This is a genomic window from Microcystis ichthyoblabe FBCC-A1114 (assembly GCF_050500245.1).
Taxonomy (GTDB): Bacteria; Cyanobacteriota; Cyanobacteriia; order Cyanobacteriales; family Microcystaceae; genus Microcystis; species Microcystis ichthyoblabe_A.
In genome coordinates, this window is record NZ_CP191408.1 from 1847622 (window position 1) to 1962172 (window position 114551).

Genomic DNA, 114551 nt, shown 5'->3' on the forward strand with positions numbered 1-114551 from the left:
ACTATTAAAAATCTGGCTTTAATTGCCGGTGTGCATGGCAATGAACTAACTCCCGCTTATTTGGTTAAATACCTACAAAAGTCACCTAATCTTATTGCTCGCAGCAGTTTTCAATCCCACAGTCTCATCGCTAACCCCTTGGCCCTAAAGCAACGAGTTAGATATATCGATACGGATTTAAATCGTTGTTTTAACCAGAAAAATTTAGTGAATCCCGATTGTCAGCAATACGAACAAAAACGAGCCAAAAAAATAGTCAAAGAAATCCGAGAAAAATTCATTGATTTATTAATCGATATTCACAGCACCACATCTAACATGATGCTGGCGATTATTTATTCTAATCCCCATCCTTGGCTATTAAAACTCTTTACCTATCTGACTAAAATTAATCCTGATGTGCGCTTAATTTATCATCCCGTCAGCGAGGAAGAAAATCATTTTCTGAAAGGAATTTGTCCCCTAGCTTTTACCCTAGAAATCGGTCCAATTAACCATGGTGTCATCTGTCCCTATCTTTTTCGTCAAACCGAAACACTTATCTATCAAATCCTAGACTATATCGAACAGGAAAATTATCTCGCTGCCCATCTCGATACTTTCAGCGAATCCCTAACAGTTTACCAACGTTTAGGATCGATCGATTATCCTAGGGATGAACAGGGTGAAATTAAAGCCATGTTACATCCTCAGATTCTCCAACGAGATTATCAGGCAATTCAACCCAATCAACCGATTTTTCTAGGATTTGATGGTCAGGAAATTATCTATCGTGGTGAATCTGAATTATATCCTATCTTTGTCGGAGAATCTTCCTACAAAGAAAAGGGAATCGCCCTTTGTTGGACAGAAAAAAAACAAATCAATATTAATTAGTACCTCCACAGCAGTTTTACTGACAAAAAACAGGTCTAAATAAGGGAAAAGCCACTATGACCTTTACTTCTGATTCTTTTTTAGCGGAACGTTACCGACTACAACAACGCCTGGGAAATACCGCTATCGGTCGTCAAACTTGGTTAGCTACCGATGTATTATCTCAGGAATCGGTAATTATTAAACTCCTCGCTTTTAGTCCCCAGATGGAGTGGGAAGAATTAAAATTATTTGAACGGGAGGCAGCCGTCTTAGCTTCTCTCCATCATCCCCGTATTCCCCGCTATCGCGATTATTTTTCCCTCGATAAAAATCAAGGTGATGGGATTCCTTGGTTTGTACTTGTACAAGATTATATACCGGGAGAATCCTTAAGTGATCACTTAGAAAGGGGGCAACGTTTCACCGCTACGGTAATTCGGAATATTGCCCAAGAAGTTCTCGAAATTCTCATTTATTTGCATGAATTATCGCCCCCAGTATTACATCGAGATATTAAACCTAGTAATTTAATTATTAACTCGGAAAATAACGTTTATTTAGTAGATTTTGGGGCAGTCCAGTCCCGCGGTGCAGTAACAGGAGTTACTTTTACCGTGGTGGGGACGAGTGGTTATGCACCCCTAGAACAATTTTGGGGCCGAGCAGTTCCGGGTTCTGATTTATATGCCTTGGGTATGACTTTAATTCATTTATTGACAGGAATTGTGCCAATAGAACTGCCCCACCGCGACTCTAAAATTCAATTTCGCCAACTGGTGACAATCGATGATGATTTAATCGATTGGTTAGAAACTATGACCGATATGGCAGTAGAAAAGCGGTTTAAAAGTGCCAGAGAAGCTCTGAAAATTCTCCAACATCCCTACTATCGTCAAGTATCAAGTTTAGTCGATCCTAAGAAATTACCAAAACCTCCCCACAGTTCCATCCGTATCGCTAAACATAAGGATAATTTAGAGATTAATTTACCACCAAAAATTAAGCTACCTTCCGATGCGCCTACTCTCTGGTCTTTGGCGATTTTCCTTACTGTCACTGTCTTTATCTCCCCAATTATTACCTTTATTATAGCTCTGATTGGTTTTATTTTTTCGCGGGAGATGCAATTAATTCTTACCCCTCAAGAAGTTTTAATTAAATATAAACTTTTCAATTTTATCTACAAAAAATTTGCTTTTAAAACTCAAGACTTATGGGGTATTTTTCTCCATAGCAATGGTACAGAAGGTAACTATCAGATTCGTCTGCGGACAGCTAAAAATTACTATCTTATCGGTCAAAATCTCCGCGAGGATGAATGTCTCTGGTTAGGACAGGAAATCCAAGATTGGTTAAATTTTATCAAATATAACGTTTCTCATCAAGAGGAAATGTAGCCTGACAAGGTATCTTCTCCTGGCTCTCTTGGATAATGTATTCTAAGATACATTCCTCCTAGCGAGGGGGTGGAACGAACCACAAAGACACAAAGGACACAAAGATTGATCGATCATATTGTAAGTTTAACTTATCACACAGAACCTAGAAGAGCCTTCTCCTGACTCCCCAAAAGGAAAACCTTGTACCTCATCTCAAGAAATCTGGGGAATTAGTCGGTAGGTATTTTCCCTTTTTTAACCTTAATTTTGCAAAGATTAACCTATCTTGATATAATAACAACTGATTGGCATTCCCTTAGCTACAGGACGGCAATTATTAAATCGAATTAGGAATTACAAAAAAACAGCCATGAAATGTTAGTTATTAGTGGAGAATAAAAAATGATTTCTGAAATTTACCAAAAAGTCAGCTTGTTAGTTTTGTATCAAGGGGTTTTTGATAATGCTATTGGCAAGGCATTTATTACCCTATTATCTACGGATAATATTGCCGATTTTCTTAAAGCCTATGGTCAATGGTTTCAAGCTTTAGCATCTAAAGATATCAGTTGGAATGATTTTCTAGTCGAACAAATTTTATTAGATGACAATCCCTTTAGTCAACAGGTACAGAAAAAAAGTTTTTGGGAGTTACCCGAATCTTTAATTAATGGCGTGAAACAGGATTTATCTATCCTTCAATCTCTCTATAATTCTAGCATTTATAGCCTCAGCAATTCGACAATTTTTGAACAAATTAAATTTCTCAGTTTCCCCGCTTGGGAAATGGACAATAAATTAGAAAGTTTTTTACATTCCGGTTTAGATTGGAGGGAATTAGTTGAAGATTTAGCAGATTATTATCGCGAATGTGGTACGGGAATTTTTGCCCGTTATCAAGCTTTAAAGTGGCAAGAAGGTCGATTACAAGGAATTACTCATCCCGATCCCGTGCAGATTCAAGAAATAGTCGGTTATGAAATGCCCAAGGAAACCTTGATTAAAAACACTGAGTTTTTATTAGCAGGTTATCCCGCTTTAAATGTGCTACTCTATGGCAGTCGTGGTTCGGGAAAATCCTCTCTAGTCAAGGGATTATTGCAAAAATACCATAGTCAAGGATTGCGCTTAATTGAAGTGGCCAAATCCCAATTAAAAGACCTACCATTAATTATTGAAATTCTGCGATATTTACCGCAAAAATTTATTATCTTTGTCGATGATTTATCCTTTGAAGAAGACGATGAAGCTTTTAAAGCTTTAAAGGTTGTTTTAGAGGGAAGTATCACCGCTAGACCGAAAAATGTCGTAGTTTATGCCACTTCTAATCGCCGACATTTAGTCAGAGAATTTTTTGCCGATCGACCCCGACCAAAAGATGGGGATGAAGTGCATAATTGGGACACAGTACAAGAAAAATTATCCTTTAGTGATCGCTTTGGTTTAACCCTAACTTTTGAACCAGCTAATCAAGAAAAGTATCTGGAAATAGTGCGTCATTTAGCCAGTTTAGCTAAATTAAAAATTAGCTTAGAAGACTTAGAATTTCGTGCCAAACAATGGGCAACCCAACATAATGGGCGATCGGGAAGAACTGCCAGACAATTTGTTGATTTTCTCCAAGGGGAATTAGAATTAAATAGGTAGCATTAATTGTGTTATGATTAAATAAAAGAATATCTAATCTGGAAAAATGTTGACTCAATCTCCTCCCAAAACCCTCAGCTTAGAAGAATATCGTAATTTAGAAACCATTGCCGAGGTTAAACACGAATATCACGACGGGGAAATTATCGAGATGACAGGGGGAAGCATCAATCATAATAGTATTCTCATTAATCTTATTGTCCTGCTAAAATTAGCTTTAAGAGGAACTAATTATCGTCTTCAATCTAGCGATCTACGTCTATGGATACCCCAGTATAATCGCGGTTTATACCCAGATTTAATGATCATTGCTGGGGAACCATTATTTAGTGATAATCGCAACGATGAAATTTTAAATCCCTGTGTAATTATCGAAGTTTTATCCCCTTCCACCTCTAGTTATGATCGGGGTGATAAATTTCGTTATTATCGTTCTATACCCCAATTAAACCAATATCTTCTCGTCAGTCAAGGGGAGATATTAATAGAATCCTATAGCAAAACCTCAGAAAATAATTGGTTGCTGCAAGAATACACCCAAGCAAGGGGAATTATATCCCTAGATTCTTTAGGAATTAGCTTAAATCTTGCCGATATTTACGAAGGAGTTGATTTTAATTGAAGAATAATTGATGAATGATAACCTTTTTTCTGTGATCTAGGTTATAATCGGGAGGATTAAAAATTCTGTGACAGAGAAAATGCTAACTCGATCTCCTACCAAAACCCTCAGCTTAGAAGAATATCGTAATTTAGAAACTAGAGCGGAAACTAAACAGGAATATCACGACGGAGAAATTATCGAGATGACAGGGGGAAGCATCAATCATAATCGACTGGTACGCAATTTAATTCGCTTGTTAGACAATGCTTTAAGGAAAACTATTTATGAAGTCTTTCCCAGTGATTTACGACTATGGATACCCCAGTATAATCGCGGTTTATACCCAGATTTAATGATCATTGCTGGGGAACCATTATTTAGTGATAATCGCAACGATGAAATTTTAAATCCCTGTGTAATTATCGAAGTTTTATCCCCTTCCACCTCTGGTTATGATCGGGGTGATAAATTTCGTTATTATCGTTCTATACCCCAATTAAACCAATATCTTCTCGTCAGTCAAGAGGAGATACTAATAGAATCCTATAGCAAAACCTCGGAAAATAATTGGTTACTGCAAGAATACACCCCAGCAAGGGGAATTATATCCCTAGATTCTTTAGGAATTAGCTTAAATCTTGCCGATATTTACGAAGGAGTTGATTTTAATCTCAAATCCTAACTTTAGCTATCTTTTAAGAAGACGTACTAAAAACAATTTTACCATCTTTTACCGCTACTAAACGCAAAGTTAAAGGTCCAGATGTATTAGTTTTACTAGCAGCAACTGCCTCAAGTGTCTCGATAGAATTACCCGACTTTTTCACTTGACCAATAAAGTTAACTACCGTAGTTAATAAACCATCTTCCACTTGAATTGACCCTAAAACTCCCGCACTTCTAGCGCGAAATTGAGCCGAAGCTAAGAGTAAATCTAATCGCTTTTGTAGGTCTTCTTCTGTCATATTTTGGGGATCAATAGAAACGGTAGCGATCACCTGTTTCTCCTCAAAAACTCTTTGATTGGGAACCACATCAGCAAAGACACGAATCTCGCTTTCTCCTAAGACATAATTACCTGCGGAAAGGATTCTCACCACATATTCTTTACCGTCCTGTAATTGTTGACTTAACTGTTCTACCTGTGCTTTTGTGATCTTAACTAAACGCTGGTCAAAATTAGGCTGATTCGGTTGGGTGGCACGGATAGCATTTATATTCGCTTCCCGCAATAACTTATCAATAACAGCGACAATAGCTTGGGGATCGACAATACGAAAAGCTCCAAAAGATAACACCTGTCCCCGGAAAATAGCGATTTGTTTTTCCCGCAATTCTTGATAGGTTTGATAGTATTGTTCTAAAACTTCCACTTCCCGCTTAAGAAAAGCCATTTGGGTTTCTAAATCTTTTAATTTTCCCTCGCGCTGTTCCAAAGCAAAATTTTTATCCACAATCGATCGATCGAGTTCTCCAATACGTTGATCCCGGCGATCAATTTCTAGCTGTAGGGTTTTTTGTTGAGTTTCCAACTGTTGAAGTCGCGCTTGTCTGGTTGTTAATAATTTTTGTTGATTAGCTAACTCTTTATCTCTAACTTGAACGGTGGTTTGTAGTTGATTGATCTGACTAGAAAGAATTGATTTTTGTTGGGACAATTGATCCCGTTGACTGGTTAACTGTGCCTTTTGATTAGTTAAAATGACTCGTTCATTATTTAAATTAGCCACTTCCTTGCGAAACTTTTCCAACTGTCCCGAAACTAATCGCAAACGTTGACGAGAAGCTTGATAATTTTTATTAAGAACCTCTAGACGTTTCTGCACAGCTATCTGTTCACTTTTAGCCGTTTTTAAAGCCTTTTCCACTCGATTTTTTTGTTCGGTGGTTTTTCTTACCTGACTTTCTAAATCTTTGATAGCGGCACGACGTTCATTTAACAGGCGATCCAGTTCAAAAACCCCTTGACGCAGGGATTTACTAGAAGCAAATAAGACAATTAAAGTCGAACCGGCGATCAAAATTCCCGTTACAATCGTCATCAAAGTTGCGGTTTGTTTCGGACGCAGATTAAATAAACGCATCCTTTTCTTACCGATACGGCTACCTATGCGATCGCCAACCGCAGCTATCAGACCACCTAAAACCACGATGGCCAAAACTAAAATATAAGCGCTAGTCATCCAGAATTTAGGTAAATTGTTGACTGAGAGCGACGGGATTATGGACGGTAATTTTCTTCTTGTAAATTGAGACCATTTCTTGATCCCGCAGCTCTCCCAATAAACGGGTGACAGTGACGCGGGTAGAACCGATCGCTTCTGCGATCGCTTGGTGAGACAATTTTAGATCCACCCGGATGCCATCGGTGGTGGGAACCCCAAAATCACGACAGAGAATTAATAAAAAACTGACCAAACGTGAACCCATATCCCGGTGAGCTAAGGTTTCGATCATCATTTCCGTTTGCAGAATCCGCGAGGACAAACCCTGCAGCATCAACATTGATAAATCGGGATTATTGCGGAGGGATCTTTCTACCTGCTCGATCGGGGCCGAGAGTAATTCTACCGGAGTAAAAGCCACGGCATGATAAAAACGATCCGATCGCTGACCAGTCAGTAAGGATAGCACACCAAAGACGCTATTTTCCCGCAGTAGAGCCACGGTAATTTCCTCTCCCGCTTCATAGACTCGCGATAACTTAACGGCTCCTTTCAGCAAAAAATAGACTCTTTCGGCGGGATCTCCCGGGAAAAAGATCGTTTTGCCACGCTCGAACAACTCCACCACCGGGGGGAAATTGCCGCTGCCGATTCGACGGAACACATCTGCTAGGGGTTTATCTTGTATTAATGATAAGTCCATCTCACATCCAAAAAAGGGGAAAATTGTTTTTATTATCCAACGAGTGTCACCTCTATTAAACACAACCGCTCGCTAAACTGGGAAAAGTTTTGGGCGCTTTTTGCCAGACAATAGGGGAGGGGTGATCATTGCTGCCCCGTTATCTGTATCCCTATTATACCGAATCTCGCTGGGGTCGGCTATTGGGGAGATTTTTGTAAGAGAAACGAGAACTATGTTAGATTTAACGGGAAAAAACGCCCTAGTGACAGGAATTGCCAATAATCGCTCGATCGCTTGGGGAATTGCTCAACAACTCCATCAAGCTGGTGCAAATATCGGTGTCACCTATCTCCCCGACGAAAAAGGCCGTTTTGAGAAAAAAGTGCGAGAATTGGCCGATGAACTTAATCCCGCTTTTTATGTCCCCTGCGATGTCCAAAATGACCAACAGGTAGAAGATACTTTCGCTACAGTGGCGGAAAAATGGGGTAAACTGGATATTTTGATTCACTGTCTCGCTTTTGCCGATAAAGAGGGTTTAACGGGCGATTTTACCGCCATCCCCCGGGAAGCTTTCACTAAATCCCTAGATATTAGCACTTTTTCCCTAACCCGTCTAGCGCGATCGGCTAAACCCTTGATGACGGAAGGGGGAAGTATTATCACTCTTACCTATCTCGGCGGTGTCAAGGTAATTCCTAACTATAATTTAATGGGGGTGGCAAAAGCCGGTTTAGAAATGAGTGTTCGCTATTTAGCTGCGGAATTAGGTGGCCAAAAGATCCGAGTTAATGGTATTTCTGCCGGTCCAATTCGCACCTTAGCATCTTCGGCCGTGGGGGGAATTCTTGATATGATCCATCATGTGGAAGAAATCGCTCCTTTACATCGCACCGTGACACAAATTGAGGTAGGAAATACGGCCGCTTTTTTAGCCAGTGATCTTTCTAGTGGTATTACCGGTCAGATTATTTATGTAGATTCCGGTTACGAAATTATGGGAATGTAGTTTTATTCAGTTATTAGTTATTAGTGTCACGGGGTTCTGAAGGGGGATTTTTGACTTCTTTGGGGTTAATTGTGATCGGTCTGAAGGTTCATTTAATTTTTTCACAATTTATTCCCTATTTTCAAACAATTTCTCAATGATGCTTTTCATTTTTGCATTGGTGAAGGGATTGGGGAAGATTCGGCGAATCTCAGGATAGGCGATTAAAATGCGTCTTAGCCTATTATTTGTGTTAATCTCATCTTTACAGACCAAAACCCTAAATCGTCTAAGAAGACAATGGCCGCCAATTATCGGAATAAATCGCCCGTTTTTCTCGGCTGTTCTGGCAGAATCGCTATTTTTTGCCTCTTGATGTTATTATCGGCGGCAATAGGCTGGTTAATTGGGAAACAGTGGGTTAAACACAGCAATCAACACGAAACCGTTAAACCAGTTTTTGCCACGGAGGAAAATAATTTTAATTCTGCCACAGATACGGCATGGCAACGGAAAACTGAGATGAGAAAGCGTCGTCTAGAGTTGGGAATTGATAGTCAGTTTTTTAAAAATCTCGTCAATGAATTGTTTAACCTCCGCTATGGGGATATCAAAGAGGAAAAACAGAAACAGGAACAAAGAGACATTCTAGGAGCAGAAATACTCGATCGCTTAGAACGTCTCGATTCTGGCACTAGAGAAGCATTAGGTAGCTACAACGAGCAACAGCGAGAAAAATGGCGAGAACAAGTGAATCAATTACGCTTAAGCGGTATAGTCTTTAATTTACTCACTGATACTGCCTTTTTTCAGCTATTTCCCGAATTGACAGAAAGACCAAGTTTTGATACAAGCCTGGGTCAACTATGGAGTGGTTTGGCCTGGAATCAGTTACAATCTTTACAGTCTGGCCTATCCTACCAAGCGATCGAAAGTTTAGACGCGGGGGGGGAGGAAGTTATCGAGGCAATTCTCAGCGAGGGACAAGGAAAAGCCTATGCAATAAAATTGCGTTCCAGTGATCGGTTAAACTTAAATTTAGAGGCGGAAGGCGAAGTTTTACTATCTTTCTACTCTCCCACGGGTAATATTACCCTTTTAGATAAGTCTAGCGATCGGCAATGGTCTGGTCAATTACCCGAAGAGGGATTTTATGAATTAGTTATTCTCCCCCAGTCTTCTACCCCCGTCCACTTTCGCTTACAGTTAAAAGTAAGTCAATGAATTTAACCGTCAGTTATCAGTTATCAGTTATCAGTTTACTGATCACTGAAAAGCTCCCCACTTCCCCACTTCCCCACTTCCCAATTTATAATTTATAATTCATAATTTATAATTGATAATTTATAATTTATAATTCCCACTTCCTCAACCCCTAATCTGCTTTTTTACTTTTTCCCATGTCTCTAACTTTCCAAGCTGTTATCGCTAAATTAAATGAATTTTGGGCTGATCGCGGTTGTTTAGTTGCTCAACCCTATGATACCGAAAAAGGTGCAGGAACCATGAGTCCCCACACTTTTTTAAGGGCAATTGGTCCGGAACCTTGGTCCGTTGCCTATGTGGAACCCTGTCGTCGTCCTACGGATGGCCGTTATGGCGAAAATCCCAATCGTTTTCAGCATTACTATCAATATCAAGTCCTAATTAAACCCTCTCCCGATAATATTCAGGATATCTATTTAGACTCCCTGAGGGTGTTAGGAATTAACCCAGAAGATCACGATATTCGCTTCGTGGAAGATAACTGGGAATCTCCCACCCTCGGCGCCTGGGGTGTGGGTTGGGAAGTGTGGTTAGATGGTATGGAAATCACCCAGTTTACCTACTTTCAACAGTGTGGGGGTATCGATTGTCGTCCCGTGGCGATCGAAATTACCTACGGTTTAGAAAGATTAGCCATGTATCTGCAAGATGTGGAGGCAATTAATAAAATTCAATGGAATGAAAATATCCTCTACGGTGACATTTTTCTACAAAATGAAATCGAACAATGTACCTACAATTTTGAGGCTTCTAATCCTGAGTTATTATTTAGTTTATTCAGTTTATATGAACAGGAAGCTAAACAATTAATCGATCGCTCTCTGGTGATTCCCAGTCTAGATTATGTTCTCAAATGTTCCCATAGTTTTAATTTACTTGATGCTAGAGGTGTGATTGCTGTAGCTGAAAGAACCCGTTATATCGGCAGAATTCGCAATTTAGCTCGACAGGTTGCTCAATTGTATTTACAGCAACGAGAAGCTTTAGGTTTTCCCCTACAAACGGTTTAGCGATCTGGGCATCTTTGGTGATGCACCCCTACCAATTGTACTGCCCTTCTTTTAATAACTTCCTTTTATCAAAAATCCTGTTTAAAAGTTATGGGATAGTGGGGAAGAAAAAAAGATGTTAGCGATAACATCTTTTTGGCATTTTTTACAATTTAACTTCAATATCAACCCCTGCGGGTAAATCTAATTTCATCAAGGCATCGATTGTCTTAGAAGAGGGTTGGTAAATATCAATAATGCGGCGATGGGTGCGGGTTTCAAAATGTTCACGGGAGTCCTTGTCAACGTGAGGGGAACGCAGGACACAATAAATCTTTCTTTTTGTCGGTAGGGGAATCGGTCCGATCGCTGTGGCGTTAGTTCTATTGGCAGTATCGACAATCTTCTCACAGGAAGTATCGAGTAAGCGCTGGTCAAAAGCTTTCAAACGAATGCGAATTTTCTGTTGTTGTAGCGTAGCCATAATTTCACCTATTGCAATTGTCAAGGTACAAAATAAAGACAGTAACGGAGCAGCTTTTAAATTCACTGCCCCGTTAATTAGTAGATTAGCCTACTTGATAATTTTCGAGATAACGCCGGAACCGATGGTGCGACCACCTTCGCGAATAGCGAAGCGCATACCCTGTTCAATAGCGATCGGGTTGATCAGTTCCACGGTCATTTTGATCCGGTCTCCCGGCATGACCATTTCTACAGTGCTGCCATCATCGGCGGTGTAGTCTTTGATAGTGCCAGTTACGTCGGTTGTGCGTACATAGAACTGAGGACGATATTCTTTAAAGAAAGGAGTGTGACGACCACCTTCTCCTGCAGTTAACACATACACCTCCCCCTCAAACTGGGTGTGGGGTTTGATTGTACCCGGTTTAGCGATCACCATGCCGCGCTCGATGTCGGTTTTTTGGATACCACGCAGGAGGATACCAGCGTTGTCACCTGCCATCCCTTCGTCAAGACTTTTCTTGAACATTTCGATCCCGGTGACGGTGGTGGGGCGAGTTGCTCTGATCCCGACCAATTCCACGTTATCACCCACTTTCACCTTACCGCGTTCGATCCGACCGGTAGCCACCGTCCCCCGACCAGTAATCGAGAATACGTCTTCTACCGCCATCAGGAAGGGTTTATCGATATCCCGTTCAGGGGTGGGGATATAGCTATCCACCGCGTCCATTAATTCATAAATTGCGTCCACCCACTCGTTATCGCCTTTTTGGGCCTTGGGATTTTTGGTCATGTAGTCGAGGGCTTCTTTCGCAGAACCGGCAATAATGGGGATATCGTCGCCAGCAAAGTCGTAACTGGTGAGAAGTTCGCGCACTTCCAGTTCCACGAGTTCCAGTAACTCCTCATCATCCACCATATCTTTTTTGTTGAGGAAGACCACCAGGTTAGGTACACCCACCTGACGAGCCAGCAGGATATGTTCCCTGGTTTGGGGCATCGGGCCATCGGCGGCCGAGACCACGAGAATACCACCGTCCATCTGTGCCGCACCGGTGATCATGTTTTTTACATAGTCGGCGTGGCCGGGGCAGTCCACGTGTGCATAGTGGCGATCAGCGGTTTCGTACTCAACGTGAGCGGTGTTAATGGTGATCCCGCGAGCCTTTTCTTCGGGAGCGGCATCGATTTCATCATATTTTCTAGCTTGGGCATTACCCAGAGCCGCTAGGGTCATAGTGATAGCGGCGGTGAGGGTAGTTTTGCCGTGGTCAACGTGACCGATCGTACCGATGTTAACGTGGGGTTTCGTCCGTTCAAATTTAGCGCGTGCCATTTACTTTCTGTTCCTTTGTTTTTTTTTCTTCTTCAGCCGGGTGAACATTAATCAGTCACCAGAGATCAGTTTTAAGTTAGCAGTTATTAGGGTTGACCGATCGAATTTAAATGATCGGTTTATCCCCACTGCTCACTGGTCACTGGCAACTGATTAACCGTTCCCTTTACTTTTGGTGATAATCGCCTCAGCCACGTTGCGGGGGACTTCTTCGTAATGGCTAAATTCCATGGTGAAGATGCCCCGTCCTTGGGTTTTAGAGCGAATATCAGTGGCGTAACCAAACATTTCCGCTAGGGGGACTTTAGCGGAGACTTTGGCGATGCCAGCCTCGGTTTCTTGGCCTTCGATTTGTCCCCGACGGGAGTTAAGATCACCGATGACGTTACCGATGAAGTCTTCGGGTACTTCCACTTCGACTTTCATCATTGGTTCTAGGAGAACGGGGGCAGCTTTCATCACCGCTTCTTTGATCGCCATGGAACCGGCAATCTTAAAGGCCATCTCGGAGGAGTCCACATCGTGGAAAGAACCATCTACCAGGGTTGCTTTCAGGTCGATGACAGGATAACCCGCTACGATCCCCGATTCGCAAGCTTCTTTCATCCCTTGTTCTGACGGGTTGATGTATTCTTTGGGGATAGCACCACCGACAATTTTGGAGACGAAGACAAAGCCTGACCCCGGTTCACCCGGTTCCAGTTCGATTACGACGTGGCCGTACTGCCCTTTACCGCCACTTTGACGGATAAATTTACCCTCGGCCCGTACAGGTTTCCGCACAGTTTCCCGATAGGCCACCTGGGGAGCGCCCACCGTCGCTTCGACTTTGTACTCCCGCAGCATTCGATCGACTAGGATTTCCAGGTGCAGTTCTCCCATCCCAGCGATTACCGTTTGATTGGTTTCGGGATCAACTTTGACCCGGAAGGTGGGATCTTCATCGGAGAGAGCTTGCAGAGCTTTGCTGAGTTTCTCGATGTCCTGTTTGGTTTTCGGTTCCACCGCTACGGAGATAACCGGTTCGGGGATAAAGAGGGATTCTAGGATAACTGGGTTCTTCTCATCACAGAGGGTATCCCCTGTAATGGTGTTTTTCAGTCCGATCGCCGCTCCTAGATCACCGGCGCGCAGTTCATCCACTTCGATCCGTTCGTTGGATTTGAGGACGATCAGGCGAGCGATCCGTTCTTTGGTTCCTTTGGTGGAGTTGTAGGCGTAGCTGCCTTTAGCTAGTACACCGGAATAGACCCGTAGGAAGGTTAAACGACCGAAGGGATCGGCCATGATTTTGAAGGCGAGAGCAGAGAAGGGCGCATCGTCCTTGGCTTCCCGGATTGCCTCGCTGCCATCGGGAAGAATCCCTTTAACGGCGGCTACTTCCGAGGGTGAGGGCAGATAATCGACAACGGCATCGAGGAGCAGTTGTACCCCTTTGTTTTTGAAAGCCGAGCCGCAGAGGACGGGAACAATTGTACCAGCAATCGTCCCTTCTCTGAGACCGCGTTTGATTTCGGCTTCGGTGAGTTCTTCACCTTCTAGATATTTTTCTAGGAGTTCTTCATCGGCTTCCGCTACAGCCTCCACCAGCTGCACGTGGAATTCTTCGGCCTTTTTCAATAAGTCTTCGGGAATGTCGGTTTCTTCTATGTCTTTGCCTAGATCGTCCTTATATATATAGGCGCGCATCTTGACGAGATCAACGATCCCGCTCAGTTGGCTTTCTGCGCCGATCGGCATTTGGATGGGAACGGCGTTAGCTCTAAGGCGATCTCTTAATTGTTCGTAAACTTTGAAGAAGTTCGCTCCCGTTCTGTCCATTTTGTTGATAAAGGCAATCCGGGGTACTTTGTACCGATCGGCTTGTCTCCAGACGGTTTCCGATTGGGGTTGTACACCACCAACAGAGCAGAAAACCGCCACCACGCCATCGAGTACCCGCATGGAACGTTCCACTTCAATGGTGAAATCGACGTGGCCAGGGGTATCAATGATGTTGATGCGATGATCTTGCCAACTGGTACTGATGGCGGCGGCGGTGATGGTGATTCCTCGCTCCCGTTCCTGTTCCATCCAGTCGGTAATTGCCGTTCCGTCGTGGACTTCGCCCAGTTTATGAGCGACTCCCGTATAGAACAGGATTCTTTCTGTTGTCGTTGTTTTGCCCGCGTCTATGTGAGCGGCGATTCCGATGTTTCGCACTCTCTCTAGCGGGATAGTCCGTGCCACAGCAACCTCCTTGCTTTGCTTGCCAGTGATGGGATTTTGTTCTAGGATTTTTTACACTATTTACAATTCTATACTTTTCTTGACAGTTTTTTGGCGGCAGCGGTGCAGTCCACCGCCCTTAAAGTATCTTTAAAGTATCTTTCTTAGTAACGATAGTGGGCAAAGGCTTTGTTTGCCTCTGCCATCCGGTGGGTTTCTTCCCGTTTTTTGATCGTGCCGCCGGTTTCATTGGCCGCATCCATGATCTCGTTAGCTAGTTTACCAGCCATGGTTTTGCCGCCTCTGGTTCTGGCATAATGGACTAACCAACGCAGTGCCAATGTACTACCACGGTTGGTGCGTACTTCCATCGGCACTTGATAGGTGGCTCCACCGACCCGGCGGGCTTTCACTTCCACTAGGGGGGTGGCGTTTTTAACGGCTTTTTCAAATACTTCTAGGGGTTCTTGACCGGTACGTTCGCCGACGGTTTTTAGGGCATCGTAAACGATGTTAGCGGCTAGGGATTTTTTGCCCGATCGCATGATCCGGCGGATAGTCATGCTGACTAAACAGCTATTGTAAACGGGATCGGGGGGAATAGGACGTTTTTTGACGTTTTTACGGCGAGACATCGGAGTATTCCTGAATTTTCTAGGTTAACTTTAACTTTTGCTTGACAGTCGGATGATTACAGCCCATCTCAAACCCTCTCCTGCGAGTTTTCAGTCTCTTGGGTTAACTTTGACCGACTCGGTGGGAGTATTTTTTTGGTTAATCAATTTCCTGTTTATTTAGCGGCGGGTTTGGGGCGTTTGGTTCCGTACTTGGACCGCGCCTTTTGACGGTTTTTCACCCCGGTGGCATCAAGGGTGCCGCGAATGATGTGATATCTGACTCCGGGTAGATCTTTGACCCGACCGCCGCGAATGAGGACGACCGAGTGTTCTTGCAGGTTATGACCGATGCCCGGGATGTAGGCTGTCACCTCAAATCCAGAGGTTAAACGTACCCTAGCCACTTTCCGTAGGGCTGAGTTGGGTTTTTTGGGTGTGGTGGTATATACTCTTGTACAAACTCCCCGACGTTGGGGGCATTGTTTGAGGGCGGGAGATTTGGTTTTTCTTTTCGCTTTGGATCTTTCGTCGCGTATTAATTGCTGAATGGTGGGCATGATAGGGCTGTATCTAAGGTTACTCTGAACTCCTTGTTACCGAAGGTCAAATCGTTGACAAAAGGCCATTATAGCAAATTGCCGCTGTTGTTGTCAAGTCGCTTATTGTGCTTTTCTCTGGTTTCGGAGGTTAGAGATTGTCTTTTTCTTGGGCAGCGGCGGCACTCAATTCGGGCGTTATTAGACGATAAAATTACAGCTTCGTTGTTTTGGCTTGATGGTGCGATTTTAGCGATAATTATCACCTGATTAATCGGCTAATATCTGAAAAACTGTCTCTAGCTAACCTCATTTTCAGAACTGGTGTCTAGACTATCAGCTCTTAACGCTATATTTAGAGCTTTTGTACTGGATGCACCACAGGCTACCATAAAATATTGTTAACCTTTGAGGTTAACAATATTACAAGGGTCATCTACAATGGATATTGTCTTTAAGGAAAAAAAATTTGAGAACGAATGCAATAGCCAAAGACTACTGAAAAAACAGTATGGAGAGAAGATGGCTAAGAAAATCAGGCAAAGACTCGACGACTTAAAAGCAGTTATTGTCCTGGAGGAAATGCGATCGCTGCCGGGACGTTGCCACGAATTGTTACATAACCGTGCTGGACAACTATCTCTAGATTTAGTTCATCCTCTCAGACTAATTTTTGAGCCGGCTAATATACCGATTCCTCGAAAAGCAGACGGGGGAATTGATTAGAAGAAAGTAACCGCAGTCGTAATTATTGGCATAGATGACACCCATGACTAATACTATTGAGAACAGATATGCACCGGATTTTATTTCTCCACCGGGAGAAACCCTTGCCGAAATCCTAGAAGAAAGAAATATGTCTCAATCGGAACTCGCCCAACGCATGGGCAGACCAAAAAAGACTATCAATGAGATCATAAAAGGTAAAGCGGAGATTACTATCGATACCGCCTTACAGATAGAGTTAGTGTTAGGAACTCCCGCCAGTTTCTGGATAGAGCGCGAAAGACTTTATCGGGAATATTTAGCGAGAAAAAACGAGACTCAAAGATTAAAAGGTTATTTAGACTGGTTAAAACAAATTCCTTATCGCCAGATGACTAAACTAGGCTGGCTCAAGTTTGATGAGGATAAAATAGAGCAATTACGGGAGAGTTTGAATTTTTTTGCCGTTGTCTCCCCTGAGCAATGGGAGGAGATTTGGGGGAGAAATTTATCGATTGATTTTAGAAAGTCTCAAGCATTTGATAGCGATCGAGGGGCAATAACAGCATGGTTACGTCAAGGAGAAATAGAAGCATCGAAAATTAATTGTGCTGATTACAACGAGTTGAAATTCAGAGATGCCTTGCGACAAATTCGTTCGTTAACTATTAAGTCTATCGAGGTATTTCAACCGCAAATGATCGAGCTTTGTGCGGCAGCGGGGGTTGCCTTAGCCTTTGTCCCTGAACTTCCGAAAACAAGGGTACACGGTGCTACCCGTTGGTTAGATTCTCACAGAGCTTTAATTCAATTGAGCGATCGATACAAAACAAATGATCATTTTTGGTTTTCTTTTTTTCATGAAGCTGGTCATATTTTATTACATGGGAAACGAACTTTATTTTTAGAGGGGCAAGATAAAGATATTCGAGATAAAATTAAAGAAAAAGAGGCGGATGTTTTTGCGGCTAATTTCTTAATTGCTCCCAGAGATTGGCAGAGATTTATCGCCAATAATTCTCTGAATAGAAAAGCTATTAATCAATTTGCCGAACAACTAGGAATACACCCTGGTATTATTGTTGGTAGAATGCAACATGAGCAAATTATTTCTTATCAAAACTATAATGATCTTAAGGAGAAATATTGTCTAAATACGCAGAATTCCTTTTTGGTATTGACGAGCGACTCCCCAAAAGGAAAACTTCCTATCTCACCATTAAGATAACTGCTGTAAGCGGAGATTACTATGGATAAATTTGGCAATAAGTGACAAAATTGCGATAAAATCAAAAAAAGTCAGGGAGAGGATAGTTATGCTCGATCTTGCGAAATTAGCGGCAAAAATGCCAGGAATCAGTCAACATTTTCAACAGGAAGTGACAGCTAGTCGCGAGCGCGTGCAACGGGCTAAAATTCTTTTAGAACAGGCTCAACAGCAACAGGAAAAACTGCTAGAACTCTATCATAACTGGCACGATCGCCTAATTTTCTCCGTCGCGCTACCGATCGAACCTCTCGACACCCGGGTTACTATCCTTCCCGCTCCCGAAAGTCATAGCGTTTTTGCCACGGATGGTTCCCAAATTGCCCCTTCCCACCACGAAATCGCCTACTGTTATCTAATTAATATCGGTAGGATCATGTTGCACTATGGTCAAAATTTGCACCCGCTCCTCGATAGCATTCCCGAAGTCTATTACAAATCAGAAGACCTCTACATTTCTAAACAGTGGGGTATTCGCGTCGATGAGTGGATGAGTTATCGTCGGACGGTATTAGAAAGCCAAATGTTAGCGGAAATGGCTACTCGTTGGGTAAAACCCCCCGGGGCCCATTATGAACCAAATTTAGCCCTCGTGGATGGTTCTTTGATCTATTGGTTTATCGATAGTCTCCCCCCGGAAGCAAAAGATTTAATTTTGCCACCGATTTTTCAGTCTTGGGACGATTTGCGCTCGGCTAAAATCCCGCTTATAGGTTATATTAGTGCTTCTCGTAGCACGGAAAGCTTAAATTTCCTGCGTTTACAATCTTGTCCCCATGATACTCCCAATTGCTTGATCAATTGCGGTGATTTAGACCCAGAAAAAACCCCCTGTCGCGTTGTCGATCCTCTCCGGGATGCTTCTCTCTGGGGTTATTTATTGGAACCGGGACAAAGAAGTCCTTTTTGGCGCAGTTCTTTGAAAATCCTCGATCTTTATGGGGATGAGCATCGTATTTACTTCTGTTATCTCCATGTGGGGACGGAAATCGCTAGGGTAGAGGTTCCTGCTTGGGTGGTGGAGGAGCGAGAATTACTCGATCGCTCTTTAAGTATTTTACTGGCCCAGGTGTTAAAAGGTTATGGTTATCCGATCGCCTTAGCGGAAGCGCACAATTTAGCGGTGATTAAAGGTGGCGATCGCTTGCGTTTTTTTGCCCTTTTGGAACAACAGATGATTAAAGTCGGTTTACAGGATGTGGGAACATCTTATAAGGAAGCGAGAAAACGCAGTAGTATCGCTTAATTGAGGAGACAGGGAGTGGGGAGTGGTTATGCTAAATCCAGTTATTGCGTGAGTGCCTCTCTTGATATGTAGCCCATACTCAACGGATTTAGTATTACTTCCCACTTGATCACTCAATCCAAGTCTTTGGGGGGTTCTACCCCCCAAACCCCCCGTTGGGGGCGTGGCGCCGCCCCCAAACCCCCCGCGCATTAGTTTTTCGGTGGGATGCTTACACGCAGCTGCTAATACATCTGTCACAATTTAACAGTCACTCCACTTGCAGGAGTGCCTCTCCTGATATGTAGCTTATACTCAACGGATTTAGTATGATTGACGAATTTGCGTTATTTCAGCTTCTATTTTCAAGTCAGGGAGCAGGGGAGCGGGGAGATGGGAGACCACTTCGTGCGCGTTGCGGGGGGAGTGGTCACTGATAACTGATAACTGGTCACTGATAACTGATAACTGAAAAAGGTGGGTAATTCCCACCTTAAACTTGATTTTTGCCGAATTTTTCTAGCGACTGCTACGATCTTGGTCTAAGACGCTGACGGGGAAATTATTATAACTAACGTGATGTTTGCTAGTTTTTTGAATTTCTTCTTTAATTTGATCTAGATCAACATAGCGATCGGCTACATTAATTAAACTATCACTGGTCATTGATCGCAAACTAACCACTTCCACTCGCGCACCACGGTAACTGACGGAATCGGCAGCATAGGCTAAATCCCCATCACCACTGACAATTACTGCGGTATCATAGGAACCCACTAGCGCCATTAAATCTACGGCAATTTCCACGTCGAGATTGGCTTTTTTGGAACCATCGGGTAATTGTACCAGATCTTTAGCGATGACTCGATAGCCGTTGCGACGCATCCAGAGGAGGAATCCCTGCTGTTTTTCGTTAGTGCGATCAACTCCAGTATAAAAGAAGGCGCGCAAGAGACGAGAACCGGCAGTTAAACGACAAAGTAATTTGGTGTAGTCAATTTCGATACCTAATTGCAGAGCCGCATAAAATAAATTAGAACCATCGATGAAAATCGCCACACGACCGCGATTTTCTAGCACTTGTTCGGGGGTAAAGACTGGGGCTGTATCATAATCATCAAACATTTTATTTTTCCTCGTTTGTTTGTTAAAAGTTTAGTGTTGGGTGTTTGCCAGTTGTATCCGAAAGGACAACAGACCTTAAAAAATAGAGTTATCAAAAAATTCCTTTAGGAATCGTTTAACGGCAGTTCTAGTTTAGAAAAGATCGGTTCAGGTGTTCCTAGTTGTGGATTTGTGGGTAATCCCCATTGACAGTGTTGGAAAAAAGAGACACTATCAGGGAAGTTTTCCCCATCCTCCGACCTGAAAGTATTAAAATCAATAACAAAACCTAGTTGTTGATAAATTTTACTGCTCAAGGTCGGTATTATCGGTGAGAGTAGGTAGGCAGAGAGTCTTACTGATTCCAAAACTGCGTAGAGGACTTGTTCTACCGCTGCTTGTTGTTTCTGTTTAAATAAACTCCAGGGCGCACTCTCATCGATAAACTTGTTACTAGCGCGAATCAACGCTAATATTTCCTCACAGGCTTGATTAAATTGTAGCGCATTGTACTTCTGTTCAACAATGCCCCCTAGATTGATCCCCATATTCTTAAGACGATTATCGTTGGGGATATCTACGCCAGTCAACTGGGGGGGGATATTTTGGCAGTATTTTTTGACCATGCCTAGGGTGCGATTGAGGAGGTTGCCTAAATCGTTGGCTAAATCTGCGTTAAGAATATTAACAAATCTGGTTTCCTGAAAATCGCCATCCTGTCCTAATTCAATCTCTTTAACGAAATAGTAACGGACGGCATCGGCCCCATAGCGATCAACCAAATCGAAGGGATCGAGGGTATTACCGAGACTTTTGCCCATTTTCCGCCCGTCTTTGGTCAAAAAGCCGTGGCCGAAGACTCTTTTAGGCAAGGGTAAACCCGCCGACATTAGCATAGCCGGCCAATAAATGGCATGGAATCTTAATATATCTTTACCGATCAGATGCAGATCGATCGGCCACCATTTGGCCAAGGCATTTTCTAGGGTGGGTTCGTCTTCGGGGTCGAGAAGGGCGGTAACATAGCCAAGAAGGGCATCAAACCAAACGTAGATGGTATGCTGACCATCGTGGGGAATGGGAAACCCCCAAGCCACATTAACCCTAGAAATGGAGAAGTCCTGTAGTCCCTGGTTGACGAAGTTGAGAACCTCATTACGTCGGCTTTCCGGTTGAATAAAATCGGGTTGTTCTTGGTAAATTTGTTCTAGTTGTGCTTGGTATTTAGAGAGGCGGAAAAAATAGTTTTCCTCGTCGCGCCATTCGGCGGCCAGATTAGTATGAATGGGACAACAGCCATTATCTAACAGTTCTCTTTTTTCCTTAAATTCTTCACAGGCGACGCAATACCAACCCTGTTGGCGATCAAGATAGATATCGCCCTTTTCCCAGACTCTTTCAAAAAATTCGTTAACAATTGCCTGATGACGGGGGGCAGTGGTGCGACTAAAGCGATCATACTGGATCTGTAGCTTGGCCCAGAGATTGGCAAAACTGGTGGCTATGCGATCGCAATGTTCCTGGGGATTGAGTCCTTTGGCTGCCGCAGTCCGTTCGATTTTCTGTCCGTGTTCGTCGGTTCCTGTAATCAGGAGGACAGAATTGCCCTGTAACCGCTTCCATCGTGCCATAACATCCGCTACGATCGTCGTGTAAGCACTACCGATGTGGGGGATATCGTTGACATAATAAAGAGGTGTTGTTAAAGCAAATGTTTTTCGCTCATTCAAATCATTCATGAAATTTATTTTTTTAAATAGACGAGGCTGCCCCAAGGCTGATCCGTAGATGATTGGGAGACAATCCCTATGTTTTATGATCCTCTAATTCTGTTTTATCCTTTAGTTGTGATCTAAGTCAATAAAAACAATCTTAAGGCCGATTTTTTTTTTCCATGAAGCTGCTTACCCCCCTATCCACCTCTCGTTTAATTCTTGATACCACGCGCACGAGTCTGTTTACCGTCGGTCAAGAAAATCTACCCAGCCAAGGAGTGGCGATCGTGGTAAGTAACCATCGCAGCTTTTTGGACGCGCCGATCTTAATTCAAGCTTTGGGCAAAACTCTCCCGATCGCCTGTCATCACTACATGGGAAAAACGCCACTTTTGCGGGAATTAATCGGAGAATTGGGCTGTTTTCCCTTTGATACCCCCGAAAAACGCCACCGGACTTTTTTTCGGCAAGCAACGGATTTTTTACAGTCCGGACGATGGATCGGTTTATTTCCAGAAGGTGGATCGCCGATGTTAAATTTGACTGCTCCTCGTCAAATTAGCGCTTTTCAGAGCGGATTTGCCCATTTAGCCCTGCGTTGTCCCGTGGAGAATCTATCGGTCTTACCTGTGGCTATTCTCTCCGAGTCGGAAACTGTTATTAGTCCTTTTCCCGTGCGTTTGCTGCGCTGGTTAGATACCACGGAACCTTTATTCGATCAAGATGGTTGGCATCCCGTTGTATTTTATCATCGTGTCAAGGTGGCGATCGGTCGTCCCTATGGAATTACTGAAAGCGATCGCTCAGATTATCAAGGTAAACAAGGAAAAAAAGCCCTTAATCGTTTAATTGGTCATTGTCAGTCGGAAATTAGCGATTTATTGCTGAAAGGGTAGGTCAGGAGTCAGGAGACAGGAGAAAGGAGGCAGCTTTTTTCTTCCCACTTCCTAACTCATAATTCATAATTGATACTGGAGTGATTTGTTATAAGTAGGGAGACACAATTATTTGTAGGATGGGTTAGCAGTAGCCTAACATGATCGGGCGTTGGGTTTCATGCTTCAACCGTTCGGCAAAAGCTCACGGCCGAAGCCCAACCTTGAATGATATTATCAGTCTAACTCTCGGTCGGGTGCAGTGATTGGTTAGACAGATGGAGTTTAGATGAAGTTTATGGAGATTTCCACTCTCCTTCTGGGATCATGGCTGTAATCATGATGTTACGCAATGTTCCAGTAGGTAAATCTCTCCCTTGATGGTAAGGTACGATAACTTGAGTATCTTGATCCCTACCACGCCATTTTCTATGACTACCCTTCTGAGAGATCAGTTCAAAGTTATACTTGCGTAATATGCGCTCAACCTCGTCAGCATTCATTCTCCTGAGTCGAGTCATCCCACCATAACCTCACGGATTACTGCTCCTGGTAGAAGGTCGATAGCATCAGGTTGTAAATAAAGCTCGATCGCTTCGCGTATATTATTGAGAGCTTCCTCTTGTGTAATACCGGCAGATGTGCATCCGGGCAGTTCCGGACACCAAATTGCCCATTCGTTTGTATCGGGATCGGGTTCAAGTATCACTCGCCATTTCATAGGGACTAAATCCTTAGAGAACTACCCAAGATGATAACAGATGGACTCCACAAGCATAATCAATGCTCAAGCCCGGGATGACTCGATAGTGGTTCACGTTGAAAAAGCTCCCAATTCCATATCTTCGTTAGAAAGGCTTTGCTGCCATTTTAATTCACTTTCAATATCTTCTAGCAATTGATAATTCATAATTCATAATTCATAATTCATAATTCATAATTCATAATTGATACTCCTTTTTCTTATTGCGCTAATATTCTGACTAGCTCTGCTTTCTTCATCTTGCTTAAACCAACGATTCCTTTTTCTTTGGCTAGAGTCTTTAATTCGGAAACAGTCTTGAGTTTGAGAGTTTCTTCTGAAAATTCCTCAATCACTGCATCTTGTTGAGATTCAGGAGTGAGATAAAAGACAGTTTTGAGTAAATCTAATCCCTTCCCTTTTGTAATTCCACACTTGAGGGCAACAATTGAATCTAAACTCTTCCAGAATTGACGGGGAGCTTCATCAATCCTAGCAGTAGCAGTGGCTAATTTAATTGTTTTTAGTGGGCTATTCGGTTGTTCAATTAAGAACTGTAAAGCAGATTTAATTTCTTCTCTTGAAGCTGTTGACAGATTTAGTTTTGGGGTTTCTTCTCTTGCCAAAACTCTGGATATATTCCTAGCATCTTCTGTTCCATCGGCAATAATACACCAAATTCTTTCTAGTCCAGCCCTTTCAGCCACAGCATAAACAAATGAGTTGCCGATAACTTCATAGCGATCCTCTGATAATTCTTTCACGATTACAGGCAGCCAATTGCGTCCACCTGTCTGCTGTAATAGTTTAGCAGTAGCTTCAATTAAAAAACTATCAGCATCGGTCCCATTGGTAATTTCTATTTCATCTAAGTAGAGATACTTTAAAGTACCAATATCGGTATATTCCATCATTGTAAAAAATACTCCTTTGCTAAGTCTTTGTAGTAGTCATAAACGGAACGATGTTTATAAACGGCTGGCACGCGCTCAAAAGCAGCACTGGCTATAATAGCGTATTCTGGCAGGTGATGAATATGTAAATCTTTTTTGGCATTAGTATATCTGGGATAAAAATAGTGTACAAGGTTTTTGTCATTTTTTAGTATTTGATTAATTTCTTTTTGGGCAAGTTCTAACTGTGGTTGAGTAATCTTCTCACCGTTGAAAAAAATTGGTAAGGCTATGGGAGTCCCATCTTTTTTTAATTCTTGCATTTGCGGCAGAAACTCCTTGATGGCAGTGGCTGCATTATTAAGGGAGAATGAATTGTTATGTTTTGTGGGTAAGAGGACAACATCGGCAGCATAAACAGCCAGCCGGCTAGTAAATCGCCAATTGGGAGCTGCATCTATAAAGATGTAATCGTACTCATATCTAGCTAAGTCTAATTTTCTATGGAGAGTGGATATTTTCATGTGAGGATGATAGTCAGACTCCGTAAGCCCTGCTATTTTATTATCAGCAGGAACAACATCGAAGGTAATTTGTCGTTTTGAATTCTTAAAAATATAGGGAATGATCACTGATTTTATATCAATATTGCGGTCAGTTAAAGCCTTTTCTAGTAGTCCATCTTCTGGGTTTATAGTTAGGATAGATTTAGTTAAATCTCGTTGATTAAAATCAAAGTCTAAAACTAAAACTTTTTTACCTAAAAGGGCAAGGAAAGCTGCAAGATTTACGGTGGTGGTGGTTTTGCCTATACCGCCTTTATTATTGTAAACAGTAACCGTTAGTGCTTTGGGAGTGCTGTCAATTTTTGTCTTGATTAGAGCTATAGTGTCATCAATGTTATCAGGAGTTAGCTCTATGCAAGTAGTGGCAGGAAAAATGGTTTTACCATGTTTTCTAAATAACTGGATGTGTGAACTATTATTGATAATTCCCCATTGGGCTGCTTTACAGTTATTCCCTAATAACTGACGCTTTAACTGATTGACAGTTGCCTTATAACTTGGACTATTTTCAGTTAGGTTAATATCTCTACCCTTTAACTCTATCAGCAGAAAAGGATTACTCTTTGTCTGCAAAAAAATATCGTTTGCTAGGTTTCTCCGAGTGGCAAAGTCGGTAATCCCACCGCCTCCCGTGTCGTACTGTGGGATTATCTCCGTGGTTGAAAATCCTAAATATGATATCAGGTAACGTGCAAAGTTGGTGCTAACGATCGCTTCCGACGCATCTTGAGGCAAATGCTGAAGATAAGATTTGAGACTTTTTACTTTGGGGGTGTTATCTTTCATTTGAGTTCACAAACTATAGACTAAAGTTAATGAATCGCTGTTTTTTTTGAGTATAACACTCTATCTCCTCAACCCCTAACCCATTATGGAAAAATTAACTAATCTCGATCGCTTGGCTGAAGAAATTTTAGGTTTAATTCCAACAGAAACGGTTATCATTGCCGAATTTGACGGTGATAGTATTTATTATCGGGCGGGTGCGGGTAAAAACACCGGGGCAATTGTGGGCAAAAGGGGTGATATTGCCACGTCGGGATTGTGTACGGTGGTTTACCAGGGTAGTTGTCCGGTGGTGGTGGGACAAACTCTCGGAGATAATCGCATCCGTCAGGATATAGCGGTCGCTTTGGGGATAAAAACGGCTTTAGCTGTGCCAATTAGGGTTAATAATCGGTTATTTGGTGCAGTAATGCTATTAAACCGTCTCGATGGTCAGGAATTGACCGATCGAGATAGTTTATTAGTGGAGGAATATCTGAACTCGCTATTCAGAAATGAGGGATAGAAGCGGTTGGGTAATCCAGTTGAATGCTACGGCGATTTGATGGTTAAGGGTGGGCAGACGGTAGAGATAGACTAAGCGACGGGTAAGATGGGCAAGGGGACCGGCTAATTCTAGTCCTAAACCGCTAATAGTAGCTTCATCGACTCCGAGGGTCAACATTTCGCCTAAAGGTTGATAACGGAAGGGTAAAGCCGGTTTATCGTGGAAACTCGCCCAAATATTCCAAGCGCAGTAGTCGGACTGTTGAAGGGCCACTTGGGCCGTGGCAGCGTATGGTTTATCCTCTTGATCGCGACCATCGGCCGCATCGCCGATCGCGTAGATGCTGGGGTTTTCGACAGTTTGTAAATATTGATTAACTTTTAGTAATTTGCGCTCATTATGTGCTAGGGGCAAATTAGCGATCAGTGGAGAGGCGATCGGGCTAACGGTCCAGAGAATTAGATCAACGGGGATATTGTCGATCTGTCCTTTGTAGTCAAGGGAGAGGCGATCCGCTTGGATGTCGGCGACGGTGGTTTCGAGGTCTAACCAAACTAGACGTTTTTCTAGGGCTTTTTTGGCGGTGTCGCGGTTAAATTGGGTTGAAGGTCCAAGTATATCGCTATTTCTTTCGATCAGACGAATTCTTCCCCTTTCTCCGAGGCGATCAGCCAGCTTACAGGCTAATTCTACGCCGCTATAACCGCCCCCGATAATGGCGACCCGAATTTTATCGCGATCGGATTGTTCTAGGGTTTTGAGTCGATCCCGAAGACGATAGGCATCCTCTAGACTACGAAAGGGGATAGCGTGGGTTCTGGCCCCGGGTAGGAATTCAAGGGAAGATTGACCACCGAGGGCGATCACGAGGCGGTCATAGCATATATCGTTTTTATTGTCAAGGGTTATTTTATGATTATTAACATCGATCGCCGTGACGGTTCCCTGTTGGAAGTCAACGGGGGTATTAGCGAGCAATTCGCTGAAAGGGGGAGCAATTTCCCAGGATTGCAGTTCTGAGGTGACTAATTCGTAGAGAAGGGGAGAAAATAAAAAGTGATCGCTTTTATCAATTAAGGTAATTTGGGGAGGGTGTTGATCGCTCCAAGGCAATTGACTCAAACGTAAAGCAGTATAGAGTCCACCAAAACCACCACCGAGAATACAAATTTTTGGGCTTGAGTCAGTCATAAGTAGTCGTGCAAAATAAATTTCCTAGTGAAGATAGGCAAGAGGCAATAGGCAAGAGGCAAAAGCTTTATCGAAATGTGTAATTAATTTTGCTTAGGTACTTATCGATCGCTGAGGGTTTTGTTTCTTATTTTGACACTCCCTGCCGTAAAATGGACGGGGAAACTTAAACCCAAATTTTCGGTAAACCAGGAAAGAAAAATAGTTTTTATTTATCTACCCAGCCAAATCGTCAGCAAAGCCAAAATTGTAGCCAGAAAAAGGATATGATTCATCCAATCATCGAAAGACCAATTTTTAAACATAATTTATTTCCTTAAAATCGAGGCTTACTGCTCAACAGCTTACCTTAATTTCTAATAGAAGTGCTATCGGGTGCAGCCGGTTGACCCGGGCAATATATTAAGATTAGTTAAGGGCAGTAAAGGAATCGTTAAATCAATCATAAATTGTCATAGTCCATTTCCTCCAGAGCCTAGCATAGAGGGGAAGCCTCCTTTATACCCAGGTAATTGCATGAATGGACTACAACAACAGATTATCAGTCTTGATCGGAAAGTCGATCATCTACAGGATATTGTCGAGAGCCTCAGCCGGCAAATTGCTATCCTAGCTGGGGATAAATCGAGTCGTTCTCCGCGTGAATCTTTGGAAATGGTCGGTTTTTCCGAGTTATCCGATAATAGCCTCTACGATCATAAAGATATTCTCCGAGATCACGGTGGCAAACAATCCCCGGCTGTCAATGGAGAAAATTCTTTTTCCGATGAAATCCAAATTCGCCGATTAACGGCACAATTGACGGCGGCCTACAATCGCATTGCAGCTCTCGAAGAACAATTACTCAGCTATCGCATCCATTCCTAGTTAATTTCTGCCCAGAGGATTGGGTAAACCGGGTGAGGTGGGATTAGTCGGCAAATTGGGCAAAGGATTGCTATTTTCCAGGGTGGGATTGTTAGCCTCCCCCGATAGAGTCGCTAAAGCCACGCGATCGCCGCCCACCTGTCGCAGCAGGTCTAAAACCCCTACCACTTCGTTATAACTGGCATTTCTGGAGGCATTCAGTACCATCAGTCCATTGGGACTATATTGATGATAATTCTTGATTGCCTCGAATAACTGGGGGCGAGTCACCATCTGTTTTTCGACGTAGAGTTGCCCGAAATCATCGAGACTAACCACCAACATTTCCCGCATCGGGGTGGTGGCGGTACTAGCTTTCGGTAAATCAAGACTGATAGCTTGTTGGCGAGATAATCCCACTGCACCGAGAATAAAGAAGGTGAGAATACAGAAAATTACATCGATCAAGGGAATGATGTTAACCTGCACATCCTCTTGAATGCGGTGTTGATCATGCCATAATTTCAGGGGACGAGCCGTAATATGGCTACTTTTGGGCTTTTTGTGGTTAAGAGATTTAGTTTCGGCCATGGGTTATAGGGGGGAGACTTAGCGATCGAGGGGTTTTTCTAGGTTAGCACTGAGGGAGTATTGTTGGTCTTCTCTATCTAACCAACGTTGACGGTAGATAATTTCTAAATCACTGCCGGCCTTGCGAAAAATTCTAGCTTGATTGAACCAGAGTCCCTGAAAAATACGATAGAAAGCGAGGCTAAAGATAGCGACAATTAAGCCGGTAGCGGTGGAAATTAAAGCTTCACTAATACCTAAAGTTACTCCGGCTGTGGAGGAAGTTCCCAGGTCACTCAGTTGAATATTGGCCAAAGAGGTAATTAAACCGAGTACCGTCCCTAATAATCCTAGCAGGGGAGAAAGGGCGATGACTGCCTCAAGGATTTTATCGCCCCGTTTCATTAGGGATAATTGTTCATCGGCAGCCGATTCGAGGGCAAAGTGAAAAACCTCTGGATCTGGATTTTCTAAGCGCAGGGGTGCGTAGAGATAGCTACCGATGGGGTGATTGCGGGAATCCCTAGCGACTTTTGCCGCTAAGTCCCAGTTACGGGTGGCCGATTCCATAATCCGATTTAAAATCTGGCCTTCACTGAGGAGGGTGCGACTCCAAAACCAAATTCGTTCGATAATAGTGCTAAGAGCTAAAATAGACAGAAAAAGCAGCGGCCACATGGCCACTCCGCCTTTTTGGATTAAATCAGTTATATTCACGAGTTGTTTTGTTCCTCCAATACCGGGCGATCGGGTAATGATTATAGTTTAAGGATTATAGTTTAAGATCTAGCTTAATCGATTGACATTTATAGTTCTCACGCTGACTTACAATACAGGATGATATGGGGCTTTTCAAGGGGCCAGAAGATATCAGAAAAGGGATTGCCCTGACTCTATTTGAACCTAATTCGGGCCAGAGAAGTCTAAACCACGGTTATCTAACCGTCCCTACTTTTTGCCGCAAACCCTATATAAAAAAAGGAGTGAAAATAATCACTCCTACTGATAATCAAAAGAAAAACTGGCTTAAATCTAGAGAGCGTTTGCCCCCGCTACTACTTCTAACAATTCTTGGGTAATAGCGGCTTGACGCGCTTTGTTGTAGGTACGGCTTAAAGTCCCAATTAACTCGCTGGCGTTCTCGCTGGCGTTACTCATCGCCGTCATCCGGGCTGCTAATTCACTAGCTGCCGATTCCTGGAGGGCGCGCAGTAATTGGTTATTTAAGTACAAAGGTAGGAGAGAATCGAGGATTTGGACCGGATTCTGCTCAAAAATCATGTCTTGGGGAAAAACCTGCGCTGGTTGGCTGGCCATTTTTTCCCGTTGTACCTTAAATTTTCCCTCTTTAGTCACCAAACGGAAAATCTCGTCATCCTGTACCGCTAAACCTTGGGTAGTTAAAGGTAACAGGGTTTGAATCACCGGAGTGGCACTGATCAAGGAGATAAAACGAGTATAAACCAACTCGACGCGATCAACTGTTTCCGATAAAAATAAGGAAAGCAATTCATCCCCAATAGTGCCAGCTTCATCAGCAGTGGGAATCTGTTCGAGGTTAATAAATTTAGCGGCAATGGGAGCATTGCGGCGCTCGAAATACTGTGCCGCTTTCCGGCCGGCAATAACTAATTGATAGTTAATCCCTTGCTCTTTTAATTCATTCATCCGTTGTTCGGCACGACGGATGACGTTAGTATTATAACCGCCACAAAGGCCTCGATCTCCTGTGACTACCAACAGAGCCACGGTTTTTACTTCCCGTTGGGCCAGCAGGGGTAAATTAACATCACTAAAGGCTAAACGACCTTGAAGATTATAAAGTACCTGAGCGAGGGCATCGGCAAAAGGACGGGTACAGAGAACTTGTTCTTGGGCGCGGCGCACTTTTGCTGCCGCCACCAGACGCATGGCCTCAGTAATTTTTTTGGTATTTTTGACCGATTGAATTTGGTCGCGAATCGCTTTGAGATTAGGCATAATTCAGTTATCAGTTATCAGTTATCAGTTATCAGTTATCAGTCATCAGTTATCAGTTATCAGTCATCAGTCATCAGTTATCAGATTGGAGTTTTAAGTGAGCAGTATGTGTTAAGTGAGCAGTATTAAATAGCAGTTTCTTGCCATCTTTTCACTGTTTACCGCTCACTGTTTACCGCTCACTGTTTACTGATCACTGTTTACTGATCACTGTTTACTGGTCACTGATAACTGAAAAGGCTGACAGCTTAAAGCTCACAGAAGTTTACTTGAAAGCCTGTTTGTACTCGTTGATGCCATCTTTGAGCAGGCCTTCTGCTTCGTCGTTGAGTTGTTTTTCAGTGCTGACGATCTCAACGTAGCGAGGTTTGCTGGTTTTCAGGTATTCGCGTAAACCGGCGCAGAAATCGATAACTTTATCGGTGGCGATATCGTCGAGATAACCGTTTAAACCGGCATAAACCACCGCCACCTGTTCCCAAACGGAGAGGGGGAAGTTTTGGGGCTGTTTGAGGATTTGACGCAGACGTTGACCGCGAGCGAGTTGTGCTTGGGTGGCCGCATCAAGGTCAGAAGCGAATTGAGCAAAAGCTTCTAATTCGTCAAACTGGGCTAATTCGAGTTTTAATTTACCAGCAACTTTCTTCATTGCTTTCGTTTGGGCCGCCGAACCCACGCGGGATACGGAAATACCAGCGTTAATCGCGGGACGGAAACCAGCGTTAAAGAGGTCGGTGGAGAGGAATATCTGACCGTCAGTAATCGAAATTACGTTGGTGGGAATGTAGGCAGAAACGTCACCGGCTTGGGTTTCGATAATCGGCAGGGCGGTCATGCTGCCACCACCGAGGGCATCGCTGAGTTTAGCGGCACGTTCTAGTAAACGGGAGTGGAGATAGAAAACGTCGCCGGGGTAAGCTTCCCGACCGGGAGGACGACGCATGAGCAGGGATAGCTGACGATAAGCTTGAGCCTGTTTGGTGAGGTCATCATAGATAACTAGGGTCGCTTTGCCTTTATACATGAAGTATTCGGCGATCGAAGCTCCGGTATAGGGGGCGATATACTGGAGGGTGGCGGGGTCGTTAGCGTTAGCGGCCACCACCACGGTGTAATCCATGGCGCCTCTTTGGGTGAGGGTGTCGATTACTTGGGCGACGGTGGAGGCTTTTTGACCGATGGCGACATAGACACAGATCACGTCTTCGCTTTTCTGGTTAATGATTGTGTCAATGGCGATCGCTGTTTTACCAGTTTTTCTGTCACCGATAATTAACTCCCGTTGACCACGACCGACGGGAATCATGGCATCGATAGCGGTGATGCCGGTTTGCATCGGTTCACAGACGGATTTGCGAGCGACAATACCGGGGGCGGGGGATTCCACCAGACGGGTTTCGCTGGCGAGGATGTCTCCTTTCCCGTCGATGGGACGACCGAGAGCATCAACCACGCGGCCGACTAAGGCGTCACCCACGGGAACCTGAGCGATTTTACCGGTAGCTTTCACCGTACCGCCTTCTTTAATCCCGAAACCGTCACCCATTAACACCGCGCCGACGTTATCTTCTTCGAGGTTAAGGGCGATGCCGACGGTTCCATCTTCAAATTCTAATAGTTCTCCCGACATGGCCTGTTGTAGGCCGTAGATGCGGGCAGTACCGTCACCCACTTGCAGGACGGTTCCCACGTTGGAGACCTGTACTTCTTGGTTATAGGATTCGATCTGTTGACGAATAATCGTGCTAATTTCGTCGGGTCTGATAGCTACCATAGTTTAATCTGGGAAAAAGTAAAAAATTAAGAAGGTGAAAAAACGGCAAAAAAGGGAGATTAGATGACCTTAGCGCAGGGAGAGGCTGAGGCGTTGTAGTTGACCGCGAATGCTGGCATCAAAGACCTGAGAACCGACTTTGATCACCACACCACCGATTAGGCTGCCATCAACTTTGGTTTTCAGTTCGACCACGTTCGCCCCGGTCAGGGTTTTCACTTTGTCGATGACGATTTGTTTTTGGCTATCGTTCAATTCGGTGGCCGAGGAAACTTCCGCTAAAACGGTGTTAGTCAGCACTCTAGCCAGGGTGAGATATTGTTGACAAACGGGTTCTAAAAATTGAATCCGACGTTTATCGACTAATAACATCATGAAGTTAGTTAAATAGGGATTGGCATTGGTCCCCATTACTTGGGAAAGAACGGCTTTTTTAGCTTCTTCTTTGATGACGGGATTGCCGATAAAAGCTCTTAGATCGGGAGCATTTTCCAACAATTCTAAGAGGGATTTAATTTCGCCGCCGATCGCTTCTAATTGTCCGCTGCTTTGGGCGACGGAAAGTAATGCTTGGGCGTAGGGTTCGGCTATTTCTGAACTGATTAAACTTCCCTGCATCTATTTACCTCCTAGGTTGGCCAAACTGCGATCAATTAGGGTTTGTTGTACCGATTCTTCCAGGCCGGCGCTTAACTGGGATTCCACGTTAGCTAAGGCTAAAGCGGTAATTCTTTGGCGTAATTCTACTAAAACGCGATCCTGTTCTGCCGAGAGATCTTTAGCGGCACTTTCGCGCATTCTTTGAATATCGAGTTCGGCTTGGGCGGCGATGTCGGCGGTGACAGTTTTAGCTCTAGATCGAGCGTTATTGATAATTTTTTCCGCTTCTTGTTTTGCTAGGGCGAGTTTTTTCTGTTCTTCGGCGAGGGCGGTAGCGGCAATATTTTTCCGGTCTTCAGCTTCGGCTAAAGCTTCAGCAATCTTCGACTGACGTTCTCCGAGGATTTGTCCGAGAACTTTGCGGCCGTAGAAGATGACTAAACCGAGCAGAATTGAGAGGTTAAATAGGTTAGTTCCTAGGATATCGGTATTGATGCCGAATCCTTCTGCTGCCGCTTCCTTCGCCTCCGTGGCTAATAATAAAACTGTGTCGATGATCATGATTATTGAGGGCGGGGAGTAGGTTATTCAGTTATCAGTTATTAGTTATCAGTCTTCTAACTTCTGACGACTGAGTTCTATCTTTTTACTGATCACTGTTATTAACCAAGGGCTGGGGTTTAGCGAACGAGTTCGGGGCCGAGGAGTTTTTCGAGAATTTGACGGGAAAGAGAGGCCACTTGTCCTTCTAGAGAACGAAAGGCTTCTTCTTTCTGTTGGGCAATTTCGGCGGCGACGGCTTCTTTACGAGCGATCGCTTCTTTTTGGGCTGCGGCAACTCGTTCGCTGGCTAGTTTTTGAGCCTCGGCTTGCGCTTGGGCGATAATCTCTTGGGATTGTTTACGAGCCGAAGTTAATTGCAATTCGTACTCTTGTACCAGTGCTTCGGTTTTGGCTAGTTGTTCTTTGGCTCCGCCTTCCGTTTGCCGAATATACTCCGCCCGTTCATCTAAAACTTTACTGAGGGGTTTATAAAAAACGGCGTTCAGGATCACTGCCAAAAGAATAAACTGTAGTGCCATCACTGGCAGGGTGGCATCGAAATCAAACATTGATTTATTCCTGATAAATAGAAGCTATAGACAGGTTCAAAAAAGGAAGATGATCCCCCTGCTTTAAGAATAAACAGTCAGGGGGAATCACTAAAATTCCCTTAATTAGCTATCAGCCTTCCGTCCCAAAAACCAGATTTTTTAGTGGGCTGCTTTGGCGTTTTTTGAGAGTTTTTAAAACTCTGCTGCCAAGCTGGGGACTGGGGGCTGATAGCCCACTGCTTTTTTAATTAGGCGAAGGGGTTAGCGAACAGTAAAACGAGAGCGATAACCAAACCGTAGATGGTTAAGGATTCCATGAATGCCAAGCTGAGGAGAAGGGTACCACGAATTCTTCCTTCAGCTTCGGGTTGACGGGCGATACCGGAAACAGCTTCTCCAGAAGCGGTACCTTGACCAACACCGGGGCCGATAGCGGCTAAACCAACGGCGAGGGCGGCGGCGATAACGGAAGCGGCAGCTACTGTGGGGTTCATGGTGATTTTTTCCTCTATTTACTAATCAATTTCAATCTGTTGTTTACAGAGCGCGTTCTCAGCCGTAAAAAATGGCTGGTTTTCTGCTCAAAACTCCCGAAAGAGTTTTTGGGAAAGAACGATCCTGGAATTCAGTTGCTCATCCTGAATTCGACCAATAATTTCTTAGTTATTATCCTATTATTTGGACACTTTTCCCTAAGAAATTTTTCTGTTTTCGTCCCTCGCTTTTAAGCGTGTTCCTCTTCGTGTTCCGATTCCAGTGCCTCATGGATATAGGCCCCGGCAAGGGTGGCGAAGACAAGGGCCTGGATAGCGCTGGTAAATAAACCGAGAGCCATAAGGGGTAGGGGTACGACTAGGGGGACAAGGAAGACTAATACTGCTACTACCAACTCATCCGCGAGGATGTTTCCGAAAAGACGGAAGCTGAGGGAGAGGGGTTTGGTAAAGTCTTCTAAAATTTTGATCGGTAATAGCACGGGAATCGGCTCTAGGTAGTGAGCGAAGTAACCGAGTCCTTTTTTACTGATGCCCGCGTAGAAGTAAGCGAGGGAAGTCAGTAGGGCTAACGCCACCGTGGTATTGATGTCGTTAGTGGGGGCGGCTAATTCCCCTTCGGGCAGTTCGATTAACTTCCAAGGAATCAAGGCCCCTAACCAGTTAGAAACGAAAATAAATAAAAATAGGGTGCCGATGAAGGGCAACCAGGGTCGATATTCCTTTTCTCCTAGCTGGTTTTTGGCTAAATCGCGCAGAAATTCCAGAACGTACTCCATGAGGTTTTGAATACCGCTAGGGACTTTCTGGATCTTGCGGGTAGCGGCGATCGAGGCGATGATTAAGATAGCGAAGACGATCCAGGAGACCGCGATCACTTGCCCGTGAATTTTTAGTCCGCCGATGTGCCAGTACCAGTGTTGTCCCACTTCCAGGGAAGCGAGGCTATAAAAATTAAGCACACTTAAACTGTCTAACATTTCTACCTTGGGGAGATTCGGGTTCGCAAATCAGGGTTATTTTTAACGGTCAAAGGGTTTAGGAATCGCCTTTCTGCTCCAGCTTGAAGATGGTTTGCAGGGTATAGACGATGATCGCCCCTTTATAGGTCAAAAAACCCAAAAAAACCGGCACTATGTGCAGTTCTTGCCAACGACTGGCGATGATGATTAATCCAGCGAATAGGGCTAATCCTTTTTTGCCTACCCGATTTTTCGTTACCCCCAATTTTTCCACTTCCCCGGCCAGGAGTTTTAGGTAAACAACTCCCACCATTGCCCCTAATAGGTAATTAAGGGCGGTATTGAGGGAATAAAACAAGCACACGGGTGTAAAGATCAGACCGCTTAAGATCAGGGTGGTGATCAATAAGGTGTTTTGTAGTTGATAGTATTCCCGCATCGGATCTGACGGCGGGTTGGTTTCTGGGGTTGGGGGAGATTCGATCGATGGGTCAGACAAGGTACACCTAAATCAGCGATAGACTAATCTCAATATCTGGATTGCTTTCCCAGCTATGACGCTCAGGTAAGCCACAAGACATATTATCACGGCAGCGGCAACAATTATTAAGCAATTGTAAATTGTCATGATTCCGTCGGTCGTCGGTCGTCGGTCGTTAGGAGTCAGGAGACAGGAGATTACTTTTATTTATTATCCCCACTTCCCCATTTCCCCATTTCCCCACTTCCCCATCTCCCCATTTCGCCAGAATTAGTCTCAATCAGGTCTTTTTAAGAGTTTTGCGCCACAGTTTTTACAAAAATTGGCGTCTATATCGTGACGGGGTAAACCACAATCTGGACAAGGATAATCAGTTTGAGTGCCAGATTTTAATATTTGTTTAGTCAGAGTGCTAATTTGCAAGGGAATTAACAAAACTCCCGTTAAAATCATTAGAACTGTCACCATTTTGCCCCCATCAGAAAGGGGAGTCACATCCCCAAATCCCACGGTAGTCATAGTCACGACAGCAAAGTAAAAAGCATCAAAAAATGTCCGATAGACTTGGGGATTAATTGGGTGTTCGATCTGATAAATTAAACCAGCATAGACAAAAATAATCGAAAATAGAGTTAGTAATATGCGAATAAATACTATCTGATCGGAAGTTTTAATTTGAAAAATAGAAAGATCGGAACCAAAAAAACGAATCACTCGCAAAATTCTAAACCAGCGAAAAATTCTAAAAAACCTAATATCAAAAAAACCAAAAAATAGAGGCAGGATTGATAATAAATCTAGGATGGAAAAAATGTTAAAAACAAAGCCTAGTTTTGATTCCGCACACCAAAACCGAATTAAATACTCTAGGGAAAATAAGCTTAAAATTCCCCAATCAAGCTGACGTAACCACATTTGCCAAGTGGCGGATAAGGGATAGGTTTGCGCCACATAAATCCCCAACGAGAGTAAAATTAATGCTAGGATAAGCAGATTTACCGTCAGTCCGATCGCCGTGGTGACATCCTCTAAATAAAAAGCTATCTTGGCACGAAAAGAGAGCATAAATTCAGCTATCAGTAAACAGTAACTAGCAATCAATGAACTGAAAGCTCGCATCTGATAACTGATAACTGATAACTGATAACTGATTAAGGTAATTCCACTGAAGTTGGTTTAGCAATATGAGGCAAACCCCAACCCAATTTTTCCCGGAGGATGCGGAAGAATTCCGTCGATTGCAGACGAATAAAATGGACTTGGTGGGGCGATTTCTGCACATTAATTCGATCTTCTGGCAAGATATAAGAACCGCCATTACCGTCCACTACCATCACCATCCGATTAGCAGTTGCTGGGAAAATATTTACAGTTTCCTTGTCAGAAAATACCAAGGATCTCGAAGCTAAAGAATGGGGACAAATGGGAGCTAATTGTAATACCGGCACATCGGGAGTTATGACCGGGCCACCGGCGCTGAGAGCATAGGCAGTAGAACCAGTAGGAGTGGAGAGAATAACCCCATCGGCAGCGATATCGACAGGTGCGTGTTCACCAATTTGAATCTCAAAATGACACATACTGGTGAGGGGTTCCCGGTGGACGACCACCTCATTGAGAGAAAGTGCCTCCCAGAGGAGGGTATCTTCGCGAAACAGTCGCACCGTGATCATCGAGCGATTTTCGATGGTGTATTTCCCCTCTAGAACCTGCTCTAAGGCGGGTTCAAGCTGATTTAGGTAAATTTCGGTCAAAAAGCCCATGTGTCCCGTATTGACCGTTAACAGGGGCAAATTAAGGGTGGCCAACTGCCGGGCTGCCGATAGGACTGTACCATCGCCCCCCAGCACGATCGCAAAACTTAAATCTTGCTCGAAGTGGGGGGGGACTAACTGATCGATCGGGGTAAAACAAACCGGACGAGAGGGTTTAGAATGGCCTAGCAGACCACCGCTGCCGGTAGCCATAAACACCTGGCAACCTAGGGAAAGTAGCTGATCTTGTATCTGATGGGCTGTTTTACAAGCGATAGGCTTAATATCGTTGTAAATAATGCCGATTTTGGGCATTGACAAATTTTCCTACTGCTGAATCACGCTTTCTTTTTGAAAGGAGTTTTCTTCTTCTTCTGAGCTTTTTGTTTCTCGAAGTCGATTTCCTTGAGCTTCTTGAGAATGCGGCTAAAGTATTCTTGTAAATAGGATTCTAAAGTAGTTGTTTGACTCGGATCAAGGCCAAATACTTGATAAACTTCTGCCATGGGGGCATCAAGGGCTTGATCACTAGCGAGAACTTCCGCAAAAGCTAGTCGGTCAGATATATTATAGGTCCATTGGAAACAACGGCTTATTCCTCGCATAAAACGCAGTAATCCCATGGGTAAACGCCAAATTTTCCCCTCTTTACCCGATAGGCGTTCGCAAACTTCGATAATTTCTTCAGCTTTCCAAGCTTTGCTGCCGACCACGGGATAGGACTGACCGACGGTTTCGGGGACTTCTAAAGCGCGAACGGCGAATTTAGCGATATCTTGGGTGTCCATGTAGGCGATCGCTGTACTTTCCCCCGTGATCCAGACGGTTTGATTATCTAACATCGGGATGGCGTATTGACCGATTAAACCCTGCATAAAGCCACAGGGACGCAGAATTGTATATTTTAAACCCGATTCTGCTAGAAATTTCTCGGTACAGCGTTTTATCTCCATCAAAGGCACGTTGGAATATCTTTCGGCATTGAGGATCGAAAAGAAAATAAAGCGATCAACTCTGGCGGTTTTAGCCGCTTGAATCAGATTAACTTTACCATCCCAATCCACCTGTTTAATGCTGGCTGAGTCCGTCGCCCGGGCTGTAGCGGCATCGATCACCGCGTCCATTCCCTCTAAAGCAGCAATAATGGTACTTTTATCCCGCAGGGTTCCCCCGACTAATTCCGCGCCCCATTCCTTCAAAAAAGCCGCTTTTCTCTGGCTGCGTACCAAACAACGCACTTGATGTCCCTGATCGATGGCATGACGCACGATCTGTCGCCCTAGGGTTCCCGTCGCACCGACAACTAATACTTTCATCTATAATTAATTTTTTGTTACATTTGTTAACACTTCTCTAAGATACTATCAAAAAAGTGGATCATTTAGGGATAGAAAAATTCTAAGATTCCCCGATCCCCGTCCAGTTCTACCATTGTTCCCACTGGTAAAGCGGCATTATCGCCATCATGACCGAAAGGTAACTCAGCAATAACCGCAATGCCTAAATCGCCCAAACGCTCTTTTAAGACTTCCTCCACGGTTTGACTATCACTACCGGGAGCTGCCAGACAACGGCTAAAACGACCGAGGGCAATGCCTTTAATTCGGGAGAAAATGCCCAGCATTCGCCACTGAGTTAACATTCGATCGATCCGGTAGGGGGCCTCGGTTACGTCCTCTAGGGCTAAAATTACCCCCTCTAGGGTGGGTTGAACCGAGGTTCCGAGGAGATGGGTGGCTACGGTTAAATTAGCTGGTAATAAGCGTCCCCGCACTTTGCCCCCACTCCAACCTTGACCGATAAGAGGGGCTAAAGGACGACCTTCCAGAAGAGAAAAGAGGCGATCAATTGATTGGGGACTTTCTTGGGCTAAGGTGGTTAAAACTGGCCCGTGAACGCTACAAATGCCCTGTTTCGCTAAACTCCATAAAATCCCCGTCACGTCGGAAAAACCGATTAACCATTTCGGGTTAGTTTTTGCCCATGTCCAATTTTCCAAGAGGCGAGCGCTACCGTAACCCCCCCTAGCGCAGAGAATTGCTTGACAATCGTCATCTTGCCATGTTTGGGCTAAAGCTTGACGACGTTGCTCGTCGCTACCGGCGAGATAACCGAGACGATTAGCCCAATTCTCGCTAAATTCCACTTGATAACCCCTTGATCGCCAGATTTCTACGCCTTTTTCGAGGGCGGCTAATTCCTTGACGGCTCCACTGGTGGCCACCAGAGAAACTTTAGCACCGGGTTGCAGAAACGATGGGATGATCATAGGCGGATTAAGCTGAAATTACAGGCAATTTTGTGGCAGTATGAAAACTGACAGCATATTCTATCGAATGTTTCTCGATTTTCCCGATTCGTTCTTTGAATTAATCGAACGACCCGATGCTAGGGTTAGCAATTATCGATTTACTTCCCAAGAAGTCAAACAACTAGCTTTTCGATTAGATGGTTTATTTTTGCCGCTCGATCATCTAGAAAATTCACCCTTTTATCTGGTAGAAGTGCAGTTTCAAAAGGATGAAGACCTATATTATCGATTATTTTCAGAACTTTTCCTGTATCTTAGACAGTATAAACCTTTGTCACCCTGGCAGATAGTTGTTATTTATCCCAGTCGAGAAATTGAGCGAGAACATCCCCAGCAATTTGCCGATTTTTTATCCCTAGCAAGGGTTAAAAGAATCTATCTGGATGAATTGCCAAATGACGAGACTCCTTCCTTAGCGATCGCTCTGATCAAATTGGTTACGGAAAGTGAGAGTCAAGCTGTTAATTCTGCTAAGATTTTAATTAAACAGGCTCAAAGAGAAGTCAGCGATCGCTTAGTGCAGAAAAATGTCATTGATTTAATCGAAACGATCATCATTTATAAATTACCCCAAAAAAGTCGAGAGGAAATAGAAGCTATGTTGGAACTACAAGACCTAAAACAAACTCGTTTCTATCAAGAAGCTTTTGAACAGGGAATTGAACAGGGAATTGAACAGGGAATTGAACAGGGAATTGAACAGGGAATAAACTTGCAAAAATTGAAAACAATTCCGCTACTGCAAGACCTCGGTTTAACCCCGCAACAAATCTCGGAACGCTTAGACTTTAATCTGGAAACAGTGCTTAACTATTTGGCACAACAGCAACAATAATCACACCTGTTTCAAAAGTCTAGAAAAACAGCAGTCGAGAGGAAATAGAAGCTATGTTGGAACTACAAGACCTAAAACAAACTCGTTTCTATCAAGAAGCTTTTGGAGATGGAATTGAACAGGGAATTGAACAGGGAATTGAACAGGGAATTGAACAGGGAATTGAACAGGGAATAAACTTGCAAAAATTGAAAACAATTTCTCTACTACAAGACCTCGGTTTAACCCCGCAACAAATCTCGGAACGCTTAGACTTGACTGTGGAAACAGTGCTTAACTATTTGGCACAACAGCAACAATAATCAAACCTGTTTCAACAATCTAGAAAAGCAGCAATTTCTAAGTAGTTGGCAAATGAATAGTAGTAAATGAGTGACCTTTAAGCTATCAGCGATGACATGAAAACTGACAGCATATTCTATCGAATGTTTCTCGATTTTCCCGATTCGTTCTTTGAATTAATCGCTCAACCCGATGCTAGGGTTAGCAATTATCGATTTACTTCCCAAGAAGTCAAGCAACTAGCTTTTCGATTAGATGGTTTATTTTTGCCGCTCGATAATCTGGAAAATTTGCCTTTTTATCTGGTAGAAGTGCAGTTTCAAAAGGATGAAGACCTATATTATCGATTATTTTCGGAACTTTTCTTGTATCTTAGACAGTATAAACCTTTGTCACCCTGGCAGATAGTTGTTATTTATCCCAGTCGAGAAATTGAGCGAGAACATCCCCAGCAATTTGCCGACTTGTTACCCTTGGACAGGGTTAGAAGAATCTATCTGGATGAATTGCCAAATGACGAGACTCCTTCCTTAGCGATCGCTCTGATCAAATTGGTTACGGAAAGTGAGAGTCAAGCCGTTAATTCTGCTAAGATTTTAATTAAACAGGCTCAAAGAGAAGTCAGCGATCGCTTAGTGCAGAGAAATGTCATTGATTTAATCGAAACGATAATCATTTATAAGTTACCCCAAAAAAGTCGAGAGGAAATAGAAGCTATGTTGGAACTACAAGACCTAAAACAAACTCGTTTCTATCAAGAAGCTTTTGAACAGGGAATTGAACAGGGAATTGAACAGGGAATTGAACAGGGAATTGAACAGGGAATAAACTTGCAAAAATTGAAAACAATTTCTCTACTGCAAGACCTCGGTTTAACCCCGCAACAAATCTCGGAACGATTAGACTTAACTCTGGACACAGTGCTTAACTATTTGGCACAACAGCAACAATAATCACACCTGTTTCAAAAGTCTATAAAAACAGCAGTTGCTAAGTAGTGAACAAATGGATGGTAGCGAATCAGTGACCTTTAACCTATCAGTGATAACTCGATGAATAACGACTTATTGACTTTTCTCTTTGGTGTTACCCTTCTCATTCTCTATCTAGTTTTTTCAGCTTTAACCGAGATGGGAACAAAATGGCCTTGGACAAAAAAATAAGAGAAATACTTATAGATGTGAATAAACATAAAATCGGGTCAGGGATTCGGTCATTGGAAAAATTCTATTCGCTCTACTGATAAAATATGAAACTAATTGGTGATATTTCCCCGAGCTTGGATTTATTCTTGTTGCTTTTTTTCTGGCATTGTCTCATCGGTGCCATTGCTACAGTCACCGCTATCAATAAAGGCTATCCAAGATTAAATTGGCTAATCTTCGGCCTTCTGGGAGGAACCTTTACCTTTTTTATCGCTCTTTTCCTGAAAAAAAAGCCCAAAATTTAAGGGATGATATTGCTTGATTATCCTTTAATAGTTCCCATCAACACCTCTAAATCTTCTGCGTCTAACTCCTCTGGTATGCCATTACGAATTAATTCCGAAAAATCCTCATTGGGAACCATAAAACATAGTGCATAAAGTCTTCCGTCCCCCACATTTCTAATCTCGTGAATACCCGTGGGACGGACTAATAAACTATCCCCCGGCCCCAGGGGAATCGCTTTACCATCACAGATAGCCATTCCCTCCCCTTTGAGGATAAAAAACATTTCTACGGCAAAATGATGACGATGGGTAGGGGTGCGACCGTGGGGATCGAAAATTTCCACACAAACGGTCAAGGAATCCCCCGCTACGGTAGAATCAAAGACGATCGCTAAACGATTCGTATCCCCAGCGCTAATGCGAAAAACTTGATAATCCCGGGGAGATCGAATCACGGGTAACATACAATGATCGCTGGTTAGTTGGCTATTCATCGCTAATTTCGATCGAACTGTGGATGATTCTAAGACTAGCAAAAATTTTCAACTTCGCTCGATTGCGTCCACCACTTTACTCACATCTACGATCGCAGCCACATCATGGACGCGCAGGATATCGGCCCCCTTAGCGATCGCTATAGCACAGGCCGCCGCCGTTCCGAAAACTCGTTCTTTTGGGTCATCTTTGCCTGTAATCTCGCCAATAAAGCGTTTTCTCGACAATCCAATCAAAATAGGTAAATCTAAATCCCGAAATTGCTTTAATTCTCGCAATAACTCAAGATTTTGTGTCCCAGTTTTGGCGAAACCAATCCCCGGATCGATGATAATATTTTCCCTAGCAATACCCCACTGTAAAGCTTCCTTAACACGATTCTGTAAAAATTCTTTAATTTCCTTGACTAAATCATCATAATGTGTTAGAGATTGCATGGTTTGCGGATTGCCCCGCAGGTGCATGAGGATGATGGGAACGGCCAATTTAGCCACCGTGGGCAATAATAGGCGATCGAAGGTTCCCCCGGAAATATCATTGATCAAATCGGCCCCGGCGGCGATACCTTGGGCTGCTACAATCGCCCTAGTGGTATCGAGAGAGATAGGAATAGAACTTTGTTGTCGAATAGCGGTGATTACGGGGATAACTCGCGATAATTCTGCTTCTAGGCTAATTTCTTGCGCTCCCGGACGGGTGGATTGACCACCGATATCGATTATATCAGCCCCGGCCTCGATCATTTTCATCGCCTGTAGCAGGGCATTTTCAACATTGTCAAATTCTCCCCCATCACTAAAACTATCGGGAGTAACGTTCAAAACACCCATGATATAGGTGCGTTTTCCCCAAGCAAAAATATGTTCACGAATTACCGTTAAATTAGACATAATACTAAATCCTGCTGAAAAAGTAGATGAATTATGAATTATGAAGTGGGTAGAATAAATCAAAATAATCTCCTGATAACTGATTACTGATAACTGATAACTGATTACTGACGGTGATAGTTAATTTTTAAGTACAGAAGAATCTTTTAATTCAAAATAAGCTTGTACTTCTTCTTTCCAGAGTTGATATTTTTCTTGAATTAGTTGATATTGACTGGCAAAATCGAGGTTACAATCAACGAGATTGCTATCGATATCGGATTGGACTAATTCCCTTTCGATTAGGGTTTCTCGGATAAATTTTAAACATTCTTGTCTCAAAGTTTCCGCTTGATCGATAATTAGCTGGACTTGATTAATTGCTCGATCATACAATGGAGTTTGTGAATGAAAAATTTCGGAAGATGCGGCCAGATTTCGCAGTCTATGTAATTGATTTTTCTTTTCTACTAAACTGGCAATTTTGGGGTTAATTTCAAAAAGCAAGGTTTTCACCAGAGGAGCCAAGCGGCGAGTGTTAATATAATCGTAGTTATTAAGATCTGATTTAATCAGGTGTACCTGTTGTAAATCGACGGTAATATCGTGGAATTGGATCTCGGTTTCGGTGATGGTGGGATGAATTGTTTTAACTTTCCACGTGGTAACAGAAGTCAACTGCTGGCGATCAATATTAACCATTTGCTGCTCCATTTTCAGCACATCGAGGGGAATGCTATAAAGTTTTTTCTCAGGGATATAGATAACATCGCTACCGAGAATGCGATCAATTTTAGGACGACGATATAAATAATGATACAGGAATCGATAAAAGCTTTTACTACCTTGAAATATCTGGAGAAATAACCAAATTTTCCAGCTAAATAACCCGCTAAGAAAGCGTCCGAATAGATGGGAATTCGAGGAGGAGTTATTCATGAAATTCCGTTATCATTTATCGGTGAGGAATCGGAGGTTTGGTTCTTTTCAGCGATCGGTAAATAGTAAAATAGTAAAGAGTAATCAGGGATAAAGATAACTAACTAATTAACTTAAAACTTACATCTGATAACTGATAACTGATAACTGATAACTGATTAAGGACGTTCTCCGGGTAGATTTTTTGAAGATGTTGGTTTCGATCTTACCTGTTGACGACCGTTGCGGATAACTTGTAACATTTGCCCTAATTGTCGATCGAGATCTTCTAAAACCGCTTCAGCATAGTCGTCAGCGCCTTTTTGAATTTCATGACATTCAGCTTGGGTTTTTTGTCGTAACTGTTGTACTTCCTGCAAGGTGCTGTGACGCATCTGTTCGATTTCATCGAGGGTTTGTTGTTGCAAGGATTCGCATTCCTGTTGAACCCGTTGACGAATTTGGGCCGCTTGCCGTTCTGCTTGTTGAATAATACCGGACTCGTCGAGAATTTGGGCGGCTCTTTGTTGAGCGGAACGCAGGACTTGTTGAGCGTATTCCTCTGCTTTAGTGATAATTTCCTGTTCTTCCTGCAAAATTGCTAAAGCTTTCTGTACTGCCGGTGGCACGGTTTCATAGATAAGATCGATTTGTTCGGCTATCTGTCCCTCATCGATCATTGTCCAACGGGTGAGGGGGATATGGAAACTATCAAAAATCATCTCTTGCAGACGCGCCAAATCCTGATAGATATCGAAATCGACGGGTGGACTGGGAACCCCACTATTAGAAGTGTTAGGTACTGCTTTTCTGGGATCATTAGGTTCTCGGCGCGCCATAGGTTCAGATCGTCCTCATTACTGTATTTTAGTATGTTAACTGTAGTATGAGTAAATATCCCTAGAAACGTTTTCCGGGACTAGATGACTGACGGAGCCACCGAATTGAGCGATTTCTTTAACCACGCTACTACTTAAAAAACTATATTCTTTAGTGGTGGCCAAAAAAACCGTTTCGATTCCTTCCCAGAGAGTTTTATTGGTATGTGCCATTTGCAGTTCTTTTTCAAAGTCTGAGAGAACCCGCAACCCCCGCAACAGCACCTTAGCACCTTTCAATCTGGCATATTCAACCGTTAATCCTGAAAAACTGTCTATCTCAACGTTTTTCAGGTGTTTTGTACAGTAGCTGATCTGTTCTATGCGTTGTTCGACGCTAAACAGGGGGTTTTTATGGGGATTGCAGAGAACTGCCACGATTACTCGCTCGAATAGTGGCACACTGCGTTCGATAATATCTAAATGACCGAGTGTAACTGGATCGAAGCTGCCGGGGTAGATGGCGATCATTTCTCAACCTGCACACCTCGCCAAAAAGCGATATATCCTTTAATATTTTGGGCTTTTGGCTTAGGATCGGGATAATACCAAGCGGCATCTTTATTGTCCTGTCCATCTACCCTGAGAGTATAATAACTAGCCTCTCCTTTCCAAGAACAAATGGTATGGGTGTTACTGGGTTGGAAATATTCAGCTTTGATGGTATCGGGGGGAAAATAGTAGTTTCCCTCGACAATTTCGCAGTTATCGCTTTCCGCTACCACTGCACCATTCCAAATCGCCTTTGCCATGGCACTAACTCCTAGTTCTGTTTCAAAATCATCTTACAACAGAGTTTGTAAATGTTGAACCAGTTGGTTAACCTGCACCACTCCCTCAATTCGATCGATCGGTTGACCATTTTTAAAGACTACTAAAGTCGGTAAAGCTTGAATACCGTACTTAGTGGCTAAATTGGGATATTTGTCTGTATCAATTTTGACAATTTGTAGGCGATTTTTGAAATACATTCCCGTTTGTTCTAGAATCGGAGCCATCATTTGACAAGGACCACACCAAGTGGCATAGAAATCCACTAACACGGGAAGATTAGTGGTTTGCAACAGTTCCTCAAAACTGGAAAACTCTTTTTTGACTGCCATAAATTGTCACCTCGCCAGAAAAATAGCCTTTTCCCTACTATAGCTTTTCTACTGAAGGGGTGACAACGAGGTTGAAGTCTAGGCTGGGTGTGGGGTGTGGGGAAAATCTCCTCGCTGTCAGCCGTCAAATTCATTAACTTACTTAAGCTTAAACCTGATTCTCTCGTCCTCATTTCGGGGAAAGTCTCAAGGTTTTTCCCTACACCTTACCCCCACACCCTGTTTCACTTTCAATCTGCTTGTCACCCCTTGAGACTTTTCTTTTTCTAGATGTTCCTTGATTTCTCCAGAGTGGTCATCGATCGCCGGGAAAATGCTAAGTTAGGTAAAGACTCGACAGCCAACTTTCCATGAACATCCTAACCAAGCTGCTTTTTCCCGAAACTAAAACCCCAGAGCAAGTAGGTTCACCGCGAGTACAGAAAAGCCGCCGGGGAATCGAAACCAAATCCGCCGCAGAAATCGTTATTATGCGACAAGCGGGTAAAATTGCCGCCACAGTCCTCAAGGAAATTGCCGAGATCGCTCAACCCGGGATGACGACGGCGGATCTGGATGCTCATGCGGAAAAACGTATCCGCGCAATGGGTGCTACTCCCAGTTTTAAAGGTTATTATGGCTTTCCTGCCTCGATTTGTGCCTCCGTCGATAACGAAGTCGTTCACGGTATCCCTAGCCCGAAAAAACGCCTCAAGGCCGGTTCTGTGTTAAAGGTAGATACGGGGGCCTACTACCAAGGTTATCATGGGGATTCCTGTATCACGATCGCGATCGGTTCCGTCTCTCCCAAAGCCGCAAAATTAATCCGTGTGGCGGAAGAAGCTTTATATAAAGGCATAAATCAGGTAAAAGCTGGCAATTATCTGCTCGATATCGCAGGAGCGATCGAAGATCACGTTCAAGCTAACGGTTTCCAGGTGGTAGAAGATTTTACCGGCCATGGAGTCGGCAGAAATCTCCACGAAGAACCTTCGGTATTTAATTTTCGCACTAATCAGTTACCCAATGTCAAACTCCGCGCCGGGATGACTCTGGCAATTGAACCAATTGTCAATGCGGGATCTAAACATACCAGAACTTTGCGCGATCGTTGGACGGTGGTGACGATGGATAATGCTCTCTCCGCTCAATTTGAGCATACTGTCTTAGTAACCGCCGCAGGTTACGAAATCTTAACCGATCGCAATAACCTATAAAATTGTCTATAGATTTTTTTGCTCCGGAATCTTAATTGAAAATTTATTTAGTGGCAGGATTTAGTCAAAATGTTTAAAAATATCGTTGTTGCCTTGGATTGTGGGGAATCATCCCATCGAGTCCTTCATGCTTTGAATTCCCTCTCGCTAACGGCAAATTCTTACATCATCATCACCCATATTCTCAGCAAGGAGGGAGATGAATCGGCAGTGGATCGCCCTCATCCCTCCCGTGAGATCATTGAAGATCAATTGCGCTGCTATCAATCCCAAATTGCTACCCCTAGTGAAATCGAGGTCATCTTTGGCGATCCAGCGGAGGAAATTATTCGTTTAGCTAATATCTATCAAGCTGATCTGATCGTGATCGGCAGCCGGGGATTAACGGGAGTTCAACGGGTGATCGAAGATTCTGTTAGTAGTCTCGTGGTGGCAGAAGCTACCTGTTCCGTATTGGTGGTGAAAGCATAGCAGCCAGCATTCAGCTAGAAAAGGTACTCTGGCAAGAGTGCCTAAGTAGTCTTGAGCATCACTACGGATTAAAATTTGCAAATCTTATTTTTCCCCAATGTTTTCCCCCATACATTCCCCGGTATTTCCCCACTCACTCCCAAGTTTTCCACAGTTTACCCAGACTTTTCCACAGGCAACAGCGATAGAATCGGCACTTGCTTCTAGAAAAAATTAATCTTGATTGTCAAAATCCCCATCGATAGATACTGAGTTAATGTTAAGTTAAGTAAATAAAATCTGGCTCTAACCCTTATTCCCTCGTAAATATTAAGTTTTTCTAAAGCATTCCTTTACATCTGGTAATATTGCAACTCCCTCCAACTTGGCTCACAATAGTCCTTACTGTCCACTGCACCAGTCAGGGATTTCCCCACTTCCGATCAGAGGTAAACGATATGAATACATCAGTCAGTATCTTGGCAGAAATCCCCGAAATTCTCCACCAATCCCTACAACAATACCTAGAAACTCACCCCGGTTGGGATCAAGATGGTGTGTTTACGGCGGCATTGTCATTTTTTCTGCTTAATTGTCAATCCCCCGAAAGGATGAATTTTGAGGAACAAAATAGCTGTGCCAAGGTTTATCTAGAAACTTTGTTCCAGCGCTCGGAGTGCTAATTCGGTGATAATAAGAGTCGGGTCCTGGTTAAAAACCCGATTTTCCCCTATGAATTCCGATAAAACCCCTAATTTAATCATTCCTCAGCTAATTATCGGTTTGGGTAATCCCGAACCCAAATATGATCGCACCCGTCATAATATCGGTTTTGAAGCTGTGGACTCATTAGCGCGGGATTGGGGGTTATCTTGGCAGGAAAACAAGCGATTTCAAGGTTTTATCGCCGAGGGTGACGGTCCTTTCCCAGGCAAAATTCGTCTCTTGAAACCCCAAACCTATATGAATCGCTCCGGGCAATCGGTGCGATCGGTGCTGGACTGGTATAAACTAGCTCCAGAGTCGATTTTAGTCATTTACGATGATATGGATCTGCCCCTAGGCCGGTTGAGAATCCGTCTATCGGGATCGGCGGGCGGACACAACGGTATTAAATCAATGATTGCCCACGTTGGCACGGAAAACTTCGCTCGTTTACGCATAGGAATCGGTAAATCAAGCGAAAAAGCGACTATTTCCCACGTTTTAGGCCGATTTACCCCCCAAGAAAACCAAGTAATCTTGAAAGTGTTAGACTTGTCCAGAAAAGCGATCGAACTTGGTCTCAAACAGGGGTTACAAAAGGCAATGAGTCTCTACAATAATCAAAGTGTAGAGATTGGCTCTAATCTATGCTGATAGCAAATAAGCCTGATTTTAGTAATGGTTATAATCGCCATTTTCGTCTATGCTCCTACAGAACCCTTGCTTAAATTTTGATCGCCCTTTGCTAGATTAGGTCAATTTTTATCCTCGATATTAGTAGTTTAAGTATGATTAATCGCCAAAGTTTGCGGAGATTCGCCCATAAGTTTAATCTCATTTTATGGATAATCGCTACAGTTTTTTGTCTTTGGAGTAATCCTGCTTTTGCCCATCGTCCCCATGATGTAATTAGTCAAGTGGAAGTTTCTCGTGATTTCCAGACAGATAATACAGTATATATATTGGTACGAAATAACTTTTATAAGTCTAGGGATGGAGGTAGCAACTGGAAAAGATTAATTCAAGGTTTAGATTATACGGGGGAATTAAGTTCCTTATCCCTATCTCCCCTCAATAAAAATATTCTCTATTTAGCTTCAAGATCCGATGGTATTTATAAAAGTGAAGATGCGGGGGAATCTTGGCAGAAAGTTAATCAGGGTTTAGAAACTAACTTTATTAACTTCGTAGAAATTGCCCCTTCCGATCCCAATATAGCAGCAGCAGTGGGATTAGAAAAAGGAGTTTATTTAACCGAAGATGGTGGTAAAAATTGGTCAAATATTTTCCCCACCACGGCACTGATAACCTCTCTAGCTATTACTCCCAGCAATCCTGATCGCATTTTTTTCGGGGATGAACAGGGTAAATTATACACTTCCTCCGATGGGGGAAAAACTTGGCAGAATCTCCCCTTACCTGCTAATATGGGGGCAGTAGATACAATTGCTTTTTCTCCTAATTTAGACAGGGATAAAACCTTTTTTGTCGGCACAAAAGAAGCGGGTATTTTTAAAACCGTTGATGATGGTAAAACCTTCCAAGCTGTTAACGAAGGAATTAAGGATAAAATCATCGAAGACATCGTTATTTCTCCCGACTATGCTCAAAACTCCACTCTTTATGCCATTACTTGGTATGACGGAATGTATGTTTCTCAGGATGGGGGCAAAAGTTGGAAAAAAATGAGCGAGGGTTTAACCAAAGATAAACAGGCTGATGATTATAAAGTTCCCCATTTTATGGATTTAAAAATAGTTCAAGATACGATGTTTTTGGGGGGATTTAATGGCTTATTTAAAACCACAGATAGCGGCAAACAATGGCAGGAAATAGAAACGTTACACCGGGGAACAGTTATCGCCATGGCGGTTTCTCCTAATTATGCCGAGGATGGCACTGTCGTCATGGCTAATTATGTAGGCAATATCTTCATCAGTCGGGATAAAGGGGAAACTTGGACACCAATTAATCGCGGTTTAGAGGTTTATCGACTTGGTAAAGATCCCGAAGAATCAGGACAAGATCCCCGGCGTTTCTTTGACATTGCCTTTTCTCCTAACTATGGAGAAGATAGAACTATTTTTGCGGGGTTTTTACGCAATAAATTTGCCAAATCCGATAACAGTGGTGATTTATGGAAAATTATCGAAATCGATCAGAAAGTCCGCGGTCCGAGGATAGTTCCTTCCCCAGATTTTGCCAAGGATAAAACTCTTTTTCTCACCAATCAGCAGGGTAGAATATTTCGTTCTACCGATGGAGGAAATACGGTTAAAAAGATCAGTGAAGTGGGCAGAATTTTTGGTAATTATGCCCCTGCCATGGTAGCTTCCCCTGATTTTGCTAAGGATAAAACTTTGTTTGTCACGGGAAAAGAGGGTATTTATCAAAGTGTCGATGGTGGACTAACTTGGAACAATGTCAGCCAAGGAACACCTCTATCAAAAACCCCTAATGTACAGTTGGCAATGTCTCCCAATTATCCCAGCGATGGAACTATTTTTGCTGGGACAGTTTCTGGTTTGTTTGTCAGCAAAGATGGGGCTAAAAGTTGGACAAAATTAGAGAAACCGGGGTTTAATCCCAATACTTCGGTAGAAACCATTGCTATCTCTCCTGATTATGCTAATGATCGCACGGTAATGGTTAGTTTACAGGGAGATGGTTTGTTTAAATCTACCGATGGTGGGGAAACTTTTAGATCAATTGGTGATCCTAAAATACCCCTAGTGAAAATTCATAGTATCCCTTCCTCTGGTATCTCCGTCCAGTTTTCTCCTAATTATGCTCAAGATAAAACTTTATTCGGTTTTGGTGGCGCTAAAACTACAGTTTTTCGTTCCACCGATGGGGGAGAAACTTGGACAAGTGTAACTATTTCTCCTCACGAGGAAGAAGATACACCCCGCTATAAAATCGGTGAGTTTTTCTTTAGTCCCCTTGGCGCAATCTTGCGCTTAGTTATACCGATTCTCCTAGCAATCGTCGCTTATTTTCTGGTGGGTTTCCTGAAACTGGAGAAAATTATTAATCTTCCTAAATCCTTCTTCCGCATGACAGGAGCATTGATGATTTTTCTGTTTGTTTTCTTCGTTATCATTACCCAAGTTTAGGAGAAATTTTGACCAGCGGGGCTTGACAAATCCCGCCGCTTGCCATATACTTGTAAGTAGAATGGGAATCCGTGCCTGCCTGCGACCTCTGATTTTTGTGGCAGTTATCCCTTGAGAGAATTAACCATCGGCAACGTAGGGATTGACCATCTTAGCGGGGTCAACAATGCGATCAAAATCCTCTTCCTCGATGTATCCTAGTTGCAAGGCTGCCACTTTCAGGGTTAAATCCTTTTCTAGGGCATAATGAGCGACGTAGGCAGCCTTTTGGTAGCCAATCACGGGACTTAAAGCAGTCACCAGCATCAAGGATTGATTTAAAAAAGTCTCAATTTGTTTTTGATTAGCAGTCATCCCCTTAACCAAAAACTGACAGAAATTAGCGCAACCATCCGTGAGCAAACGGATAGACTGCATGAGATTATGAATCAACAGCGGTTTATAAACATTCATCTCCAGATGTCCCCCAGCGCCTCCCATCGTCACCGCTAAATCATTAGCCATCACCTGCACTGCTATCATCGATAAAGCTTCGCATTGGGTGGGATTAACTTTCCCCGGCATAATTGAAGAACCCGGTTCATTTTCCGGCAGCTGTAATTCTCCGATTCCACAACGGGGACCACAGCTAAGTAAACGGATATCATTAGCAATTTTATAGAGGGAACTAGCGATAGTTTTCAATCCCCCGCTCAAGAAAACTAGAGCATCGTGGGAACCTTGCACGGTAAACTTATTAGGAGCGGTAATAAAGGGTAATTTGGTCAGATTAGCGATTTCGGCAGCCACATCTCGATCAAAATCTGGAGGAGCATTAATTCCTGTACCCACTGCTGTTCCTCCCAAGGATAAACGATAGACTTTTTCTAGACATTTTTCTAGCCAATCGCTGCCATCATCTAATAAACCCACATAACCGGAGAATTCTTGTCCGAGGGTTAAAGGGGTGGCATCCTGTAGGTGAGTGCGACCAATTTTAACTATATTTGCCCATAATTGCGCCTTTTCATCGAGACTATTCCGTAATAGTTGCAGACTGGGAATTAATTTTTCCTTGACTGCCAAGGCAACGGCAATATACATGGCCGAGGGAAAGGAATCATTAGTCGATTGGGACATATTAACATGATCGTTAGGATCCACGGGCGTTTTGCTACCCAGAGGATTCCCCGTCAGTTGACTGCAACGATTGGAGATGACTTCGTTGATGTTCATGTTAAACTGGGTGCCACTTCCCGTCATCCAAACGTAGAGGGGAAAGTTATCTGCGTGTTGTCCGGCTAAAATTTCATCGCAGACTTGACAGATAAGGTTTTTTCTCTCCTGACTGAGACGATTTTTTTGCTGATTGACAATTGCACAGGCTTTTTTGAGAATGGCATAGGACGCGATCATCTCCCGGGGCATGAGATTATCACCGATACTAAAGTATTGTAGAGATCTTTGGGTCTGCGCTCCCCAAAGTTTATCGGCAGGTACGGGGATTTCTCCCATGCTGTCTTTCTCGATGCGAAATTCTGTCATCTTTAAGTTACTTCTGCATCTGGCCTGAAAAGAGAGGGTCTCCAGGACGACACGGATTCCCACTATAAGAAAAGTATAAGTCAAGTCTGGCTGGTTTGTCAAGCCCTATGGGGACTTTTTCTGTTGGCATTTTTATCCAGGAGGTTGACAAGAATAACTGGCAGGGTGCTGGAGTGATTATGAGACAAAAACTGTTATATTTTAGGGAAGATAATCAGTAAAAAAGACGGGATTGGAGACTATGGACACAGCGATCGCATTAAGTTGGACATTGGGAATTATCTTAGGGTTGATGACCCTTTTGTTTATCTTACGGATCGTGCTGACTTGGAATCCACAGGTAGATTTAAATAGCTTCCCCTTTAATATTATTGCCTGGCCAACAGAACCTTTTTTAATCCCCGTGCGTAAACTCATACCCCCCTTGGGAGGAGTTGACATTTCTCCGATTATTTGGGTGGGAATTTGTACGCTGCTGCGGGAAATTCTTCTCGGTCAACAGGGTTTAATTACCATGGTCTTAAAATAATTAGACCTCTTGGATATTGGGTGAAAAAGGTTGACAATGCCCCCAGAACAGTTAAGCTTATTTTAATCTCTGTAATTGCGTTTATGGCTCATTTAAGTTATGAAAAACTCAATTTAACCACAAAAATCGCCTATGGTGCTGGCGATTTGGGACCAGCTATCACTGCCAATATCTCAGTATTTTACCTGCTATTTTTCCTCACTGATGTGGCAGGATTATCGGCAGGATTAGCCGGTAGTGTGCTGATGGTGGTGAGAATTTTCGACGCTATTAACGATCCGATCATTGGTATGTGGAGCGATCGAACTCGTACTATCTGGGGTCGTCGCTTACCATGGATGTTATTGGGGTCGATTCCCTTCGGAATTAGCTATTTTTTACTGTGGTTAATCCCGACCAATAACCAATTATGGTTATTTTTATATTATATTTTTATCGGCATTATTTTTAATTTAACCTACACGGTAGTCAATCTTCCCTACCAGGCTCTCACCCCTGAATTAACTTATGATTATAATGAGAGAACCCGCTTAAATAGTTTTCGTTTTGCCTTTTCGATCGGGGGTAGCATTCTCTCATTAATTCTCTATATTCTCGTCTCATCGTCCTATGCCAATGATCTCCATAAAGCTTTTTTATTGTTAGGTGTAGTTTGTGCTTTAATCTCAATTATAGCAGTTATTTGGTGCGCTTTAGTTTTACAAGAACGAGGAGCAAAAGCGATTCTCAATCCCGCTCAGAAAAAAGTTTTGGCAATTGCTTTTATAGTTATCGGTGCGCTTTCCTTGGTCTATGGAGTAGGAAAAATGGGGGGAAATCCCAGAGACTTTATCGCTATTTCCACAATTTTATTAGGAATAGAAGGGATAGTTTCTGGTTTAACTATTTACTATGGTAAAACTGAAAATCATCTCAGGGATGGTGCGGCAATTAAACAGAGAGAAGCTGCTGATAATACCGAAACTATTCCCCTGAAAGAACAATTAAAAATAGTTTTTGGTAATCGTCCCTTTTTATACGTTATTGGCATCTATCTTTGTGCTTGGTTAGGAGTACAATTAACCGCCTCGATTTTGGTTTACTATGTCGTCAGCTACATGAGACTATCGGAAGCAGAATCGGGTTTAGTCGCTTTAGCAGTACAGGGTACAGCTTTAGTGATGTTATTTTTTTGGCAAGCAGTTAGTCAAAAATTAGACAAAAAGATAGTCTATTTTTTAGGGATGATATTCTGGATTATTGCCCAAATTGGTTTATTTTTGCTCCAACCGGGAGAAATAACTTTAATGTATATTTTGGCAGTTTTGGCGGGATTTGGCGTATCTGTGGCCTATTTAATTCCTTGGTCAATGGTTCCTGATGTGATTGAATTAGACGAATTAGAAACAGGAAAACGTCGAGAAGGTATTTTTTATGCTTTTATGGTACTTTTGCAAAAAATTGGTTTAGCTTTGGGGTTATTTCTTGTCGGTATTGCTCTAGAAACATCGGGGTTTAAACCGAGAATACCAGGAGAAGCAATTCCCCTGCAGCCGGATAGTGCTTTAATAGCAATTCGCCTAGCAATTGCACCTTTACCGGCATTTTTTCTGATCATTAGTTTAATTCTTGCCTATTTTTATCCAATTACTCGCCAAGTTCACGCCGAAATTTTAGACCAATTAGCAGCAAGAAGACCAGAGGAAAAGTAAACATCAATTGTCGGCCGTCAGGAGACAGGAAATTATTTTTTTATTCCCGAACTTCCTGTCCAAAAAAATCAGCAAACCCTTACCCTAAAGCATTTGTATTGACTTTTGAACTACTGATTACTGGGGACAATCGACCCGGCAGCATAATGTCTTCAATGAGTATAATGTTATCGATAGCTAAATTGTACAAAAAATGAAATCCTATCCAGTAGAGTTCCGTCAGAAAATCCTAGACTGTTATTATAACGAACCCATCTCTCAAAGACAATTAGCGAAAAGATTCTGTGTAACCTTAAGTTTCGTACAAAAGCTTTTGAAGCAATCTCGAGAAACGGGAGATATTCGACCGAAGACTTATCGATGTGGCCGTCATTTAAAACTTACGCCAGAACAGATGATCGCCCTCGGTGATTTGATTGAGGAAAATAATGACGCAACTCTAGCCGAACTATCGAAACTATTCCTAGAAAGAACCGGTATATTGTTAAGTGTGACCACAGTGGCAAGAATAGCCGAACGCTTGAGAATCACCCGCAAAAAAAACTCTACACCCGACCGAAAAAGAGATAGAAAGAGTACAAAAACTTAGACAAGAATACAAAGGATAAAATTCGGGATATATAAGATTAAACCCTAATCTAGTTATGACCAAAATCCAAGCTCGATCGCTTAAAGTAACTAGAGCGCACGAGACTAGACCTCTTAAAAAAAACCAAAATTTTGCAACTATTACGGAGATTACTAATTATGACCACAAACAATGCCGAGAATAACTCAATCTATCCCGTGCGTTGGCAAGATAACAAAGTCTGGCTGATCGATCAAACCCGTTTACCCATGGAGTATGGGGAAGTTGAGATCACCAGCAGTGAAGCCATGGCCCGGGCGATCGAAACGATGATTGTGCGCGGCGCCCCGGCGATCGGGGTAGCGGCTGCATACGGTATGGTTTTAGGAGCGCAGGAAATTAAAACTGACCAGAAAGAGCAGTTTCTGGCCGATTTAACTAGAATAGCCGATCGATTAGCCCAAACCCGGCCCACGGCGGTGAATTTATTCTGGGCGATCGAGCGAATGTTAAAAGTGGCCCAGGAAAGTGGCCCAGAAGTGGCAATAATTAGCAAAAATCTCCTGGAAACTGCCCACAATATCCAAAAAGAAGACGTGGAAACCTGTCGGGCGATCGGTCATCATGGTTTATTGGCGCTGCCGGAGCAACCGGAAAAACTGACGATTTTAACCCACTGTAATACTGGGTCCCTGGCCACGGCCAGTTATGGCACTGCTTTAGGGGTAATTCGTTCCGCTTGGACGGCGGGTAGATTAATACAAGTGTATGCAGATGAAACCCGGCCAAGGTTGCAAGGAGCAAAATTAACCGCCTGGGAATGTGCGCGGGAGGGAATTCCCGTCACCGTGATCACCGATAGCATGGCGGCCCACTGTATGCAGCAAAAACTGATCGATGCGGTGATCGTTGGAGCCGATCGCATTGCAGCCAATGGGGACACGGCCAACAAAATCGGCACCTATTCCCTCGCGGTGGTGGCGAAAGCTCATAATCTGCCTTTTTATGTGGCTGCCCCGCTATCGACGGTGGATTTTTCCCTTAAGGATGGTACGGGTATCCCGATCGAACAGCGCGATAGTGCCGAAATTTATCAGGTGGGGACGACAACCCTTTGCCCTAGAGATGTTAACTTTTATAACCCTGCCTTCGATGTTACTCCCGCCGCTTTAATCACCGCTATCATTACCGAAAAAGGAGCGGTAACGCCGGCTGAATTAATTTTTTTACAGGAATCCTAGGGGGTGAGCTTTTTCCCCACTGATACCATTTTTATCTGGATTGGGGACTTGCGCTTTGATAATGTACCTTTTGGGCGAACGCAGTTCGCCCCTACATTGTGGACAAAATCCGTTACTGTAGGGGCGCAAAGCTTGCGCCCTCCGATCGATTGGGATATTATTCCCACGCAAGTCCCTTGGCACAGTGGGGAAAAATTCCGCCTCAATCCAATTGGAGGTGACGGCCAAGGGAAAAATGGGTAAGATCACTATTGACAAATAAACTAAAATAGCGTATGGGAATAACATCAAGGAAGACAATGATTAGGATTTGCTTTTATCTATAGTTAAATGCTATTATTCAGCTTAATTAATCTTAGTTAATCCCCAGATATATCTTTTTGTTTACTTAAAAGATTTGTGTTGAGATAGTCTAAAAAAATTAAATGAACCAGAGCTTGGTTTTATTCTCTTAAAACCCAAGCATCTCGAAAATTTATTCCTGTTAACTCTTTACCTCATCGAGATTTACACGATGTTATAGTACAAGAGTAAAGACCAAGATCGGAGTAGTAAAGTCTAGATTTGGGTAGATTTGAGTAGATTTTAGGGGAGTTTAATTATATTTGTAATCGCCGCTTTGATTAAGTAAAAATAAAATTAACTGGAAACAGGTGATTGCCGAATGAAGATAAGAAAGTGGAATTCAATTCAAGGAAGGGAGTGAAGTCAATGTTTAGGAACGGCTCTAATAATCCAAAAGCCAAAATTATTGAATCATCGCCTAGTTCAGCACAACCGGGAAAAAATATGGATAAAGTGCGGGTTATCGTCATAGAGGATCACGATTTAACCCGCATGGGGTTAGTGGCGGCTCTCCAGCATCGAGAGGGTATTCAATTGGTGGGAGAAGCCATCAGTGGATTACAGGGACTGAAACTGCTAGAGGAGACTAAACCCGATGTAGCGATCATCGATATAGCTTTGCCCATGATCGATGGGATTGAGTTAATGCGACGCTTCCAACAAAATTGCGGCGAAGACAGCTTGGCTACGAAGATCCTCATGCTAACCATGTACAACACCCAGGAACAGGTTTTAGCGGCTTTTAGTGCTGGGGCTGATTCCTACTGTATGAAGGATACCAGCGTCGATAAATTAGTCGAGGCGATTTATTCCACCCACGAAGGCAATCCTTGGATCGATCCCGTGATCGTCGGCGTTATTCGGCAACAAGTGCGCCAAAATTTTGCCACCGGTAGCCGCACCGACGGCAAAACAGTGATAATTCAAGGCGTTGACCCAGAACATCGCCAATTGCTGGAAAATGTGCCCCTAACAGAACGAGAGCTAGAAATTCTCGCTCTGATTGTCGGGGGTTTTAGTAATGCTCAGATTGGCGACCGACTCTATATCACCATCGGCACGGTGAAAACCCATGTCCGCAATATCTTAAATAAACTCTCTGTGGATGATCGCACTCAAGCGGCAGTGTTGGCCCTGCGATCGGGATTAGTAGCTTAAAAAAACCGGCATCCTCTAGGGTTAGGATGCCGGTTCGGTCAAAACTAGAAACTAGACTTGGGCCACCACTTTTGCTTCGGCTGCCATTAGTTTTTCGTAGGTTTCACGCATTTTGAGACCGACTAAGACTTGGAATAAACCCGTACCATTGGTGGAACCGGGATAATCCTTGTGTTTGAGCAGTAATTCCGTCATTTCACCGTAGTATTTAGTGCCGGTTTTGCTCAAGTGGCTTTCGATGTAGATCATTTCTTCGAGGTTATCGAATTGACCATCTAGTTCCAGAATCGACACTTCATTCCCCAAGAAGCCATCTGGACCGTAGTAGAGTTTAATACCGGGATAAGTGCAGGTCAATTTACGACCACAGGGCCGCCAATCGATGGTGGAACCTTCATCAAACAGATAAGCGGGTTCAAAGTTTTCCACCCCTTCTTTCTGGATTAAACGAACCCGCAGTAACTTACTTTCGTGATCTTCAAGTAATTTGGTGGGCAGCACTTGAATCACCACGTCAGCGTACTGTCTTTGGGGATCGATATAGGCACTGAAATCCGGTTTTCTAGAATTAATGGCCGCCATCACATCATCATAGGTGTGACCGCGCTCGGCCATATCTCGTTGAATTTTCCAGTTAACTTTGACTTCATCGCTAATATCGAGATAAACGCTGAAATCTAATAGAGACCGGACTCGTTCATCATATAAGGGGTGTAGTCCCTCGATCACGATTACCTTATTCGGTTCGATGATTTCGGGGGGATCGATCATCCCCGTTTCATGATTATAAATAGGTTTATTAATGGCTTGACCTCCCTTAAGAGCTTTAATCTGCTCATACATTAGGTCAAAGTTATTCGCTTTCGGATTGAGTGCGGTGACACCCACCTCTTTTCTCTGTTTGCGATCGAGGCAATGGTAGTCATCTAAACAGATCACTGTCATAAACTCGGCCCCGAATAAATCGGTCAAACGACGTAAAAAAGTAGATTTCCCACAACCGGAGTCCCCAGCTACACCGATTAGAACCACGCGCTCTGGCTTATTGGCCATAGTTTCCCTCTAAATACACAACTAATTGTTAACCCTATAGTATGTAATTAAACCAGACTCTGGATCGAGCAGTACCCCGCCGCCACAAATTTCTGCTGCTGACAGGTTCGGCAAGAGCCTCACGCTAGAATGAGTAGGTATTTGATACTAGATAATCTGTTCAGATCATACCGGAATCAGTGACCAAAATCAGTTATCAGTTATCAGTTATCAGTTATCAGTGGAAAGTCGCAAGTGGGGAGAATACACAAAAGCTGCCTCCTGTCTCCTGACTGGAAAGAGGGTGTGGGGAAAGAAACCTCTTTCATCTGTGCTGGTGAAAATTTTTTCATCGGGACTAACTCCTAATTCCCAACTGAGAGGGTGCGGTGGGTGTGGAGAAATGTCGTCATTTCCTCCACTGCTAGAGGGGAACTGATGCGATTGCCTTGCATTCTCTCACAACCTAATTCTTGCAGGATTTCTAATTGTTGTTGGGTTTCTACTCCCTTGGCGATCGCTATTAAGTTAAAACTTTTCGCTACCGCCAGCAATGACGAGATAAAACGGGTATCTTGGGGAGTATCAGTGAGTTGTTTTGTTAAAGATTGCTCTATTTTCAGTTTTTTCACGGGAAATTGACCGAGATAGGCGATCGAAGCGTAACCGCTGCCAAAATCATCGAGGGTAATACTAATACCCAATTTCTGCAAATCCCCAAGAATTCGACCGGTTTCGCGGCTATTTTCCAGTAAACTTGTCTCAGTTATTTCTACCTCCAGAAAGAAAGGCCCGATTTGGGTTTCAGTCAAGACTTCTTTGAGGTTGGTGAGCAACTGGGGATCACGCAATTGGTGTGGGGACAAATTGATCGAGATGGGAGCGTATAATAATCCCCGCTGCTGCCATATTTGTGCCTGTTGACAGGCATTTTTTAGTACCCAACGATTAAGCTCAAGGATTAAGTCGTTTTCTTCGACTAAGGGTAAAAAACGATTAGGGGGGATTAATCCGAATTGAGGGTGTAACCAGCACAATAATGCCTCAAATCCTTCCACTTGCCCCTTAATGATATTAACTTGCGGTTGATAGTAAAGAGCTAATTCATTATTTCTCATTGCCTGATAGAGAAAATATTCAACTTTAGAACTACGAGTATTTTTGGGGTGAACATTAACCGACTCTATCTGGGAGTTATCATTTATATTATTCTTAACTGCTACTAAATTTTCCTCCAGTTTCTGTAATATTACTTTCCTGTCTGTGCCGTCGGGGGGATAGATAACTGAACCTAAACTTAATCGCACGACTAGGGAGTGATTTTCGATTTCATTATTACTTTCTAGGGTTTTAATAATTCTTTGACCAACCTTTTCTAGATCATTAGCATCATTAATTTGTGACAGCAGGATAATAAATTCGTACCCTCTCCAATGGGCGACTATATCCTCTGATCGCAAACTTTTTCTTAAACGTTCAATTAAGATTTTTAATAGTTTGTTCCCCAGTCGATAACCTAGTTGATTGTTGACATTTCTTAGCTGCCCTACATCCAATAATAATAGCCCGATCAGTTGATTATTTTTCTGGGCATTATTAATAGCACTTGAGAGGTGTTCATTAAAGAGGGAACGGTTAGGTAAATCCTTGAGAACAACCGAAGAATATTCCTCTTGAATCTTGCTATTAAAACTTATGATTTGCGATGGAGCTTGACGGAGAATTAAGGTACTTTTTGCATGGGGGTCATTATGGCTAGAATTGGTTTCATTTTCCGTAGGTTTCCCTTGTAAATGTTCTATATTTTCAACTGATTCTCGCTCTATTTTTGCTTGACTAGCTATTAAATGAAAACTGGCATTTATATCACAGCCAAAGTTAATTAAATCACCATCTTTTAATTCATGAATTAAGCATTTAGACCCATTGACGTAAATGCCATTATGACTTTTATTTCCCTCTAAATCACCATCAAGAATCCAATAGGAAAATTTTTGGCGATCAATACTCTTTTTAATTAAAGTCGCATGATAGCGAGACGCGTGTTTAGAGCGAAGAACAATTTGATTATCAGACTTACGACCCAGAGAATATTTCATGTTCTCTAGGGTAATTGTTCTTCTACCTTGAGGATCTTCCACAATCAGGAGATAACGGGAATTGGATGAACCATTAATCATTTTTTCAGCACCTCGACAAAAGTGAAAATATAAGTTAATTTATTCTCTCAAAAGCTACGGCTTATTCGTCTTTAAGTTAATTTATTTTCTCAATAAAGTGTTGGGGGTAATTCGGAACAGTTACTTAACAGCAAATGTGTCACATCTTCGGGGTTCAAAGTCCGAGTCAACCAAAATCATTGTACTTCTTCACAGTGGAGACGTGGGCAAGTGTCCAACTGTTGTAAACTTTCTCCCCCAACGGCAATAACTCGTAAATTCAAATTCTGCTCTAGGCTGATCATAGTCGATAACATGGCTAAATGCTTGGTTTTTGATGGTAAAGATTGGATAAAGGTTTGATCGATCGATCTTCAAACTGTCGAAGGTGTATTTATAAATATAACTTAATCAGGAATAGCCGGCATCAAAATTATCTAAAATCAACTGCATCCCTAATTCCCGCAAGTCCCTTAAAGCTGAGTTGGCAAAGCTCTCATCCTGCATGATGCAGTTTTCATTAATTTAGACCTGCTGCATCTCACATTTGCAGAAATACCGACTATCAGCAACAAAACAATACAAATGTACGGGCAACCGTCTATAAGCATACCACTTGCAAAGCTAATGCTTTCTGAACTTTGGGAGAGGTGCTTCCTCCACGGACATCTAAAACCACACACGCGGGTTGCGAATTCCTGTCCTCCCTAACGGGTTTCGGGGAGTAGAAACCCTCAAAGTCCCAGATTGAGTGATAAAATCAGAAATAAAGCCCGATTTTAGCAGAGATTTTCCCTTTAAAAATCTCAACTTAGTAAATTTACAAAAATGAGATGTACCACCGAGGAGTTCTCCCTATGGATAGCAACCGATTAATCGAAGAATTAAAAAATCCCGACTTTTATCCTCATTCTGTCAAAATTCCCGTTGAAATTATCCAAACCCATGCTTCAATTATCTTCTTGACAGGAGATTATGCCTATAAAGTCAAGAAACCAGTTAATTATGATTTTTTGAATTTCTCCACTTTAGAAAAGAGAAAATATTATCTAGAACAGGAACTAGAGTTAAATAAAAAAGTTGCCGTCAATATCTATCTGGAAGTTTTGTCAATTAATGAAGAACAGGGTAGCATAAGTTTAAATGGAGAAGGAAAAGTGATAGAATATATTTTAAAAATGAATCAGTTTCCCCAAGAATGTTTACTCAGTAAAATTTTTGAACGGGGAGAACTAACGGAAAAAGCGATCGAGTCTTTGGCTGAAAAAGTGGCACAATTTCATCGGCAAGCTGTGAGTAATTCCTATATTATTCAGTTTGGTAATTTAGAAGTTATTAAACAAGCTTTTGATGAAAACTACCAACAAACCGAGAAATATATTAATTTTGTCCAAACCCAAAAACAATACGATGAAACAAAAGCTTATACAGATAAATTTTTCGCAGAACACCGAGATTGGTTAGAGGAAAGACAAATAAAAGGGATGATTCGCGAATGTCATGGAGACCTACATTTAAATAATATCTGTCAGTGGCAGGGAGAAATACAATTATTTGATCGCATAGAATTTAATGAATCTTTTCGCTTCGTTGATGTCATGTATGATCTTGCTTTTACAGCCATGGATTTAACCGCTAGGGGGAGAGAAGATTTCGCTAATTTATTTGTCAATACTTATTTAGAACAAACCGCTGACTGGGAGGGTTTAAAAGTCTTGCCTCTCTACCTGACTAGACAAGCGTATGTGAGGGCAAAAGTCAATAGTTTTCTGCTTGATGGTGACACTTTTTCTGAGAAAATTAAAGCAGATGCACAGGATTATTATCAATTAGCTTGGCAGTACACACAACCGCAGAAACCGAGATTAATTCTGATGTCGGGATTTTCTGCATCGGGTAAGAGTACCATAGGAAAAGTAATTGCTAAAAATCTTAATGCTATTCAGATTCGTTCCGATGCAGTTCGCAAACATTTGGCTGGAATTGACTTAAATCAAACAGGAAGTCTAGATATATATAGTCTCGAAATGAGTCAAAAAACCTTCGCTAGACTGGCCGAATTAGCCCGAATTTTAATAACTTTAGGTTATCCGGTTATTCTCGATGCACGCTACGATAAATATGCTTGGCGAGAACCCTTATTAACCTATGCCCAAAATTTAAAGATTCCTTTTCATATTGTCCATTGTCACGCACCTATAGAAGTTTTAAAACAACGGATTGCCGCTAGAAAAGGCGATATTTCTGACGCTACTATCGAGGTGTTAAATGCCCAAATTGAAAAAACAGAACCTTTTCATGAAAAAGAACAACCCTATCTAATTTCCCTAGACACTACTAATCCCGATTGGCGAGAATTTTTAGAGAGTCAATTAGGTAAATAGGTTGATATGAATCAATGATATAAAGTAGCAAAAAGGAGAAGCGATTATGAAAACTGTAGTGTTAAATCTAGAGACAGTTAATCTGACCGATGAACAATTTTATCATCTCTGTCAGGCTAATCAAACATGGAATTTAGAACGTAATCAAAAAGGAGAATTATTAATTATGCCTCCCGTGGGTGGAAATAGTGGTAATCGAGAAGCTGATTTAATTGCTGATGTAACGATTTGGAATCGTCAAAGTAATTCTGGTAAAGTCTTTAGTTCTTCGACAATTTTTCGTTTACCAAAGGGAGGATATCGTTCTCCTGATGTTGCTTGGATAAAACGGGAAAGATGGGAAGCTTTGAGCGCAGAAGAGCGAGAAAAGTTCCCACCTTTATGTCCAGATTTTGTGATTGAATTACGTTCTCGTAGCGATTCCTTAACCTCTTTACGCGAAAAGATGCGCGAATATTTAGCCAGTGGTTTACGTTTGGGTTGGTTGATTAATCCTCAACAGCAGCAGGTGGAAATCTACCGACTAAATAGCGGTGTGGAAATTATTAATTTGCCTGCGATTTTATCCGGGGAAGATGTCTTACCTGGGTTTGTTTTGAATTTAACTTAGCAAGGATGACAGGGAATAACAAAGGGAATGACACCGAATCAGGATATCTTTGTCAAAACATTTCCAGAAAAGCGATCGATTGTCAGATTGAAGGTGTATAATCTCTTAAAGGCCAGCATCAAGCTACAAAGTTCTCAATATCGCCCAAAAAAAACATCAGGATTTCAGGAACAGATGCCCTAGCTACTTCTTCAAAGAAAGAGGAAACTCTCAGCCACAACATTGATATTTGTCAATAATGTCCCCTAAAATTTTCAATCATCACTTTACTCCTCTTAAATCCCTCTCTCTGGGATTATTTCTCCTACAAGCTTTCACTCCCCTCACCCTAGCAGCCCCCCCGCGAGAACCGGATCAAACCGTCGGCTGTGATATTCTGGTGGTGGGTGGTGGTTTAGCCGGTGCCGGTGCGGCCTACGAAGCCTTATTATTAGGAAAAACCGTCTGTTTAACCGAGATTACCGACTGGGTGGGGGGACAGATATCTTCTCAGGGAACCTCCGCATTAGATGAAAGACGGACACAAAGAGAAAAATTATTTTTCCCGAAAGGTTATCTAGAATTTAGGGAAAGAATTAGAAAGCATTACAGCAAACAAAACCCCGGGGAATGTTGGGTAAGTGGGTCTTGCTTTTTCCCTTTTGATGGACATAAATTATTATTTCAACAGTTAGAAGACGCTGCCAAAAAAGGCAAAGGAACCCTGAAATGGTTTCCCTCCACGGTAGTCAAAGAATTAAATATTGAAACTTTACCCAATCGCGGCACTGGTCAACAGATTACCAGTGTAATTGCCATTCAACATAGTCCCGCAAAAGGTACTCCTCCCCTAAATACCGAGTTTTTATCGCAAAAAATGGCGGATATCTATCGCTACGAAAATTCTCCCCGTTTTGATAAAAAAATCCTCCGTTTTGTCTCCAAATCCTCCCAACCGAATCAATTAGCAGATTGGTATGTGATTGAAGCGACCGAAACCGGAGAAATCATCGGATTATCAGATATTCCCTACCGTTTAGGGGTCGATAAGCGCAGTTATCTCGAACCTTCTTCCTCTAGCGTCACTGGCGACCCCTACTGTACCCAAGGCTTTACCTATACCTTCGCCATGGAGGAAACAGAAAAACCACAAACCCACGAGAAACCCGTTTATTATGAACGCTATGCCCCCTATTTTAGCTATGAATTGCCGCGATTAGCCGATTTTGACCTAGTTTTCACCTATCGTCGTATCTGGAGTCCGCAACTGGGTAAAGAGAAAACCTTTGGGGGAATTACTTTTACCGAACCCGTCCCGGGGGATATTTCCATGCAGAATTGGACCTGGGGAAATGATTACCGTCCGGGGACTGCGAAGGATAACTTTATCTACACCCGTGAACAGTTGCAAGAGTTAGGACAGTTATCTCCGGGGGGATGGATGGGAGGATTACGCACAGAAACCCTCGCCAGGGGCGAAGAACACGCCATTTCCTACTATTATTGGTTAGTAGAAGGAACCACCGATTCCCAGTTAGGGGACGGGGTAAAAGTTCCCCATTTGAATAACCGTTATCTCTCCGGTTTTGATTCTCCCATGGGAACTGCCCACGGTTTGTCAAAATATCCCTATATTCGGGAAGCAAGACGGATTATCGGTCGTCCTTCCCTGACTTTCCCCACTGGTTTTACCGTCACGGAAATCGATATTTCCCGACAAAATTTTCAAAGCGATTTCTATCGTCAAAATCTTTCTCCGGCAGAATATCGGCGCTTAATTGCCACCTTGGCAGGATTAGAGGGATTTTCCGTACTTGATGGCACATTATCCCCCGATCAGGCCGTTAAACGCAAGCGCTCTACCATTTACCCCGATTCCGTCGGTATCGGTCACTATGCGATTGATTTTCATCCCTGCATGACGGAACATCCCCCCGAAAAACCGGGTAATACAGAAAAAGCAGGAGAAAGACAGGGACAGGGCCAAGCTTACCCCTTCGAGATCCCTTTAAGGGCTATAATTCCCCAAAAAATCGATAATTTACTGATAGCGGGTAAAAGTATCGCTCTCAGTCATATTGCCGCGGCCGCCTATCGTGTCCATTCCTTCGAGTGGTCCTCTGGGGTAGCTGCTGGCATCACGGCAGTGTATGCTTTAGATAATAATGTACTGCCCTATCAATTAGTAGAAAGTGATTTTCTCATCGGGAATAAACAACTGCGAGAATTACGGCAAAAAATCGACGCTAGTGGTAATCCCACTGTGTTCCCCGATGCCTCAATTTTCCGGTCGATGGATAATTGGTATTAATTAGGGTCTGCTGAAAAAGTTTGTTGGTGGGGTTAGGGTGCAGGGTCTGGGGTTTTAAGCTAAGACGCATTTTCACCCCCCTATCCTTAGATTGGCTGAATCTCCCCCAATCCCTTTACTGTTGCAAGAGTGCCTCATCTCAACAAGTAATTTAAGTGGGTGGGCAGCTTACACTTTGTCGCCGCGAAGTATTTTGAATATATCAGTGACAATTCTGTTTCTAATTTCCTCTAAAGAACCTGATTTGCCAGAATTTTTCTGACTTTCCAAGTAACTTTTAACCCCTTTAAATTGTTGTTCTAGATGACCACTATAGCGATTTTGTCCCAAAGAATAATCAGGATTATTCGATCTTATAATAGTTTGAGCATCGTGTAAATCATTCAAAAGATAGGCGACCTCTGGCCAATAGCTACTATATTTTTCGTAGTTATACAAAAGGAGAATTACTCGACAGGTTGCTGCAAAAATTTTCCCTTTAGCGGTAAACTGAGTTAACCGGTGAGGATATAAGCCTCTAATTTGAAAATCTTCGGGCATTTTTTGATTTTTATTTGGCTTTTGCTCGGTAAATATTCGCTGAAGATATGTTTTTTCTCCTCTTTTTTCATCCACTGTTCCCTCAGATGCAATTGCCGCTCCTAAAGTAAACCTTTTCATCGCCATACGAATACTTTCTTCTAATCCTTCTTCCTGATTATCTTTACAAAGTTCCACCAGTCCCAACCCAAATAAAAGAAGACTAGCGTGAATACCAAATAAATAAACTTTATTATCTGAATTTGAGTCAAGGTAAGTTAATGCTGACATGGGTAGCTGTATAATTTTTTCTTGAATACCAAATATTTCTTCAATACTAAATGAAGAAGCTTTATTGTCTGGATTGTCTGGCATAGTTGGCTGTGTAATTTCTTCTTGAGATTGACTAGATTCATTAAATGTTTTTTGAATTTTTTGATAAAACTCGTCTAAGTTTCTGCTGCCCTTTCCGATTTCAATAGTTTTTTGATAAAACTCGTCTAAGTGGCTGCTACCCTTTCCGATTTCAATAATTGGGGGAATGGTTTGCACATAAATATCATTGTATTGCTCATAAAATATAATAGTCGAATCCGGTTTTAATCCACTAAACTCTGTTTTCTGTTTACCACTATAATTTTTTATCTGTTGATAAGATTTTCTGCCTCGCTCTCCATAACAATCAAGAGCATTTTTAATTAAACGTTCGGCCCATCCTAGACAATTTTGGCGGCTAAATTTTCCCTTTAATAGCTTGGTGTCTCCGACATAGGCGGTGATTAAATAAGACCAAATTTGATACACTGTCCAGTAAGCATAGTAATTAGCATCACCGTCTCTAGCCGCATAAATACGAGCTTTTTCTAAGAGACGAAGAGGTTCAATTAATAAATGAGTTTTGGGATTGGGTAATTGAGCAATGTAAGGGAAAAAGATATAAATTTTGGCGCGGTGAGAATAGATACGAGATAGATAATAGAAAAAAGGATGAGCATTAGTTTGAGAGTATTCACCAATGATTGCGTATTCTTTCAAATATTCCTGCAAATATTCTTCAGCAGTGTTCAAACATTCTTCAGCTTTACGAATTGCAGAACCCCTTTCTTGATGGTCACGCTCCTCATCTTCAAGGTCTGTATAAAAATGATAATCAAATAGACAGATATAGTAGAGACTAACTAATAGTTTATCGTCTAGTCGTCCCTTTTCGATATGGGGTTTAATAACCTCAAGATATTTTTGGGCAATACGATAGAGACCCTCTTGAAGATATACTTGAATAATTGCCAAATGTGCTTCATAGGCCACCATACTCCAAGCTTGATTATTATTAACTTCCTTGAAATTTCTCTCATCCCAATTGCGATATTTATCCTTAAACAGCTTTTTTTCTAAATAATCTTGCATAGCCCTGAGAGAGAAAGGGTAGAATTTTATCCATTTTTCTGCTTTTTCTAGTATATATTTTTCCTCAATTCTCTGACAAAGTTGTTGTAGATATTGCTGAGAATCAATTGCCGTTTTTTCAATGGCTCTCAGTCGAGCATGAAGGGCAGACTTAGCGGCAGATTCTAGAAGATCAAATCCATAAAATTCTCCTGTTGCTAATTCTTGATCGGCGACAATTTGATTATAATTAATTTCACCTTCTAGAGATTTTTTCACATCTTCCTGTTTGCATAACTTAACCAGAGAATAAGACCAAACAGCACTATTTCTTGTATTGCCAATCACTTTATCTTCACTGACTATTTTTTGGGTGACAGGTAGATATCCTTGCTTTTTCAAAATATCTATCCCCTCAAACAAAAATCGATTAATTGCGGTGGTGATATGAGCGATAGGACTGCCCACACCTACCACTTCTTCACAAAATTCTAATCGACTGTTTGATTCTTCTTGCTTGAAAAATTGGCTGATTTCTTTTTCTTCTAAGGTTGGTTTTGGTTTCCAGTTCTCTGGGGGATAGACATAAAAATACACTCGCACCCTATAAGCTATCTGTTTTTCTAATCCTTGAGCATAATACTCATTTTCGTCTTCAGGATCATCGAGAAAATCGGTATTGATTAAACCTGTTTTGCCTCGGTATAATTTTAGGGGCAGAGGTTTGACTTTCTCAATTTCTAAATAGTCGATATAAACGGGAAATTTATCTCCTAATAAATTATTTTTGATAATTGAATTGCTCAGGCTTTCCAAAAAGAGATTGGATATGGAATCGCTAGTTAAATTATTCTGAACAAAATCTGGACATTGCCCGACAACAGTTTTAATTTGTCTGAGTCCAGCTTGAAATTCTGTCCGGCTCACTTCTCTTAAAATCTTATCAACCAAATCCTTGATAATTTCCTGCTCCGAGTCTGTTGATAAATGCTGATAATATTTTTTTAATCGGGGTTGAATATACTCTCTAATCTGATTATCTAAAGATTCATCTAGATTTTGATTATCATTTGGGTCAAGGGATTTTAGGTAACTGTGTTGTTGTTTTTGGGAACTGTATAGATTAATGGCCTGTTTATAAAAGCTAACAACGTCTAGGGAATCCGGCTGTATTTCATCGGTAATGATCTCTTTTAACTGCTCAAGTAAACCAGCTTCGGGATGAACAAGTAATTTCAATTTATCCCTTTCATCCAGAGATAACTGTGCATATTTTTTGAGAACTCGTTCTTTTTCTTGTTGGGTAAACTTATTGATCATTTTCTGGGCTAAACTATCCTTATTTTTGGCTGACTCTCCTTGCCAATAAGCCTCCAGTGAGCTAAGAATAGTAACTAATTTCCCCAAGCTTAAACTGGGTACCCGCTCCTCGCGTTCCTTTTCTTGGTAACGCTCTCCCATCACCGAACGCAGCATTCGCCGGACAAAAAGGCGATTTTGTCCCCATTGTTTGGCTATTTTGTACTCATTCGGTTTGGGATTATTCTCACTAATGTCCAAATCGGTCAAATTGTTGAGGAGATGCAAATACACCGCAGCATCTCTTTGTCGGTCTTCATCGCTTTGTCTTTGATTTTCTGTGTCCAGATCGCTCATAGGTTTAGATGTTACTCTGATGATTCAGCCCTAGATGCCCGTTTTGATCAATAGTTATGTTCATATAATACAGGCTAATCTGGGGGATGTGCATAAAAAATCTGCATTAATTTTTGTAAACCTTGTTAAAATTATCGGTAATTGGTTTGTTAGCCTTCGTAGTGAAACCCTGTAGATGTAGGAAAGAGGTTGCTGATGACGGAAGAGACCGATAGGGTATCCATCACTGAACTGGTGAGGGCGGCTTTTTATATGTGCATTTTCTACGCTAATACATGAAGAGTATGTACATCTTGACCATTGTTCAGTTTTTTGACAACATAGTTGGACGACGTGATATATTTTATACCGTTTTTGTAACACTTTGTAACACCTTTGCTCAGACCAAACTAGATTTGGTTGAATTTGCACTTAATGTATGAAGGGTAGATGTTGCGGAAAATAATTCAATGGATTATCTTTGGGGTTGTATTAGCAATTGTTCCACTTGTAGTAGCACTTTTAATTAGAGCTACTCGGGGACAATCCACTGAACTTGTTGATTTGTTGAGAAACGGTGAACTGTTTCTCGTAACGGCCGGTATTGTGGGTGCTGCTATTGGGGATCTTTTAGGAGGCAATAGAACTCAACCTATCTTTGAGCTATTCTCTGGAGGTGCGTGCGTTTTAATCTTGGTTGTTTCTTCCATATTATATGCCGATGTTTCCGCTGCTCATGCGTCCCAACAAACAGTGAATATTGCTGTAATTGAAAGATCTTCACTATGGCTATTTTCTGGGGGTGTTGTTTCGAGTTTCTTCTGTGTCGTTTTTTCGGAGCTATAGTTTTATGGAGACGATCGCAATAGTAACATCCTTATTAGCTATTTGCAGTTCAGCGATTTCCTTAATTGCAAAATATAGATTCCAGAGGCGAGAACGAAATAATCCAAAAATGCTCAATAAAAAGTCAGCAGAAGGGCAGCGGCAGCAACAATTGAGGCAAATGGAAGAGAAAATAGAGTTAATGCGCTCATTTTCTAGTTCTAAGAGTCCACAAAAAAATGCACTTGAAGAATCTTTTTGTGATATATTTGCGGTTTTAGTGCGTAACTATCATAGGGATTATGGTTTTTATTGGAATAATCCTCATAATTGGCTGTGGGATGTGGGAGAAAACTTTCAAGAAGGAACTGGATCCCTGAGACGATTAGATAAATTACTTTCTTTAAGGTTTACAGATGCAGGGTCTGTCTATGGACAAATTGATTGGAATACGGCCGAGAATTATCATGAACTTTCCTTGATTCATAGTCATGCTTTTTATCGATTGATGACAATTCATAACACTGTCATCGATGGAGAGCCTCTTTTTAATGGCGAATTTGCTCTTAAGCTATTCGGCGCTGTTCTAGAAGGTATTTCCGATCTCGATAGTTTCTCTGAGAGTCGTAGAGTATTTGAACAACGAGCCAAAAAATTACTAGCACCCTCTCCTCACATAGAGGTTCAATTAGATGCTATTTCTCAAGCATTTATTGATGTGGGAATTGAGTAAATATTAGCTAACTAAATTGACTATTAAGCAATCGCTTGGCACTTTTTTAATGTCAGTTTTAAAAAGCCATTTAACCAGGGGATTACCATTTTGTTCCAAGCGGGCAGTTAAATTTAACTTAGTCCTCACCAATTGCATATTATTAGGGACTTTGACAATCATGTGCATAAATTTACTTCCTTGAACTCCTTTTCCCTGTGCTTTTCGATATTCCCAATCAGCCTTATATTCCCCAACTCCTGTGGCTATAATTGTTGGTTGTAATTCGGGGTATTCTAGGGCAAAATCTGTGCCTCCTAAACTTGCCTGAGCTTCCTTAAACTTGATATTGGGGGACAGACTAACTTTACAGTTACGCTTGATTTCCTGATTTATTTCCAACGGATATAGATCAAAAGCAATAGCCCGGTTTTGTTGATTATCGGGCAGTAAATCAACAGAAAATTTAGCTTGAGTAATTTGAAATTTATCTTCTCCACTATTACGAAGAGAACAGGCAAAACGGACTAAAAAAAACTGTGCCTCATTCTGTTTTACCTCTAACCAAGAGGGAATTGCACCAGAATAAAGTTCAGCTAATGGCCAAACTTCTGGTTGTCCGATGCTAACAGTTGGTGCATAGCTGGGCCGTGAGGGAGGTGACATAAATCTAAATTTTTCTTCCGCAATTTGTTCGTTGTCCAATTCTAGTGGCCCTTGCCAAAGAATATGCTGAATTGTTTCAGGAGTAGATAATAACATATCAATTCAATCCGTTAACTTGTTCAATTATCAACAGTATATCGCCAAAATAGAGAAAATAAACCCAATCCTTTGGCGAGAAAATAGGATTGAGTTAACAGGATCAAAAATGGGATAGGTTAAAAACACATCCCACGGTTCCAATTAAGTCAGAATTACTGACGAATTTGTACCGGCATCACCAAATAGGTCATCTTTAAACCTCCCAAGGGGGTAAAAATAACCGGTTGGGTACTAGCATTTAACTGCATTTGGATATCATTATTGGGTAAAGCCTTCAAACCGTCCATCAAGTATTTAACATTAAAGGCAATATCGCCGCTTTCTCCCTGAATTTCCGCCGCCATGGACTCTTTGGCGCTACCTAAATCGGGAGATTCCACCGCTAGGGATAAACGGTCATTTTCGCTATCGAGACTAAACTTGACTAAATTATTCTTTTGGTCCGATAAAACCGCCACTAATTCCAAACAACGGATTAACTGTTTGCGGTCTAAAACCAAAGAACGCTCGAAGGATTTAGGAATTAACTGATTATAAGTGGGATAGGCCCCTTCTAACTTACGACTGGTTAACCTCTGTTCCCCCATTTCAAAGATGACTTGAGAATCATCCACATGCAGAGTAATAGTCTCGATATTTTGTTTTGTTGCCATCATTCTTTCCAATTCTCGCAGGGCCCGGGCCGGAATGGTGACATTAAAGCCACCAGAGGCACTTTCCACCTCCTCTAGGGGAGTTTGTACCACCGCTAAACGATGACCGTCTGTGGCGGCAAATTCTAGACAATCGACGGTTTTAGTTAAATGCACCCCCGTCAACACCTGTTTAGTTTCATCGCCACTAGCGGCGAACAATGCACCTTTTAGTCCCTCTGTCAAGGCAACTATAGGTAAATTAACAATTTCCCCATCGGCCACCGTAGGCAATTCTGGGAACTCATCGGCCTTCATGCCGCGAATTTGGAACTGTGCCGAGGCAGTTTTCAGGAAAGCGAGACTATGCTCCTCATCATTCTCGTTTTCTTCCACAGAGATGGTGATTTCCCCCTCTCCCAAACGAGAGACAATATCGTTAAGTAATTTTGCCGGCAGGGTAATTTTGCCCCCTTCCACCACCTCAGCCCGAAAACTGGTGCGAATCCCTAAACTCAAATCAAAAGCAGTCAGGCTAATTTCGCCCTTTTCCTCATCGGCACAAAAGAGAACATTTCCCAACACCGGATGGGTAGGACGACTGGCAACGGCCCGACTAACTAGGGATAAATTGCTGTTGAGTTCGCTTTGACTACTGGTAAATTTCATCGAAAATTTTGGGTCTGAAACCCCGTCGTTCTACGACGGCTTTACTGTTAAATATTAGCACATTTACGAAATATATGCTAAAATGTGAGGTATGGAAAAAGCCTACTCGTTTCGATTTTACCCCACACCAACACAAGAGTCGCTATTGCGGCGCACATTGGGCTGTGTAAGATTAGTTTACAACAAAGCTCTCCACGAACGAACACAAGCATGGTATGAAAGACAAGAAAGAGTAGGCTACGCTCAAACTTCTTCAATGCTAACCGATTGGAAAAAGCAAGAAGAATTAGAGTTTTTAAACGAAGTTAGCTGTGTACCTTTACAACAAGGGTTAAGACACCTACAAACAGCTTTCACTAATTTCTTTGCTGGTCGTACTAAGTATCCTAACTTTAAGAAAAAACATCAGGGAGGAAGTGCCGAATTTACCAAATCTGCTTTTAAGTTCAAAGACAGACAAATCTATTTAGCCAAATGCACAGAACTCTTACCTATTCGATGGTCAAGACAAATCCCAGAAAGCTGTGAACCAAGCACAGTAACAGTCAGATTACATCCTTCTGGACGCTGGCATATCTCAATAAGATTTGATGACCCAACGATTAAGCCTTTCCCAGTAACAGATAAAGCCATCGGAATTGACTTAGGAATTAGTAGCATTGTGATTACCAGCGACGGCGACAAAGTATCTAATCCCAAGCATTTTAAAAAGCATTATCGGAGACTGCGAAAGGCACAAAAAAGCCTTTCTAGAAAACAGAAAGGCTCAAAAAATCGGGAAAAAGCGAGAATCGAAGTAGCAAGGATTCACGCCCAAATTACTGATAACAGAAAAGACCATTTACATAAGCTAACCACTCAATTAGTTCGGGAAAACCAAACGATTGTGGTTGAGAATTTAGCCGTCAAGAATATGGTCAAAAACCCCAAGTTATCTCAGGCAATATCTGACGTTAGTTGGGGAGAAATCACTCGACAATTAGCCTATAAATGCCGTTGGTATGGCAGAAATTACATCGAAATAGATAGATGGTTTCCTAGCTCTAAAAGGTGTAGTAATTGCGGGTATATTGCTGAGAAAATGCCGTTAAATATTCGAGAGTGGGATTGTCCAAGCTGTGGGACACACCATGACCGAGATGTTAACGCTAGTAAAAACATTTTGGCCGCAGGGCTTGCGGTGTCAGTCTGTAGAGCGACCATAAGACCAGAACAGAGTAAATCTGTTAAGGCAGGTGCGGAACCCCGCAAGGGAAAGAAGCAGAAACCTAAATCGTGAGGTTTGGGAATCGCCGTCCGTTTTACGGCGGCGAGGATGTCAAAGCAGGAATAGTTTTTTTGTACGCTAAGAAATAATAGCAAGAATTCCCCTGTGGAAAATCTGTGGAAAACCGGAGCTTTTTTTGATCGCTCTTTCCGGTCTAAAATCTATCAATAGCAATAACTTCGCCCATTGCTAGGTTTTTCTGGCAATTCTGAAAAGATTGTGGAAAAATTGTCAAAGTGGAAGGAACCACTCCAGACACAGAGGACACAAAGATTGATCGATCATATAGTAAGTTAAACTTATCACACAGAACCCAGAAGAGCCGAGACTTGAGCCGACCAGCGCCTTTCTTAGGGAAAAAATTGCGTAAAATGTAGGCTGGTGATCTTTAAAATGGAACAAGCAGCAGGAAATTAACAAAACAAAACTCCGGGCATTCCCCGGAATCGATAGACTCAAATAGACAAGGAGACAGGATTGGTTAGCACATCTTCGTATCAAACAACAAAATCGAAAGAAATCTTTACAGCCGCTCAAAAATTAATGCCGGGGGGTGTAAGTTCCCCCGTGCGGGCCTTTAAATCCGTCGGTGGTCAACCCATCGTTTTTGAAAGCGTCAAAGGGGCCTATATTCGCGACGTGGACGGTAACGAATACATCGACTATGTGGGAACTTGGGGGCCGGCTATCTGTGGTCATGCCCATCCCGAAGTGATTGCCGCCCTACACCAGGCCTTAGACAAAGGGACCAGTTTTGGCGCTCCCTGTGTCCAGGAAAATATTCTCGCTGAAATGGTGATTGATGCCGTTCCCAGCATTGAAATGGTGCGTTTTGTCAATTCCGGCACCGAAGCCTGTATGTCCGTCCTGCGCTTAATGCGGGCTTTTACCGGCCGGGATAAAATCATCAAATTCGAGGGCTGTTACCACGGTCACGCCGATATGTTCCTGGTTAAAGCTGGCTCTGGTGTAGCCACCCTGGGTTTACCCGACTCGCCGGGGGTTCCCAAAACCACCACTAACAACACTTTAACCGCCCCCTACAATGACCTGGAAGCGGTAAAAGCCCTCTTTGTCGAAAATCCCGACTCTATCGCCGGGGTAATTTTAGAGCCAGTGGTGGGTAATGCCGGCTTTATCGTGCCGGATGCTGGCTTTTTAGAGGGATTGCGGGAATTAACCAAGGAATACGGAGCCTTATTAATGTTTGATGAGGTAATGACCGGATTTCGCATCGCCTACGGTGGCGCTCAGGAAAAATTCGGCATTACCCCCGATTTAACCACCCTGGGCAAAGTTATCGGCGGTGGGCTGCCAGTGGGGGCCTACGGCGGTCGGGCCGATATTATGGCGATGGTGGCTCCGGCTGGCCCGATGTACCAAGCGGGAACCTTATCCGGCAACCCTTTGGCCATGACAGCAGGAATTAAAACCCTCGAGTTACTCCAGCGCCCCGGCACCTACCAATATCTCGATAAAGTGACCAAATCCTTAACTGAAGGGCTGCTGAAAGTGGCTAGAGATGCTGGTCATAGCGTTTCTGGAGGTTATATTAGCGCTATGTTCGGAATGTTTTTCACCGGCTCCCCCGTGCATAACTATGAAGATGCCAAAAAGGCCGATGTGGCTAAATTCGGTCGTTTTCACCGGGGAATGTTAGAAAGAGGCGTTTATCTAGCTCCTTCCCAGTTTGAAGCTGGTTTTACTTCCTTAGCTCACACAGAGGCCGATATCGAACGGACTTTGGCCGCCGCTAAAGAGGTTTTAGCAAGTTTATAATCAATGCTGCTTCGACTGGGAAAATCGATTGATAGAGTCCCAAGTATTGATGAGTTGACATTTCCCCGCTTGCAAAAGACGGGGATTCTTATCGGTGAGATCGAGGGCGGTTTTAACCCTACTCGATCTCGGTAACAATCTATTTTAGAAGGCCTGTCTAGTAGGTTTTCTGACTGCTATTTTTCAATTTTATTGGTGAGAGTTCCCACCACATCAATACCGAGGGTTTGATGGACACTGGCGAGGAATTGATTGACGATTTCGGGATAGACTTTGATCAGGGCAGCCAGGGATTTACCATCACCATTATCAACGATATTAACTCGCTCGAGGTGTAATCGTTTAGGAATTTTAATCGCTTCTTCCAGGATAGTTTCTAACTGTTGAATCAAGAAAATTGCTTCTGCTTCGCTGCCGGTGTTTTGCCAGACTTCTGCAAATAATTCGTTAACTAAGGCTTCAGCTTTGGCATTTTCTTCAAAAATTGCCGCTTCTCCTCTAGCGCGGAAAGTTTCAGCTTCCTGCTGCGCTTCTGCGGGTAAAACTTGATCTGCTTGGAGACGTAATCTTTCCAATTCTGCCCTGACCTGTTGTAATTTTTCCTCAACTATAGCACGTTTTTCCTTAGCGGCAGCAATAGTTATTTCTTCTTCCGATTTTGCCTGTTGTTCCAGTTTTGCTTTTAACTTTCTCAACTCGTTTTCTTGCTCTAAAATGATAATTTGATCGCGGGTTTTAGCCACGGTTGCCTGTTCCTCACATTCCGCAACTATTTGTTCAGCTTCATTGAGGGCATTTGATTCAGCAATTTCAGCATCACGCATGACTAAAGCAATTCTTTCCCGTCCGAGGGAGTTAAGATAATCCACGTCATCGGCAACATTTTGAATTTTGAGAGTATCAATTTCTAAACCGAGTTTAAACAGATCTTGACTGACGTTACTGGTAATACTTTCGGCAAATTTTAGGCGATCTTCGTTCACTTGTTCGGGGGTCATTGTTGCGACTACACCCCGCAAGTTTCCTTCTAAAGTTTCCTTAGCTACGCGAATAATTTCTTCTCGATCTCGATCTAAAAAACGTTCGATCGCATTGCCGACTATTTCAGGTTTAGAACTAACTTTCACGTTAGCAATGGCCACTATATTCAGGGGAATATTGCCCTTAGAATAGGCATTTTTAATCTCAATTCTGATCGGGGTTGTGGTGACATCCATGCGTTTAACGGTTTCTAAAATTGGAATACGAATCGCCCGACCCCCCGATACCACTCGATACCCCACATCCTGTCTATCTTTTGATTTGCGTTTCATCCCACTCAGAATTACCACTTCATTGGGTTTACAAATACACAAAAAAGAATTGATAAACCAAATCGCACCGACTCCCAGAAATATCAATAAAGCGACGGGAACACTATTCAATAATAAATTGCCAGCACTGTTGTTATTATTGTTGTCGTATTGGTTGGGATTAATTTGGATGAGATAGGAATTATTTTGACTATTCATAGTTAGTTACCCTTTGGTTTAGAAGAAATTAGAAATCGCCCCTGATATACTTTTCCGCAATGACTAAAACTTTATTATCCTGGAAATTGAGGATAAATGCTTGATCCCCGACATTAAATTGTTCTTCCCCTTCCGTTATCGCTACTATATCGATCAGACTATCTCCGACATTAACTCGTACTTTCCCCTTGCTATTTTTATCGAAGGGGATTTGAACAACTCCAATTAAACCGATGAGAGAGTGATGATCGACAATACTATTTACCTGTTGGTTGCAGCGTCTTAACTTGACTAAAATTAGGAGTAGAATAGCCAAACCAATACCTACCCCTAAAGAAATTAAAACGATTGTGAGCAGTTGAGCATTCATAAGTTTAGTTATTTACCGTTATAGTTGCCCCCAATCTAATTACCGTTAACTAATTCGAGACTTCGGCCATTTCAATCACGCGATCAGCATTATCTTTGACCAAAAAATTTAAAGGTTTATTGCGACGAACTTTATACTTTAAGCGTCGTGATTCCACCCGCATCAGAATTTGTTCTAAACAATCATGATCAAAGCAAACGTGACGATGACGATCCTTATAACCCGCAGTTGCCCCAGCAACGATGTGCAGTTGGGTATTTTTCTTCAACTGATACCATAAACCCTGGGGTTGATCTCCCAAAGAAGGGTTGGCAGTAGTCACAACCGGATTACTAGACATATAAAATGGGTCAATCATATTATTGCCCATCGTCTGCTCATAATTGTAATAGTAATGGAGGGGAACATCGGCCGTGGGTAAATTTAAAAGTCCTTCATAAAACTGTCGGGCTGTCTCCAAATCTGTCACCATGATTGTATGAACTTTTGGGGCGCTAGTTAGAAACATCCACATGGCTAAGGCATAAGCGGCCAGAAGCATAACCATAATCCCCTGGGTGGACAGGAGAGTATCAAGGGGTAGAAAAGCGCCGAAGAAAAGATGATTTATCAACACTGATGTGATCCTATTGTCTAAGAATTTCTATCATTCCCTAATTATAATCACGACGCTGAAACTTAAGTTAAGTAGCTGGTTATAATTAAATTGAAGATAGATTTTGGGTTCGATCCCCCCTTAATCCCCCCTTGATAAGGGGGGTGCCGATCCCCCCTTAATCCCCCCTTGATAAGGGGGGTGTCTGATAGTTTTTAACACCTAACTACTTAGCTACTTAACGGGGTGGGGAGTGACTAAGTTTTGTACATTTGTATTAAAATGTTCCCTACCCAGTTTGAATGCGGTACAATTTGCCTCAAATTTTCCCTATGGGATGAATAAATGATGAGATGATGACATTGGGTACGGAAATATGAGGAATTAGCGGAGATGAAAGCGTATATTGGAAATAGAGCCGTCCCTAGAAAGTGAGCTACTGTTATGAATTCTTTTGCGCTTCCCGTCTTTCTGCAATCAGGTTTAACCCTACTGGCATTTTTAGTGCTGATTATCCTGATGGCTTAAATCTTAATCCGTCTGTGACTTCGATCGAGTAGGGGCCGATCGACAGCTCAGACTAGATTTTGATAGACAGTTAGCATCTGTTCAGCGATCGCTGACCAACTATATTGATTTAAGACTAAATCCCTGGCATTTTTCCCCCTTTGTTGGCGAATTTCAGGATTAGTGATAGCCGTTGCCAAAGTATTAGTTAAATCCTCAAGCTGACAAGCTGTCACCCATCCCGCAGCCGCTGCTGCCACCGCAGGATGCAGATCCACCCGGTCTGAGATCACCACAGGAATTCCGGCGGCCATAGCTTCGGCAACCGCAATGCCAAAATTTTCATAGTAGGAAGGTAAAACAAATAAATCGGCCCTAGCGAGGAGGCTATTTTTGACTTCTCCGGTGACAAATCCGGTAATTGTCGTATTTTTGCCCAATATTGACCGCTCGATCTGATTTTTAATGCGATTTTCGTAGTCTCGGTCCTGGGGATTGCTTCCTGCTAAGACAAAATGAAAATCTAGACCATTTTCTAACAACCTTTCTAAACTGGGCAGCAATAAATCTAGACCTTTTTTCGGATCAAGACGGGACATATAGAGGATGATCGGTTGATTTTCGGGAAGATCAAAACCCGTTACTGGTAAAGCTTGTGGGTTAAAAAAATCTACCCCTAGGGGGATGACAATATCCTTAGTTTTTATATTAAATCTTTTGGCAGTTTGACACTCCTGCTGACTGGTAAAATGAATTGCCGCCGCCGCCGCTAAATTGGGTTTTTCCAGAAAATTGGCATATATTTGTTTAAGTTGCCGTTTTTTTTGCAAATCTGCCGGATCGAGGGTGCCTAGGGGACGGAGAATATAGGGCAGTTGATGATAACGAGCGATCAAAGCCGATATACTGCTCACTGGAGAGAATAAAGCATGAATGTGAGCGATATCGTAATCTTTTGCCCTATTAGCCAACCAAGTAAACAGATCAAGGGAAAATTTATAGCGCCGAAAGGGAGAACAGGGAAAATAATAGATTTGATAGCCATTTTGACTAACAGGGACCCCCAAAGGCACATCTAGGGGTGCTTGTCCCGTGTCACCATTGGAATCGGTGGTAATAATAGTCACATCTTGGCCCAGTTGGGCCAGGGCTGCTGACAAACCAAGTACCATTTGACTAGGGCCACCGTAAACAAGGGAAATCGAAGGAACAAGCTGAAGAATTTTCATCTCTTTGGTGCAAAGGTCAAGACTTGTTAAAATCGATCAAGCCGTTCGCTCAAATTTACCACTTCTGTGGCTCTCATTTATGGTAATCGACTTTCTGCCCTTCACTATCAATATTTCTCCGGCCTTTATTGCTGGTAGCTGTCTCTGGTCTTTAGCATTATATTTGGGGTTAGCTGGGGTGCGAAATTGGTTTATAGAAATTTTCTATCGCTGGTTTAATTTTGCCGAGCGTTTCCTCTATACTTCCCTAGAGGAGTTTGAAAAAACTCGCGTCGCCAGGGAATCCCAAAATGCTTTTTATGCCTCTATCTTTAGTATTATTCCCTTTCTCATTCTCGGCGGTTTCTCCGATTGGTTAATTGAGATTAGTTTAGGAAAAAGTTGGCCGATTAGTGTCGGTATTCTCGCTTGTGTTGCCTCTGGTGTCTATGAATTAGGAAGACAGGACGGCAGCGGTAATCAGTAAATTAAGCTGTTAACCATCTCAATTATTACTTAGGGGCTCTTCTCGACTTTGTGTGATAATTTTTGCTTATGGAATCGTGAAATGTTGACGGAGAAAGACTTTTACGACTATTTTGCCGAAGAAACTATCAGTATAGGCTTCGTTTCCACACAGAAACCGGAAGAGCCACTTAGGACTGCACGGGAGTGGCAAGTGAGTCGATTTTAACTCTTGACTAGCGCTCAATCTTTTCCTTCCAGACGATTTTTATGTTTATTAAGAGTCTTTTGTAGTAAATTCAAAACCTCATTGGCAATCTCAATAACTTCATGGGTTCCAAAACCGGCCTGAGTTAATTCTTTAAAAAAAGCCTTAGCGACAATTTTGGCTAATTTCGGGGGATAAGGATGGACAGCGATCGAATGTTCGGACTGAATTTCTGCTATTTCTCTAGTCACTGCCATAGCCACAAAACGAGATTTTAACATCCCTTGCAAATGAAAAATTTGCAGGGATTGGGCTGCCTGTTGAGCGAATAACTGCAAGATTTCTAAATCTAATGGTTCAAAATGTTTTTTGTCTAGGGGAAAACTGAGATTAATTACTCCAATTATCTGCTGATTGAGGATAATCGGTGCGGCTATAAAACTATTATTATTTGATCTTTTTGGATAACTGGCTGCACTGGCAAATGATGATCGAGTTATATCCTTAATTAGTAAAGGTTTCCCTGTGGCCGCTACATTGTCAGCAATAGCTTGATCGAGTTTAATTATTTCTTGATCAGCTAAAGGTGATAGCTCATCATAATGGGCAAAAACTTCTGGATAATCGGTAATTTCCCCTTTTAATTCCTGTGGAGAGCTTAACAGGATTAAACAGCGCCGCGCTCGCAATTGATGAGCGCTCATACTAGCTATTTTCCGAAAAATATCTTCGAGATTTTCCTCAACATTCAAGACAAGAGCCAGAGCCGTTATTTTGGGGTTAAAATTATCCATGTATTCAATCACTTAATCAGTCCGAGTTTAGGCTTTTAGGGTAAGGTTGACATTCCCCATCTCCCTGTTTATCTGAGTCTATAGCGTGCCATAGCATCTGATCGAGGGGCTTTTTTACTCGCTAACTGATCTATTGTAGATGTAGCCAAAACTTCTGTCTGTCTCTTGTTTTTTGTCTTCCCTCTAGCTACTCTGAGATCTAGTAGGTCAGAGGAGTTTAACCTGACTGGAGTGAAAGATGGTGCGTTTTCTCTGGGCAATTTTGGCCGGTGTGGGGATGGGGTTAACAGTAGCGCCAGTTTCTTGGTGGTTACTCGCTTGGATTTCTCTCGTCCCCCTGTGGATTATTGTGAGATTAGGGGAAAAATCCCTAAAAAAACAGCTTTTATACGGTTTTGGTTGGGGTTTTGCCTACCATGGCCTCGCTTTATTCTGGATCACGGGAATTCACCCGATGACGTGGATGGGTGTCCCCTGGTTAGCGAGTTTGTCAATTGCTCTGTTTTGTTGGTTGTTTATCACTTTTTGGGGAACTGCGATCGTGCTAACTTGGACGTTAGTCATGTTTTATGTCAACAAAAGTGTTAATCAGTCATCTTTTCGCGATGCTCTCCTACGGGTTTTCATCGGCACTGCCCTCTGGTGTGGGTTAGAATCTCTCTGGAGTCAATCCCCTCTCTGGTGGACTACCCTTGCTTATAGTCAAAGTCCCCATAATTTATTGATTCTGCAATTGGGCAAATTATCGGGTTTTACGACGGTAACGGCGGCAATTGTCGCAGTTAACGGTTTAATAGCCGAAAGCTTGCTCCTAATCCGTCAATCGCGGCAAAATCTCGCTTTTCTCTCTTTACCCCTCCTCATTTGTTTTAGCCTCCATCTCTGGGGATGGAACACATACCATAAACCGATCGAAAAGTCAAGGGATTTAGGGATAAAAATTGGCGTAATTCAGGGCAATATTCCCAACACAATTAAACTTTCGCCCCTAGGATTTCAAAAGGCGATCGAAGGTTACACTTCTGGTTATCAAATTCTCGCCGATCAAGGAGTAGATGCCGTCTTAACTCCTGAAACCGCTTTACCCTATTATTGGGAGAACTTAGTCAATAATAGCTCGATTTATTCGGCAATTTTAGCCAAAAAAACGCCGATCTGGTTGGGTGCATTCGGCAAGGTGGACAAGGGTTATAACAATAGTCTCTTGACCATTGATGGCGAGGGACAGGTGATTAGTCGGTATGATAAAGTAATTCTCGTGCCTTTAGGCGAATACGTTCCTTTTCAGGAAATTTTGGGCGGAATTGTTGATCGCCTTTCTCCCTTGCAAGCGCACTTAATCCCGGGAGATCCCGATCAAATTATTAACAGTCCTTTCGGTCAAATAATTGTGGGCATTTGTTACGAATCAGCTTTTTCCGAACATTTTCGCCGTCAAACTGCTAGGGGAGGCGAATTTATTATTACTGCTTCTAATAACGCCCATTATAGCCACGCCATGCCCGCTCAACACCATGCTCAGGATACCATGCGAGCGATCGAAACCGATCGATGGATGGCCCGGGCCACCAATACAGGTTATTCTGCTTTTGTCGATCCCCACGGTAATCACCTTTGGCTATCGGATTTGGATAAATATCAAATTCATAGCGAAACAATTTATCGACGGGATACGAGGACTTTATATGTGCGCTGGGGAGATTGGTTAACTAAAGTTTTAATTATTACTGCCGGACTAGCTTGGCTCTGGAGAGCTTGGGATTAAGGTGAAAGTGCTATACTTTTTCGTGAATAAACTGTATAAATAACCTAAGTTTTTGCTGCAATGAAAGAGCAATTTGTCAAGTGGTTGAATAGAATCTTAATATTTGATGTGTTTTTAGTGATAGCGGGTTTTCTCTGGTTTGCCGTGGCTGTTATTGGTGAATCCACGGGAATTCCTCTAGGATTTAAACTTTTTCAGCGTCTTTGGCTGCCCTTATTCAATCCTGCTATTAGTATTTTAATTGCGGGGGCGATTTTAAGCTGGGCAATTAATAAAATACAAGAACGCTTGTCCCCTAAATAGGGTTTGCTTAATTCAGTTATCAGTTATCAGTTATCAGTTATCAGTTCACTGTTTACTGAAAAAACTCCCCTACTTCCCCGCTCTCCTATAGTTTTTAAAGTCGTCTTTGCCAAGCAACAACTAATTTAATTTCCTCATAACTATAATTATCTCCCAGATTTTCTTTGAGAGTTTTCAGGGATTGATCACCCACTTTTTTAATTGCTAAACGAATATATTCCTGTTTATTCTTAGGAACTAACTGATTAATATCAATTTCGTAACCAGCTTCCAGCAATTTAGCTAAATGTTCATAGATGGTTGAGACTTTTAAGCTTCTTTTGCGAGCGATTTCTTCCGCGTTCAAACCATCTTGATAGTATTGGAGAGTGAGGAATTGAGTAGAGGGAAGACTATCCTGACAAAAATCATTAATTGCCGCTATAAATATATCCCCATACTGTTGAACTTTGCTTTGTACTACTCCAGAAATTTGACGAAACTGCTCTAAACTCCGGGGTTTTGATTGGGCCATTAAACGCAGACTAGAATCATGGAAAATAACGTAGGGAGGAACTCCTTGACTATCGGCAATTTTTTTCCGCAGTTGCCGCAAGCGCTCGAATAATAAATCACTTTCCACCATATTGGGATTGTCGTCTCCCAAGATTGGACCGTTAGCTTTTTGGGGGACGGCAATAAACACGGAACGTTGTTTCCGCATCACTTCCCAACTGTGTTGATTAAGTTTCAAGATTCTAAAATTGTCTTCAGTTTCTACCAGTAGATTTTGCTGGACAAGGGAACGACTTAAACGTTTCCACTCCCCGAGAGTTTTATCCTTACCGATGCCATAAGTGGATAATAAATGATGTTGATATTGGGTGATTCTTTCACCTTTTCCTCCCCTGAGTACGTTGATTATGTGCATCATACCGAATTTTTGTCCCGTCCGCGCCACACAGGATAAAAATTTTTGTGCTTCGATTGTCCAATCCTCAGAATTGTTCCCATTCCGACAGTTATCACAGTTACCACAGTTACCCGCAAAACTTTCTCCAAAGTAGCCTAGTACGCTTGATCTTCTACATTCAGTCCCTTCAGCATAATCTAACACCTGTCGCAATTGTTGACGAGCTTTCTGTTGTTCATTTTGCTCAGTTTTTTGGTTAATAAAATACTCAATTTTTCTGGCATCGGCAAAGCTAAAAAAGAGGGTACATTTAGCCGGTTCGCCGTCCCTACCCGCACGGCCCGATTCTTGATAATATCCCTCTAAATTGCGGGGTAAATCATAATGAACGACAAAGCGCACATCCGGTTTATTAATCCCCATACCAAAGGCAATTGTCGCCACCATAATCTGCACATCATCCCGAATAAAACGGGTTTGATTTTCGCTTCTTTCCTGATCGTTCATACCAGCATGATAGGGTAGGGCATTAATACCATCTTTTTGTAACTGTTCGGCAACTTGATCGACGGTTTTCCGGCTGATACAATAAACAATGCCAGACCCTTTTTGTCCTTTAATATATTGATACAATTGCTGATAAGATTTACTGGTTTTAGCTCGAACTTCATAATAAAGATTAGGACGATTAAAACTAGCAATATGAATGGAAGCATCTCGCAATCCTAATTGTTGAATAATATCTTCCCTAACCTGTTGGGTAGCGGTGGCAGTTAAAGCCAGAATTGGCACGGAGGGAAAGCGTTGACGGACTTGTTTAATTTGTCGATATTCAGGGCGAAAATCATGACCCCAATCGGAGACACAGTGAGCTTCATCCACCGCTAAACAGGCTAAACCGAGGTAATTATCAATAACAGCTAGAAAGTCTAAAAAACTAGGCGATAATAATCTTTCTGGGGCGACATATAACAGTTTAATTTTTCCTTGCAGGATTAAAGATTCTCTGTCTCTGACTTGTTTCGCGTTCAAAGTGCTATTGAGAAATGTTGCCCCGATGCCATTATCAGCTAAAGCAGTTACCTGATCCTGCATTAAAGCAATTAGGGGAGAAACCACCACCGTCACCCCTTTTTTAATTAAAGCAGGTAGCTGAAAACAGAGAGATTTACCGCCTCCGGTGGGCATAATTACTAATAAATCCTGATCATTTAAAGCAGCCTCAATTATTTGGCGTTGATTCGGTCGAAATTGATCGTAGCCAAAGTGATGTTTTAAGACTTTTTCTAAAGAGTCAATTGCAGCCATTGAGCAAGGGGAAAAATATTTTTATAGTAGTTATTTTAGGGTTAGGGATTTAAGTAGTCAGTGATCGGTAATCGGTAAAAAGAAAGCCAGTAGCCAAAACAACTAACCTTAAGATTGTCTCACCTGATCGGGAACACCCACAAAGGAGAGATTAGCTAATTTTTTCAGATTTTGACAGCGCAATAACTCATTAAAATTGAGACTCGATCGCCCTTCAATTTCAGCTATAGTCTCAATAGCCGATAATAAACTTTTAGCGGCCTCGGTTTCCGTGTAACCGCGTCTAACGGCGACTTTTAGGGCTGCCTCATCCGCGTCTAATTCCCGTTGGGGGCTGCGTTTTTCCCGCCAAATCCGGTTAATTGCCAAGGCGGTTAAACCCCCCGCCACTGCCATCCCGACGGCATCGGTTTGTAGGGTTTCCACGGTTAAACCGATCATACCAGCCAGAGCAATTACTCGATCGAGATCGGGTTTAAACCATTTTACTGCCGTTAAAACACAGACAGCCCTTAACAAGACTAAATCCCGTTGGGATCTTGATAATTGCCGCCAGAGGTCAAAATTAATTGGAATCGGTCTGACCCCTCTTTGCCAGGGTAGGGGAAAATTAGTTTCGATTACCTTGCTGCTTTCGGGTTTGCTGACAATGCGCGTCATCATCCGTCCCGAAGCAGGCATGAGGTCTAGTAAATGACTAATCTCGTTGTCTTGGTTCATCGATCGCCGGTCAATAGTCTTCGATCATTGAGTATAATCGCTTTCTGAGTTAATATCTCTTTTCCGACAATTTTCTCAACAAAACCGCGTGAGTACCTACCGTTCGGCTTTGAGGGATTCGATGCCCCGAAAATCGCCAATAAATTCCTGCATCTTCCTCAAAATCCTCATGTTTTGATTATTATTGAGGGGATGAAACCAGTCCTGACCGGATCTTGCCAACTCCAGGTAAAACCCGAACCGGTGGCCGCTATCGAGGCGACACTGAAGGCGTTTGCGGAAGCTTGGGAGTAGGTTAACGGGACGGTGAAGCCGAACCTGATGAACGAACTGGCGATACAGTCGCTACTTTCTACGTTCTGAAAATTAGTTAATTGACCAGATGAAAATAATCGGTAAAACCCCATACCTTCAGCAAACCCTAATTAAAGCAATAGTTAAATCCTGATAAAAATCCTCCTGTTTTAACTCCACTTTTGATTGAGAAGCCAGTAAAAGTAAAGCCCAAAAAATCGCCACCTTTTCCTGTGTTGCCGAGTGACTAGAGGGTTTTTCCGCTTGCCATAAATCTAATAAATACTCAAACTCTATCTCATTTTTCTCTAATTGAAAAAACTTTCTCTGCAAAAAAAAGTCCAGTTCCGCTGCCAATTCCGTCAGGTTTTCTTGGTGGGCCAATTCCGTGATAATTTGTACCGCTTCCCGTCGGGATTGAGGCCGGGGTTTCGGGACAACTACAGGCAGTTTCGGTAAAGCTTCAATCTCTAGGGCAATCTGTTGTAATTGAGTGATTAACTCCTGTAAAGTTACCCGTCTTTTGCGCGGTGGTGGGGCAGCAGTACGACGGCGAATATGATTTTCTAGATAACGGGGTAAAGTTCTTAATTCCCGTTCTAACTCGCTAATTTCCTCATCTATCAGACTTTCTTCTTGCTGGTCAAAAGACAATCTTTCTAGGGTATCAGCCTTAAATAAAACTAACATGGAAGCCCATAAAAAAGCCTGTCCCGATTGGGGTAAATTAGCTTGGGCCATGGCTAAATCTAGATCATTTAATAACCCCAATTCTGCCAAAAAGCGATCGATCACATCAATAACCTGCACATCCCAGGGGTCAATTTCTCCCTGTTCCGCCATTTCTAAAAGAGATGCGATCGCATCACTGGCCGAGGTGATAGTCATGATTGTAGAATCTTGTAGGATCTCAAAGGATAAAATTTAGCAAGCAAAACCATGGACATATCGATCGCTGACCTGCGCTTGGACTACAATCTCGAAGAATTGCTAGAGTCAGAAACATCTGCCGATCCTTTCATTGTATTTAAACAATGGCTAGAACGGGCGGTATCTTCGGGAAGATTAGAACCCAACGCTATGACTTTAGCCACTATTTCCCCGGAGGGCAAACCCCGGGCCCGCATGGTACTGTTAAAAGACTTCGATCCTCGCGGTTTTGTTCTCTTTACCAACTACCAAAGCGCCAAAGGACAGGAATTAATCGCCAATCCCAATGCGGCCCTAGTGTTTTGGTGGGGAGAATTGCAACGGCAAATTAGGATCGAGGGAACTGTAGAAAAAATCAGCGAGGAGGAATCGGATAATTACTTTTTTGTCCGTCCCTGGGAATCTCGTTTAGGGGCCTGGGCCTCCAATCAAAGTGAAGTGATTTCTGGGCGGGATATCCTCGAAAAACGCCTGACAGAACTAAAAGAAGAATATGCGGGTCGTGAAGTTCCCCGTCCTCCTCATTGGGGCGGTTTTCGCCTAATTCCTAGTTTAATCGAGTTCTGGCAAGGTCGCCCCAGTCGTCTCCATGATCGTCTCTGTTATTATCGTCAAGAAGATGGCAGTTGGCAAAGGCAACGTTTAGCCCCTTAGTTTTATTTTGACACCTTGTATTGGCAAAATAGCTCGATGCTAATTCAATTTGTCATTTTAGTCTTGAGATAATATTAGGTCGATTTCTTTTCCCAACCCGCGCTTACCTTAGCGATCGGGTTGGGCCATTATGTCATTTGGGAAAGGCAATCCGTCCGCCCTAAAGTTTCAGAAAAACGATAGAATTGAAAGGGTTTTTTTCTGCATCCTTCAAAAATAACTAGAGAATTATGGACATCAATAAAGTTGGACTTCGAGAAACCTTAGAAGCATTGCGGGTTGAACTGAGTAAATCTATTTTAGCCGCTGAGGGTGAGCAGATTCGCTTTCAAGTGGGTGACATTGAATTAGAGGTTCAATTTGTGGTTGAGCAGTCGAAAGAAGGCAAAGGTGGGCTGAAATTTTGGGTAGTAGAAATGGGTGGGGGTGTCACCAATAAAGATACGATAACCCATAGAATTAAAATTCCTTTAAGCTTTTGCCAATAGTGGATAAGAGATATACAATAAAAGAGGTGATCACCCCAAAAGAATCTTTTCTAAAGAGGTAATCAATTAATGAGCGATAACAAAAATAATGTTGGTGCTGGTGTTGTGGCTATTCTGACTGCGGCTGCACCAGTTATTGTTGCGGTGACTGGACTAATATCTGTACTTAAGCCATCACCTGATCCTTCTCCCAAAGCAGAACCCCAGAAAACAAACGTTTCTCCTCGTCAAGTTCACTCGGAGTCTCCAGCGTCAAAAGTTACGTTTTCCTGTGGAGAAAGTGAATACAATGGGAAAAGTTTTCCCGCAACAATTGCAACCGGTGATGAATCGATTCCAATTATTCTTTGGAAGCTAGATAATAATTATTTTGGTGATAATTGGCCACCGCTAAAAAGGTGTGAGGAAGTTTCTCGGCGATTCCAAAGAATTTATGATCGTGATGGCTTAAAACGTTCTCGATTAGTTGCTACATTAGAAACGTGGGTTCCCAATAAGGAAGTACCTGTAATCTGTGCTGTTAAATCAGAAAATTCAGTTTGCCATGAGGAGGATTTATTAATTACTTTAGAATCGAAAGATAACCCTGATGATGTTCTAAAAGAGCTATTAAATCGCCACAAATGACCTAGTCAAGAGTCTCCTGTTTTAAGGGGAGAAAAACCACCTAAGACTTTTGCGGAAGGAAAACGAGTTTTTTATGATATTTCTTCAATTATTCCTTCACCAAAATCTAAAAAGAATACCGAAAAAAGTTCGGAAAAACCTGCTTGGTAAAAATAATTCTGAATTTTATTACTCATTCAAATATATTTGAAATTATGAAACTCCATAAATTGACAAGCCTTGTCTTTGTTTCTATTTGTATCGCTATATCATTGCCATTTCGATGTTCTTTGACGTTGGCACAGACGACAAAGGAAATGCAAGCGATTGTGAAGAAACCATTACCTTATTTTGAGGCTGCAAAAACGGGTGCTATGACAGGCTCAACTATTGACACAAATAATCCTGAGACTATTAAGCTTATTGAAGAAGGAATTAAACGCGCAGAGTATAAATTATCTGTGTATAAAAAATATTCCAAGGATAGTTATCCAGACCCTCAGTATTATCAAGGCAAACGAATGATAAGTGATTTAATTCAAGAAGCCAACGAACGATTATGTGATTATAATATTAGGCTTGCCGATTTGATAACAAGAGATGAAGAAATTGTAAAATATTGTGGCGATTACTTTAAAGTATTTAACAAAGAATTTGCCGCACAATACAAAAATAATCCATTAGTAGAAGACCCAAATAATATGATGGTCTATTATCCAGAAACGGATATATCAGTGATTAAATCACTTTATAAGGTAATGAAGAAAGAAGGCATTAAAGAAAATCGAAAGTTAATCAAGAGTTTAAAAAATGGGCTTAAGACTCAATCAAACTCAATAAAAGAAACTGGCTACCCTTTACGCTGGGGAATTCATGTCTTAACTATTGGGGAATTAGTTGCAGTAATTAATGATCTCAATTTGATGTTGGCTAGTCATACTAATTCTGTTGATGATTATAAGTCCGCTTTAAATGACTTTAACTTTATGAAGGATAAATATGCGAAATATCTCATGAGAACATTTAGATATGATTCAGATTCATCATTAGCCAAAGAAGGGGCAATGTTAGCTGGAATCGGTCGTCTTCATGAAGCTGAAAGCAAATTTGATCAATCATTTGAAAATCTTCCTTTTGAGTCTTTATCTCGTCTTAAGGATTATGAAAATGTTTTAATCAAGCAAAAGAAATATGAAAAAGCACTAGAAATATCTGATTTGGGACGTTCTCTCAATCTGCTCCGTAATTGGGGTGATTTCGCTTTTTCAGAAGAACAGTTAAAAAAGTTAAAAAATGAACCCAGAATGACTATTGATGACTTTAAAAAGATAGCAAGAGTCAAAAATACAACCATTGTCGAATACTCATTACATGAAGATGATAAACTTTTAATCTGGGTAGTTACTCCTGATAGCAATGTTTATTTTCGCCAAGTAAATTTATCTAACAAGACAGCAAAAATAGCATTTAACCAAGATAACCTATCGTCAGTTTTATCTATTGAGCGGAATTTTCTCAATTTATTCATTTTTAATTTTATAGTTACAATATTGGTTTTGCTGATTTTTGCCAAATCTCAAAATAAAAAATTAGCTATTCTTTTTTTTGGAGTAATTTTAGTTTTAAATACTGTTGGGTGTCAGAACCAAAAACAATCACAATTTGCTCAATCTCAAATTGATAACATTCCCTCTCTAAAGGATTTAATTCAAGTTAATTATGGACTAATTAATCAAGAAAATGGAAGAACAGATATACCCCAAATTATTACTTCTTTGTCAAATAAATATTGTCAAAGATCTATTGAATGTTTACAAAAATTAAATCAAGTATTAATTGAGCCAATAGCAGATATATTACCAACAAATCCTGATGATCATGTGGTATTTATTCCAGATAGTCAATTATTGAAAGTTCCCTTTGCTGCGTTAAGAGATACTCAAGGGAAATACTTGATCGAAAAACATACTATCTATTACGCGCCTTCAATCAAAATTTTAAAAATGCTTCATAATGAGGCTTATTCAAAAGTATCAAATAGTCAGCAGGATGCTCTTATCGTAGGCAATCCTATCATGCCGACCATTAAATTACCTGCCATTGATGAAAGTCGTCAAGAATATAGTGAAATTCGTAATATTAAACCTCAAAAACTTGGGCAGTTAAAAGGAACAGAAAATGAAGCTAGGGAAATTGCCAAGATTTATCGAACAGAACCTTTAATTGGAAAAGATGCGACAGGAGAAGTTGTCCTTAAAAAAATGCAGAATGCCGACATTATTCATCTTGCCACCCATGGATTTTATACTTCTATGGGGAATTCGGTATTAGCCTTAACTCCTTCCCGTCCTTCCTGTGTAGGAGATGCCCCTATGGATTGCAACTTCTATAATTTAGAAGATGGGTTTTTGGATTCCTCTTCAATTTTTAATCCTAAAACCACTTTCAAGGCACAATTGATTGTTTTAAGTGCTTGTGAAACCGGTTTATCTGGATTGGGTGATTATAGTAATTCTAGTTTCATTAATGAATTTATGAAAAAAGGAGTGCCTAGTATTGTAGTCTCTTTGTGGAAAATTCCTGACTCACCATCTGACGAGTTAATGATCAATTTTCATAAAAATCTTCAAAATGATCCAGACAAAGCCAAAGCATTACGGCAAGCAATGTTAAACACTATGAAAAAACATGAAAATCCTGGCTTATGGTCTGCTTTCGTTTTATTTGGAGAAGCAGAAAAACCAACTAATGCTTTAGATTAATCAATTTAGTCCCTTTAATCCTTCATTTTGGGGGGGAGGTTGCTTTAAGAGAGGTGTTTCAAGGGATTAGGGATGTTAGTCGCTGGTGGCGGTGATTCTCCTGTCAATAATTGCTATAATAGCTAAAATGGTCATAATGGCTAGTTTCTATAAAGGTTAGTTATGAAAACATTAGGAGCCTCAGAAGCAAAAAATCGCTTTGGCGAACTGTTAGACTTGGCTCGAAGAGAACCAGTAAAGATAGCAAAAAAGGGACGTAATGTTGCAGTCGTGCTGTCAATCGAGGAATTTGAGAGATTTTCCGAGTTAGAAAATCAACTTTTGGCTTTACAGGCAGAAAAAGCTCATCAAGAAGGTTTTATCGGAACAACAGAAAGTGAGGCTTTACTGTCAGAAATTTTAAATGCTTAAGATTAACCTATCTCGACAGGCAACTAAACGCTTAAAAAAACTGCCAGATAAACACGCCAAACAAGTAGCCACAAAAATAACCGAACTGAGAACAAATCCCTATCCCCAAGATTCTCTAAAGTTAAAAGGATACTCTTATCATAGAGCCGATATTGGTGAATATCGAATCGTTTATCGTGTTGAGGAGCAAACACTAGAAATCTTGCTGATTGACAAACGAAACGATGATGAAATTTATAAACAACTAAAGAGAACAATATAGAGAATCTTAATTATCAACCATCAATTAATTAGCGATATTATTCCTGCTAAAATCAAGAAAAACAAATTATCTTTAAACACTCATGAGCATTAATGTAACATTTCCCGAAGAACTTCTCATTGCCGCCAGAGAAGAAAAAGAAACATTCTCTCGTAAAGTCATAATTTATACATTAGGGCATCTTTATCAAGAAGGAAAAATTTCAGCAGGAATCGGCGCACAAGTATTAGGCTGCGATAAATATACATTTTATACACTTCTCTCTGAGTATGGTTTTTCCATTATTGATTACACAGCAGAAGAATGGGAATCAGAAATACAAACCAGCCGTAAATTAGCCAAAAAAATCAAAGAGAATGAAGATAATTGTTAATTCTACACCGATCATCGCCTTATCTTTGATTAATCAATTAGATCTTCTTAATCAGCTATTTAATGAAGTGATTATTCCTTGGGCAGTTTATCAAGAAATTGTCATCGCTGGAGATAATAAACCAGGGGCAAAAGAACTCAAAAATGCCAATTGGATTCAAGTTCAAGAAGTTGCATCATCATCTCCTCTTGAACCGCTATTACTAGGATTAGATCGAGGAGAATTAGAAGTTATTCTCTTGGCAATTTCAATCAAACCAGACTGGGTAATTATAGATGAGAAATTAGCAAGAAGAGTTGCCAAAGCTATGGAATTAACCGTCAAAGGAACATTAGGAATTCTCTTGGTTGGTTTTTATGCAGGTTATCTATCTAAACAAGAAATTTTAGATCTATCACAACAGTTAATTAATCATGGAATTCGTAATAATTCTCCGATTCTTAATTGGCTAAAAACAGAATTAGACAATGATCATTAATACTAACTCAATGCAAAATTTACTACCTTGAAACAATAAATCGTACACATTCGTGACCAAGAAAAACCAGAAACACTCTCTAAAATTTTAACTGCTTTAGATTTTGTTGACTCTGTAGAAATCATCGAAAATCAAACAACATTATCTGATAACGAGCAAGAGTTTTTTGCCCTAGCACGATTGTGGGAAGACAGGGATATTACTCCTAAATCTATCCGTCAAACAGCATGGCGAGAAGAAAACCGATGATTTTATGTGACACCAATATCCTCTCCTTTAATTTCATTTGAGAACAACTGCCTTAGTTAATTTTTGTTCTAATTATAACTCAGGTGTTAATCCCTGCCAATGTTGACCTATCCTTCTGGGAAAAAACCCTTCATGCTTTGGGAACTCTCACTCGTCCTCATTTCCTCGAAACTATTCCCAACTTAGTCCCTTTAATCCTTCATTTTTGGGGGGAGGTCGCCTTAAGAGAAGTGTATCAAAGTATTAGGGATGTTAGTCGCTGGTGGCGGTGATTCTTGTTCTATGAATTAGCCTCCGCCTTACCCAATTGAATCAGCAGTCTGCTCCCCAGTGTCTTCGGCAAGCGCAGAAATCCGATAAAATAGTGAATAGGTGACATCGGGAAAAAATTATCTATGGCAACTACATCCGAAGACGTATGGCGACTCTTAGCCGAATTAACTGCTGCTCAAAAAGAAACTGACCTACTATTGAAGGAAGTCAGTCAACAACAGAAGGAAAACGCCCAACAACTCAAGGAAACTGACCTACTATTGAAGGAAGTCAGTCAACAACAGAAGGAAAACGCCCAACAACAGAAGAAAACTGACAAACAACTCAAAGAATTAGGTCAGCAAATTGGGGGATTAGGGGCAAAATTCGGCAGCTTTACCGAAGGACTTGCCCTTCCTTCAATGGAAAAGATTCTCAGACAAAGGTTCGGTATGGAAGTTGTTAGTCCCAGTGTGCGAGTCAGTAAAGATGGAAAACACCTAGAAATTGATGTCCTTGCCTATACCAATGGTGAGCTAAATACTGCCTATATCGTCGAGGTTAAAAGTCATGCTAGAGAGGAATCCATTACACAATTAAAAAGTATTTTGCAACGGTTTCGCAGCTTTTTTCCTGAACACAAGGACAAAAAACTCTATGGCATACTAGCATCAGTTGACTTATCCAACGAATTACGCGAAAAAATTCTGCAAGAAGGGTTTTATGTGGCTCGGATTCATGACCAAGTATTTGAACTCGATATTCCTGATAATTTTCAACCTCGACCTTATTAAAAATTTAAATGTAATCGCTCTATCTTGGCCAAAGGCAGCAACACTTTTTTCTTCATGAATCGGCAAAATTTAGTAAAATAGTAATAGACCAAATCAGAGGAAAAAATTTATCTATGGCAACTACATCAGAAGACGTATGGCGAATCTTAGCCGAATTAGCGACTGCTCAAGCCGAATTAACTGCTGCTCAAAAAGAAACTGACAAACAACTGAAGGAAGTTAGTCAACAACAGAAGGAAACTGACCGACAACAGAAGGAAAACGCCCAACAACTCAAGGAAACTGACCGACAACAGAAGGAAAACGCCCAACAACAGAAGAAAACTGACAAACAACTCAAAGAATTAGGTCAGCAAATTGGGGGACTCGGGGCAAAATTCGGCAGCTTTACCGAAGGACTTGCCCTTCCCTCAATGGAAACGATTCTCAGACAAAGGTTCGGTATGGAAGTTATCAGTCCCAGTGTCCGAGTCAGTAAAGATGGAAAACACCTAGAAATTGATGTCCTTGCCTATACCAATGGTGAGTTAAATACTGCCTATATCGTCGAGGTTAAAAGTCATGCTAGAGAGGAATCCATTACACAATTAAAAAGTATTTTGCAACGGTTTCGCAGCTTTTTCTCTGAACACAAGGACAAAAAACTCTATGGCATACTAGCATCAGTTGACTTATCCAACGAATTACGCGAAAAAATTCTGCAAGAAGGGTTTTATGTGGCTCGGATTCATGACCAAGTATTTGAACTCGATATTCCTGATAATTTTCAACCCCGACCTTATTAAAACATCAAAATTGAGATTACTTACTTATTAAGTGTCAAGTTCGCCGCTTTCTTTTCACTGATGACTGATGACTGTTTACTGATAACTGAAAAATCTTCCCACTGCCCATCTGCAAAAAAGATTCTCTTGAGTTGTATAATCTCTAAAGGATTAGCGTACTCAAGAAAAAAATTATTTCATGCTCAGAAAAATTAGACTATCATACTTTGGCTTAATTTTAGGCAGTATTTTAACGGTTATCGGGATCATCGGTTATGCCCAAGGTAACGCCACGGTCAATTTAGCGGGGTTTTTCTACGGATTACCGTTATTATTGGGAGGTTTAGCCCTAAAAGCTTCAGAAATCAAACCGATACCCTTCAGTCAACCCACTAGCCCCGAAATCTTGCAATTGCGCCAACAACAGGCTACTGTCACCCAAACCAAACTTCGCAACGATGTCACCCGCTATCGCTACGGACAGGAAGTGCATCTGGATGAAGCCTTAGAAAAGCTGGGATTAAGCCCCACAGACGAGGAAAGACCGACTTTAGTGGCAATTCGTGAAACTGCTGTTGATTCCGCCTATTGTTTCACCCTAGAATTTGAATCGCCCCTTTTACCCCTAGAAAAGTGGCTGGCAAAACAGGAAAAAATCGAAAGATATTTTGGACCAGGAATTAGAGCCGAAATTAAGCAAGTTGACGAGGAAAAAATTGATTTATCGCTAATTACTATCCCTAACACCTAAATGCTCACGCCTATTCAGTATGGCTTCTTGGTAATCGCTGCCGTGGCTGCCGGCTTAATTAATGCTCTTGCCGGTGGCGGTAGTCTGATTACTTTTCCGACGCTGATGGCGGTGGGTATCCCACCAGTAATGGCAAATGTGACTAATACCGTCGCTTTATGTCCCGGTTATCTGGGGGCAACCCTCGCCCAAAAAAAAGACCTGCACGGGCAACAAAAACGGATTCGATTATTACTACCACCGGCAGTTATTGGCGGCATTATCGGTGGTATTTTGCTGTTAAATAGTAGTGATAAAGTATTTGAGCGCCTGATTCCTTTTCTGATTCTTTTAGCGGCGGCTTTATTGGCTTTTCAAGATACTTTACGCTCTTGGCTACAGCGGCAACAAGGGGACGAAAATGGTCATATACCAGAAATTTTGGCGGTTTTACCCATCGCCCTTGCTTCAGTTTATGGTGGTTATTTTGGCGCAGGTTTAGGGGTAATTGAGTTGGCAATTTTGGGCTTATTTCTCAAGGATAATCTCACGAGATTAAATGCTTTAAAACAGTTGCTTTCTTTGGTGGTTAATGTGGCCGCATCTTGGTTTTTTCTCTTTTCTAATCATGTATATTGGTCGGCAGCGATAGTGGTAGCAATTGGCTCTTTAATGGGGGGGGTATTGGGGGGAAAACTAGCTAGAATTATCTCTCCTAGTTATCTGCGCCAGACTGTGGTAATTCTGAGTATTATTATCGCTATAGTTTATTGGCTTCGTTAACAAACCGAGTTATAGGCGGTTAAAATGCGTCTTAAGTACGTAGGCGTTAAAAATTATCAAATGCTCCCTTATCAAGGGGGGCAGGGGGGATCGAACCCAAAATCTATCTTCAATTTAATTATAACCAGCTACTTAGCTTATCTTAAGGATGAGGTAGGAAATTTTCCCTTTGGGGAGTCAGTCGTCGATAGCAAATTAGGTTATACTGCATCTTTATGAGAAAGACCGTCAACTAAAATGGCTCATTTTAAAACCTGACCCGATAACGTTATAATTTTGCTCGGCAAAACCGCACCAGATGTTTAGTATTGACAAAGCTGCCCTTGTCTAGCATTCACAACAGGGGTAAGAACCTTCCTTCATGCGATCGCCAGACCAAATCAGCGAACAAGCTCTCCATAACTGAGATGGGGGCGACAGTGCTGGCAAAAATTCCCTAGCTATACCAGTCTCCTCCAGATGATCTACATAAAAACTTAAGAATGATCCCCGTCTGGTGATAGACTTTTGACTGTTAAGGAAACAAACTCACTAGATAAATCATAGATCAGCTGTAGGGAGGATCATCGAGTGGAAAGTACGCTAGGGTTAGAAATTATCGAAGTGGTCGAACAGGCTGCCATTGCCTCCTCGAAGTGGATGGGTAAAGGCGAAAAAAATATCGCCGATCACGTCGCTGTGGAAGCGATGCGCGAACGGATGAATAAAATCCATATGCGCGGTCGCATCGTTATTGGAGAAGGGGAAAGAGACGAAGCTCCCATGCTCTATATTGGCGAAGAAGTGGGTATCTGTACCCAAGTTGATGCCAAACAATATTGTAATCCCGACGAATTAGTCGAAATTGATATCGCCGTCGATCCCTGCGAAGGCACTAACTTGGTTGCCTACGGTCAAAATGGTTCTATGGCCGTGTTAGCGATCTCCGAAAAAGGTGGATTATTCGCCGCTCCTGACTTTTATATGAAAAAATTAGCCGCTCCCCCAGCAGCTAAAGGTCATGTGGATATTAATAAATCGGCGACGGAAAACCTGAAAGTTCTTTCCGATTGTCTCAATCGTTCCATCGAAGAACTGGTGGTAGTGGTTATGGATCGTCCCCGTCACAAGGAATTAATCCAAGAAATCCGCAACGCCGGGGCCAGAGTTCGTCTGATCAGCGATGGTGACGTATCGGCCGCTATTTCCTGCGCTTTTTCGGGAACTAATATTCATGCTCTCATGGGTATCGGTGCCGCTCCAGAAGGGGTAATCTCGGCGGCGGCTATGCGTTGTCTAGGCGGTCACTTCCAGGGACAATTAATCTATGATCCCGAAGTGGTCAAAACCGGTTTAATCGGCGAAAGCCGCGAGGGTAATCTCGCTCGTCTGCAAGAAATGGGCATCACCAATCCCGATCGCGTTTACGGTTGCGAAGAATTAGCCAGTGGCCAAACCGTCCTCTTTGCCGCCTGTGGGATCACCCCCGGCACCCTGATGGAAGGGGTACGCTTCTTCCATGGTGGCGCTCGAACCCAAAGCTTGGTTATCTCCACCCAATCGAAAACCGCTCGCTTTGTCGATACCGTTCACCTGTTCGACCAACCCAAATACATTCAACTGAGATAATTCCCTGACGCGGTGGGGTGGGTATGGCTCACCTCGCCCCCATTGGTAAAAATATATAAAGTTTTTTTTCAAACATCTTTTATTTGCATCCCGATGGGGACTAAATTGCAACAATTAGAGACATAACGCACTGATCTTTATCAATAATTTTTGTAGCCTGAGCAACATTTGTAGGAGAACATAAATGAATATTGCTGTAGTGGGCTTGAGTCACAAGACAGCCCCGGTGGAAATTCGTGAAAAATTGAGTATCCCGGAAGCGAAAATCGAGTCCGCTCTTACCCACCTCAAGGGTTATCCTCACATCCAAGAGGTGGCGATTATCAGCACCTGTAACCGCTTGGAGATCTACGCCGTGGTTACGGATACGGAAAAGGGCGTGGTGGAAATTACCCAGTTTCTCGCTGAAATCGGACATATTCCCCTTAATGTCCTGCGTCGTTATCTGTTTACCCTACTGCATCAGGATGCTGTCCGTCATCTGCTCCGGGTGTCCGCCGGTTTAGAAAGTCTTGTCCTCGGGGAAGGGCAAATTCTCGCTCAAGTTAAAAATACCCATAAATTAGCTCAGAAGTACAATACTATTAGCCAATTACTCGATCGCCTGTTTAAACAAGCGATGACTGCCGGTAAGCGCGTCCGCACGGAAACCAGCATCGGCACGGGAGCCGTATCGATCAGTTCGGCGGCGGTGGAGTTAGCCCATGCTAAGGTGGCAGACCTCAGCGGCAAGAAAATCGCTATTATCGGGGCAGGGAAAATGTCCCGATTATTAGTTACTCACCTTCTGGCTAAGGGTTCTCAGCAAATTGCGATCGTCAATCGCTCCCAAAGACGGGCCCAGGAGTTGGCCCGTGAATTTCCTAACGTACCAATCCAACTATATGGCTTAGAAGAGATGATGGCTACAGTAGCGGCATCGGATATCGTCTTCACCAGTACGGGAGCCACGGAACCAATTTTAACTAAAAATTTATTGACAGAAGTGACGATTACTGCTACATCGCTGATGTTAATCGATATTTCTGTTCCCCGTAACGTCCACACCGACGTGAAGGAATTGGCACAAGTGCAAGCTTTTAACGTCGATGATCTCAAAGCGGTGGTTGCCGCCAATCAGGAAAGTCGCCGTCAGATGGCCAGGGAAGCAGAGGCACTCCTAGAGCAGGAAGTGGAAGCTTTCGAGCTTTGGTGGCGTTCTTTGGACACTGTCCCGACAATTAGCTGTTTAAGAAGCAAAATTGAAGATATTCGCGAACAGGAATTAGAAAAGGCCCTCTCCCGTCTGGGGACGGAATTCGCCGAAAAACACCAAGAAGTTATCGAAGCAATGACCCGCGGTATCGTTAATAAAATCCTTCACGAACCCATGGTACAACTGCGGGCCCAACAGGATATCGAAGCGCGTAAGCGCTGTTTACAATCCCTACAAATGCTCTTTAATCTCAGTGTCGGGGAAGAATATAGTTAGAGTCCGACAATTGACAAAAATTAAGGGTGATTCTACTGGTCTGTTAAGATGATTTTGAGGGATTGGGGGCGAATAATTTGGCAGCATTCCCCTATCCACAATTTCAAGATTGACAGACCACTAAGCGGTTGACTCTCTAAATTACTCGTTAAGACTGTCTATGAGCGTCGGAGTTGGCAGCAGGGAGCCGTATAATTGATAGTGCGATCGCTGTAGGGTGCGTTCCCTAATGCAAGTCCTACTGCTCCACCAATAGATTTTTGGGAACGCACCATGCTCATTCATTGAAGCTGTGAGTCTAAGAGTGCGGTGTCGAAGCCACGGCCTAACAGTACGTCAATGAGAAGTAGGATAGAGGAGGGTGTGGGACCGCAGGGAGTGATATGATTAATAGTTAGACTGTCAAAAACTGAGTTCTCTCTTTCACAGAGTCGTCATCAATTTCATTGTTAGCTCGTTATACTTGGAAAAGCATACTAAGCCTGAGTAATATGGAAAACCTTGCTGAAAAAGTAGCCTTACTCGAAAAAGCAGTCTCAGATGAGAGAAAAAGGCTGTCGTCTGATAGACTTGACATTTCTTTTGGGGAGTTGATCAACCTATACAAAAATGGTGAATTAATAATTAGACCAGAGTATCAGAGATTATTCCGATGGTCAGAAGCACAAAAAACTGCACTTATAGAATCAATTCTACTCTCGATTCCAATTCCTCCAATATTTGTGGCCGAGGATAAAAACGGTGTATGGGAATTGGTCGATGGATTGCAACGTGTTTCTACTTTCATAAGTTTTTTTGGTGAACTAAAAGGTAGTGGATGGACAATTGACTATCAAGAATATATAGACAGATCAGGAGTCGAAGAAGAAGAAGAAATTGATGAGGAAAGCGGGGAAGAAACTGGAGAGATAAAAACTATAAATAAATGGACTTTGCAAGAAGGAGGATTAGTCAAAAGCTTGCAAGGCTTTAATGTTGACAATCTTCCAACAAATCTAAAAATAAACTTAAAAAGGGCTGTTTGTAGAGTTGAAATTCTGAGAGGAGAAAGTAGTACTTCCATGAAGTATGAGTTGTTCAAAAGACTAAACTCTGGAGGTTCAAAATTAACTCCACAAGAGATAAGAAATGCAATTTATCGAGGGGTTAATCCCAGGCTTAACGAGCTTTTACTAAAAGTTAGTAAAAGCGAAGTTTTCAAATATCTTACTCAATTAAGTAGTGGCAAACTTAATGAATTATATGATCAAGAATTAGTTCTTAGGTTTTTTGCTTTCTACAAAAATGCTGAAAATGTTAATGAAAATATGGAGAAGTTTTTAAACGATTTTATGGAGAGAACTGTTCAGAACGCTAATTTTGACTATGATGTTTATGAATCTCTCATCATGAAAGTTTTAGAGTTAATTTACCAAATAGAAGACAACAAGATATTTAGAAACGAGAGAAACTTATTTGTTCCAGCTTATTTTGAGGGGATATTAATCGGAGTTGCTCAAAATATCGAGACGTATGCTGAAGACCTTGAACTTTTGAAATCAAAGATAACACAATTAAAAAGTGACAACGACTTCAAAAGGTATTCTGGAACCGCTTCTAATAGTAGAAGTCGGATTAGAAATCGTCTTAAAAGAGTAGATGAAATTTTTCAATAATAAACTTAGCAATAGGCTATGGATGATTTTGATAGGGCATTGCAAGAGATTATTGAGGAGAGAATATCTGTTCTTTTCGAAATTGAGAGAGCAATTTTTACGAGAAGGTACTCTCTATCTTCAAAGCATCAAGACATTTTCTCAACTCAATCAATATCGATGATTTATTCTTTATGGGAAAGCTTTATCCAAAAATCTTTCAACCTCTATATTGATGAACTTAATAAGGTTGGCAGAGATCTTCATGATTTTTGCGATGAAATAGTTATTCACCACATGGAAAACTCCTTTAAACAGTTCAAGGAATATCCTACAAATGACAATAGAAAAGTAAGGTTTTTTGCTTCACTTAAAGAGTTTCACGCTGGGGATAGCTGCACTTTTTCAAGAGTTGTTAATACCGAGAGTAATGTTGGTTTCAACGTCTTAAACAAATTACTCAAAAGCTTTGCACTTGAAAAGTTTCCAGAACATTGGAAGGATTATGCACATCCGAATCGTAATTTAAAGGAATCCTTAGAGTTATTTCTGCGGTTACGCAATGCTGTAGCTCATGGAGGTGATTTAGCACCAAAGGATAGGATTAACCAGGAAGTCTATACCAGATTTAAGAAGTTGGTGACAGATTTGATGTACGAAATCCGATTGAAAATGTTGTATGGTCTTAAACATAAAACATTCTTAAAGTCGCAGTAGCATATTGTAATAAATAGGGTCTGCTGAAAAAGTTTTTCCTGGGGGTAGGAGTCAGGAGTCAGGAGTCAGGAATTTTAGGCTTTGTTGCCCTTGTTTTTTGTACCAAGCGATGTACTAAAGGAAGGATAATGCAAGGTTTTTGAAAGTCCCAATCCTATTTTCGCAGCATGAACATCGGACTTTAACAGGTCAAAAGCTTTATTTTAAAAGGGTTTTACCATTATTCAGCAAACCCTAAATAGCAGGTAATCTTTAATTTTTGGCAGCACTTCCTTCAGAATAAATCCTTCAAATGTTACCGCATCCACTGCACCGTATATATTGACTGATGCCACAACTTTTTCTAAGCTTATAGCACCAATTATTGAAATATTTTTCCCTCTTTTTTGTGGTTTTCTTCCCCAAGCTCTTCGGCCAATTAAGGCTCTAGCATAGAGTCTTAATTGGGCTAAATTTACCCCCGATTCATCGATGAAAATTAGTTTTGATGCCTCAATTTCTCGCACTTGAGACCAGTATTCCACTCTTTTTTGCTGTACCCTGTCACTTTCTTTTTCCGCCGCGTGTAGTGTTTTTGCCGAAGCCTGACTGCTGGCTACTGACTCCTAACCCCACCAACAAACTTTTTGCCGCAAACCCTATTTAACGATTTGCCTTGAATTTTCGTTTTTTTGCCAGTATTCTCGCCAAGGAAGTCCAGAAATCGATCTCTATAGGCTCAATTTCGATGCTAAAGCGATCGCTACTGGGAAAATGCGATGTTCTTGCACTTGAATGCGTTCGTGGAGACTGGCTGCGGTATCATCGGGGAGAATGGGAACCACTGCTTGCATTAAAATTGGGCCACTATCTACCTCCGCGCGAGCGATATGCACAGTACATCCGGTCACTTTTACCCCCGCGGCTAAAGCTTGTTCCACGGCGCGCACACCTTTAAAACTGGGTAGTAAACTAGGATGGATATTGATCACGCGATCGGGAAAAGCATCCAGTAACACTGGGGTGACAATTCGCATCCAGCCCGCCATAATTACCCATTTTACGCCGTATTCCTGGAAAGTTTCGACTATTGCCCGATCGAGTTCTTCTCTGGGTTTAAATTGACGATGATCGAGGAAAACCGCAGGGATATTGTAGTCAGCGGCTTTTTCTTTTACCTTGGCATCGGGATTATTGTAGATGAGGACAGAAATCCGGGCATTTAGCTGTTTTTTAGCGATCGCTGCTGCTAAAACAGCAAAATTGGAACCACTACCAGAAGCCATCACTCCTAAAGAGAGGGTTTCCTCTAGGGGAATATCGGCCAAACTGAGATCGGGAGAAATTAAACTGGGGGAAATTGTCATCATATTTTATAACCGAGTTCGAGTGCATTGCAAAAGCTATTGAGGCGATTCAGCAAAGCATTATAGTAAGAATAAGCATCATCCCGTTCCTCTTGGAGATAGGCATACAAGGTTAGCTCTGGCTCTGCAGCTAGGTGATTTTTAGGGATATCGAAACCGACTTCCGTTAGGCGCGTCGCTGCGATCGCAACTAGCAACGCCCCAATGGTATTAGACTCACCATTGTGAAGATCCCTCAGTCCGGGTAAGATGATCTCGGCCCCCGGCAACTCATTGAGATTCATGATTGTTTCTCCTCTGGTGGATATTGAAAACGTTCGATGAAGTTCTCGACTCTGCTTCTCAGCACATCAGGGTTAAGGGAGGGTGAATCGAAAAAATCCCTATCCCCTCCCCTATCCCCGTTGTTTCAAACCGGTTTCAATAGCGGCAATTACTGTTTCTATGACTTTAACGCGGGCGAAATACTTGTCATTTGCCGCCACAATCGTCCAGGGGGCGACGGGGGTGCTAGTACGGGCTACCATGTGATTAACTGCCACATGGTAGAGGGGCTGTTTTTCTCGATTGCGCCAATCTTCATCGGTGAGTTTATGTTGACGATAGGGGTTATTTTGGCGCTCGTTGAAGCGATTTAACTGTTCTTCGGGGCTAATATGTAACCAAAATTTGACTAAAACACAGCCTGAATGGGTTAATTGGGCCTCAAATTCGTTAATTTCTTGATATGCCCGCCGCCAGTCCATATCTTTAGCGAATCCTTCCACTCTCTCCACTAAAACCCGTCCATACCAACTGCGATCGAATATACCGATAGTTTTGGCTGCGGGTAATTTGCGCCAGAAGCGCCAGAGGTAATGATAGCGGTGTTCTTCCTCCGTCGGGGCAGCAAAGGCAATCACTTGATAACTGCGAGGATCTAGGGTATCGGTTAAGCGTTTGATCGCACCTCCCTTACCGGCGGCATCCCACCCCTCAAACAGGACTAAAACGGGAATATTTGCCTGAAAAATCTCTAATTGCAGTTTTCTTAATTCTACCTGTGCCTGACGCAAACGGATTTTATAGTCTTCTTTTTCCAATTTGGCACTTAAGTCCACTCTCCCCAGATAATCGGGTTCTGTGGGCAGTAATTGGGCTTGGGGTGGTAGATTGACAGGAGGTTCGATCGGTAATTGCCGCTGATCCAAAGCTTGAGCGATCGTACCGACTAATTGGGAGAGAACTTTTACCCGGGCCCAGCGTTGACAGTTGCCCTCCACCAATGTCCAAGGGGCGGCCCCCGTGCTAGTGTAGGTAATCATTTCCTCGGCTAAACTGGCATACTCATCATAACGTTTGGCCTGTTGCCAATCTTCCGGACGCACGCGCCAAGATTCTAGCTCATTTTCGGCGTATTCTTTGATGCGTGACTTTAATTCCTTTTGACTGAGATGAATCCAGAATTTAGCGATCGCCACCCGATCATCAAATAATTGTCGCTCAAAGGTGTTGATATCGCGCATGACTAGGGGAATCTGGGAGGAGGGCAATTTATTTAAGAGTCGATCCTCTAGTAGATGGGTGTACCAACTGTGATAAAAAATGCCGATACTGCCCTTTGCTGGCAGTTTTTGCCAAAATCGCCACAAAAACGGGTAACTTTCCTCTTGGGAGGAAGGGGTTAAAATTGGATGGACGGTAAAACCCCGAGGATCCATATAGTTAACCATTTTTTTGACTAAAGTTCCCTTGCCTGCCGCCGCCCAACCTTCCAAAACCACCACCACGGGTAATTTACATTCCCAACAGGACTGCTGTAGCGATCGCAGTTGTTCCATTAAATCTTTAATTTGTGATTGATAAGTTTCCTTGTCAAGGGAAAGAGATAGATCGAGGGGACTTAACATGATGGTCAAATAAAAGGAAAATTAGGGTATAAAGTTATAGACAAGTCAATTTCAAATAGGTATGATCGCGTGTCTCAAGTTAAACCTACCATTCTCGTTACTGGCGGTGCGGGTTATATTGGTTCCCATGCGGTTCTAGCGCTCAAAAATGCCGGTTATTCCGTCATCGTACTCGATAATTTATCCTACGGTCACGCCGAAATCATTAAGGATATATTAAAAGTTGAGTTAATTGTCGGTGATACCAGGGATCGATCGCTGCTGGATAATTTATTTGCTAGTCGTGATATTGCCGCTGTCATGCACTTTGCCGCTTTTATTGCCGTGGGGGAATCGGTGCAGGAACCAGCCATTTACTATCAAAATAATGTTAGTGGTAGTCTGACTCTTTTGCAAGCGATGATCGCCGCCGATGTGAAGAAATTTGTTTTTTCTTCCACCTGTGCTATTTATGGAATGCCGAAGGAAATTCCGATGACGGAAAGTCACCCCCATCATCCCCTCAGTCCCTACGCAGCCAGTAAGGAAATGGTGGAACAAATTCTTAGGGATTTTGATCCGGCCTACGGTTTAAAATCGGTGGCTTTCCGTTATTTTAATGCGTCAGGAGCCGACCCCAGTGGTTTATTAGGGGAAGATCACCAACCGGAAACCCATTTAATTCCCTTGGCTTTATTAACTGCTCTGAAAAAACGGGATTCCCTGTCAATTTTTGGCACGGATTATGATACTCCCGATGGTACTGCTGTGCGTGATTATATCCATGTTAATGATTTAGCTCAAGCTCACGTTTTAGGCTTAGAATATCTCTTAAATGGGGGCGAAAGTAATGTGTTTAATTTGGGCAATGGTAACGGTTTTTCTGTGCGGGAAGTGATTGAAACAGCGCAAGCGGTAACTGGTTTGGATATTCCCGTCATCGAAAGTCCCAGAAGAGCAGGTGATGCCCCTATTTTAATCGGCAGTAGTGATAAAGCTAAACAGGTTCTCGGTTGGCATCCCCAATATGCCGATCTTAAGGTAATAGTTGAACACGCTTGGAATTGGCATCAAAAAAGACACGCTTAACGGCGATCGAGTGCTAAACTTTAGTATTATCAGATTGAACAATTCTATCAGTCGATAACAGTAAAAAACTACTAGAGGCTGATAGTTTACCGCTATAAGCTTCTCTAGAATCATCTCAAATACAATGCTATGAATAACAAAATAATCTTAATATTTATGGGCTTGACTTTTTTGGCAAGTTGTGCTGATAGTAAACAGTTTCAATGTCAAAAAATCTATCGGATTGCCAACGAAGTCGCCCAAGAAACCAAATCTTTAACCAAGGGTCAAGGGACAGAAATTGACCAAAAAAGTTGGCTATTAGCCGCCGATAAAATCGAACAGGCCTCGGAAAATATGAAAAAATTAGCAGTGAAGGATCCTGAAATAGAGAAATATAAGACCACTTTCGCTCAAGTTTACGAAGATTATGCCACTGCCACTCGTGAAATAATTCAAGTGATCGAAACTCGCAATAAAAACGGGGCAAAATTAGCACAGGAAAAGGTCAGAAAAGCCGGCCAATTAGAAAAAGAAACTGGCGAAGCGTTTAATACCTATTGTCAAGCACAGTAAAGCAGTTATCAGTTATCAGTTATCAGTTAGAACCTGTTGGGGTTTTGGGGTATTAGTTGAAATTTCCCCATCTCCCTATCACCTCACTTCTGTACTTTAGGGTTTAATTGCATACAAAGTGCCGACATTTTTACTGCGAGGCATCCGGGAGAAGATGATAAAACCGAAGTCTTGCAGATGTTTGACTAAAGCATCGGGACCCTTTTTATGCCATTCCATCATGACAATTTTAATCTGTCCCAATTGACCAGTTGCCGCTAAAGAATCGAGGATTTCGTATTCGGAGCCTTCACAATCAATCTTGGCAACAATATCAATATCGGGATAGTCAGAGGTAATACCTTTAAACACATCGGTGAAAGGTTTCAGAATTAAATCGGCTGTAGCGGTTTGTTTCGAGGCAAAAGGTTTTAATTGGTTGTCAATACCAGAAATACCAACACTAGCTTTCACGGTGTAATCGTATTCGACTTGAATAATTTCATCCCGAGCGCCGACTCCATAATCAAAAGCTTTAATCTTCTCCGCTAGATTAGGATTGAGGGCAAAATTTCTTAAAGCTTGGTCGTAGGTAGCCTTAAAAGGTTCGTAACTATAGACAGCTTTCACATTAGCTCGATTAGCAAAAAAGAGACTGGCAAAACCCGTATTCATACCAATATCGATCACTACACAGGGCTTGTTATAGAGGAAATTATATACACCTAAAAGGAAAATTTCATGGGCGATATCTAAATCCTGTCCCGTCTCGATAATTAACTTAACTCCATCGATCTCGATAATTAATTCCTGTTGCTCATCAATATAAAATTTACAATCAGCCAGAGCTTTTAAAGCTCCAGCTTTGTTACAAACTTTACTAACCAAGAGGAAATCTTGCTTATTTTTGCTTAAACTGATACCTAAAGGTTTATAAAAAAGTTGACCAGATTTAGCATCATATTCCACATAATTAGGACTAATATTATGCTCTGCCAACTGACTAGACCAATATTGATCAGCAATATGAGGATAAGTCTTAAATTGCCGATAGCGTTTATGTGCATCTAACAGTTTTTGATAAAGCATTGCTTGTCTAGCCTCAATTTTTTAGGATTGCTGGAGTTAATTTTATGGACAAGTCTGACAAAGTTTGATAGGCTTGTCAAGAAAATCTCTCGTCTCTGTGCATCAGAAGTCAGGAAACCCATCTCAAACAAGGTAACACAGACCATCAGGAGTTAACAAGGCTTGAATTACTCTGATTTTATATTTTGGTGGATATTAATCCTTTTTAGCGTTCCTTTCTTAACGGCGCGTTATATAGCGAAGTCCTTCAATCTCTGGCGAGGTGTTTTTGATGGAGTTGGATTAGCGGCACTGTCCCTAATCCTATTTTATTACGCCAGTCGCACCAGTTTCCTCGTTTTCATCGTCTCCCTAGCCTTTAACTACATTATGGTCTGGCTAGTGCTGAAAATGAGCGGCTGGAAAGCGAATCTCCTAGCCACTATCGTTATCGTCATCGATATTCTTGTCCTCGCCTACTTCAAGTATTTCGGCTTTTTTGTCCAAGAAATCATCGGATTGTTCGTTTCTCTCCCTCCTAATTGGAAGGAACTTTCCCCAATTCCCGTGCCTAGCCAAATACCGCCGGGGGTGTCCTTCTATAGCTTCCAGATGGTGGCTTTCGTGGTGGACTCCCTACGCGAAAAGAAAAAGAAACCCCTAGCCGTCCTCGATTATGTCAATTTTATCTCCTTTTTCCCCCAAATTGTCGCAGGTCCGATCGAGCGTCGCCGGGATTTATTACCACAAATGGAGGGATTTCGCCTCAAATTTACAGGAGAAAACTTCGAGGAGGGTTTGGGTTGGCTTTCCCTCGGTTTATTTATGAAATTTGTCCTCGCCGATAACCTGGCTCCCTACATCCAATTAGATAAGATGATCGATAATGCTTGGTATATCTGGTTTGAGGCCTTTTTATTCACCCTGAGAATCTATTTTGACTTCGGCGGTTATAGCTTTATTGCTGTTGGTTTAGCCTATTTTGTCGGGGTTAGATTGGAATTGAACTTTTTAGCTCCCTACACATCCCAAAGTATTAACGAATTTTGGCGACGTTGGCATATTACCCTTAGCACTTGGTTTCGGGATTATGTATTTTTACCCCTGATGGGTTCCAATAAAAATTGGGCGCCTTTTTATCTATTCATTACCTTTACTCTTTCAGGTTTTTGGCATGGTGCAGCTTGGAATTTCATCTTTTGGGGCGCTTACCACGGGACATTATTATTATTACTGCGTTATCTAGGGCGACCTTTCTATGCTTTCGTCGGAAAATACGTTTCTCAGCCGCAAATTGTCTCCTGGGCTTTAACGCAATTGGCGGTCATTTTTGGTTGTCTCTTTTTCATGGAGATTAACACCAGAAGATTAATTGGCAAAATGCTGATTATTGCCAATCCTTTCAATTATTCCTTAGCTAATATCGGGGAAATTTTTAGTTCCTATAGTCTCAATCAAGGAGCAGTTTTAAGCGTCGCTTTAGTTCTTGGTATCATTGTCTTAATCCTCGAACATTTGGCTGTTGCCCAGAAAAAGTTTGAATATGAACTATTACTATCGCCTTGGCTGTCTAAAATATTGCTAGGTTTAACTATTCTCCTAGCTTCCACTAATACCAGTGATTTTATTTACTTTGAATTCTGATGAATACTAAATCTTTTAACATTTTCCCCTGGTTAGCTTCTCTGGGAGTCGCTTGGTCCCTCGGCTTTGTTTATAATGTCATCTACGGCGGCGAATTAAGCTGGCTGCGGATGATGTACGAAGAAAAATCAGCGATCGCAGCCAAGGTCGAAGGACCGCGGCGTTTAATCGTCACGGCAGGATCGGGGGCGCATTATAGCATAAATTCGGAATTAATGGCCAAAGAATTGGGAATACCGGTGGTTAACTTCGGTTTACAGGGTGATATCGGGTTAAATGTCATTGCCGCTATGATTCTCGAAAAAGCACGCAAAGGGGATGTAATTCTGCTGATTCCTGAATATCTCATGCTCATGGATGAGGACGGTTTTAATCGCGGCGAAGGACTTTGGGGATCCGCACCTTTTAGCGTCGCTATTGGCAAACCGGGGTTAGGTGGAATACCTTTAAAAACCATGATCGAGGATACTTGGTTATTAGGTATTCCGGGGATGCGTGCAGTCACTAAATCCACGGTTGATTTATTCACTAAAGGCAGAATGACGGGTTATCTTTCCGATCCGATTACTAATACAGGTGATCCGACTATAGTTAAGGAAAAAACAGGGAAATGGAAATGGTGGCAAATGACCTTTGATGCTCCTGTCTCTGCTCACTCGATTAAATTAATTGAAAAACTCAAGAAAGATTTAGAAGCAAAAGGGGCGACTTTAGTGGTTTCTTTACCCTGGGTTTATGCCAAAAATGATGGTAAAACCTTGGCTAATATTCGCAAATCTGCTGAAGAATTAAGTCGGGTTGTGCCAACAATTTACGACCCAAAAGACTTGAATATTAAGACCGATTCTACTATTTTTGCTGACACTCACTATCATCTTTTGCCCCCAGCGAGAATTATTCGTTCAGAACAATTAGTTTCGGAACTAAAACCTCTCTTAAACACAACTGAGAATAAAAATCCATGAATAAACCTATAACTAAGATTTGCATTCTCGGTGGTGGTTTTGGAGGGTTATACACGGCACTCGATTTGAGTCGATTAACAGCAGTAAAATCAGGTCAATGGCAAATAACTTTAGTCGAACCAAAAGACCATTTTCTCTTTACTCCTCTTCTCTATGAACTAATTACAGGAGAATTGCAACGCTGGGAAATTGCCCCCTCCTACCGTCAATTATTAACAGGAACTCAGATTAATTTAAAAACTCAAAAAGCCAGTAATATTGATTTAAACAATCATCAAGTATATTTAGAAAATGAGGAAATTTTAGATTACGATTACCTCGTTTTAGCGGTGGGAGTGCGGAATCGTTGGCCGGCTATACTGGGGTTAGCTGATTATGGGCTAACTTTTCGGAGTTTAGAGGATGTAGAAAGATTACAAACAGCAATTCATGACTTAGAAACTCAAGGAAAATCCTCAATTAATTTAGCAATTATTGGCGGTGGTCCCAATGGGGTAGAATTAGCCTGTAAGGTGGCTGATCGTTTAGGAAAAAAAGGCAAAGTTCACCTAGTGGAAAGGAATGAGGAAATACTGCAAAACTTCCCTAAATCGGTTCGTATTGCTTCCTGTCGTTCCCTTTTAGCCAAGAATGTTAGTCTCTATTTAAACACGGGATTAAAGGAAGTTGCAGCTAATTCCATGACCGTATTTAAAGATAATACAAATGAATTTATCCCCATTGATTTATTATTGTGGACAGCAGGAACCCAAGCACAGGATTGGATCAATAATTTAGATTGTCAGAAAACAGCACAAGGCAAATTATTAACCCGTTCCAGTTTACAATTAATCGACTATCCCGAAGTTTTTGCCCTTGGGGATCTAGCCGAAATTTATCCTAATAAACAGGTAATTCCTGCCACAGCACAGGCAGCCTATCAAGCAGCCAGTCTATTAGCCAAAAATATCTCGGCAGTGATCAG

General features: G+C 42.1%; 113 protein-coding genes and 2 pseudogenes (2 of these 115 cut by a window edge). 61 read left to right on the top strand and 54 right to left on the bottom strand.

Going from position 1 to position 114551, the window contains the following annotated elements; translation table 11 throughout:
• The 5 genes from ACQY1Y_RS08925 to ACQY1Y_RS08945 all read left to right on the top strand — a co-directional run.
• On the top strand, positions 1-876 hold the 3' portion of the coding sequence (locus ACQY1Y_RS08925; RefSeq protein ID WP_430014425.1) for an aspartoacylase. It extends 18 nt beyond the left edge of the window; the window shows 876 of its 894 coding nt (coding positions 19-894); its start codon lies beyond the left edge, outside the window; its stop codon occupies positions 874-876.
• A 56-nt stretch (positions 877-932) separates the two neighbouring features.
• Positions 933-2255, top strand: coding sequence for a serine/threonine protein kinase (locus ACQY1Y_RS08930; protein ID WP_430014426.1), 1323 nt, complete (start codon positions 933-935; stop codon positions 2253-2255).
• 384 nt (positions 2256-2639) lie between these two features.
• Entirely contained in the window at positions 2640-3884 is a 1245-nt protein-coding gene (locus ACQY1Y_RS08935; protein ID WP_430014427.1) for an ATP-binding protein, read from the top strand.
• A gap of 46 nt (positions 3885-3930) precedes the next feature.
• Positions 3931-4506, top strand: a complete 576-nt coding sequence (locus ACQY1Y_RS08940; RefSeq protein WP_002750100.1) for a Uma2 family endonuclease — start codon at positions 3931-3933, stop codon at positions 4504-4506.
• A 79-nt stretch (positions 4507-4585) separates the two neighbouring features.
• On the top strand, positions 4586-5170 hold the full coding sequence (locus tag ACQY1Y_RS08945) for a Uma2 family endonuclease (protein WP_002776514.1): 585 nt from the start codon (positions 4586-4588) through the stop codon (positions 5168-5170).
• A 13-nt stretch (positions 5171-5183) separates the two neighbouring features.
• On the opposite strand, the gene ACQY1Y_RS08950 is transcribed toward ACQY1Y_RS08945, so the two are convergent.
• Together ACQY1Y_RS08950 and ntcA are read right to left on the bottom strand one after the other, a co-directional pair.
• On the bottom strand, positions 5184-6671 hold the full coding sequence (locus ACQY1Y_RS08950) for a DUF3084 domain-containing protein (RefSeq protein ID WP_430014428.1): 1488 nt from the start codon (positions 6669-6671) through the stop codon (positions 5184-5186).
• A gap of 7 nt (positions 6672-6678) precedes the next feature.
• Positions 6679-7356, bottom strand: a complete 678-nt coding sequence (gene ntcA, locus ACQY1Y_RS08955) for a global nitrogen regulator NtcA (RefSeq protein WP_002750097.1) — start codon at positions 7354-7356, stop codon at positions 6679-6681.
• A gap of 214 nt (positions 7357-7570) precedes the next feature.
• Between ntcA and fabI the strand changes: the two genes are divergently transcribed.
• The 3 genes from fabI (at position 7571) to glyQ (ending at position 10602) form a co-directional block, all read left to right on the top strand.
• The gene (gene fabI / locus ACQY1Y_RS08960; protein ID WP_002740281.1) at positions 7571-8347 is read left to right on the top strand and encodes an enoyl-ACP reductase FabI; all 777 of its coding nucleotides are present in this window, start codon (positions 7571-7573) and stop codon (positions 8345-8347) included.
• A gap of 279 nt (positions 8348-8626) precedes the next feature.
• Positions 8627-9550 carry a hypothetical protein gene (locus tag ACQY1Y_RS08965; RefSeq protein WP_002750096.1) on the top strand — a complete coding sequence of 308 codons (924 nt, stop codon included), beginning with the start codon at positions 8627-8629 and terminating at the stop codon, positions 9548-9550.
• A gap of 176 nt (positions 9551-9726) precedes the next feature.
• Entirely contained in the window at positions 9727-10602 is an 876-nt protein-coding gene (glyQ, locus tag ACQY1Y_RS08970; protein ID WP_430014429.1) for a glycine--tRNA ligase subunit alpha, read from the top strand.
• Positions 10603-10747: 145 nt separating this feature from the next.
• Here glyQ and rpsJ read toward each other — a convergent pair whose 3' ends face one another.
• The 5 genes from rpsJ to rpsL all read right to left on the bottom strand — a co-directional run bounded on the left by rpsJ (position 10748) and on the right by rpsL (position 15767).
• Positions 10748-11065, bottom strand: coding sequence for a 30S ribosomal protein S10 (rpsJ, locus tag ACQY1Y_RS08975; protein ID WP_002740287.1), 318 nt, complete (start codon positions 11063-11065; stop codon positions 10748-10750).
• Between the two features lie 90 nt (positions 11066-11155).
• Entirely contained in the window at positions 11156-12385 is a 1230-nt protein-coding gene (gene tuf, locus ACQY1Y_RS08980) for an elongation factor Tu (protein WP_430014430.1), read from the bottom strand.
• Positions 12386-12538: 153 nt separating this feature from the next.
• Positions 12539-14614 carry an elongation factor G gene (gene fusA, locus ACQY1Y_RS08985; protein WP_430014431.1) on the bottom strand — a complete coding sequence of 692 codons (2076 nt, stop codon included), beginning with the start codon at positions 14612-14614 and terminating at the stop codon, positions 12539-12541.
• Between the two features lie 143 nt (positions 14615-14757).
• Positions 14758-15228: a 30S ribosomal protein S7 gene (gene rpsG / locus ACQY1Y_RS08990; RefSeq protein ID WP_002739653.1), complete on the bottom strand. Its 471-nt coding sequence runs from the start codon at positions 15226-15228 to the stop codon at positions 14758-14760.
• 155 nt (positions 15229-15383) lie between these two features.
• Positions 15384-15767 carry a 30S ribosomal protein S12 gene (gene rpsL / locus ACQY1Y_RS08995; protein WP_002740176.1) on the bottom strand — a complete coding sequence of 128 codons (384 nt, stop codon included), beginning with the start codon at positions 15765-15767 and terminating at the stop codon, positions 15384-15386.
• 420 nt (positions 15768-16187) lie between these two features.
• On the opposite strand from rpsL, the gene ACQY1Y_RS09000 reads away from it, so the two are divergent.
• The 3 genes from ACQY1Y_RS09000 (at position 16188) to ACQY1Y_RS09010 (ending at position 18964) form a co-directional block, all read left to right on the top strand.
• Positions 16188-16472: a type II toxin-antitoxin system RelE/ParE family toxin gene (locus ACQY1Y_RS09000; RefSeq protein WP_430014432.1), complete on the top strand. Its 285-nt coding sequence runs from the start codon at positions 16188-16190 to the stop codon at positions 16470-16472.
• Between the two features lie 43 nt (positions 16473-16515).
• Complete coding sequence (locus ACQY1Y_RS09005) at positions 16516-17679, top strand: HigA family addiction module antitoxin (protein ID WP_430014433.1); 1164 nt, start codon at positions 16516-16518, stop codon at positions 17677-17679.
• An 88-nt stretch (positions 17680-17767) separates the two neighbouring features.
• Positions 17768-18964 (top strand): DNA double-strand break repair nuclease NurA, encoded by a 1197-nt coding sequence (locus ACQY1Y_RS09010; protein WP_287701361.1) that lies wholly within the window; start codon positions 17768-17770, stop codon positions 18962-18964.
• A 498-nt stretch (positions 18965-19462) separates the two neighbouring features.
• Here the strand turns inward: ACQY1Y_RS09010 and ACQY1Y_RS09015 are convergent, their stop codons facing one another.
• Both ACQY1Y_RS09015 and metG read right to left on the bottom strand, forming a co-directional pair.
• Positions 19463-20068, bottom strand: coding sequence for an NYN domain-containing protein (locus ACQY1Y_RS09015; protein WP_002743578.1), 606 nt, complete (start codon positions 20066-20068; stop codon positions 19463-19465).
• Between the two features lie 104 nt (positions 20069-20172).
• Complete coding sequence (metG, locus tag ACQY1Y_RS09020) at positions 20173-21786, bottom strand: methionine--tRNA ligase (protein WP_430014434.1); 1614 nt, start codon at positions 21784-21786, stop codon at positions 20173-20175.
• Positions 21787-21941: 155 nt separating this feature from the next.
• Between metG and ACQY1Y_RS09025 the strand changes: the two genes are divergently transcribed.
• Complete coding sequence (locus tag ACQY1Y_RS09025) at positions 21942-22658, top strand: lysophospholipid acyltransferase family protein (protein ID WP_110544873.1); 717 nt, start codon at positions 21942-21944, stop codon at positions 22656-22658.
• Between the two features lie 275 nt (positions 22659-22933).
• Here the strand turns inward: ACQY1Y_RS09025 and ACQY1Y_RS09030 are convergent, their stop codons facing one another.
• The 4 genes from ACQY1Y_RS09030 to ACQY1Y_RS09045 all read right to left on the bottom strand — a co-directional run bounded on the left by ACQY1Y_RS09030 (position 22934) and on the right by ACQY1Y_RS09045 (position 25624).
• Positions 22934-23140 carry a type II toxin-antitoxin system HicA family toxin gene (locus tag ACQY1Y_RS09030; RefSeq protein WP_012266944.1) on the bottom strand — a complete coding sequence of 69 codons (207 nt, stop codon included), beginning with the start codon at positions 23138-23140 and terminating at the stop codon, positions 22934-22936.
• Positions 23141-23154: 14 nt separating this feature from the next.
• Positions 23155-23358 carry a type II toxin-antitoxin system HicB family antitoxin gene (locus ACQY1Y_RS09035; protein WP_002776494.1) on the bottom strand — a complete coding sequence of 68 codons (204 nt, stop codon included), beginning with the start codon at positions 23356-23358 and terminating at the stop codon, positions 23155-23157.
• A gap of 242 nt (positions 23359-23600) precedes the next feature.
• Positions 23601-24293 (bottom strand): Rho termination factor N-terminal domain-containing protein, encoded by a 693-nt coding sequence (locus ACQY1Y_RS09040; RefSeq protein ID WP_430014435.1) that lies wholly within the window; start codon positions 24291-24293, stop codon positions 23601-23603.
• Positions 24290-25624, bottom strand: a complete 1335-nt coding sequence (locus tag ACQY1Y_RS09045; RefSeq protein WP_430014436.1) for an AAA family ATPase — start codon at positions 25622-25624, stop codon at positions 24290-24292. Before ACQY1Y_RS09045 ends, ACQY1Y_RS09040 begins: the two co-directional genes overlap by 4 nt.
• Before the next feature lie 85 nt (positions 25625-25709).
• Between ACQY1Y_RS09045 and ACQY1Y_RS09050 the strand changes: the two genes are divergently transcribed.
• Entirely contained in the window at positions 25710-26129 is a 420-nt protein-coding gene (locus tag ACQY1Y_RS09050) for a GAF domain-containing protein (RefSeq protein WP_002740043.1), read from the top strand.
• Here the strand turns inward: ACQY1Y_RS09050 and ACQY1Y_RS09055 are convergent.
• Positions 26109-27302: an NAD(P)/FAD-dependent oxidoreductase gene (locus tag ACQY1Y_RS09055; protein WP_430014437.1), complete on the bottom strand. Its 1194-nt coding sequence runs from the start codon at positions 27300-27302 to the stop codon at positions 26109-26111. The genes ACQY1Y_RS09050 and ACQY1Y_RS09055 overlap by 21 nt on opposite strands.
• A gap of 516 nt (positions 27303-27818) precedes the next feature.
• Here ACQY1Y_RS09055 and ACQY1Y_RS09060 point away from each other — a divergent pair.
• Positions 27819-28169, top strand: a complete 351-nt coding sequence (locus tag ACQY1Y_RS09060; protein WP_002793181.1) for a hypothetical protein — start codon at positions 27819-27821, stop codon at positions 28167-28169.
• Here the strand turns inward: ACQY1Y_RS09060 and ACQY1Y_RS09065 are convergent, their stop codons facing one another.
• The 14 genes from ACQY1Y_RS09065 to ACQY1Y_RS09130 all read right to left on the bottom strand — a co-directional run bounded on the left by ACQY1Y_RS09065 (position 28170) and on the right by ACQY1Y_RS09130 (position 40126).
• The gene (locus ACQY1Y_RS09065; protein ID WP_002800076.1) at positions 28170-28739 is read right to left on the bottom strand and encodes an ExbD/TolR family protein; all 570 of its coding nucleotides are present in this window, start codon (positions 28737-28739) and stop codon (positions 28170-28172) included.
• Between the two features lie 18 nt (positions 28740-28757).
• Positions 28758-29396, bottom strand: coding sequence for a MotA/TolQ/ExbB proton channel family protein (locus ACQY1Y_RS09070; protein WP_430014658.1), 639 nt, complete (start codon positions 29394-29396; stop codon positions 28758-28760).
• A 354-nt stretch (positions 29397-29750) separates the two neighbouring features.
• Positions 29751-30698, bottom strand: coding sequence for a F0F1 ATP synthase subunit gamma (locus tag ACQY1Y_RS09075; RefSeq protein WP_002739849.1), 948 nt, complete (start codon positions 30696-30698; stop codon positions 29751-29753).
• Positions 30699-30963: 265 nt separating this feature from the next.
• Entirely contained in the window at positions 30964-32472 is a 1509-nt protein-coding gene (atpA, locus tag ACQY1Y_RS09080; RefSeq protein ID WP_110578666.1) for a F0F1 ATP synthase subunit alpha, read from the bottom strand.
• A gap of 69 nt (positions 32473-32541) precedes the next feature.
• Positions 32542-33090: an ATP synthase F1 subunit delta gene (gene atpH / locus ACQY1Y_RS09085; protein ID WP_002739761.1), complete on the bottom strand. Its 549-nt coding sequence runs from the start codon at positions 33088-33090 to the stop codon at positions 32542-32544.
• Positions 33091-33633 carry a F0F1 ATP synthase subunit B gene (locus ACQY1Y_RS09090; RefSeq protein ID WP_002740013.1) on the bottom strand — a complete coding sequence of 181 codons (543 nt, stop codon included), beginning with the start codon at positions 33631-33633 and terminating at the stop codon, positions 33091-33093.
• A gap of 119 nt (positions 33634-33752) precedes the next feature.
• Positions 33753-34184 (bottom strand): F0F1 ATP synthase subunit B', encoded by a 432-nt coding sequence (locus tag ACQY1Y_RS09095; protein ID WP_002740070.1) that lies wholly within the window; start codon positions 34182-34184, stop codon positions 33753-33755.
• A gap of 230 nt (positions 34185-34414) precedes the next feature.
• Positions 34415-34660 (bottom strand): ATP synthase F0 subunit C, encoded by a 246-nt coding sequence (gene atpE / locus ACQY1Y_RS09100; RefSeq protein WP_002740068.1) that lies wholly within the window; start codon positions 34658-34660, stop codon positions 34415-34417.
• 230 nt (positions 34661-34890) lie between these two features.
• Positions 34891-35640: a F0F1 ATP synthase subunit A gene (atpB, locus tag ACQY1Y_RS09105; RefSeq protein WP_002739857.1), complete on the bottom strand. Its 750-nt coding sequence runs from the start codon at positions 35638-35640 to the stop codon at positions 34891-34893.
• 58 nt (positions 35641-35698) lie between these two features.
• Positions 35699-36061 (bottom strand): ATP synthase subunit I, encoded by a 363-nt coding sequence (locus ACQY1Y_RS09110; protein ID WP_430014659.1) that lies wholly within the window; start codon positions 36059-36061, stop codon positions 35699-35701.
• Between the two features lie 318 nt (positions 36062-36379).
• Positions 36380-37168 carry an ion transporter gene (locus ACQY1Y_RS09115; protein ID WP_193977046.1) on the bottom strand — a complete coding sequence of 263 codons (789 nt, stop codon included), beginning with the start codon at positions 37166-37168 and terminating at the stop codon, positions 36380-36382.
• An 86-nt stretch (positions 37169-37254) separates the two neighbouring features.
• Positions 37255-38172: an NAD(+) kinase gene (locus tag ACQY1Y_RS09120; protein ID WP_002750056.1), complete on the bottom strand. Its 918-nt coding sequence runs from the start codon at positions 38170-38172 to the stop codon at positions 37255-37257.
• A 23-nt stretch (positions 38173-38195) separates the two neighbouring features.
• Positions 38196-39173, bottom strand: coding sequence for an SDR family oxidoreductase (locus tag ACQY1Y_RS09125; protein ID WP_430014438.1), 978 nt, complete (start codon positions 39171-39173; stop codon positions 38196-38198).
• 65 nt (positions 39174-39238) lie between these two features.
• Positions 39239-40126, bottom strand: coding sequence for a S66 peptidase family protein (locus tag ACQY1Y_RS09130; RefSeq protein ID WP_430014439.1), 888 nt, complete (start codon positions 40124-40126; stop codon positions 39239-39241).
• Positions 40127-40166: 40 nt separating this feature from the next.
• Between ACQY1Y_RS09130 and ACQY1Y_RS09135 the strand changes: the two genes are divergently transcribed.
• The 4 genes and pseudogenes from ACQY1Y_RS09135 to ACQY1Y_RS09150 all read left to right on the top strand — a co-directional run bounded on the left by ACQY1Y_RS09135 (position 40167) and on the right by ACQY1Y_RS09150 (position 42735).
• Positions 40167-41003 carry an Rpn family recombination-promoting nuclease/putative transposase gene (locus ACQY1Y_RS09135; RefSeq protein WP_430014440.1) on the top strand — a complete coding sequence of 279 codons (837 nt, stop codon included), beginning with the start codon at positions 40167-40169 and terminating at the stop codon, positions 41001-41003.
• A 32-nt stretch (positions 41004-41035) separates the two neighbouring features.
• Positions 41036-41305, top strand: a pseudogene (locus tag ACQY1Y_RS09140) (Rpn family recombination-promoting nuclease/putative transposase); the annotation flags it as partial.
• A 96-nt stretch (positions 41306-41401) separates the two neighbouring features.
• Positions 41402-42238 (top strand): Rpn family recombination-promoting nuclease/putative transposase, encoded by an 837-nt coding sequence (locus ACQY1Y_RS09145; protein WP_430014441.1) that lies wholly within the window; start codon positions 41402-41404, stop codon positions 42236-42238.
• 296 nt (positions 42239-42534) lie between these two features.
• On the top strand, positions 42535-42735 hold the full coding sequence (locus ACQY1Y_RS09150) for a hypothetical protein (protein ID WP_430014442.1): 201 nt from the start codon (positions 42535-42537) through the stop codon (positions 42733-42735).
• A 17-nt stretch (positions 42736-42752) separates the two neighbouring features.
• On the opposite strand, the gene ACQY1Y_RS09155 is transcribed toward ACQY1Y_RS09150, so the two are convergent.
• From ACQY1Y_RS09155 to trxA, 7 genes are all read right to left on the bottom strand, one after another.
• A complete protein-coding gene (locus ACQY1Y_RS09155) occupies positions 42753-43211 on the bottom strand; it encodes a cupin domain-containing protein (RefSeq protein ID WP_002787992.1) in 459 nt (152 codons plus the stop codon).
• Between the two features lie 48 nt (positions 43212-43259).
• Positions 43260-44102 carry a dihydropteroate synthase gene (folP, locus tag ACQY1Y_RS09160; protein ID WP_002776467.1) on the bottom strand — a complete coding sequence of 281 codons (843 nt, stop codon included), beginning with the start codon at positions 44100-44102 and terminating at the stop codon, positions 43260-43262.
• Positions 44103-44222: 120 nt separating this feature from the next.
• On the bottom strand, positions 44223-45020 hold the full coding sequence (locus tag ACQY1Y_RS09165) for a hypothetical protein (RefSeq protein ID WP_002776466.1): 798 nt from the start codon (positions 45018-45020) through the stop codon (positions 44223-44225).
• A gap of 158 nt (positions 45021-45178) precedes the next feature.
• Positions 45179-45838 (bottom strand): hypothetical protein, encoded by a 660-nt coding sequence (locus ACQY1Y_RS09170; protein WP_002739760.1) that lies wholly within the window; start codon positions 45836-45838, stop codon positions 45179-45181.
• A 36-nt stretch (positions 45839-45874) separates the two neighbouring features.
• Positions 45875-46348: a pantetheine-phosphate adenylyltransferase gene (coaD, locus tag ACQY1Y_RS09175; RefSeq protein ID WP_002739695.1), complete on the bottom strand. Its 474-nt coding sequence runs from the start codon at positions 46346-46348 to the stop codon at positions 45875-45877.
• The gene (locus ACQY1Y_RS09180; RefSeq protein WP_002750041.1) at positions 46345-46629 is read right to left on the bottom strand and encodes a DUF427 domain-containing protein; all 285 of its coding nucleotides are present in this window, start codon (positions 46627-46629) and stop codon (positions 46345-46347) included. The genes coaD and ACQY1Y_RS09180 overlap by 4 nt, the downstream gene beginning before the upstream one ends.
• 33 nt (positions 46630-46662) lie before the next feature.
• Positions 46663-46980, bottom strand: a complete 318-nt coding sequence (trxA, locus tag ACQY1Y_RS09185; RefSeq protein WP_002739627.1) for a thioredoxin — start codon at positions 46978-46980, stop codon at positions 46663-46665.
• Between the two features lie 350 nt (positions 46981-47330).
• On the opposite strand from trxA, the gene map reads away from it, so the two are divergent.
• From map to ACQY1Y_RS09210, 5 genes are all read left to right on the top strand, one after another.
• The gene (gene map / locus ACQY1Y_RS09190) at positions 47331-48176 is read left to right on the top strand and encodes a type I methionyl aminopeptidase (protein ID WP_130756809.1); all 846 of its coding nucleotides are present in this window, start codon (positions 47331-47333) and stop codon (positions 48174-48176) included.
• A 69-nt stretch (positions 48177-48245) separates the two neighbouring features.
• Positions 48246-48647: a universal stress protein gene (locus tag ACQY1Y_RS09195; protein WP_002776463.1), complete on the top strand. Its 402-nt coding sequence runs from the start codon at positions 48246-48248 to the stop codon at positions 48645-48647.
• A 437-nt stretch (positions 48648-49084) separates the two neighbouring features.
• Positions 49085-49309 carry a DUF2811 domain-containing protein gene (locus ACQY1Y_RS09200; RefSeq protein ID WP_002739844.1) on the top strand — a complete coding sequence of 75 codons (225 nt, stop codon included), beginning with the start codon at positions 49085-49087 and terminating at the stop codon, positions 49307-49309.
• Positions 49310-49358: 49 nt separating this feature from the next.
• Positions 49359-49985: an aminoacyl-tRNA hydrolase gene (gene pth / locus ACQY1Y_RS09205; RefSeq protein WP_103111542.1), complete on the top strand. Its 627-nt coding sequence runs from the start codon at positions 49359-49361 to the stop codon at positions 49983-49985.
• 134 nt (positions 49986-50119) lie between these two features.
• Complete coding sequence (locus ACQY1Y_RS09210; RefSeq protein ID WP_430014443.1) at positions 50120-52447, top strand: VPS10 domain-containing protein; 2328 nt, start codon at positions 50120-50122, stop codon at positions 52445-52447.
• A 120-nt stretch (positions 52448-52567) separates the two neighbouring features.
• On the opposite strand, the gene fumC is transcribed toward ACQY1Y_RS09210, so the two are convergent.
• Positions 52568-53971: a class II fumarate hydratase gene (gene fumC / locus ACQY1Y_RS09215; RefSeq protein ID WP_069474820.1), complete on the bottom strand. Its 1404-nt coding sequence runs from the start codon at positions 53969-53971 to the stop codon at positions 52568-52570.
• A 241-nt stretch (positions 53972-54212) separates the two neighbouring features.
• On the opposite strand from fumC, the gene ACQY1Y_RS09220 reads away from it, so the two are divergent.
• From ACQY1Y_RS09220 to ACQY1Y_RS09240, 5 genes are all read left to right on the top strand, one after another.
• A complete protein-coding gene (locus ACQY1Y_RS09220; protein WP_016517202.1) occupies positions 54213-54500 on the top strand; it encodes a YggT family protein in 288 nt (95 codons plus the stop codon).
• A gap of 83 nt (positions 54501-54583) precedes the next feature.
• On the top strand, positions 54584-56191 hold the full coding sequence (locus ACQY1Y_RS09225) for an MFS transporter (RefSeq protein ID WP_002739918.1): 1608 nt from the start codon (positions 54584-54586) through the stop codon (positions 56189-56191).
• A 193-nt stretch (positions 56192-56384) separates the two neighbouring features.
• Positions 56385-56780: a helix-turn-helix domain-containing protein gene (locus ACQY1Y_RS09230; protein WP_002743536.1), complete on the top strand. Its 396-nt coding sequence runs from the start codon at positions 56385-56387 to the stop codon at positions 56778-56780.
• Positions 56781-56938: 158 nt separating this feature from the next.
• Positions 56939-58000: an S-methyl-5-thioribose-1-phosphate isomerase gene (mtnA, locus tag ACQY1Y_RS09235; protein ID WP_430014444.1), complete on the top strand. Its 1062-nt coding sequence runs from the start codon at positions 56939-56941 to the stop codon at positions 57998-58000.
• A 789-nt stretch (positions 58001-58789) separates the two neighbouring features.
• The gene (locus tag ACQY1Y_RS09240) at positions 58790-59503 is read left to right on the top strand and encodes a response regulator (RefSeq protein WP_430014660.1); all 714 of its coding nucleotides are present in this window, start codon (positions 58790-58792) and stop codon (positions 59501-59503) included.
• Positions 59504-59554: 51 nt separating this feature from the next.
• Here ACQY1Y_RS09240 and ACQY1Y_RS09245 read toward each other — a convergent pair whose 3' ends face one another.
• Both ACQY1Y_RS09245 and ACQY1Y_RS09250 read right to left on the bottom strand, forming a co-directional pair.
• Positions 59555-60556 (bottom strand): phosphoribulokinase, encoded by a 1002-nt coding sequence (locus tag ACQY1Y_RS09245; RefSeq protein ID WP_002750016.1) that lies wholly within the window; start codon positions 60554-60556, stop codon positions 59555-59557.
• A 344-nt stretch (positions 60557-60900) separates the two neighbouring features.
• Positions 60901-62715: an EAL domain-containing protein gene (locus ACQY1Y_RS09250; RefSeq protein WP_430014445.1), complete on the bottom strand. Its 1815-nt coding sequence runs from the start codon at positions 62713-62715 to the stop codon at positions 60901-60903.
• Between the two features lie 836 nt (positions 62716-63551).
• On the opposite strand from ACQY1Y_RS09250, the gene ACQY1Y_RS09255 reads away from it, so the two are divergent.
• From ACQY1Y_RS09255 to ACQY1Y_RS09265, 3 genes are all read left to right on the top strand, one after another.
• Positions 63552-65078, top strand: a complete 1527-nt coding sequence (locus ACQY1Y_RS09255; protein WP_430014446.1) for an AAA family ATPase — start codon at positions 63552-63554, stop codon at positions 65076-65078.
• Between the two features lie 46 nt (positions 65079-65124).
• Positions 65125-65688, top strand: a complete 564-nt coding sequence (locus ACQY1Y_RS09260) for a Uma2 family endonuclease (RefSeq protein ID WP_002740192.1) — start codon at positions 65125-65127, stop codon at positions 65686-65688.
• Positions 65689-65926: 238 nt separating this feature from the next.
• On the top strand, positions 65927-67978 hold the full coding sequence (locus tag ACQY1Y_RS09265) for an FAD-dependent oxidoreductase (protein ID WP_430014447.1): 2052 nt from the start codon (positions 65927-65929) through the stop codon (positions 67976-67978).
• Between the two features lie 168 nt (positions 67979-68146).
• Here the strand turns inward: ACQY1Y_RS09265 and ACQY1Y_RS09270 are convergent, their stop codons facing one another.
• Positions 68147-71539, bottom strand: a complete 3393-nt coding sequence (locus ACQY1Y_RS09270) for a HypX (modular protein) (RefSeq protein ID WP_430014448.1) — start codon at positions 71537-71539, stop codon at positions 68147-68149.
• Positions 71540-71968: 429 nt separating this feature from the next.
• Here ACQY1Y_RS09270 and ACQY1Y_RS09275 point away from each other — a divergent pair, with 429 nt between their 5' ends.
• The gene (locus ACQY1Y_RS09275; RefSeq protein WP_069474825.1) at positions 71969-72364 is read left to right on the top strand and encodes a hypothetical protein; all 396 of its coding nucleotides are present in this window, start codon (positions 71969-71971) and stop codon (positions 72362-72364) included.
• A gap of 109 nt (positions 72365-72473) precedes the next feature.
• Positions 72474-73076 carry a M4 family metallopeptidase gene (locus ACQY1Y_RS09280; RefSeq protein ID WP_430014449.1) on the top strand — a complete coding sequence of 201 codons (603 nt, stop codon included), beginning with the start codon at positions 72474-72476 and terminating at the stop codon, positions 73074-73076.
• A 3-nt stretch (positions 73077-73079) separates the two neighbouring features.
• Here ACQY1Y_RS09280 and ACQY1Y_RS09285 read toward each other — a convergent pair whose 3' ends face one another.
• Positions 73080-73817, bottom strand: coding sequence for a hypothetical protein (locus ACQY1Y_RS09285; protein ID WP_430014450.1), 738 nt, complete (start codon positions 73815-73817; stop codon positions 73080-73082).
• Positions 73818-73972: 155 nt separating this feature from the next.
• Positions 73973-75121, bottom strand: a complete 1149-nt coding sequence (gene dnaN / locus ACQY1Y_RS09290; protein WP_002739977.1) for a DNA polymerase III subunit beta — start codon at positions 75119-75121, stop codon at positions 73973-73975.
• A 91-nt stretch (positions 75122-75212) separates the two neighbouring features.
• On the opposite strand from dnaN, the gene ACQY1Y_RS09295 reads away from it, so the two are divergent.
• Together ACQY1Y_RS09295 and hemL are read left to right on the top strand one after the other, a co-directional pair.
• Entirely contained in the window at positions 75213-76400 is a 1188-nt protein-coding gene (locus ACQY1Y_RS09295; RefSeq protein ID WP_430013690.1) for an RNA-guided endonuclease InsQ/TnpB family protein, read from the top strand.
• A 465-nt stretch (positions 76401-76865) separates the two neighbouring features.
• Entirely contained in the window at positions 76866-78167 is a 1302-nt protein-coding gene (gene hemL / locus ACQY1Y_RS09300; RefSeq protein WP_002748251.1) for a glutamate-1-semialdehyde 2,1-aminomutase, read from the top strand.
• Between the two features lie 176 nt (positions 78168-78343).
• On the opposite strand, the gene ACQY1Y_RS09305 is transcribed toward hemL, so the two are convergent.
• The 4 genes from ACQY1Y_RS09305 to hpsP all read right to left on the bottom strand — a co-directional run bounded on the left by ACQY1Y_RS09305 (position 78344) and on the right by hpsP (position 82379).
• Positions 78344-79678, bottom strand: a complete 1335-nt coding sequence (locus tag ACQY1Y_RS09305; RefSeq protein WP_430014451.1) for a flotillin family protein — start codon at positions 79676-79678, stop codon at positions 78344-78346.
• A 28-nt stretch (positions 79679-79706) separates the two neighbouring features.
• Complete coding sequence (locus tag ACQY1Y_RS09310; RefSeq protein WP_016517332.1) at positions 79707-80048, bottom strand: hypothetical protein; 342 nt, start codon at positions 80046-80048, stop codon at positions 79707-79709.
• 49 nt (positions 80049-80097) lie between these two features.
• On the bottom strand, positions 80098-80664 hold the full coding sequence (locus tag ACQY1Y_RS09315; protein ID WP_430014452.1) for a glyoxalase-like domain protein: 567 nt from the start codon (positions 80662-80664) through the stop codon (positions 80098-80100).
• A gap of 554 nt (positions 80665-81218) precedes the next feature.
• Entirely contained in the window at positions 81219-82379 is a 1161-nt protein-coding gene (hpsP, locus tag ACQY1Y_RS09320) for a hormogonium polysaccharide biosynthesis glycosyltransferase HpsP (protein WP_430014453.1), read from the bottom strand.
• 79 nt (positions 82380-82458) lie between these two features.
• Between hpsP and ACQY1Y_RS09325 the strand changes: the two genes are divergently transcribed.
• A complete protein-coding gene (locus ACQY1Y_RS09325; RefSeq protein WP_002739650.1) occupies positions 82459-82845 on the top strand; it encodes a hypothetical protein in 387 nt (128 codons plus the stop codon).
• 221 nt (positions 82846-83066) lie between these two features.
• Here ACQY1Y_RS09325 and ACQY1Y_RS09330 read toward each other — a convergent pair whose 3' ends face one another.
• Positions 83067-83825, bottom strand: coding sequence for a GAF domain-containing protein (locus tag ACQY1Y_RS09330; RefSeq protein WP_430014454.1), 759 nt, complete (start codon positions 83823-83825; stop codon positions 83067-83069).
• A 238-nt stretch (positions 83826-84063) separates the two neighbouring features.
• Between ACQY1Y_RS09330 and lnt the strand changes: the two genes are divergently transcribed.
• The gene (lnt, locus tag ACQY1Y_RS09335; RefSeq protein ID WP_430014455.1) at positions 84064-85590 is read left to right on the top strand and encodes an apolipoprotein N-acyltransferase; all 1527 of its coding nucleotides are present in this window, start codon (positions 84064-84066) and stop codon (positions 85588-85590) included.
• A 60-nt stretch (positions 85591-85650) separates the two neighbouring features.
• Positions 85651-85893, top strand: a complete 243-nt coding sequence (locus tag ACQY1Y_RS09340; protein ID WP_002740130.1) for a hypothetical protein — start codon at positions 85651-85653, stop codon at positions 85891-85893.
• Between the two features lie 94 nt (positions 85894-85987).
• Here the strand turns inward: ACQY1Y_RS09340 and recQ are convergent, their stop codons facing one another.
• The 3 genes from recQ to ACQY1Y_RS09355 all read right to left on the bottom strand — a co-directional run bounded on the left by recQ (position 85988) and on the right by ACQY1Y_RS09355 (position 89995).
• Entirely contained in the window at positions 85988-88093 is a 2106-nt protein-coding gene (gene recQ / locus ACQY1Y_RS09345; protein WP_430014456.1) for a DNA helicase RecQ, read from the bottom strand.
• Positions 88094-88201: 108 nt separating this feature from the next.
• Complete coding sequence (locus tag ACQY1Y_RS09350; RefSeq protein ID WP_002748267.1) at positions 88202-88813, bottom strand: DUF3318 domain-containing protein; 612 nt, start codon at positions 88811-88813, stop codon at positions 88202-88204.
• Positions 88814-89224: 411 nt separating this feature from the next.
• Positions 89225-89995 carry a segregation/condensation protein A gene (locus ACQY1Y_RS09355; protein ID WP_024970328.1) on the bottom strand — a complete coding sequence of 257 codons (771 nt, stop codon included), beginning with the start codon at positions 89993-89995 and terminating at the stop codon, positions 89225-89227.
• Positions 89996-90046: 51 nt separating this feature from the next.
• On the opposite strand from ACQY1Y_RS09355, the gene pdxH reads away from it, so the two are divergent.
• The 18 genes from pdxH (at position 90047) to ACQY1Y_RS09445 (ending at position 105073) form a co-directional block, all read left to right on the top strand.
• Positions 90047-90691 (top strand): pyridoxamine 5'-phosphate oxidase, encoded by a 645-nt coding sequence (gene pdxH, locus ACQY1Y_RS09360; protein ID WP_002802042.1) that lies wholly within the window; start codon positions 90047-90049, stop codon positions 90689-90691.
• A gap of 230 nt (positions 90692-90921) precedes the next feature.
• Positions 90922-91179 (top strand): trypco2 family protein, encoded by a 258-nt coding sequence (locus tag ACQY1Y_RS09365; protein ID WP_430014457.1) that lies wholly within the window; start codon positions 90922-90924, stop codon positions 91177-91179.
• Between the two features lie 69 nt (positions 91180-91248).
• Positions 91249-91806: a COP23 domain-containing protein gene (locus ACQY1Y_RS09370; protein ID WP_430014458.1), complete on the top strand. Its 558-nt coding sequence runs from the start codon at positions 91249-91251 to the stop codon at positions 91804-91806.
• Between the two features lie 143 nt (positions 91807-91949).
• On the top strand, positions 91950-94547 hold the full coding sequence (locus ACQY1Y_RS09375) for a CHAT domain-containing protein (RefSeq protein WP_430014459.1): 2598 nt from the start codon (positions 91950-91952) through the stop codon (positions 94545-94547).
• A gap of 162 nt (positions 94548-94709) precedes the next feature.
• Entirely contained in the window at positions 94710-94958 is a 249-nt protein-coding gene (locus tag ACQY1Y_RS09380; RefSeq protein ID WP_002739617.1) for a type II toxin-antitoxin system Phd/YefM family antitoxin, read from the top strand.
• Positions 94951-95220 carry a type II toxin-antitoxin system RelE family toxin gene (locus tag ACQY1Y_RS09385; protein ID WP_002739840.1) on the top strand — a complete coding sequence of 90 codons (270 nt, stop codon included), beginning with the start codon at positions 94951-94953 and terminating at the stop codon, positions 95218-95220. Before ACQY1Y_RS09380 ends, ACQY1Y_RS09385 begins: the two co-directional genes overlap by 8 nt.
• An 82-nt stretch (positions 95221-95302) precedes the next feature.
• The gene (locus ACQY1Y_RS09390) at positions 95303-95593 is read left to right on the top strand and encodes a UPF0175 family protein (protein WP_002740308.1); all 291 of its coding nucleotides are present in this window, start codon (positions 95303-95305) and stop codon (positions 95591-95593) included.
• Positions 95577-96071 carry a DUF3368 domain-containing protein gene (locus ACQY1Y_RS09395; RefSeq protein WP_430014460.1) on the top strand — a complete coding sequence of 165 codons (495 nt, stop codon included), beginning with the start codon at positions 95577-95579 and terminating at the stop codon, positions 96069-96071. Before ACQY1Y_RS09390 ends, ACQY1Y_RS09395 begins: the two co-directional genes overlap by 17 nt.
• A 39-nt stretch (positions 96072-96110) precedes the next feature.
• Entirely contained in the window at positions 96111-96320 is a 210-nt protein-coding gene (locus tag ACQY1Y_RS09400; protein WP_308417861.1) for a hypothetical protein, read from the top strand.
• Between the two features lie 83 nt (positions 96321-96403).
• Positions 96404-96592, top strand: a complete 189-nt coding sequence (locus ACQY1Y_RS09405) for a hypothetical protein (protein WP_002787839.1) — start codon at positions 96404-96406, stop codon at positions 96590-96592.
• A 123-nt stretch (positions 96593-96715) separates the two neighbouring features.
• Entirely contained in the window at positions 96716-97366 is a 651-nt protein-coding gene (locus ACQY1Y_RS09410; RefSeq protein ID WP_002748281.1) for a DUF3782 domain-containing protein, read from the top strand.
• 113 nt (positions 97367-97479) lie between these two features.
• Positions 97480-98151, top strand: a complete 672-nt coding sequence (locus tag ACQY1Y_RS09415) for a DUF3782 domain-containing protein (RefSeq protein ID WP_430014461.1) — start codon at positions 97480-97482, stop codon at positions 98149-98151.
• 178 nt (positions 98152-98329) lie between these two features.
• Positions 98330-98881 (top strand): DUF2854 domain-containing protein, encoded by a 552-nt coding sequence (locus tag ACQY1Y_RS09420; protein ID WP_002739647.1) that lies wholly within the window; start codon positions 98330-98332, stop codon positions 98879-98881.
• Positions 98882-99643: a sulfite exporter TauE/SafE family protein gene (locus tag ACQY1Y_RS09425; protein ID WP_002793247.1), complete on the top strand. Its 762-nt coding sequence runs from the start codon at positions 98882-98884 to the stop codon at positions 99641-99643.
• Between the two features lie 570 nt (positions 99644-100213).
• Positions 100214-101251 carry a class II fructose-bisphosphatase gene (glpX, locus tag ACQY1Y_RS09430; RefSeq protein WP_002739910.1) on the top strand — a complete coding sequence of 346 codons (1038 nt, stop codon included), beginning with the start codon at positions 100214-100216 and terminating at the stop codon, positions 101249-101251.
• Between the two features lie 184 nt (positions 101252-101435).
• On the top strand, positions 101436-102722 hold the full coding sequence (locus ACQY1Y_RS09435; protein WP_430014462.1) for a glutamyl-tRNA reductase: 1287 nt from the start codon (positions 101436-101438) through the stop codon (positions 102720-102722).
• Between the two features lie 491 nt (positions 102723-103213).
• A complete protein-coding gene (locus tag ACQY1Y_RS09440; protein WP_002748648.1) occupies positions 103214-104377 on the top strand; it encodes a DUF262 domain-containing protein in 1164 nt (387 codons plus the stop codon).
• Between the two features lie 18 nt (positions 104378-104395).
• Positions 104396-105073, top strand: coding sequence for an MAE_28990/MAE_18760 family HEPN-like nuclease (locus ACQY1Y_RS09445; RefSeq protein ID WP_002740199.1), 678 nt, complete (start codon positions 104396-104398; stop codon positions 105071-105073).
• A gap of 248 nt (positions 105074-105321) precedes the next feature.
• Here the strand turns inward: ACQY1Y_RS09445 and ACQY1Y_RS09450 are convergent.
• From ACQY1Y_RS09450 to pap, 4 genes and pseudogenes are all read right to left on the bottom strand, one after another.
• Positions 105322-105648: pseudogene (locus ACQY1Y_RS09450) on the bottom strand (transposase); the annotation flags it as partial.
• A 135-nt stretch (positions 105649-105783) separates the two neighbouring features.
• A complete protein-coding gene (purN, locus tag ACQY1Y_RS09455) occupies positions 105784-106422 on the bottom strand; it encodes a phosphoribosylglycinamide formyltransferase (RefSeq protein ID WP_430014463.1) in 639 nt (212 codons plus the stop codon).
• Positions 106419-106703: a hypothetical protein gene (locus ACQY1Y_RS09460; RefSeq protein ID WP_002740123.1), complete on the bottom strand. Its 285-nt coding sequence runs from the start codon at positions 106701-106703 to the stop codon at positions 106419-106421. The genes purN and ACQY1Y_RS09460 overlap by 4 nt, the downstream gene beginning before the upstream one ends.
• A gap of 111 nt (positions 106704-106814) precedes the next feature.
• Complete coding sequence (gene pap / locus ACQY1Y_RS09465; RefSeq protein ID WP_103113416.1) at positions 106815-108308, bottom strand: polyphosphate:AMP phosphotransferase; 1494 nt, start codon at positions 108306-108308, stop codon at positions 106815-106817.
• 69 nt (positions 108309-108377) lie between these two features.
• Between pap and galE the strand changes: the two genes are divergently transcribed.
• Together galE and ACQY1Y_RS09475 are read left to right on the top strand one after the other, a co-directional pair.
• Positions 108378-109376, top strand: coding sequence for a UDP-glucose 4-epimerase GalE (gene galE, locus ACQY1Y_RS09470; protein WP_002754158.1), 999 nt, complete (start codon positions 108378-108380; stop codon positions 109374-109376).
• 129 nt (positions 109377-109505) lie between these two features.
• Positions 109506-109931, top strand: a complete 426-nt coding sequence (locus ACQY1Y_RS09475; protein ID WP_042791069.1) for a hypothetical protein — start codon at positions 109506-109508, stop codon at positions 109929-109931.
• 96 nt (positions 109932-110027) lie between these two features.
• On the opposite strand, the gene ACQY1Y_RS09480 is transcribed toward ACQY1Y_RS09475, so the two are convergent.
• Positions 110028-110999: an FkbM family methyltransferase gene (locus tag ACQY1Y_RS09480; protein WP_002748633.1), complete on the bottom strand. Its 972-nt coding sequence runs from the start codon at positions 110997-110999 to the stop codon at positions 110028-110030.
• A 162-nt stretch (positions 111000-111161) separates the two neighbouring features.
• Here ACQY1Y_RS09480 and ACQY1Y_RS09485 point away from each other — a divergent pair, with 162 nt between their 5' ends.
• The 3 genes in view from ACQY1Y_RS09485 to ACQY1Y_RS09495 are tightly spaced (each overlapping or abutting the next) and all read left to right on the top strand, a layout consistent with a single transcriptional unit that may run on beyond the window.
• The gene (locus ACQY1Y_RS09485; RefSeq protein WP_002739905.1) at positions 111162-112622 is read left to right on the top strand and encodes an MBOAT family O-acyltransferase; all 1461 of its coding nucleotides are present in this window, start codon (positions 111162-111164) and stop codon (positions 112620-112622) included.
• Positions 112622-113587 (top strand): hypothetical protein, encoded by a 966-nt coding sequence (locus ACQY1Y_RS09490; RefSeq protein ID WP_430014464.1) that lies wholly within the window; start codon positions 112622-112624, stop codon positions 113585-113587. Before ACQY1Y_RS09485 ends, ACQY1Y_RS09490 begins: the two co-directional genes overlap by 1 nt.
• On the top strand, positions 113584-114551 hold the 5' portion of the coding sequence (locus tag ACQY1Y_RS09495; protein WP_024970543.1) for an NAD(P)/FAD-dependent oxidoreductase. The gene runs 295 nt beyond the window's last position; only the first 968 of its 1263 coding nucleotides appear in the window; its start codon is at positions 113584-113586; the stop codon falls past the right edge of the window. The genes ACQY1Y_RS09490 and ACQY1Y_RS09495 overlap by 4 nt, the downstream gene beginning before the upstream one ends.

Bases quoted from the DNA above. Each gene is read 5' to 3' on its own strand.
- trxA (WP_002739627.1), bottom strand. From the start codon at position 46,980: ATGGCAGTCAAAAAAGAGTTTTCCAGTTTTGAGGAACTGTTGCAAACC.
- ACQY1Y_RS09250 (WP_430014445.1), bottom strand. From the start codon at position 62,715: ATGATTAATGGTTCATCCAATTCCCGTTATCTCCTGATTGTGGAAGAT.
- ACQY1Y_RS09130 (WP_430014439.1), bottom strand. From the start codon at position 40,126: ATGATCATCCCATCGTTTCTGCAACCCGGTGCTAAAGTTTCTCTGGTG.
- ACQY1Y_RS09060 (WP_002793181.1), top strand. From the start codon at position 27,819: ATGAATGGACTACAACAACAGATTATCAGTCTTGATCGGAAAGTCGAT.
- atpA (WP_110578666.1), bottom strand. From the start codon at position 32,472: ATGGTAGCTATCAGACCCGACGAAATTAGCACGATTATTCGTCAACAG.
- ACQY1Y_RS09480 (WP_002748633.1), bottom strand. From the start codon at position 110,999: ATGCTTTATCAAAAACTGTTAGATGCACATAAACGCTATCGGCAATTT.
- ACQY1Y_RS09370 (WP_430014458.1), top strand. From the start codon at position 91,249: ATGAGCGATAACAAAAATAATGTTGGTGCTGGTGTTGTGGCTATTCTG.
- ACQY1Y_RS09395 (WP_430014460.1), top strand. From the start codon at position 95,577: ATGAAGATAATTGTTAATTCTACACCGATCATCGCCTTATCTTTGATT.
- ACQY1Y_RS09355 (WP_024970328.1), bottom strand. From the start codon at position 89,995: ATGACTATCACCTCGGCCAGTGATGCGATCGCATCTCTTTTAGAAATG.
- ACQY1Y_RS09460 (WP_002740123.1), bottom strand. From the start codon at position 106,703: ATGAATCTCAATGAGTTGCCGGGGGCCGAGATCATCTTACCCGGACTG.
- ACQY1Y_RS09325 (WP_002739650.1), top strand. From the start codon at position 82,459: ATGGTAATCGACTTTCTGCCCTTCACTATCAATATTTCTCCGGCCTTT.
- ACQY1Y_RS09165 (WP_002776466.1), bottom strand. From the start codon at position 45,020: ATGAATAACTCCTCCTCGAATTCCCATCTATTCGGACGCTTTCTTAGC.
- ACQY1Y_RS09110 (WP_430014659.1), bottom strand. From the start codon at position 36,061: ATGCGGGAATACTATCAACTACAAAACACCTTATTGATCACCACCCTG.
- ACQY1Y_RS09155 (WP_002787992.1), bottom strand. From the start codon at position 43,211: ATGAATAGCCAACTAACCAGCGATCATTGTATGTTACCCGTGATTCGA.
- ACQY1Y_RS09280 (WP_430014449.1), top strand. From the start codon at position 72,474: ATGCTCAATAAAAAGTCAGCAGAAGGGCAGCGGCAGCAACAATTGAGG.
- ACQY1Y_RS09230 (WP_002743536.1), top strand. From the start codon at position 56,385: ATGAAATCCTATCCAGTAGAGTTCCGTCAGAAAATCCTAGACTGTTAT.
- pth (WP_103111542.1), top strand. From the start codon at position 49,359: ATGAATTCCGATAAAACCCCTAATTTAATCATTCCTCAGCTAATTATC.
- ACQY1Y_RS09070 (WP_430014658.1), bottom strand. From the start codon at position 29,396: ATGTGGCCGCTGCTTTTTCTGTCTATTTTAGCTCTTAGCACTATTATC.
- ACQY1Y_RS09390 (WP_002740308.1), top strand. From the start codon at position 95,303: ATGAGCATTAATGTAACATTTCCCGAAGAACTTCTCATTGCCGCCAGA.
- ACQY1Y_RS09245 (WP_002750016.1), bottom strand. From the start codon at position 60,556: ATGGCCAATAAGCCAGAGCGCGTGGTTCTAATCGGTGTAGCTGGGGAC.
- ACQY1Y_RS09000 (WP_430014432.1), top strand. From the start codon at position 16,188: ATGGATATTGTCTTTAAGGAAAAAAAATTTGAGAACGAATGCAATAGC.
- ACQY1Y_RS09475 (WP_042791069.1), top strand. From the start codon at position 109,506: ATGAATAACAAAATAATCTTAATATTTATGGGCTTGACTTTTTTGGCA.
- ACQY1Y_RS09425 (WP_002793247.1), top strand. From the start codon at position 98,882: ATGCTCACGCCTATTCAGTATGGCTTCTTGGTAATCGCTGCCGTGGCT.
- ACQY1Y_RS09415 (WP_430014461.1), top strand. From the start codon at position 97,480: ATGGCAACTACATCAGAAGACGTATGGCGAATCTTAGCCGAATTAGCG.
- ACQY1Y_RS09385 (WP_002739840.1), top strand. From the start codon at position 94,951: ATGCTTAAGATTAACCTATCTCGACAGGCAACTAAACGCTTAAAAAAA.
- fabI (WP_002740281.1), top strand. From the start codon at position 7,571: ATGTTAGATTTAACGGGAAAAAACGCCCTAGTGACAGGAATTGCCAAT.
- ACQY1Y_RS09260 (WP_002740192.1), top strand. From the start codon at position 65,125: ATGAAAACTGTAGTGTTAAATCTAGAGACAGTTAATCTGACCGATGAA.
- lnt (WP_430014455.1), top strand. From the start codon at position 84,064: ATGGTGCGTTTTCTCTGGGCAATTTTGGCCGGTGTGGGGATGGGGTTA.
- rpsJ (WP_002740287.1), bottom strand. From the start codon at position 11,065: ATGGCTACGCTACAACAACAGAAAATTCGCATTCGTTTGAAAGCTTTT.
- ACQY1Y_RS09050 (WP_002740043.1), top strand. From the start codon at position 25,710: ATGGAAAAATTAACTAATCTCGATCGCTTGGCTGAAGAAATTTTAGGT.
- rpsL (WP_002740176.1), bottom strand. From the start codon at position 15,767: ATGCCCACCATTCAGCAATTAATACGCGACGAAAGATCCAAAGCGAAA.
- ACQY1Y_RS09075 (WP_002739849.1), bottom strand. From the start codon at position 30,698: ATGCCTAATCTCAAAGCGATTCGCGACCAAATTCAATCGGTCAAAAAT.
- ACQY1Y_RS08950 (WP_430014428.1), bottom strand. From the start codon at position 6,671: ATGACTAGCGCTTATATTTTAGTTTTGGCCATCGTGGTTTTAGGTGGT.
- ACQY1Y_RS09030 (WP_012266944.1), bottom strand. From the start codon at position 23,140: ATGAATGCTGACGAGGTTGAGCGCATATTACGCAAGTATAACTTTGAA.
- ACQY1Y_RS08935 (WP_430014427.1), top strand. From the start codon at position 2,640: ATGATTTCTGAAATTTACCAAAAAGTCAGCTTGTTAGTTTTGTATCAA.
- ACQY1Y_RS09440 (WP_002748648.1), top strand. From the start codon at position 103,214: ATGGAAAACCTTGCTGAAAAAGTAGCCTTACTCGAAAAAGCAGTCTCA.
- ACQY1Y_RS09295 (WP_430013690.1), top strand. From the start codon at position 75,213: ATGGAAAAAGCCTACTCGTTTCGATTTTACCCCACACCAACACAAGAG.
- ACQY1Y_RS09225 (WP_002739918.1), top strand. From the start codon at position 54,584: ATGGCTCATTTAAGTTATGAAAAACTCAATTTAACCACAAAAATCGCC.
- ACQY1Y_RS09055 (WP_430014437.1), bottom strand. From the start codon at position 27,302: ATGACTGACTCAAGCCCAAAAATTTGTATTCTCGGTGGTGGTTTTGGT.
- ACQY1Y_RS09065 (WP_002800076.1), bottom strand. From the start codon at position 28,739: ATGGCCGAAACTAAATCTCTTAACCACAAAAAGCCCAAAAGTAGCCAT.
- ACQY1Y_RS09310 (WP_016517332.1), bottom strand. From the start codon at position 80,048: ATGAATGCTCAACTGCTCACAATCGTTTTAATTTCTTTAGGGGTAGGT.
- ACQY1Y_RS09255 (WP_430014446.1), top strand. From the start codon at position 63,552: ATGGATAGCAACCGATTAATCGAAGAATTAAAAAATCCCGACTTTTAT.
- folP (WP_002776467.1), bottom strand. From the start codon at position 44,102: ATGTCTAATTTAACGGTAATTCGTGAACATATTTTTGCTTGGGGAAAA.
- ACQY1Y_RS09420 (WP_002739647.1), top strand. From the start codon at position 98,330: ATGCTCAGAAAAATTAGACTATCATACTTTGGCTTAATTTTAGGCAGT.
- ACQY1Y_RS09305 (WP_430014451.1), bottom strand. From the start codon at position 79,678: ATGAATAGTCAAAATAATTCCTATCTCATCCAAATTAATCCCAACCAA.
- ACQY1Y_RS09010 (WP_287701361.1), top strand. From the start codon at position 17,768: ATGCTCGATCTTGCGAAATTAGCGGCAAAAATGCCAGGAATCAGTCAA.
- ACQY1Y_RS09365 (WP_430014457.1), top strand. From the start codon at position 90,922: ATGGACATCAATAAAGTTGGACTTCGAGAAACCTTAGAAGCATTGCGG.
- ACQY1Y_RS08965 (WP_002750096.1), top strand. From the start codon at position 8,627: ATGGCCGCCAATTATCGGAATAAATCGCCCGTTTTTCTCGGCTGTTCT.
- ACQY1Y_RS09025 (WP_110544873.1), top strand. From the start codon at position 21,942: ATGAAGCTGCTTACCCCCCTATCCACCTCTCGTTTAATTCTTGATACC.
- ACQY1Y_RS09040 (WP_430014435.1), bottom strand. From the start codon at position 24,293: ATGATGGAATATACCGATATTGGTACTTTAAAGTATCTCTACTTAGAT.
- ACQY1Y_RS08930 (WP_430014426.1), top strand. From the start codon at position 933: ATGACCTTTACTTCTGATTCTTTTTTAGCGGAACGTTACCGACTACAA.
- glyQ (WP_430014429.1), top strand. From the start codon at position 9,727: ATGTCTCTAACTTTCCAAGCTGTTATCGCTAAATTAAATGAATTTTGG.
- recQ (WP_430014456.1), bottom strand. From the start codon at position 88,093: ATGGCTGCAATTGACTCTTTAGAAAAAGTCTTAAAACATCACTTTGGC.
- ACQY1Y_RS09195 (WP_002776463.1), top strand. From the start codon at position 48,246: ATGTTTAAAAATATCGTTGTTGCCTTGGATTGTGGGGAATCATCCCAT.
- ACQY1Y_RS09490 (WP_430014464.1), top strand. From the start codon at position 112,622: ATGAATACTAAATCTTTTAACATTTTCCCCTGGTTAGCTTCTCTGGGA.
- dnaN (WP_002739977.1), bottom strand. From the start codon at position 75,121: ATGAAATTTACCAGTAGTCAAAGCGAACTCAACAGCAATTTATCCCTA.
- hpsP (WP_430014453.1), bottom strand. From the start codon at position 82,379: ATGAAAATTCTTCAGCTTGTTCCTTCGATTTCCCTTGTTTACGGTGGC.
- ACQY1Y_RS09265 (WP_430014447.1), top strand. From the start codon at position 65,927: ATGTCCCCTAAAATTTTCAATCATCACTTTACTCCTCTTAAATCCCTC.
- ACQY1Y_RS09095 (WP_002740070.1), bottom strand. From the start codon at position 34,184: ATGTTTGATTTCGATGCCACCCTGCCAGTGATGGCACTACAGTTTATT.
- rpsG (WP_002739653.1), bottom strand. From the start codon at position 15,228: ATGTCTCGCCGTAAAAACGTCAAAAAACGTCCTATTCCCCCCGATCCC.
- ACQY1Y_RS09350 (WP_002748267.1), bottom strand. From the start codon at position 88,813: ATGAACCAAGACAACGAGATTAGTCATTTACTAGACCTCATGCCTGCT.
- ACQY1Y_RS09120 (WP_002750056.1), bottom strand. From the start codon at position 38,172: ATGCCCAAAATCGGCATTATTTACAACGATATTAAGCCTATCGCTTGT.
- ACQY1Y_RS09410 (WP_002748281.1), top strand. From the start codon at position 96,716: ATGGCAACTACATCCGAAGACGTATGGCGACTCTTAGCCGAATTAACT.
- ACQY1Y_RS09435 (WP_430014462.1), top strand. From the start codon at position 101,436: ATGAATATTGCTGTAGTGGGCTTGAGTCACAAGACAGCCCCGGTGGAA.
- atpE (WP_002740068.1), bottom strand. From the start codon at position 34,660: ATGAACCCCACAGTAGCTGCCGCTTCCGTTATCGCCGCCGCCCTCGCC.
- ACQY1Y_RS09035 (WP_002776494.1), bottom strand. From the start codon at position 23,358: ATGAAATGGCGAGTGATACTTGAACCCGATCCCGATACAAACGAATGG.
- ACQY1Y_RS09125 (WP_430014438.1), bottom strand. From the start codon at position 39,173: ATGAAAGTATTAGTTGTCGGTGCGACGGGAACCCTAGGGCGACAGATC.
- ACQY1Y_RS08940 (WP_002750100.1), top strand. From the start codon at position 3,931: ATGTTGACTCAATCTCCTCCCAAAACCCTCAGCTTAGAAGAATATCGT.
- ACQY1Y_RS09275 (WP_069474825.1), top strand. From the start codon at position 71,969: ATGTTGCGGAAAATAATTCAATGGATTATCTTTGGGGTTGTATTAGCA.
- tuf (WP_430014430.1), bottom strand. From the start codon at position 12,385: ATGGCACGCGCTAAATTTGAACGGACGAAACCCCACGTTAACATCGGT.
- metG (WP_430014434.1), bottom strand. From the start codon at position 21,786: ATGAATGATTTGAATGAGCGAAAAACATTTGCTTTAACAACACCTCTT.
- ACQY1Y_RS09380 (WP_002739617.1), top strand. From the start codon at position 94,710: ATGAAAACATTAGGAGCCTCAGAAGCAAAAAATCGCTTTGGCGAACTG.
- ACQY1Y_RS09045 (WP_430014436.1), bottom strand. From the start codon at position 25,624: ATGAAAGATAACACCCCCAAAGTAAAAAGTCTCAAATCTTATCTTCAG.
- fumC (WP_069474820.1), bottom strand. From the start codon at position 53,971: ATGACAGAATTTCGCATCGAGAAAGACAGCATGGGAGAAATCCCCGTA.
- map (WP_130756809.1), top strand. From the start codon at position 47,331: ATGAACATCCTAACCAAGCTGCTTTTTCCCGAAACTAAAACCCCAGAG.
- ACQY1Y_RS09285 (WP_430014450.1), bottom strand. From the start codon at position 73,817: ATGTTATTATCTACTCCTGAAACAATTCAGCATATTCTTTGGCAAGGG.
- mtnA (WP_430014444.1), top strand. From the start codon at position 56,939: ATGACCACAAACAATGCCGAGAATAACTCAATCTATCCCGTGCGTTGG.
- ACQY1Y_RS09200 (WP_002739844.1), top strand. From the start codon at position 49,085: ATGAATACATCAGTCAGTATCTTGGCAGAAATCCCCGAAATTCTCCAC.
- purN (WP_430014463.1), bottom strand. From the start codon at position 106,422: ATGATGACAATTTCCCCCAGTTTAATTTCTCCCGATCTCAGTTTGGCC.
- ACQY1Y_RS09340 (WP_002740130.1), top strand. From the start codon at position 85,651: ATGAAAGAGCAATTTGTCAAGTGGTTGAATAGAATCTTAATATTTGAT.
- ACQY1Y_RS09180 (WP_002750041.1), bottom strand. From the start codon at position 46,629: ATGGCAAAGGCGATTTGGAATGGTGCAGTGGTAGCGGAAAGCGATAAC.
- ACQY1Y_RS08945 (WP_002776514.1), top strand. From the start codon at position 4,586: ATGCTAACTCGATCTCCTACCAAAACCCTCAGCTTAGAAGAATATCGT.
- ACQY1Y_RS09135 (WP_430014440.1), top strand. From the start codon at position 40,167: ATGAAAACTGACAGCATATTCTATCGAATGTTTCTCGATTTTCCCGAT.
- ntcA (WP_002750097.1), bottom strand. From the start codon at position 7,356: ATGGACTTATCATTAATACAAGATAAACCCCTAGCAGATGTGTTCCGT.
- ACQY1Y_RS09150 (WP_430014442.1), top strand. From the start codon at position 42,535: ATGAAACTAATTGGTGATATTTCCCCGAGCTTGGATTTATTCTTGTTG.
- ACQY1Y_RS09115 (WP_193977046.1), bottom strand. From the start codon at position 37,168: ATGCTCTCTTTTCGTGCCAAGATAGCTTTTTATTTAGAGGATGTCACC.
- ACQY1Y_RS09090 (WP_002740013.1), bottom strand. From the start codon at position 33,633: ATGATCATCGACACAGTTTTATTATTAGCCACGGAGGCGAAGGAAGCG.
- pap (WP_103113416.1), bottom strand. From the start codon at position 108,308: ATGTTAAGTCCCCTCGATCTATCTCTTTCCCTTGACAAGGAAACTTAT.
- ACQY1Y_RS09445 (WP_002740199.1), top strand. From the start codon at position 104,396: ATGGATGATTTTGATAGGGCATTGCAAGAGATTATTGAGGAGAGAATA.
- pdxH (WP_002802042.1), top strand. From the start codon at position 90,047: ATGGACATATCGATCGCTGACCTGCGCTTGGACTACAATCTCGAAGAA.
- ACQY1Y_RS09145 (WP_430014441.1), top strand. From the start codon at position 41,402: ATGAAAACTGACAGCATATTCTATCGAATGTTTCTCGATTTTCCCGAT.
- ACQY1Y_RS09330 (WP_430014454.1), bottom strand. From the start codon at position 83,825: ATGGATAATTTTAACCCCAAAATAACGGCTCTGGCTCTTGTCTTGAAT.
- ACQY1Y_RS09210 (WP_430014443.1), top strand. From the start codon at position 50,120: ATGATTAATCGCCAAAGTTTGCGGAGATTCGCCCATAAGTTTAATCTC.
- coaD (WP_002739695.1), bottom strand. From the start codon at position 46,348: ATGATCGCCATCTACCCCGGCAGCTTCGATCCAGTTACACTCGGTCAT.
- ACQY1Y_RS09270 (WP_430014448.1), bottom strand. From the start codon at position 71,539: ATGAGCGATCTGGACACAGAAAATCAAAGACAAAGCGATGAAGACCGA.
- ACQY1Y_RS09015 (WP_002743578.1), bottom strand. From the start codon at position 20,068: ATGTTTGATGATTATGATACAGCCCCAGTCTTTACCCCCGAACAAGTG.
- ACQY1Y_RS09005 (WP_430014433.1), top strand. From the start codon at position 16,516: ATGACTAATACTATTGAGAACAGATATGCACCGGATTTTATTTCTCCA.
- ACQY1Y_RS09170 (WP_002739760.1), bottom strand. From the start codon at position 45,838: ATGGCGCGCCGAGAACCTAATGATCCCAGAAAAGCAGTACCTAACACT.
- atpB (WP_002739857.1), bottom strand. From the start codon at position 35,640: ATGTTAGACAGTTTAAGTGTGCTTAATTTTTATAGCCTCGCTTCCCTG.
- atpH (WP_002739761.1), bottom strand. From the start codon at position 33,090: ATGCAGGGAAGTTTAATCAGTTCAGAAATAGCCGAACCCTACGCCCAA.
- ACQY1Y_RS09220 (WP_016517202.1), top strand. From the start codon at position 54,213: ATGGACACAGCGATCGCATTAAGTTGGACATTGGGAATTATCTTAGGG.
- ACQY1Y_RS09240 (WP_430014660.1), top strand. From the start codon at position 58,790: ATGGATAAAGTGCGGGTTATCGTCATAGAGGATCACGATTTAACCCGC.